Source organism: Christiangramia lutea (assembly GCF_022489035.1).
Lineage (GTDB): Bacteria > Bacteroidota > Bacteroidia > Flavobacteriales > Flavobacteriaceae > Christiangramia > Christiangramia lutea.
In genome coordinates this window covers 1-115,343 of the sequence record NZ_JAKVTV010000005.1, presented here as the reverse complement: position 1 = coordinate 115,343, position 115,343 = coordinate 1, and the positions used below count along the sequence as shown (strand labels likewise).

Annotated in this window: 97 protein-coding genes, 1 tRNA gene, 1 rRNA gene and 1 pseudogene (1 of these 100 running past the window's edge); 52 read left to right on the top strand and 48 right to left on the bottom strand. The window is 38.0% G+C overall.

Features of this window, described 5'->3' with window-relative positions; translation table 11 throughout:
- The 3 genes in view from ML462_RS13830 to ML462_RS13820 are tightly spaced (at most 31 nt apart) and all read left to right on the top strand, a layout consistent with a single transcriptional unit that may run on beyond the window.
- Nucleotides 1–166: the end of a CHAD domain-containing protein gene (locus ML462_RS13830; protein ID WP_240714421.1), read on the top strand. The gene continues 737 nt to the left of window position 1, outside the view; 166 of the gene's 903 nt are visible here — the last part of the coding sequence; the start codon falls outside the window, past its left edge; the stop codon is at nt 164–166.
- A gap of 31 nt (nt 167–197) precedes the next feature.
- Nucleotides 198–971, top strand: a complete 774-nt coding sequence (locus tag ML462_RS13825; protein ID WP_240714420.1) for a cyclase family protein — start codon at nt 198–200, stop codon at nt 969–971.
- An 11-nt stretch (nt 972–982) separates the two neighbouring features.
- Nucleotides 983–1,543 (top strand): 2'-5' RNA ligase family protein, encoded by a 561-nt coding sequence (locus tag ML462_RS13820; protein WP_240714419.1) that lies wholly within the window; start codon nt 983–985, stop codon nt 1,541–1,543.
- A gap of 44 nt (nt 1,544–1,587) precedes the next feature.
- Here ML462_RS13820 and ML462_RS13815 read toward each other — a convergent pair whose 3' ends face one another.
- From ML462_RS13815 to ML462_RS13780, 8 genes and pseudogenes are all read right to left on the bottom strand, one after another.
- A complete protein-coding gene (locus ML462_RS13815; RefSeq protein ID WP_240714418.1) occupies nt 1,588–3,549 on the bottom strand; it encodes a DUF3857 domain-containing protein in 1,962 nt (653 codons plus the stop codon).
- Between the two features lie 4 nt (nt 3,550–3,553).
- Nucleotides 3,554–5,482: a DUF3857 domain-containing protein gene (locus tag ML462_RS13810; RefSeq protein ID WP_240714417.1), complete on the bottom strand. Its 1,929-nt coding sequence runs from the start codon at nt 5,480–5,482 to the stop codon at nt 3,554–3,556.
- Entirely contained in the window at nt 5,479–8,775 is a 3,297-nt protein-coding gene (locus ML462_RS13805) for a tetratricopeptide repeat protein (protein ID WP_240714416.1), read from the bottom strand. Before ML462_RS13805 ends, ML462_RS13810 begins: the two co-directional genes overlap by 4 nt.
- A 189-nt stretch (nt 8,776–8,964) precedes the next feature.
- Nucleotides 8,965–10,212, bottom strand: a pseudogene (locus tag ML462_RS13800) (cation:proton antiporter).
- 72 nt (nt 10,213–10,284) lie between these two features.
- Entirely contained in the window at nt 10,285–10,938 is a 654-nt protein-coding gene (gene trhA, locus ML462_RS13795) for a PAQR family membrane homeostasis protein TrhA (protein ID WP_240714415.1), read from the bottom strand.
- 131 nt (nt 10,939–11,069) lie between these two features.
- On the bottom strand, nt 11,070–12,176 hold the full coding sequence (locus tag ML462_RS13790) for a sensor histidine kinase (RefSeq protein WP_240714414.1): 1,107 nt from the start codon (nt 12,174–12,176) through the stop codon (nt 11,070–11,072).
- Nucleotides 12,177–12,941, bottom strand: a complete 765-nt coding sequence (locus ML462_RS13785; protein WP_240714413.1) for a LytR/AlgR family response regulator transcription factor — start codon at nt 12,939–12,941, stop codon at nt 12,177–12,179.
- Nucleotides 12,942–13,133: 192 nt separating this feature from the next.
- On the bottom strand, nt 13,134–13,685 hold the full coding sequence (locus ML462_RS13780) for a hypothetical protein (protein ID WP_240714412.1): 552 nt from the start codon (nt 13,683–13,685) through the stop codon (nt 13,134–13,136).
- A 354-nt stretch (nt 13,686–14,039) separates the two neighbouring features.
- On the opposite strand from ML462_RS13780, the gene ML462_RS13775 reads away from it, so the two are divergent.
- Entirely contained in the window at nt 14,040–15,413 is a 1,374-nt protein-coding gene (locus ML462_RS13775; RefSeq protein WP_240714411.1) for a short-chain fatty acid transporter, read from the top strand.
- Between the two features lie 186 nt (nt 15,414–15,599).
- Here ML462_RS13775 and ML462_RS13770 read toward each other — a convergent pair whose 3' ends face one another.
- Both ML462_RS13770 and serA read right to left on the bottom strand, forming a co-directional pair.
- Nucleotides 15,600–15,788 carry a hypothetical protein gene (locus ML462_RS13770; RefSeq protein WP_240714410.1) on the bottom strand — a complete coding sequence of 63 codons (189 nt, stop codon included), beginning with the start codon at nt 15,786–15,788 and terminating at the stop codon, nt 15,600–15,602.
- A gap of 294 nt (nt 15,789–16,082) precedes the next feature.
- Entirely contained in the window at nt 16,083–17,975 is a 1,893-nt protein-coding gene (gene serA, locus ML462_RS13765) for a phosphoglycerate dehydrogenase (protein ID WP_240714409.1), read from the bottom strand.
- A 989-nt stretch (nt 17,976–18,964) separates the two neighbouring features.
- Here serA and ML462_RS13760 point away from each other — a divergent pair.
- The 7 genes from ML462_RS13760 to ML462_RS13730 all read left to right on the top strand — a co-directional run bounded on the left by ML462_RS13760 (nt 18,965) and on the right by ML462_RS13730 (nt 30,696).
- Nucleotides 18,965–20,356 (top strand): TolC family protein, encoded by a 1,392-nt coding sequence (locus tag ML462_RS13760; protein WP_262914767.1) that lies wholly within the window; start codon nt 18,965–18,967, stop codon nt 20,354–20,356.
- A 1-nt stretch (nt 20,357) separates the two neighbouring features.
- On the top strand, nt 20,358–21,548 hold the full coding sequence (locus tag ML462_RS13755; RefSeq protein ID WP_240714407.1) for an efflux RND transporter periplasmic adaptor subunit: 1,191 nt from the start codon (nt 20,358–20,360) through the stop codon (nt 21,546–21,548).
- Nucleotides 21,549–24,674 (top strand): efflux RND transporter permease subunit, encoded by a 3,126-nt coding sequence (locus tag ML462_RS13750; RefSeq protein WP_240714406.1) that lies wholly within the window; start codon nt 21,549–21,551, stop codon nt 24,672–24,674.
- A 120-nt stretch (nt 24,675–24,794) separates the two neighbouring features.
- Complete coding sequence (locus tag ML462_RS13745) at nt 24,795–26,015, top strand: exonuclease SbcCD subunit D C-terminal domain-containing protein (protein ID WP_240714405.1); 1,221 nt, start codon at nt 24,795–24,797, stop codon at nt 26,013–26,015.
- Nucleotides 26,015–29,041: an SbcC/MukB-like Walker B domain-containing protein gene (locus ML462_RS13740; protein WP_240714404.1), complete on the top strand. Its 3,027-nt coding sequence runs from the start codon at nt 26,015–26,017 to the stop codon at nt 29,039–29,041. Before ML462_RS13745 ends, ML462_RS13740 begins: the two co-directional genes overlap by 1 nt.
- A 181-nt stretch (nt 29,042–29,222) precedes the next feature.
- Complete coding sequence (locus tag ML462_RS13735) at nt 29,223–29,426, top strand: hypothetical protein (protein ID WP_240714403.1); 204 nt, start codon at nt 29,223–29,225, stop codon at nt 29,424–29,426.
- A gap of 415 nt (nt 29,427–29,841) precedes the next feature.
- On the top strand, nt 29,842–30,696 hold the full coding sequence (locus ML462_RS13730; protein WP_240714402.1) for a universal stress protein: 855 nt from the start codon (nt 29,842–29,844) through the stop codon (nt 30,694–30,696).
- 72 nt (nt 30,697–30,768) lie between these two features.
- Here the strand turns inward: ML462_RS13730 and ML462_RS13725 are convergent, their stop codons facing one another.
- The 4 genes from ML462_RS13725 to ML462_RS13710 all read right to left on the bottom strand — a co-directional run bounded on the left by ML462_RS13725 (nt 30,769) and on the right by ML462_RS13710 (nt 34,014).
- Nucleotides 30,769–31,179, bottom strand: a complete 411-nt coding sequence (locus ML462_RS13725; protein ID WP_240714401.1) for a DsrE family protein — start codon at nt 31,177–31,179, stop codon at nt 30,769–30,771.
- Nucleotides 31,180–31,197: 18 nt separating this feature from the next.
- The gene (locus ML462_RS13720; protein WP_240714400.1) at nt 31,198–31,878 is read right to left on the bottom strand and encodes a Tat (twin-arginine translocation) pathway signal sequence containing protein; all 681 of its coding nucleotides are present in this window, start codon (nt 31,876–31,878) and stop codon (nt 31,198–31,200) included.
- Nucleotides 31,879–31,944: 66 nt separating this feature from the next.
- Entirely contained in the window at nt 31,945–32,982 is a 1,038-nt protein-coding gene (locus ML462_RS13715; protein WP_240714399.1) for a c-type cytochrome, read from the bottom strand.
- A gap of 192 nt (nt 32,983–33,174) precedes the next feature.
- Entirely contained in the window at nt 33,175–34,014 is an 840-nt protein-coding gene (locus tag ML462_RS13710) for a universal stress protein (protein WP_240714398.1), read from the bottom strand.
- Between the two features lie 466 nt (nt 34,015–34,480).
- Between ML462_RS13710 and ML462_RS13705 the strand changes: the two genes are divergently transcribed.
- Nucleotides 34,481–34,831 carry a hypothetical protein gene (locus ML462_RS13705; RefSeq protein ID WP_240714397.1) on the top strand — a complete coding sequence of 117 codons (351 nt, stop codon included), beginning with the start codon at nt 34,481–34,483 and terminating at the stop codon, nt 34,829–34,831.
- A 127-nt stretch (nt 34,832–34,958) separates the two neighbouring features.
- On the opposite strand, the gene ML462_RS13700 is transcribed toward ML462_RS13705, so the two are convergent.
- Both ML462_RS13700 and ML462_RS13695 read right to left on the bottom strand, forming a co-directional pair.
- Complete coding sequence (locus ML462_RS13700) at nt 34,959–36,458, bottom strand: sensor histidine kinase (RefSeq protein WP_240714396.1); 1,500 nt, start codon at nt 36,456–36,458, stop codon at nt 34,959–34,961.
- Nucleotides 36,459–36,462: 4 nt separating this feature from the next.
- Entirely contained in the window at nt 36,463–37,161 is a 699-nt protein-coding gene (locus ML462_RS13695) for a response regulator transcription factor (protein WP_240714395.1), read from the bottom strand.
- A gap of 229 nt (nt 37,162–37,390) precedes the next feature.
- Here ML462_RS13695 and ML462_RS13690 point away from each other — a divergent pair, with 229 nt between their 5' ends.
- From ML462_RS13690 to ML462_RS13645, 10 genes are all read left to right on the top strand, one after another.
- A complete protein-coding gene (locus ML462_RS13690; RefSeq protein ID WP_240714394.1) occupies nt 37,391–38,137 on the top strand; it encodes a spondin domain-containing protein in 747 nt (248 codons plus the stop codon).
- 161 nt (nt 38,138–38,298) lie between these two features.
- Nucleotides 38,299–39,336 carry a patatin-like phospholipase family protein gene (locus ML462_RS13685; RefSeq protein ID WP_240714393.1) on the top strand — a complete coding sequence of 346 codons (1,038 nt, stop codon included), beginning with the start codon at nt 38,299–38,301 and terminating at the stop codon, nt 39,334–39,336.
- Between the two features lie 134 nt (nt 39,337–39,470).
- Nucleotides 39,471–43,412: an AsmA family protein gene (locus ML462_RS16140; RefSeq protein ID WP_240714392.1), complete on the top strand. Its 3,942-nt coding sequence runs from the start codon at nt 39,471–39,473 to the stop codon at nt 43,410–43,412.
- Nucleotides 43,413–43,489: 77 nt separating this feature from the next.
- Nucleotides 43,490–44,206, top strand: a complete 717-nt coding sequence (locus ML462_RS13675; protein ID WP_240714391.1) for a class I SAM-dependent methyltransferase — start codon at nt 43,490–43,492, stop codon at nt 44,204–44,206.
- A gap of 288 nt (nt 44,207–44,494) precedes the next feature.
- Complete coding sequence (locus tag ML462_RS13670) at nt 44,495–46,384, top strand: sensor histidine kinase (RefSeq protein ID WP_240714390.1); 1,890 nt, start codon at nt 44,495–44,497, stop codon at nt 46,382–46,384.
- Entirely contained in the window at nt 46,384–47,127 is a 744-nt protein-coding gene (locus tag ML462_RS13665) for a LytR/AlgR family response regulator transcription factor (RefSeq protein ID WP_240714389.1), read from the top strand. The genes ML462_RS13670 and ML462_RS13665 overlap by 1 nt, the downstream gene beginning before the upstream one ends.
- A gap of 639 nt (nt 47,128–47,766) precedes the next feature.
- Nucleotides 47,767–49,131: an MFS transporter gene (locus ML462_RS13660; protein WP_240714388.1), complete on the top strand. Its 1,365-nt coding sequence runs from the start codon at nt 47,767–47,769 to the stop codon at nt 49,129–49,131.
- A 260-nt stretch (nt 49,132–49,391) separates the two neighbouring features.
- Nucleotides 49,392–49,610 carry a LytR/AlgR family response regulator transcription factor gene (locus ML462_RS13655; RefSeq protein ID WP_240714387.1) on the top strand — a complete coding sequence of 73 codons (219 nt, stop codon included), beginning with the start codon at nt 49,392–49,394 and terminating at the stop codon, nt 49,608–49,610.
- 173 nt (nt 49,611–49,783) lie between these two features.
- Nucleotides 49,784–50,140 (top strand): LytR/AlgR family response regulator transcription factor, encoded by a 357-nt coding sequence (locus ML462_RS13650; protein WP_240714386.1) that lies wholly within the window; start codon nt 49,784–49,786, stop codon nt 50,138–50,140.
- Nucleotides 50,118–53,102, top strand: a complete 2,985-nt coding sequence (locus tag ML462_RS13645; RefSeq protein ID WP_240714385.1) for a histidine kinase — start codon at nt 50,118–50,120, stop codon at nt 53,100–53,102. Before ML462_RS13650 ends, ML462_RS13645 begins: the two co-directional genes overlap by 23 nt.
- 270 nt (nt 53,103–53,372) lie before the next feature.
- Here the strand turns inward: ML462_RS13645 and ML462_RS16105 are convergent, their stop codons facing one another.
- Together ML462_RS16105 and ML462_RS13640 are read right to left on the bottom strand one after the other, a co-directional pair.
- Complete coding sequence (locus ML462_RS16105) at nt 53,373–53,501, bottom strand: hypothetical protein (protein ID WP_262914766.1); 129 nt, start codon at nt 53,499–53,501, stop codon at nt 53,373–53,375.
- 121 nt (nt 53,502–53,622) lie between these two features.
- A tRNA-Ser gene (locus ML462_RS13640) sits at nt 53,623–53,707 on the bottom strand.
- Between the two features lie 178 nt (nt 53,708–53,885).
- Between ML462_RS13640 and ML462_RS13635 the strand changes: the two genes are divergently transcribed.
- Together ML462_RS13635 and ML462_RS13630 are read left to right on the top strand one after the other, a co-directional pair.
- Nucleotides 53,886–54,590: an SGNH/GDSL hydrolase family protein gene (locus tag ML462_RS13635; RefSeq protein WP_240714384.1), complete on the top strand. Its 705-nt coding sequence runs from the start codon at nt 53,886–53,888 to the stop codon at nt 54,588–54,590.
- Nucleotides 54,591–54,787: 197 nt separating this feature from the next.
- Entirely contained in the window at nt 54,788–55,816 is a 1,029-nt protein-coding gene (locus ML462_RS13630) for a M28 family peptidase (RefSeq protein WP_240714383.1), read from the top strand.
- A gap of 166 nt (nt 55,817–55,982) precedes the next feature.
- Here the strand turns inward: ML462_RS13630 and ML462_RS13625 are convergent, their stop codons facing one another.
- Complete coding sequence (locus ML462_RS13625) at nt 55,983–56,624, bottom strand: protein-L-isoaspartate(D-aspartate) O-methyltransferase (RefSeq protein WP_240714382.1); 642 nt, start codon at nt 56,622–56,624, stop codon at nt 55,983–55,985.
- 135 nt (nt 56,625–56,759) lie between these two features.
- Here ML462_RS13625 and ML462_RS13620 point away from each other — a divergent pair, with 135 nt between their 5' ends.
- From ML462_RS13620 to miaA, 7 genes are all read left to right on the top strand, one after another.
- Nucleotides 56,760–57,725 (top strand): Gfo/Idh/MocA family protein, encoded by a 966-nt coding sequence (locus ML462_RS13620; RefSeq protein WP_240714574.1) that lies wholly within the window; start codon nt 56,760–56,762, stop codon nt 57,723–57,725.
- Nucleotides 57,726–57,836: 111 nt separating this feature from the next.
- Nucleotides 57,837–58,727 carry a 3-hydroxyacyl-CoA dehydrogenase family protein gene (locus tag ML462_RS13615; protein ID WP_240714381.1) on the top strand — a complete coding sequence of 297 codons (891 nt, stop codon included), beginning with the start codon at nt 57,837–57,839 and terminating at the stop codon, nt 58,725–58,727.
- Between the two features lie 108 nt (nt 58,728–58,835).
- A complete protein-coding gene (locus ML462_RS13610) occupies nt 58,836–60,071 on the top strand; it encodes a DUF1015 domain-containing protein (RefSeq protein WP_240714380.1) in 1,236 nt (411 codons plus the stop codon).
- Nucleotides 60,072–60,141: 70 nt separating this feature from the next.
- Nucleotides 60,142–60,801 (top strand): YggS family pyridoxal phosphate-dependent enzyme, encoded by a 660-nt coding sequence (locus ML462_RS13605; protein WP_240714379.1) that lies wholly within the window; start codon nt 60,142–60,144, stop codon nt 60,799–60,801.
- A 15-nt stretch (nt 60,802–60,816) separates the two neighbouring features.
- Nucleotides 60,817–62,190 carry an exonuclease domain-containing protein gene (locus ML462_RS13600; RefSeq protein ID WP_240714378.1) on the top strand — a complete coding sequence of 458 codons (1,374 nt, stop codon included), beginning with the start codon at nt 60,817–60,819 and terminating at the stop codon, nt 62,188–62,190.
- A 56-nt stretch (nt 62,191–62,246) separates the two neighbouring features.
- Nucleotides 62,247–63,053 (top strand): ion transporter, encoded by an 807-nt coding sequence (locus ML462_RS13595; RefSeq protein ID WP_240714377.1) that lies wholly within the window; start codon nt 62,247–62,249, stop codon nt 63,051–63,053.
- Complete coding sequence (gene miaA, locus ML462_RS13590; protein WP_240714376.1) at nt 63,046–63,954, top strand: tRNA (adenosine(37)-N6)-dimethylallyltransferase MiaA; 909 nt, start codon at nt 63,046–63,048, stop codon at nt 63,952–63,954. Before ML462_RS13595 ends, miaA begins: the two co-directional genes overlap by 8 nt.
- Here miaA and ML462_RS13585 read toward each other — a convergent pair.
- The 7 genes from ML462_RS13585 to ML462_RS13555 all read right to left on the bottom strand — a co-directional run bounded on the left by ML462_RS13585 (nt 63,944) and on the right by ML462_RS13555 (nt 74,680).
- Entirely contained in the window at nt 63,944–68,665 is a 4,722-nt protein-coding gene (locus ML462_RS13585) for an Ig-like domain-containing protein (protein ID WP_240714375.1), read from the bottom strand. The two genes, miaA and ML462_RS13585, sit on opposite strands and share 11 nt — an antisense overlap.
- A gap of 206 nt (nt 68,666–68,871) precedes the next feature.
- Nucleotides 68,872–69,594 (bottom strand): response regulator transcription factor, encoded by a 723-nt coding sequence (locus tag ML462_RS13580; RefSeq protein ID WP_240714374.1) that lies wholly within the window; start codon nt 69,592–69,594, stop codon nt 68,872–68,874.
- Between the two features lie 3 nt (nt 69,595–69,597).
- Nucleotides 69,598–71,175 (bottom strand): sensor histidine kinase, encoded by a 1,578-nt coding sequence (locus tag ML462_RS13575; RefSeq protein ID WP_240714373.1) that lies wholly within the window; start codon nt 71,173–71,175, stop codon nt 69,598–69,600.
- Nucleotides 71,176–71,227: 52 nt separating this feature from the next.
- Nucleotides 71,228–71,833, bottom strand: coding sequence for a dephospho-CoA kinase (gene coaE, locus ML462_RS13570; RefSeq protein WP_240714372.1), 606 nt, complete (start codon nt 71,831–71,833; stop codon nt 71,228–71,230).
- Nucleotides 71,830–72,774: a CdaR family protein gene (locus tag ML462_RS13565; protein ID WP_240714371.1), complete on the bottom strand. Its 945-nt coding sequence runs from the start codon at nt 72,772–72,774 to the stop codon at nt 71,830–71,832. Before ML462_RS13565 ends, coaE begins: the two co-directional genes overlap by 4 nt.
- Nucleotides 72,764–73,777, bottom strand: coding sequence for a glycosyltransferase family 2 protein (locus ML462_RS13560; RefSeq protein ID WP_240714370.1), 1,014 nt, complete (start codon nt 73,775–73,777; stop codon nt 72,764–72,766). Before ML462_RS13560 ends, ML462_RS13565 begins: the two co-directional genes overlap by 11 nt.
- A gap of 81 nt (nt 73,778–73,858) precedes the next feature.
- Nucleotides 73,859–74,680 carry an enoyl-ACP reductase FabI gene (locus ML462_RS13555; protein ID WP_240714369.1) on the bottom strand — a complete coding sequence of 274 codons (822 nt, stop codon included), beginning with the start codon at nt 74,678–74,680 and terminating at the stop codon, nt 73,859–73,861.
- 225 nt (nt 74,681–74,905) lie between these two features.
- Here ML462_RS13555 and ML462_RS13550 point away from each other — a divergent pair, with 225 nt between their 5' ends.
- Nucleotides 74,906–75,334: a hypothetical protein gene (locus ML462_RS13550; RefSeq protein ID WP_240714368.1), complete on the top strand. Its 429-nt coding sequence runs from the start codon at nt 74,906–74,908 to the stop codon at nt 75,332–75,334.
- Between the two features lie 128 nt (nt 75,335–75,462).
- On the opposite strand, the gene recN is transcribed toward ML462_RS13550, so the two are convergent.
- The 8 genes from recN to ML462_RS13510 form a co-directional block, all read right to left on the bottom strand.
- Nucleotides 75,463–77,115: a DNA repair protein RecN gene (gene recN / locus ML462_RS13545; RefSeq protein WP_240714367.1), complete on the bottom strand. Its 1,653-nt coding sequence runs from the start codon at nt 77,113–77,115 to the stop codon at nt 75,463–75,465.
- A 58-nt stretch (nt 77,116–77,173) separates the two neighbouring features.
- Entirely contained in the window at nt 77,174–78,064 is an 891-nt protein-coding gene (gene porD / locus ML462_RS13540; protein ID WP_240714366.1) for a type IX secretion system protein PorD, read from the bottom strand.
- On the bottom strand, nt 78,057–79,265 hold the full coding sequence (gene coaBC, locus ML462_RS13535) for a bifunctional phosphopantothenoylcysteine decarboxylase/phosphopantothenate--cysteine ligase CoaBC (RefSeq protein ID WP_240714365.1): 1,209 nt from the start codon (nt 79,263–79,265) through the stop codon (nt 78,057–78,059). Before coaBC ends, porD begins: the two co-directional genes overlap by 8 nt.
- 15 nt (nt 79,266–79,280) lie before the next feature.
- Entirely contained in the window at nt 79,281–79,607 is a 327-nt protein-coding gene (locus ML462_RS13530; protein WP_240714573.1) for a DNA-directed RNA polymerase subunit omega, read from the bottom strand.
- A gap of 11 nt (nt 79,608–79,618) precedes the next feature.
- Nucleotides 79,619–80,443, bottom strand: coding sequence for an outer membrane protein assembly factor BamD (locus tag ML462_RS13525; RefSeq protein ID WP_240714364.1), 825 nt, complete (start codon nt 80,441–80,443; stop codon nt 79,619–79,621).
- Nucleotides 80,444–80,569: 126 nt separating this feature from the next.
- A complete protein-coding gene (gene dapA / locus ML462_RS13520) occupies nt 80,570–81,445 on the bottom strand; it encodes a 4-hydroxy-tetrahydrodipicolinate synthase (protein ID WP_240714363.1) in 876 nt (291 codons plus the stop codon).
- A 6-nt stretch (nt 81,446–81,451) separates the two neighbouring features.
- Complete coding sequence (locus ML462_RS13515) at nt 81,452–81,961, bottom strand: DUF6913 domain-containing protein (RefSeq protein WP_240714362.1); 510 nt, start codon at nt 81,959–81,961, stop codon at nt 81,452–81,454.
- Between the two features lie 119 nt (nt 81,962–82,080).
- Nucleotides 82,081–82,779, bottom strand: coding sequence for a hypothetical protein (locus ML462_RS13510; RefSeq protein WP_240714361.1), 699 nt, complete (start codon nt 82,777–82,779; stop codon nt 82,081–82,083).
- Nucleotides 82,780–83,008: 229 nt separating this feature from the next.
- Here ML462_RS13510 and ML462_RS13505 point away from each other — a divergent pair, with 229 nt between their 5' ends.
- Nucleotides 83,009–83,770, top strand: coding sequence for a 5'-nucleotidase C-terminal domain-containing protein (locus ML462_RS13505; RefSeq protein ID WP_240714360.1), 762 nt, complete (start codon nt 83,009–83,011; stop codon nt 83,768–83,770).
- A gap of 5 nt (nt 83,771–83,775) precedes the next feature.
- A complete protein-coding gene (locus ML462_RS13500; protein WP_240714359.1) occupies nt 83,776–84,687 on the top strand; it encodes a metallophosphatase in 912 nt (303 codons plus the stop codon).
- Between the two features lies 1 nt (nt 84,688).
- On the opposite strand, the gene ML462_RS13495 is transcribed toward ML462_RS13500, so the two are convergent.
- From ML462_RS13495 to ML462_RS13470, 6 genes are read right to left on the bottom strand one after another with little or no spacing between them, the layout of a single operon-like run.
- Complete coding sequence (locus tag ML462_RS13495; protein WP_240714358.1) at nt 84,689–85,366, bottom strand: M15 family metallopeptidase; 678 nt, start codon at nt 85,364–85,366, stop codon at nt 84,689–84,691.
- 3 nt (nt 85,367–85,369) lie between these two features.
- Entirely contained in the window at nt 85,370–87,364 is a 1,995-nt protein-coding gene (gene ligA, locus ML462_RS13490) for an NAD-dependent DNA ligase LigA (protein ID WP_240714357.1), read from the bottom strand.
- Between the two features lie 14 nt (nt 87,365–87,378).
- Entirely contained in the window at nt 87,379–88,050 is a 672-nt protein-coding gene (locus ML462_RS13485) for a VOC family protein (RefSeq protein ID WP_240714356.1), read from the bottom strand.
- Between the two features lie 2 nt (nt 88,051–88,052).
- Nucleotides 88,053–88,655 carry an LOG family protein gene (locus tag ML462_RS13480; protein ID WP_240714355.1) on the bottom strand — a complete coding sequence of 201 codons (603 nt, stop codon included), beginning with the start codon at nt 88,653–88,655 and terminating at the stop codon, nt 88,053–88,055.
- A 2-nt stretch (nt 88,656–88,657) separates the two neighbouring features.
- A complete protein-coding gene (gene prmC, locus ML462_RS13475; RefSeq protein WP_240714354.1) occupies nt 88,658–89,506 on the bottom strand; it encodes a peptide chain release factor N(5)-glutamine methyltransferase in 849 nt (282 codons plus the stop codon).
- A 6-nt stretch (nt 89,507–89,512) separates the two neighbouring features.
- The gene (locus ML462_RS13470; protein WP_240714353.1) at nt 89,513–89,998 is read right to left on the bottom strand and encodes a GNAT family N-acetyltransferase; all 486 of its coding nucleotides are present in this window, start codon (nt 89,996–89,998) and stop codon (nt 89,513–89,515) included.
- Nucleotides 89,999–90,026: 28 nt separating this feature from the next.
- Between ML462_RS13470 and ribD the strand changes: the two genes are divergently transcribed.
- From ribD to ML462_RS13450, 4 genes are read left to right on the top strand one after another with little or no spacing between them, the layout of a single operon-like run.
- Nucleotides 90,027–91,085, top strand: coding sequence for a bifunctional diaminohydroxyphosphoribosylaminopyrimidine deaminase/5-amino-6-(5-phosphoribosylamino)uracil reductase RibD (gene ribD, locus ML462_RS13465; protein WP_240714352.1), 1,059 nt, complete (start codon nt 90,027–90,029; stop codon nt 91,083–91,085).
- A complete protein-coding gene (locus ML462_RS13460) occupies nt 91,063–91,671 on the top strand; it encodes an HAD family hydrolase (RefSeq protein WP_240714351.1) in 609 nt (202 codons plus the stop codon). Before ribD ends, ML462_RS13460 begins: the two co-directional genes overlap by 23 nt.
- Nucleotides 91,668–92,540, top strand: coding sequence for an EamA/RhaT family transporter (locus ML462_RS13455; protein WP_240714350.1), 873 nt, complete (start codon nt 91,668–91,670; stop codon nt 92,538–92,540). Before ML462_RS13460 ends, ML462_RS13455 begins: the two co-directional genes overlap by 4 nt.
- Nucleotides 92,537–93,145 carry an IMPACT family protein gene (locus ML462_RS13450; RefSeq protein WP_240714349.1) on the top strand — a complete coding sequence of 203 codons (609 nt, stop codon included), beginning with the start codon at nt 92,537–92,539 and terminating at the stop codon, nt 93,143–93,145. The genes ML462_RS13455 and ML462_RS13450 overlap by 4 nt, the downstream gene beginning before the upstream one ends.
- Here the strand turns inward: ML462_RS13450 and ML462_RS13445 are convergent.
- Nucleotides 93,142–93,540 (bottom strand): acyl-CoA thioesterase, encoded by a 399-nt coding sequence (locus ML462_RS13445; RefSeq protein ID WP_240714348.1) that lies wholly within the window; start codon nt 93,538–93,540, stop codon nt 93,142–93,144. The two genes, ML462_RS13450 and ML462_RS13445, sit on opposite strands and share 4 nt — an antisense overlap.
- A gap of 205 nt (nt 93,541–93,745) precedes the next feature.
- Between ML462_RS13445 and dnaA the strand changes: the two genes are divergently transcribed.
- Genes dnaA through ML462_RS13430 form a run of 3 tightly spaced genes read left to right on the top strand, consistent with a single transcriptional unit; the run spans nt 93,746 to nt 96,373 of the window.
- On the top strand, nt 93,746–95,173 hold the full coding sequence (gene dnaA, locus ML462_RS13440; RefSeq protein WP_240714347.1) for a chromosomal replication initiator protein DnaA: 1,428 nt from the start codon (nt 93,746–93,748) through the stop codon (nt 95,171–95,173).
- Between the two features lie 10 nt (nt 95,174–95,183).
- Entirely contained in the window at nt 95,184–95,651 is a 468-nt protein-coding gene (locus ML462_RS13435; protein WP_240714346.1) for a low molecular weight protein-tyrosine-phosphatase, read from the top strand.
- Nucleotides 95,648–96,373, top strand: coding sequence for an SAM-dependent methyltransferase (locus tag ML462_RS13430; RefSeq protein ID WP_240714345.1), 726 nt, complete (start codon nt 95,648–95,650; stop codon nt 96,371–96,373). The genes ML462_RS13435 and ML462_RS13430 overlap by 4 nt, the downstream gene beginning before the upstream one ends.
- On the opposite strand, the gene ML462_RS13425 is transcribed toward ML462_RS13430, so the two are convergent.
- From ML462_RS13425 to dapF, 4 genes are all read right to left on the bottom strand, one after another.
- Entirely contained in the window at nt 96,370–97,038 is a 669-nt protein-coding gene (locus ML462_RS13425; protein ID WP_240714572.1) for a lysozyme family protein, read from the bottom strand. The genes ML462_RS13430 and ML462_RS13425 overlap by 4 nt on opposite strands.
- A gap of 196 nt (nt 97,039–97,234) precedes the next feature.
- Nucleotides 97,235–98,278 (bottom strand): endolytic transglycosylase MltG, encoded by a 1,044-nt coding sequence (gene mltG, locus ML462_RS13420; protein WP_240714344.1) that lies wholly within the window; start codon nt 98,276–98,278, stop codon nt 97,235–97,237.
- A complete protein-coding gene (locus ML462_RS13415; RefSeq protein ID WP_240714343.1) occupies nt 98,268–98,798 on the bottom strand; it encodes a GNAT family N-acetyltransferase in 531 nt (176 codons plus the stop codon). The genes mltG and ML462_RS13415 overlap by 11 nt, the downstream gene beginning before the upstream one ends.
- Nucleotides 98,792–99,577 carry a diaminopimelate epimerase gene (gene dapF, locus ML462_RS13410; protein ID WP_240714342.1) on the bottom strand — a complete coding sequence of 262 codons (786 nt, stop codon included), beginning with the start codon at nt 99,575–99,577 and terminating at the stop codon, nt 98,792–98,794. Before dapF ends, ML462_RS13415 begins: the two co-directional genes overlap by 7 nt.
- Before the next feature lie 132 nt (nt 99,578–99,709).
- On the opposite strand from dapF, the gene ML462_RS13405 reads away from it, so the two are divergent.
- The 7 genes from ML462_RS13405 to ML462_RS13375 all read left to right on the top strand — a co-directional run bounded on the left by ML462_RS13405 (nt 99,710) and on the right by ML462_RS13375 (nt 109,108).
- The gene (locus ML462_RS13405) at nt 99,710–101,113 is read left to right on the top strand and encodes a trypsin-like peptidase domain-containing protein (RefSeq protein ID WP_240714341.1); all 1,404 of its coding nucleotides are present in this window, start codon (nt 99,710–99,712) and stop codon (nt 101,111–101,113) included.
- A gap of 123 nt (nt 101,114–101,236) precedes the next feature.
- Nucleotides 101,237–102,685, top strand: a complete 1,449-nt coding sequence (locus ML462_RS13400) for a glyceraldehyde-3-phosphate dehydrogenase (RefSeq protein ID WP_240714340.1) — start codon at nt 101,237–101,239, stop codon at nt 102,683–102,685.
- Between the two features lie 199 nt (nt 102,686–102,884).
- Nucleotides 102,885–103,478, top strand: a complete 594-nt coding sequence (locus ML462_RS13395; protein ID WP_240714339.1) for a hypothetical protein — start codon at nt 102,885–102,887, stop codon at nt 103,476–103,478.
- Nucleotides 103,479–103,520: 42 nt separating this feature from the next.
- Nucleotides 103,521–104,201, top strand: a complete 681-nt coding sequence (gene trmD, locus ML462_RS13390) for a tRNA (guanosine(37)-N1)-methyltransferase TrmD (protein WP_240714338.1) — start codon at nt 103,521–103,523, stop codon at nt 104,199–104,201.
- A gap of 118 nt (nt 104,202–104,319) precedes the next feature.
- On the top strand, nt 104,320–104,673 hold the full coding sequence (gene rplS, locus ML462_RS13385; RefSeq protein ID WP_240714337.1) for a 50S ribosomal protein L19: 354 nt from the start codon (nt 104,320–104,322) through the stop codon (nt 104,671–104,673).
- Between the two features lie 235 nt (nt 104,674–104,908).
- A complete protein-coding gene (locus tag ML462_RS13380; RefSeq protein WP_240714336.1) occupies nt 104,909–106,306 on the top strand; it encodes a S8 family peptidase in 1,398 nt (465 codons plus the stop codon).
- A 570-nt stretch (nt 106,307–106,876) separates the two neighbouring features.
- Nucleotides 106,877–109,108, top strand: coding sequence for an NADP-dependent isocitrate dehydrogenase (locus tag ML462_RS13375; protein ID WP_240714335.1), 2,232 nt, complete (start codon nt 106,877–106,879; stop codon nt 109,106–109,108).
- A gap of 43 nt (nt 109,109–109,151) precedes the next feature.
- Here ML462_RS13375 and ML462_RS13370 read toward each other — a convergent pair whose 3' ends face one another.
- A complete protein-coding gene (locus ML462_RS13370; RefSeq protein ID WP_240714334.1) occupies nt 109,152–109,769 on the bottom strand; it encodes a DEAD/DEAH box helicase in 618 nt (205 codons plus the stop codon).
- A gap of 188 nt (nt 109,770–109,957) precedes the next feature.
- Between ML462_RS13370 and ML462_RS13365 the strand changes: the two genes are divergently transcribed.
- Genes ML462_RS13365 through ML462_RS13350 form a run of 4 tightly spaced genes read left to right on the top strand, consistent with a single transcriptional unit; the run spans nt 109,958 to nt 114,633 of the window.
- Complete coding sequence (locus ML462_RS13365; protein WP_240714333.1) at nt 109,958–111,178, top strand: multidrug effflux MFS transporter; 1,221 nt, start codon at nt 109,958–109,960, stop codon at nt 111,176–111,178.
- 47 nt (nt 111,179–111,225) lie between these two features.
- Nucleotides 111,226–113,598 (top strand): TonB-dependent receptor, encoded by a 2,373-nt coding sequence (locus ML462_RS13360; RefSeq protein ID WP_240714332.1) that lies wholly within the window; start codon nt 111,226–111,228, stop codon nt 113,596–113,598.
- On the top strand, nt 113,599–114,408 hold the full coding sequence (locus ML462_RS13355) for a DUF4249 domain-containing protein (protein WP_240714331.1): 810 nt from the start codon (nt 113,599–113,601) through the stop codon (nt 114,406–114,408).
- Nucleotides 114,409–114,633 (top strand): DUF6095 family protein, encoded by a 225-nt coding sequence (locus tag ML462_RS13350; protein WP_240714330.1) that lies wholly within the window; start codon nt 114,409–114,411, stop codon nt 114,631–114,633.
- A 20-nt stretch (nt 114,634–114,653) separates the two neighbouring features.
- Here ML462_RS13350 and ML462_RS13345 read toward each other — a convergent pair whose 3' ends face one another.
- Entirely contained in the window at nt 114,654–115,103 is a 450-nt protein-coding gene (locus ML462_RS13345; RefSeq protein WP_240714329.1) for a hypothetical protein, read from the bottom strand.
- A gap of 116 nt (nt 115,104–115,219) precedes the next feature.
- Nucleotides 115,220–115,330: ribosomal RNA gene (gene rrf, locus ML462_RS13340) — 5S ribosomal RNA — on the bottom strand.
- Nucleotides 115,331–115,343: the final 13 nt, after the last annotated feature.

Sequence of the window (115,343 nt, the reverse complement as noted above, 5' to 3'; positions counted from 1 at the left end):
AAAACTGAAAGACCCGCAACACCTGGAACTGATGCAGGCTATTATTGAAAGATACTCTCAGTGTCTAAGATCTGAGGCTAAAACAAAAGGACAGCTTATTTATGCTGAAAGTCCTGAAGATTTCACGAAAAGAATTGGTTCTTATACCCAGATAAACTGGAATTGATTTCATAATTTCAGAAGATAAATCTAACAGCATGAAAAAATTTAAGATCATTTTTTTCCTCCTGATCAGCTCTTTAATCTATGGCCAGGATATAAAAGGTGAGATCATAGATCTTACCCATACTTTTTCTGAAGAGAGTGTTTACTGGGTAACTGCCAAAGAATTCAGGTTAGAAGAAGTTGCTAACGGAAAAACAGATGCGGGTTTTTATTATTCTGCCAATAATTTTTCTACTGCAGAACATGGCGGCACCCATATAGACGCACCTATCCATTTTGCAGAAAATAAGCATACCGTAGACCAGATCCCTCTGGAAAATTTAATTGGAATCGGGGTGAAAATCGATGTTTCAGAGAAGGCTTTAAAAAATCCTGATTATCTTATTAGCCTTGAAGACCTGAAAAACTGGGAAACAAATAACGGATCTATTCCCAACAACAGTATTGTTTTATTTGAAACCGGTTTTGGTAAGTTCTATCCCAATGCTAAAAAATACCTGGGAACTGAAAATCGCGGACCTGGGGCTATAAAAGAATTACATTTTCCAGGCCTTTCCCCTGAAGCGGCTATTTGGCTTATCGAAAACAGAAAAATTAAAGCCGTGGGACTGGATACCGCAAGTATAGACTACGGTCAGTCAACAAATTTCGCTACTCATGTAGCATTGATGACCCAAAATGTACCAGCCTTCGAGAATGTAGCAAACCTTGAACAACTGCCGGCCACAGGTTTCCAGGTAATAGCACTACCAATGAAAATAAAAGGAGGAAGTGGCGCTCCCCTAAGAATAATTGCTATCTATTAATAAAATATTCCTTGAGCTCTAATAAGAACAAAAATCCATTATATTTTATCGCACTAATTCCGCCAGCTGACATTAGGAAAGAGGTTGAAAATCTTAAAAAGGAAATCAACAGAAAGTTTGGTTTAATACACGCGTTAAAACTTGAAGCCCATATAACGCTGCAAATACCCTTCAGAATGAAGGAATCAAAAGAAAATATCCTGGTAAAAAAAATTCAAAAGTTCAGCGTAAATCATCATAGCATAAATACCAGGTTAGATGGCTTTGGTAGATTTGCGAAAAATGTAGTTTTTATCGAAGTTTTCGATCATGATCCATTCATAAAATTACACGCAGAACTTCAGGAATTCATGCTGAATTTTATAGAATTAAAAAGTCATGAAATCTCTTCTAAGATCCATCCTCACATTACTCTGGCCACCAGAGATCTTAAAAGAAGCCATTTTCCAGAGATCTGGGAATATATTCAGGAAAAGAAATATTCGACCAGCGTTAAATTCGAAATAATACGATTATTAAAACATAATGGTAAAGTCTGGATCCCAGTTCAGAACTTTACATTATCCGGATAAAAAAAGCCCCAAATCGAGGCTTTAGATATTTTTAGAAAAACTGATTAATTTACCGGTTTCATAACCAGTGTTATTTTATTGAAATCTGCGGCACTATTGATCACCTTTCTATACTGCTGAAAATTTTCAGTATCCACCATGTTTTTACGATAATGCTCATCTGCAAAAATCTTAAGTACATTTCCCTCGATCTCATAACCAGATTTAAACGAGAAGACCTCAGAATCATCTACTAAATAGGCATTATCAATATTTATATCTTCCAAGTTAGCGAATTCATAACCTTCAGGAATTTCAATATCTATTGTTCTATAATAGCTTCTGGTAAATTCATTCTCGAGTGGTAATATCCTTTTTTTCTCCTGGTACATTTCAATTTGCCTTCCAATTAGAGCTCCAACATTGAATAGATACCTGTTACCTGCTTTTTCAATAAAGGCATCAGATTCAACATCGATAACAAAAGTCAATGGTTTAACTCCAAATAGTTCAGGATTAGCATTTACAATTTCCTTCTTCTTGATATCTATGTTCTCATTCATGCTTTTAGCAAAGCTTTCAACCAGTTCATCCCTGTTCTCCTGGTCTATCATATTCATAAATGGATGGAAATACATAGCGTAATAGCCACTCATACTCTTTTCCATATCGATCTTCGTGGTAGACAGGTCATCTTTGTCAAATTCAACCTTAAGCATCATCTTATCTACAGTTTTATCGGCTTCAACTGGATCTATATACTTTATCTCTCCCAAACCTGTTTTAAAGTCTCCTACCACAACTTCTTTCACGAATAAGCCATAATTATCGGTAAGGGTCGCAGGAGGATATCCAATCCTTGAACCCATTTCAATTGGAGACATATAAAGGTCTAACCCCGGGAAATAAAAAAGAACATCTGTAAGGAAGTTCTGGGCCTCAAATTCCTTATCGAATTTCAATTCAGTACGGTCACTTGTAAAAACCAGTTCATGTTCAATTTCCATCTGTTTGAACATTGCCGCATATAATTTTACAATCCCAGTTTCGCTTGCCACCTTTTTTTCGAGTATTGATTCAAGGTTACCAAGTTCCTCCCCAGAGGCTTCAGCAACATAGAATTCGGTCTTGATCAGATATTCAAGAGCTCTAATTTTTTCCTTGAGATTTTCTTCCTTGGAAAGTTTCTTTGCCAGATTTTCCAGTTCTTTAGTTACCCGCCGTGAATGCTCCCCGTAATAGAATGAATAAACATTCTGAGCAACTTTGCTGTAAGACGAAATATCATAAATTCCGGCAGTAGTATTTCTATCAAGTTTATAGACCACAAAAGCTTTTGAGGCTTCATACGCTGAAAGCTCTTCTTCTTCAAGCCCTTCCAGACTATCGGCAGTCATATTCCAGTGTAGTTTATCGCTAGACTCCTCATCCTTTTTTACCTCGGGTAGACCATTAAATGATTTGAATTCGAATTCCAGATTTTTAGGAGCAAAAAGATCAAAATCGATATTTTTTTTATCAAAAGAGGCCTGGAAACTAAGTCTGTTCCCATTATAATCAGGTTTTCTTTGAACTACGTAATAATAGTCTATGATACTCCCCTTTTCCACGCCTTCAAATGCATAGTATTTATATTGCCTTCCAGTTTCATCGTCACTCGCCGTAAGGACTTTAGACTCATCTAACTCTCTTATCTTTCCAGAAGGAGTAATAACTCTAGCTTTAGTTACCAGCAATCTCGAAGTACTTGAATGTGGTAGATAAATCTTATTATAGCTTTCTATTTTTTCGTCTGAATTCAGCCATAAAACATTATGCTCCAGCATATACTCCACTAAATTTTTGTCTTCATTAAAACTGAATTCGGTTACTATCTGATGTCTTAGGCCTTGAATATTCTTATCACCCTCTTCATCAACCTTATATTCAGGATCCTTCTCCCAATCAAAATCTTTGTAAAAAGGTTCCGTCTGTCCAAGGGTTATGGTAGATATAAACAGGAATAAATAAAATGTAATTTGTTTCATAGGTTTAATTGTTGATCTTTTTTAAAATGATGACCTCTTTAAAAGCTTTTTCTAAATCTTCTAATAGGCTATTAAATTCAGATTGCTGATCTGGAGTAAGAATAATGAAGTCTAGAACAGCCTTGAATTCATATATTAAGCTCTTCCCCTGCAGAGAATAATTGATCTCTGCTGAAAAAAAATCATTCGACACCTTAAAATTTTCAGGCAGATATTCGATTCCATAAGCCTCAGGAATTTTGAGCGTATTCTTAAAGTCATAGGTTTTTGTGAATTCGTATTCTACTGCTGTCTTTCTTGGCTTATCTATTTTAAAGGAAGTAACCTCCCTGTTTAGATTCAGGTTTAAATAGATCTCATCACCAAAATCTTTGATATAATCCTTAATCCCAAAGGTATACCTAACCTCCAGGGGCTTTTCATAATCAGTTCGGTTGAACTCTTCCAGGCTGTCTATTAAAAATTTATTGTTGCCTTTTTCAAACCTGTAGTTATAAAATTCCTGGATCTTGGATTCCGTATCCATTTCTTCGAGATGAAAGGCATAGTCTATTTTACCATAACCGGTAATCCTGGCATGTGAACTTCCTTTTAATTCGCTTCCTTCAATCTTAAGGATCGTTGTATCTCGAATTACATTCCTACTGGCGGGAATTACAGGAACTTCTTCCAAAATGTATTCACCCTTTCCATTCTCTATCAACGCCTCCTTGCCCTGAATAAAGGATGAAGGAATTTCTAAGGGATTATATCTACCAGTTCCATCCAGAAAATAAACCTCCCCATTATTATCACGATAAGACAGGATCATATGGTTATCTACCAATGGAGTTGGCACCTCATCATATTTATATGAAATACTTCGTGTACCAATCCAAGTAAGGTTTCCTTCTATGCCGGCAATTTCCAGCATTTCTTTTAAGATGCTAGAATTATCCTTGCAATCGCCATACTTTCTATCAAAAACCAGGTTGGCTTCTCTGGGTATAAATCCACCAAGGGCATATTCATAGGCTATATATTTAATATTATCCTGGGTCCAATAATAGATCGCCTTGACCTTTTCAATTTCTGAAGCTTTATTTTTTGTTAACCCCTCAACAACTTTTACAAGATTTGCGTCTGGTGCTTGATTATTAATGTCCTTAACCAATGAATAGTACCAATCATACAGATCATTCACACTACCAGAAAGGTTTACCTGAGCTCCACCAGAATTATAAGAAGTTATTACCGGTAAAATATGTGGAAGAAAACTCCTAAAATCAGGCCCATTATCTTCAATTTTATATTTATCAACACTCTTAACTTCCCAGGTATAGATCACTTTTCCCCATTTTTCCTCTTTTTTGTATTGTATATCGATACCTTCCGTATTGAACTCCCTAAAACTTAAAGTTATATCTTTATCTGCAACTATACTGTATTTTGCATGGTCTATGGGAAAAATGTCACCTAAAAAGAATGCTCCTAAAAACCTGGGGTTTTTGATCCTTTCAGAATATTTGATATAAGATTTGGCCCCCTTCTTTAGATTAGGATAAAGAAATACCAGTGATTTTGAATCGTCATAGAAGGAATTATCCATGTTATCTTTTTCAACGAAATTATCCACTTTAAATTCATCTGGTTTATCATTGTTGTAGACCGTAGAATAAGCTTCAATATCTAACAACTCAAAAAAGTATGAGAAATTCAGATCTTCTCTTGCTGCCATATTAGCACCATCGGTCATAAATAAGTTTTCTTCAATATTTTCCTGGGTAATCTCCAGGTCGTTATCCTTTATATCCAGATTCAGGACAACCTCTTTATTCATAATAACCTTGTTGGCATCCCCATATTTAGCTTTATACTCTTCAAATTCCGGAGCATATTGAGAATACGCGGTACAACCCAGAATTAGGATTAATAGTAAACTGATATTTTTCATCCGGCAAAAGTTTCAACCTTTATAAGGTCACCATTAAAATATTCCTCCTTTTTAACAACTTCACCAGCCTCGTTATAATAAATAGCAGGACCAATTTCTAAGTCATTCTTATATTCTGTTTCCGATTTTATTTTCCCATTAGAATAATACTCTATACGGGCTCCATGAAGGTTTCCGTAAAGGTAGTTTGTTTCAGTCTCCATATTTCCATTCTCGAAATATTCAACATTTAAACCATTTATAAATCCGTATTCGTAAGGAGTGTTTTCCATCAAAGAACCACTGAAGTAATAGGTTTTATAATCCCCGTGAAATTCTCCACTTATCAATTCTGTAGACCTTGATATCTGTCCATTCTTATAGTAAGTTATCAACTCCCCGGATTCACTATTCAGTGGTAACATTGGTTTGACCTCACCGGTATTATCAGGATAACTAAATCCTATTATACGACCGTTATTATAATACCTAACTTGTTGCAGATGTCCTTCATTATCATAGAATTTTTTCGCTCCGTGCTCCAGATCAAGTATATGAGGAGTTTCTACCGCCACATTTCCATTCTCATGGAAGGAATAAGTAACTCCCTGCTCCAATCCATAGTTAAAATTAGATTCAGTATCTATTTGCCCATTTTCATAATAAGCAATTCTTTTACCATGTTTGGAACCATAAACGTAATTCTCTTCAAGAGTAATATTTCCTTTATCATCGTACCACTTCCAGGTCCCGTTAAATAAATTATTGAAATAATTTCCTGAGATCTTAAGGTTTCCCTGGACATCAAAAGATTTAAATTCACCATGCTTTAAGCCGTAAAGGTATTCCATGGAATTCTGTTTTTCTCCAAACGGATAAACTTCGCTTAATACATAATCTGCTTTATCATTATGATAATCTATAGTATCAAACGCCTTTCCAGTAGGACCATAGTGAACAGAATATTCTAATTCCCCAAATTCATAATTATGGGTTCTGTAAATTCTTCCATCAGCGCTATAAACAACCTGATCTCCATTGATATTATCCTTATGGTAAAAGCTTTCAGATTTTAGCGTGCCATTTATATAATATTCCTTCCAGGAACCTTGCTTCAAATCATCCTTATATTTACCGTGAGACTGAATGCTGCCATCTGGATAGTAAAACTCTGCGTATCCGTCTTTCAGACCTTTCTCAAAATTAATATCAGAGCTTATCTCCCCTGAAATAAAGTAATTCAGGATTTTCCCCTGGGCCAGATCCTCTACATAATTTCCCGTTTCTTCAAGAAATCCATTTTCATTATAAAACTTCCAGTCTCCTTTTCTACCACCAGAAATATCATATAGCCCCTCAGAATTCTTATCGCCGTAAGGAGTAAGGCTGCGATAATAAAATTCACCACCTTTTTTCCTCTCATCCTTTACCAGCTCATTATCCTTACTGAAAAACCTGTAGGCAATTATTTCTCCTTTTCGATAATCATACTCATAATACAACTTCCCATCGGTATCGAATTCCTGATATAGTCCATCTGCCTCTCCATCCTCATAGTTCACGATGGTTGCCAATTTTCCATTCTGATGATAAGTTCTCCATTCTCCTTCTTCTTTTCCCTCTTCAAATAATCCTTCCTGGAATAATTCACCATTCAGCGTATATTCTTTATAATTTCCATGCTTTTTGCCTTCTTTAAATCCTAGTTCAAAATATACATTGCCATTATGATAATAGGATTTTTCAAGTCCTTCCTTTACTCCATTCTTAAAGAACATTTCTGTATAGATTCTCTCATCTACATAATACTCATGTGCCTCTCCCTCAGTTTTACCCTTCACATAACTTGCTGTTACCTCAGGATACTCTTCTCCCAGATTAAAATAAGTGGTTAGACTTCCATCAAGTTCGCCATCCTTAAAATTTTTCTTCTGAACCAGGGCTCCATTTTCATTATAAACAAGGTATTCACCATTCAGCTTATCATTTTCTAAATTCGCAATAATATATCGTTTACCGTCGTCATAAAAATGAAGGTTTTTGCCATTTACTTCACCATTATTATATTCTCCGGTCTCTTTTAATTTTCCGTTGTCGTGATACCAGCTCCAGGTTTTATCCCTTTCTCCTTTTTCATTATAATTTCCTTTTCCTGCAAGTTTTCCTTCCTCTGAAAAATATATCCATTCTCCTACAGGTTCTCCATCTTGAAGTTTACCAAGGCCGTCAAGTCTTGAACCAGTATAGGCTACAGAAGCGCCATTTTCATTAAGATACAAGTGGCTCTTTTCCTGAAGAATTTCTATCCATTGGCCCATATAAGCCTCGATAAACCCCTTAATATCCTCTGTATTTCGGTTAACAACTCTTTTAAAATCAGGATTTTCTATGGAGTAGGAAATAGTTTGCGTGAATAATTCGAAATTATCACTCTCTTTTATCCATTTGTAAAGAGGCAAGTATATGTCTGTCCAAAAACCTTCTTCTTTATCAATATTCATTAATTGTTCAATCAGTAAATGGTTTTGTTTAGTAAGAGAAATGGGAATATCTGTATCCACTTTATAATTATCATTTAAAGCGAGCTTATTATTCAGAATCAGATCTAATTCCTGAAACAAATCTTCATCTTTTGATATTATTATGTCTCCATCTGGCTGGTTTTCATTTCGTTTGCTTACAAGTTCATTTAGTGATTTAAGAATGCTAAATGAGTTGGCACCGTCTGGATCTAAAAGAAGCGCCATATCAAAAGCCATTAATGCCTGCGCCATTTTTTGTTGTCCGTAGGCTAGTTGGCCTAATCTTATATGAGCTTTCTTTTCCAGCGGATTAATGATGATGGCTTTTTTATAAATTTTAAGAGCTTCCTCGATTTTCCCAGATTCCTCTAGCACTATGGCCAGATTTACAAGCATCGGAGCGCTAACAGGATATTCCTCTAAGCCCTGCCTGTAAGTCTCGATTGCTTTGGCAGAATTCCCTAGCCTGTTGTAAGCGTAAGCCTTATTAGTGTAAAAGGAATGCAGATTCTGTGTCTTGTTAGACTCCAAAACTTCATCAATTAACTTAATGGCTTCATCAAATCTCTCCAGCTGAAGTAAATAATAAGACTTTGATACCAGTGAAGTAAAATGCATGGAATCATTCTTATTCACCTTATCCAGTATTTCGACAGTTTTTGAAAAATCACCAGCCTCTGAAGCTACTACGGCTTCTTCGGATATTTCATCATATAATTGAAAAGATTTCTCCTCCTGAGCGTATAGGGGAATAGCGCAGGAACCTAGCAGTAGTAGTAAAATTTTCTTCATTGGGCTAATATATAAAATTTTCTTAATGAAAAAATCAATAGTGCTGAAGACCCCTGCTACTGCTAAAACTCATTAAACAAGATTTTTACTTACCTCTTAAAATGATGTTAAAACACTTAAAATAGTAGAACTAACGACCACATATAAAAATTGATATAACTTTTCTCTATTTAGTTTAAATTCAGATTTTCAATCTTTTCTGATAGCTAGCTTTTCAACTACTTTCCCAACCGTAAGTCCTTGCACCAGTATAATAAAAACAACGATTATGTAAATGATCACAAGGAAAAGTTCCCGGTGCATTTCGGAGGTGAGACTTAAAGGCAGAGCATTAGATATTCCTCCTGTCAACCCACCACAGGTCATAATTAGGTTGTTATTCGGTACAAATTCCAACTTTCTCTGAAAAAATCGAATAGGTATTAACAGCGATGCATATCTGCAAAGTAAAACTATTGGAATCGTCAGTATGCCGGCGATCATATAATCTCCTTCATAGGTTAAACCCAACATTTCCATACCTATTTGAACAAATAGTATAGTATTCAGAAAAATATCTATTAACTCCCGGAATTTAGCTAGGTATGTTTCAGTAATTTCAGACATGGTAGTAGATCTCACTGTATCGTTCCCTACGATTAATCCTGCAGTTACCACGGCCAGTGGTGCCTAAAAATGAAAGTGGTGCGCTATTCATTTAACACTCATTACAGCGGCCAGGGTTATGATAACTTTTATGTCGCAATCATCAATTGATTTCATAAACCTGTAAGTGATCCAACTCAGGACTAATCCAAAAACAACGCCCCCAATCACTTCCATTCCAAAAAACTCCAGTATCTGACCCATTCCAATATCTGTGGCTGTAGAAGAAGCTATTTTAAAAAGGGTTAGAAATACTACCACTCCTACTCAATCATTGAATAGGGATTCACCTGCAATTTTCCCTTCTAGTTTTTTTGGAGCTCCTGCTTTTTTAAGGATCCCAAGCACCGCAATAGTGTCCATTGGTAATATTAGGGCACCAAAAAGGAGGCAATAAATATAACTGACCTCAAGGGAAATTAGTTGCAAAACGAAATAGGTAACGGTTCCAACCAATAAAGTCGAAACCAGCACTCCAATAGTTAAAAATACTAGAAGGGGCCAGCGTTGAACTCTTAATTGCACGAAGTTAGTATGTAAAGCACCTGCAAAAAACAGAAAACTTAACATGATTTCAAGCAAGACCGTTTGAAAACCTATACTTGTTATGATCTACTTTTCGGCATTAAGCAAGGTATCGTCGAAACTGCTTATCGCAAGTTCCCCTAAACTAAAAACAATAGTGATAAGTATCAGTCCGATACTATTGGGAAGTTTTAAGAATTTTACGTTGATAAAGCCAAAAATTGCCGCTAAACACACCAGAACGGTAGTATTAAGAAAATATTCCATTCAGTAGAGTTGTTATTCGATTGAAAATTGTGCAGCCTGAAAAATCAAATTCTGTAAAAAACCATCAGGCTCTCAGGATGGAAAAATATAAAAATATATGCTCACAAAATGGGCGAAAGTTCCCAGCAAAACAAAAATATGGAAGATCGCGTGATTAAACGGTAGCTTATTCTGCATAAAAAGTATGGCTCCTATAGTATAAAAAATTCCTCCTCCAAAAAGCCACCAGAGACCACCGGTAGATAGGTTACTAATTAGTGGTTTAATAGCAAAAATAATTAGCCAGCCCATCGCCACATACATGATCGTGGAAAGAAGCTGATAGCTACCAGCATAGAATAGTTTCAGAATCACACCAGCTAAGGCCAGACTCCAAACGATCCAGAGAATAGTGAAACCTCCGCTGCCATCAAGTGTTACTAGTGCATATGGAGTATAAGTACCCGCAATAAGGATGTATATAGCAGCATGGTCCAGAATATTAAGTTTAATTCTTAGTCTGCTCGCTTTCGCGCTATGGTAAAATGTAGATGCTGCATAAACCAAAACCATACTTGCCCCGAAAATGCTAAAACTCACCAAATGTTCCTTGTCTCCCAGACGCTGGGCCTTAACTATAAGTAAAATGAGGGCGAGCACACTTAATCCCAGGCCTACTCCATGCGAAAGAATATTCCATTTTTCTTCTTCGGGAGGATAATATTTTGGTTTTTTAATGCGACCCATTTTTCAGTAGTAATAGTCCTATTAATTTAACTGAAAATCGGTGAAATTGCAAGAGGCTAAACCCTATATTTTGGAAAATATGAGACTAGTCAGTTTCCCTGAAATAGAAAAATACGAATTGAAAATTTCAATTATTCCGGAACTTTTATGATGGTTTCTACTCCTGAGTTATCTTCTTTATTACGAATCTCGAAGAAATAATCTTCTTTATATAAATTTCGTAACCTGTCATCGATATTCTTTAGACCTACACCTTTTTTCATAAGTTCGGCATGGGTTTCAGAAACAGGCTCACCGTCATTTTCGACTTTTATTACCAGCATTTTGCCTTCTTCATAAATCGAAACAAGAATATTGAGATCGGTATGATCGTAAGAATATCCATGCTTTATCGAGTTTTCAATAACAGGCTGAAGCAGCATGGCGGGTACTCTTTTTAGTAGAAGTGAATCATCTATCTCCTTTTTAATATGCAAATGATCTGAAAATCTCACATTAACAATATTCAGGTAATATTCCAGAATTCTCAATTCCTCGTCCAGGCTTATCCGGTTCCGGTCACTATTATAGAGGATCTCGCGTAAAAAGTCACTTAAATCGGCAATGGTATCTTTCGCTTTATTCGTGTCCATATCGGTAAGCACAGCAATGGAATTCAGGGTGTTGAAAAGGAAATGCGGCTGCAATTGAGAAGACAGCATTTTCATTCGGGTATTCACCAATTGTGATTCAAGTTTGGAATGACGTTTCTCTGCCTCCTTGACCTGTTTCAGATAATAGTAGGTATAAATTATGAAAACCATAGCGAAATAGATCAGGAAATTCAGATCCATCACGAACACAAAAGCATTTATACTTCTACGAAGATCAAAATTGGCCAAGTCTATCTTGCCCACCAGGATGGAGTAAAAGTCAAAAATCAATCGAATTATCAATCCTATCAAAATAGAAAAAACGGTATGTATGGAAATGATTTTAACCCAGGAATAATTCTTGTTTAGAAATCGCTTAGTACTAATCGCAATTAAGGTCATATAACTCACAACAATGATATAGTCGAAAAGCACATTATTAATTAGAAAATCTGGCCAGTTGAAATGCCCGTATTCTCTGGGCATATAAGCCTGCATATAACTCACCTTCACCAGTAAGACTATATCGAATAATAAATAGAATCCGGCCAGTAGTAGCACCAGCTTAAAATCTATATACTTTTGTTTTAGGGTCGAAAAACTCATTTATATTCCTATTTTTTCAAGAAACTCTTTTTTATGGGACTTACTAATATGAAGCAATTTCCCATCAGTCATTTTTGCATCTATTTCAGAATAATCTGAATGTATGATCTCATCTACAAAATTTAGGTTGGCAATGGTAGACCTGTGTATCCTAACAAAGGTGTTGCTATCCAGGATCTCTTCAAGGTTATTCAGGGATTCCCGCAAGACATATTTTTTTGAACCGGCGTAAATTTCAGCGTAATAACCTGATGCCTGTATATATAAAATATCGTTCGGGTCTACCAGGGCTGTTTTATTTCCTTGCTTGATTGGTATTTTTGAAACCGAATTAAGCTGTATTCCTCCCTTTGAATATTCGTGAAAGAATTCTACCATTCGTTTTTCAAAATTATCATTGGCTTCGGTCTTGGTAGTATGGAGCACTTTTTTGATAGTCTTGTAGAACCTTTCATCCTTAAACGGTTTAAGCAGAAAATCAAAAGCTTCAACATCAAAGGCTTTCAGGGCGTAATTATCATATGCGGTAACGAATATAACTACTGGTTTGGGCGAGATCTCAACCTTTTTTAGGACTTCAAAACCATTCATGTCCTTCATATTAATATCCAGGAATACCAGGTCTGGTTTTTCAGAATTGATCATTTCAATTGCAGTACGCCCATTCGAACACTCACCGATAACTTCAATTTCTTCTACGTCTTCCAGAAGGTTCAAAACCCTTTTTCTGGCTAATTCTTCGTCATCAATTACAAGTGCATTCATAGTTTTAAATAAATTAGACTGCTTCAATTTAAAACTATTTCAAAATTATTTTCATAAAATTCGCAATTTCGTTATTAAATGTGTAGTAAATTTTTATCATATATATGTTTTTTGATTTTTATTTATCCAATGAAAGGCCGTCAAAATTAAATTCTGACAGCCTTTATTAACAACTAATTCAAATTAACTGGCCTATTCATTACTAGCTACTGAAGTTCCTGATGCTCTTGGATCTATTTTCACAGATTTTTTACTGCTTCCATTTTCAAGTTTGATTTTGTAAACTTCCTTTTCTATAAGTTCACCTCTACCAGAAGCGATGTATTTGTTCTGAGTCATTGTCCAGCCTTTATTGGCCATATAAACTTCTCTTCTCACATCAAGTGGTAAAACGATGTCTTTAAATTTCTGGTAAGTTTTAACCAGGTTTCCATCTTTGTCAAAATCAGCATTCAAAAAACCTTTAGAACTTCTTAAACTCACCAGGTAATTATCATACTCACCCTCAAATTCTGCGATAAAATTATCGATGTCAAAATGTGCTTTCATGAATCCGATGGCATCCTTCGTAAATTCCCCTGCATAAGATTCATTTACAGTATAGATGAAAGAATCTCCACTTCGGGTAACCTTAGTATCGAATGGTGCAAAACCTACTTTTGCCTCTTCCAGTTGGGTAATTTCCTGAGCTTGACTGAATGTAGTCACAGCGATTAGCAATAAAGAAAAAATTAAAGTTCTCATGATGAATGTTTTTTTAATGAATAATGATTTTTTTTAACTGTCATTAAATTGATTAATGAAATAACAACACTGCTAAACTACACCATATTACCCCTTACTTCAGGGAGAATGATTCGGTTAACTGAAGAATAGTAACCAATCACCCTTAAAAAGAATTAAATTCTGAAAGGCCTTCTCTTACCGGTATTAAAGCAATATCTGGTTATTCGCCACTCCTGTATATAATTTGGCCGCTTTAGAGAAGCGGTTCACATCAAAAAACCCTATTCTTTGATATTCAATCAATTACATATTCTGTTTTTTAATTCCAGTAGAATTATAGAATTTTAAAGCGTTCCTGGAAATTTACTTCATATGAAAATCACCCGCTTTATTGAATTTGGATTTAGGAAAATTATCCCTGCTCCTTTTACTCTGGCTGTCTTGCTTAGTTTTCTAACAATGAGTATGGCTTTTTTATATACCGGTGACGGAAGTACTTCATCAATGATAAATATTCTAAAATTCTGGCAAGAAGGTATGTGGGATCCTGCCCTACTCGTTTTTGCCGTACAAATGATGCTTATTCTTGTTCTTGGCCATGTACTCGTTCTAAGCAGACCTATGGCCTGGCTTACTGAAAGACTTATAAGTTTGATTAACGGAAATACCAGCGCAATTATCATGGTTTCGGTATCTACCATGCTCGTGGCATTTTTCAATTGGGGGCTGGGTCTCATTTTTGGTGCCATCATGGTTAGAAAAATTGGGGAGGCGGCAAAGGAAAGGGGATTCAAGATCAATTATCCATTAATTGGGGCCGCCGGATATTCAGGATTAATGATCTGGCACGGAGGCATTAGTGGAAGTGCCCCACTGAAAGTGGCAGAACCCGGACATGTAAGCGGCCTTTTTACTGGTTACAAAAACGAAAGCCTTGTATCGAGTCTTCCTGACGCCATATCAACAGATACTACCATTTTTGCTGATTGGAACCTTATTGCATTCTCAATCGTCCTAATAATAGTTCCGGGACTTTTATGGCTTTTAAGTAAAAATACCGGTTTCAACACCGTTGATCTACCAGAGAAGGTCAAGGAAAGTAAAAAGTCTTTAAAAATTGAAGGGGCTGAAAAACTGGACCGGTCCAGGTGGTTAAAATTAATCTTTGGATTATTACTGTTTACGGCATTTTTCGTTAGTTATTCTTCTGACCTTTTTAATGGTAAACTAACCCCCAATATGCTTAATTTCTTTATGCTATCGGGTTGTATACTCCTTCACAGGTCTTTTCATTCATTTTTGAAGGCATTAGATGAAGCAATAAGCGGAGCAGCTGGGATTCTTATCCAATTTCCGCTTTACTTTGGAATTATGGGCATTATGAAAGAAACTGGAATGGTTGGGGATATCGCGGCGTTCTTTTCCAGTATCGCTACTGAAACCACCTTACCTTTGTTTACATTCCTAAGCGCAGGCCTGGTAAACATTTTTGTACCCAGCGGCGGTGGTCAATGGGCAATACAGGGCCCAATTGTTCTAGAAAGCGCTGCAAATCTTGGAATCCCTTTGAATAAAGCAGTAATGGCTTTTGCGTATGGAGATCAACTTACTAATATGCTTCAACCCTTCTGGGCATTACCCTTACTTGCGATAACAAAATTAAATGCTAAGGACATTCTCCCTTATACTTTTATTCTTATGCTCGGAGGAGCGGTTGTATACATTTGTACTTTACTACTGATCTGATCGAATCGAGGTGAAGAAAAAAAACATAAAAAAAGGGTAACCAAAATATTTAAACCATTTTTCAGTTACCCTTCGCAACTATCATTTCACTGATAATTACAATTATAAATATAGCTTATATATTAATATTCAACAGTTAACAGAAAGCTAAATTTAAAAAAACTTAAGCTTTCTTAACGTTTTTATCTACTGATTCAACTCCTTCTTTAAATGTCTTAAACTATGATTCTTTTTTTTCAGGATTGAAAGATCAGAAAGATATTTTTTTATAAGTTTCTCCTGCTTGGTATTGTCCAGCCTTAATTTTATCCAAATAGCCGATACAATTATTATAGAGGCTCCCACAACAAAATAGAAAAGTACTTCATCCATCATAAATCAGTTTTAAAACATAGTAAAAAGGTAAGTAGGGCCAATAAATATAGACCTCAAAAAACCTTATGATACTGAACGACAGTTAATTAATACTTTTTTAACAGTAAACATCCTATTTCGGTAGAAATGAAGTGTAGGAAATTTCTGCGAGGACAAGAAATTCTAATTTCGTAGATGATTTAAATATAGGGCAATATGAAAATAAGCATATTCAACCTGCAAAATTATTGAAGTAATTCACCCTGACAAATTGAATTTTGCCGAAATACCTTCTAACCTAATAAAATAATTCAATTAATATAAAACGCGGAACCTGATCGTACCTTCAATACCCTTCAATTCCTTTATCACCTCATTATCATACTCCTTATTTATATCTGTGATCACATAACCAATTGTCTCATTGGTCTTTAAATATTGCCCCACTATATTGATATCGTGAGCTGCAAGTATCCTGTTAATATGTGCTATAATACCTGGTTTATTATGATGTATATGTATCAGCCTATGGGCGTTTTCCAGTATGGGTAATTGTAGATTAGGGAAGTTTACAGAATTAGTTGTACTTCCTGTATTTATATAATTGATGATCTTTCCAGGAACAAAGTTTCCAATATTTTCCTGCGCCTCCTGCGTACTTCCTCCTATATGCGGGGTTAAAATGAGGTTTGGCAGTCCTCTTAGGGGTGATTCAAATTCTTCCTGGTTAGTTTTAGGTTCCTTCGGAAAAACATCTATTCCGGCTCCTCTTATTCTTCCAGATTCCAAATGTTTCTTCAAAGCCTCTACATCTACTACCTGCCCCCGGGCCAGATTCAGGAAAATAGAACCTTCCTTAAGCCATTTGAATTGTTTGTCACCTATCATATTCTTATTCTCCTTACGGCCATCTACATGTAAGGTAACTATGTCTACCTTTTCGAAAAGTTCCTTAAGGCTGTTACATTTTGTAGCATTGCCAAGAGCAAGTTTTTCTACCAGGTCGTAATAGTATACATCAAACCCTATTGCCTCTGCTACTACTGATAGCTGTGCTCCAATATTTCCATAACCTACAATTCCTAATTTCTTGCCTCTTACCTCGAAGCTTCCCGTCGCCGACTTATTCCACTGCCCATTATGCATCTCAGCGATCCTATCTGGGAGGTTACGCATTAATAATATGATCTCTCCAATAGCTAGCTCTACCACAGACCTGGTATTACTATATGGGGCGTTAAAAACAGCTACACCCTTTTTTAGGCATTCTTCAAGATCTATCTGGTTCGTGCCTATACAAAAGGCTCCCACAGCAATAAGTCTATTGGCATTCTTAAGCACTTTAGCCGTTAATTGCGTTTTAGATCTAATTCCAAGGACGGAAACATCTTTTATCTTTTCGGATAATTCTTCTTCATCCAGGGCTCCCGAGATCGTTGAAACATTATATCCCTCATTTTTCATGATGGCTACAGCATCTGCATGTACGTTTTCGAGTAAAAGAACCTTGATTCTGTTCTTAGGGTAAGATATTGCTTTGTTCATTTTATGAAGATATAGGAATTCATCAAGACTTGGAGTGATATGATCTGCTTTATCAAGGATATTTCCACGCTCGATATTTTCAGTAAAAGCATAGAATTTATTTGCTAAGCCAGCGGCTTTAATTTCATAGTCATTATAACCATCGCCAATTACATAGACATCTCCCTTCAAATCCAGTTTCTTTAATAACTCAACTTTTCCATTACTTGAAGAGAGTACATTTTCCTTATCAAAACCTCTAATATTCCCTTCCTCATCAAACTGGAAACTATTGGCATACACGTTTTCTTCCTTCACTCCGTATTCTTTCACGATAGGCACAATGAATTCCCTGAATCCATTGGAAATAATATATATACGGTCCTGGTATTCTGAAAAAAAAGCTTCGTTTCTCACAAAAGAAACTGAAACTTTTGTTTTAAGCCTTTCAATAAGCTCGGGAATAGAATTTTTATGTGCGTCAAGAATCTCAAGCCTTCTTTCCAAAGATTCTCTGAATGCCAACTTTCCTCCCATGGCAAGATCGGTTAGCTCCTTTAGGTCCTGTAGTTTCTCTTCCTTGTTCGGATTATTTTCCAGAGTGATCTCACCAAGTACATCCAAAGCCTCTACCTGGGTGAAGGTGCTGTCGAAATCTATTACGAAATGCCTTTTATCATCCATATTGACGAATCATAATGTTTTTATGAAAGGCTAAAGCTAAGTTTTTTTACCTCATAAAGAAACAGATTTTTTCGAGCTCGAGTGACGAATTACGGTTTCCGCAATAATTCCTGAAATTATTTTAAAATTGGAAATTTCCTGAATGATTATGAAGAACTTTTAAGAAAAACTCAGAATTACTTTTAAATTCATTCAATACATTTTTTAAAAGAAAAAGGGATGGAATTCGTACCCTGGAATTGGAATTGACATCTTGAAATTTATATCCCGAGTAAAAGTATTGAATAATATTTTTTCATTTAAACCGGGTAAAACACTCGTTCCCAAGGCTGTTTTTAATTTGCGAAAAAAAAGTTTAGAATTGCAAAGAATAGAGTGTAACGAATACAGCGAAAAGTACACTCGTTAATGGGTATGTTTCAATTTTTTTAAATCCCATTTTAAATCCGGACCAGTTAATAGTACAGCAGATTGAGTAGGGTCGGTTTGTTTACTTTGGTCCGGTGTTTTTCCTTCCAACTTTTTCTAATTAGTAACCTAACACTATCTGTCATTATTCTTGGTCATATCCCTTATTAGTAAATTGCAGGTGAATTTCTAAAATAGATCTTATTTGTTCTGAAAATGAAATTAGTAAGCCCAAACGATAGGTCTTCGGATTTTATAATATCCACAGGAAAACTGAAATTTACGAAGAAGATCTATTGCCTTAATTGTTCAAAGCCTACCTCCTATTTTTTTCTTACAACTTTTCCTACCATTCTTTCCCCGTGATATAGAAATTAAACCCTTGTTAATAATATAATAAATCTTTCTACCGAAATATTTTCAGCGCCAGGCCTTCAGAAAATTTCTGTAACTTTAGGATTCACCTGTAAATCAGAGCTTCAATCTTAAAAAGAAACTAAAAACAGGAAGTTCATCTCTGCATCTGCCTTTTTAACCTAAATTCAAAAAGTATATATATAACCAAAGAACATACAAATAGATTGAAAAGAATTGCCTGTTTTCTATGGGCTTTCTTGCTATTATCCGCCTGTGCCCCAAAAATGCAGGAAGTTGAAGCTCCTATAGAACAACCTGAAAACTTTTCCAGTTCGGGAGCTTCAGAAATTCAGGAAGAATGGTGGACTTCTTTAAATGATCCTACACTAAACCAATTAATAGATACTGCCCTTGTGAAAAATTTCGAACTGGCAGGTTCCTGGGAGCAATTCCAGGCATCTATAGCGAGCGTAAAGGTTCAACGGTCCTTTCTGTTCCCTGATATTCAGGCTGAAGCTCGAACAGGAATTAGCCGTCCTGAACCTGATTTTGCCGGTGGTGAGAATTCGCAGGTAGGTCTTTCGGCTGCTTATGAAGTAGATCTTTGGGGTAGAATACGTTCTGGAGTAGAAGCAGAAGAATTTAGAGCACAGGCCAGTTTTTACGATTATCAGGCGGCTGCCATGACCGTTTCTGCTGAAACAGCTTTGAACTGGTATAGATTGGTTGCTGCAAGGAAAGAACTCGAGCTCATCGAGGAACAAATAGAAACAAATCAAAATATCCTTAAACTTTTAAGAGCAAGATATACCAGTGGGCAAATAAGGGCGGTAGATATTTTAAGACAGGAACAACTGCTAGAATCTACCAGAAATCAAAAGATCTTTTTTGAAACCAATGTGACCCTTATAGAAAACCAACTGGCGGTATTGTTGGGTACACCACCACAGAATTTTACTAAAATTCCTGAGGCAAATTTTCCGGAATTACCAGCCTTACCTCAGACCGGCTTACCCCTGGAACTTGCCCGAAGACGGCCAGACCTTAAAAGAGCCTACAGCCTGGTATTAGCCGCAGACAGAGATATGGCTGTAGCTATTAGAAGTAAGTATCCAAGTATCTCGCTTAACCTGAGTGCCCAGGCGCGTTCGAACGATTTTAACTCTCTTTTTCAGGACTGGGCATATACCCTGGCGGGAAATATTGTTGGACCTATAATTTATGGAGGAAGATTGAATGCAGATGTAGGCAGGACTGAAGCCATTAAAAATCAACGTCTTTATGAATACGGCCAGACCGTTTTAGTTGCTTTCCGGGAGGTTGAAGATGCCCTGGTTAGGGAATTAAAACAAAAGGAAAGGATCTCAACCCTTGAAAAGCAACTGGACCTTGCGGTTAAGACCAATAAACAGTTGAAACTTTCTTTCCTTAACGGACTCACAGATTACCTTGACGTTCTTATCGCCCTTGGGCAGGAACAACAGTTGCAAAGGGATCTTATAAATGCCAGGCAGGAACTTATCGAATTCAGAATATCTCTTTATCGTGCTCTGGCCGGCAGTTTCGATACCGAAAGGGAAACCCAAATTGAAGACATTGAATATTTAGAGGAATAACATGAGTAAAAAAAAGATTCTTATCATTTGTGGTATAATCCTGTTGATCGCAGCGGTGATCACCTCTTTAATTTTTCTAACTGAACCAACGGCCAGCAGCGAAGGAGCCACAAAACAAATGGCTATGTTGGTAAAGGTTGAACCAGCAGAAAAAGGCAATTTCAGGCCGGTAATTGTCGCCACCGGAACTGTTCAGCCAGTAGAAGATATCACCCTAAGCCCTTTAGTTGCGGGACAGGTAATTAGACGTGATCCATCTTTTATTCCCGGAGGTTTTGTAAAAAAAGGTGAAGTTCTAATGCAAATAGACCCTTCAGATTATAGGAATACGCTGGAATTAAGGAAAAGCGAACTTCAGCAGGCTGAGACCGATATGTCTGTAGAAATGGGAAGACAGGAAGTAGCAGAACAGGATCTGGAATTGTTAGGAATTGATTCTCTTTCGGCTGAACAGCGATCATTGGTTTTAAGAAAACCTCAGCTGAACTCTGTTGAAGCTAGCTTAAATTCCGCGAAAGCCTCTGTAGAGCAGGCACAATTGAATCTTTCTAGAACAACTATCAAAGCTCCTTTCGATGCTCATATTCTTAGTCAGAATGTGACTGTAGGCTCCCAAGTAAGTCCGGGTGATAACCTGGGAAGACTTGTGGGTATAGATCATTACTGGGTAAACCTTACAGTTCCAGTAAACAAGATAAGGTGGTTAAAATTTCCAGGATCAGAATCTCAAAAAGGTTCACCGGTTAAGATCATGAATTCTTCAGCATGGAGCAAAGAAGATTTTCGTGAAGGCTACCTGTATAAGCAAGTTGGTGCTTTAGATGATCAAACAAGGCTTGCAAGGATACTGGTATGGGTTTCAGATCCATTAGCCCGTAGTACTGATAAAGATAAACCTGAACTTATGATCGGGTCCTTCGTGGAAGCACATATGCAAGCTGAGGAAATACAGGATGTAATAAGACTTAACCGGGATCTCATAAGAAGCAATAATACGGTTTGGGTAATGCAGGAAGGTGAATTACAGATCAGGGAAGTGGAGATCCTGCTTTCAGATTCTGAATATGCCTATATAAGCGAAGGTTTGGAAGACGGCGATAAAATAGTAGTCACCAACTTAAGTACGGTTTCTAACGGGATCAAGCTAAGAACATCGAAAGACAGCACCTCAATTCCAAATGCCGAAGAATAAATGAGCGAGGGAAGTAAGAAAAAAACACGTAAAGAAGGTGCCATTGGATATATGGCCAGGAATTCTGTTGCCGCAAATTTATTAATGATCGTTTTGCTGGCTGGAGGGATCTGGACCATGTTCAATATCCAAAAAGAGGTTTTTCCACAATTCCAGCTGGATTATGTGCAGGTAAATGTCACCTACCCGGGTGCTGCCCCTGCCGAGGTTGAACAGGGTATTTTGCTTCCGGTGGAAGAAGCTGTTCGCGGAATACAGGGTATCAAAGAGATCGTTTCTACAGCCAACGAAGGATCGGGAAATGTAAGTATAGAACTCATTGCGGGGACAGACCGCATGAAAAGTTTCCAGGAAATAGACCAGGCCGTAAGCCGGATTAGGACCTTTCCAGACGATATCGAAGAACCACAGGTAAGTCTCCAGGACCGCCAGAGAGATGTGCTGGAAATCAGTCTTTATGGCAACGCCGATATCTGGACCTTACGCCAGTTGGCAGAAAGATTAAGAAACCGGCTCCTTAGTAACCCAAATATCACCCAGGTGGAATTGGGAAATGTTCCTGATTATGTCACCCATGTAGAGATCCCGAGAAATCAGCTTCGAGCCTATAACCTTACCCTTGGTCAGGTTGCTCAGATCATTGAACGTTCCAGCAGGGATGTGCCTGCCGGAGCGGTAGAAACCGAATCTGGTGAGATCCTGCTGCGTATGAAGGAACGCAAACAATGGGCAGAGGAATTTGGAAGCATCACAATTGTATCCTCTCCTTCCGGGGCGAAAGTAACCTTGGCCGATATTGCAAAAATTACAGATGGTTTCGAGGAAACTGGATTTCACGGGCAGTTCAACCAGCAACCTTCAGTAGATTTAAGTATTTACAGGGTCGGTGATCAGTCTCCACTCGAAATCTCAGAAATCACCAACGATATTCTGGACGATTTTCAGCTTCCACCTGGAATTCAATACAGGATAGATAGTAACCGTGCTGAAGATTACCGGGAGAGACTATCCCTGCTTACCGAAAATGGGATCCTAGCCATTATTATCGTTATGGTGATACTCACCCTATTCCTGGAATACCGCCTTGCCTTTTGGGTAATGATGGGAATGGCCATCTCTTTTATTGGTGGTATCATTTTTTTACCAATGATCGGGGTTAGCATTAATATGATCTCTATGTTCGGATTCCTGATCGTTCTGGGAATAGTTGTGGATGATGCCATTGTGGTTGGTGAGAATATTTATGAATACAGGCAGCAAGGTAACAGCCCTATTGAAGCGGCAATAAAAGGAACAAAGGATGTTTCAAGACCCGTTATTTTCAGTATCATCACTACCATCCTGGCCTTTGTACCATTGCTATTCATGCCCGGGGAGACCGGGAAATTCTGGTGGCCACTTCCGGTAGTTGTAATAGTAATTCTGGCGATCTCTTTACTGGAAGCATTATTCATACTTCCCTCCCACCTGGCTCATTTATCCATTAAAAAGAAAAAGGGGTTTATTAGAAAATTTGAAGACTGGCAGGAAAGATTTGCACAGGGATTTAACCGACTTGTAGATAAGTATTACCGACCTGTACTGGACAAGTGCCTGGAGTATCGCTACATCACGCTGAGTGCTGCAGTGGCCCTGCTATTAATGGTTGGAGCCTATGGGTATAGCGATCATATGGGAATGATCATGATGCCGGAAGTGGCGGCAGACGAGATCGAGGCCGGGGTTTCACTTCCCGTTGGCACTACTCCACTTCAGGCGGCAAAAGTTGCCGAGGAGATCACCGCTTCCACACGAAAAATGTTCGATGAACATAATTTGTATGAAGTAGCTGAAGGAGTAAAAACGAACGTTCGCGGGCAGAATTTCATAGATGTAGAGATCGTAATGCGGCCGCCAGATGAAAGGGATATGACTGCGCGAGAAGTCATTACTCTGTGGAGGGATAATATTGGGGATATTGAAGGAGTAGACCAGATCACTTTTGAGGCCGAGCGTGGCCCGGGAGGATATCAGCAAGCCATTAGTGTAGACCTAAGCCACCCGGATATCAATGTCCTGGAACGAGCCAGCATGGCTTTCCTGGACAGAATGGAAGCTTATGATAACACACGGGATGTAAATGACAATTATAATAAAGGAAAAATTCAATATGACTTTAAGCTGAAACCCGAAGGAAGAAATCTCGGGTTAACTTCTTCCGAAGTTGGTCAGCAGGTTCGAGACGCTTTTTTTGGAGCCCTGGCTATGCGTCAACTAAGAGGGACCAATGAGATCGAGGTTCGTGTGAAGCTTCCGTTGGAAGAACGCAGGGATATTCAGAATTTGGAGAATTTTCTGGTGCGTACTCAAAACGGTGTAGAAGTTCCCCTAATGGATGTAGTAGACCTGGAGCAACGCGAAGCCTTTACAAGTATTAATCGCCGGGATGGAAGCCGGGTGGTTAATGTGGGAATGGATGTGGAACCGGCAAATACCGTTTCCCAGGTTCTGGCATCTATAGAAGAGGAAGTTCTGCCCCAACTAAGAGCAGATTTTCCCGGGCTAACCTGGAGTTTTGAAGGTTCACAGGCAGATATGCGGGAATCTACAGCAACTCTCTGGAGTGGATTCAGTATAGCAATGCTCCTTATTTATGCTTTACTGGCTATTGCTTTTAATAACTATACACAGCCTTTAATTGTGCTCACGGCAATTCCGTTTGGCATCGTTGGAGCCGTTATAGGTCATATTTTACTGGGATACGATCTGTCTCTGGTTAGTTTGATGGGGGTGATCGCTCTTTCTGGTGTGGTAGTGAACGATTCTTTGATCATGATAGATTATGCCAATAAAAAAAGAGAAACTCATTCTATTTACGAAGCAATTCATGAAGCCGGGATAAGACGTTTCCGTCCTATCATGTTGACTACGCTTACAACGTTTGGCGGATTGACTCCTATCATCCTTGAAACCTCCAGCCAGGCTTACTACTTAATTCCTATGGCTATTTCCCTGGGATTCGGGATCGTGTTTGCGACTTCCATTATTCTGGTGATCGTACCTTGTTTATACCTGGTTTCAGAAGATATCAGGCTTTATTTTCAAAAAGGAAAAACTGTAGAAAAAGAACCAGTCACCCAAAACTGATCCGGCTATTAAAATAAAGATATACCGAAAAATTCACCCCCAGAGTTTGTCGATAAAAATTCCATGAAGACTTGAATTGGCGTTAAAACTTAATTATTTTGCGAGGTAAGTTCCAGAACCATGAAAATACTCCACACTGCCGACTGGCATATTGGTAAAAAACTGCATAAGCATGAGTTAAGTGAAGATTTTGATTTTTTCATCCATTGGCTTATTGAATATATCAGGCGAGAAAACATTAATGTCCTGCTGATCTCAGGCGATATTTTTGATCTTGCCAATCCTTCTTCTGATGCAAGAAAACAATATTACCAGGCCTTGGTAAAACTCCAGCAACTGGACTGTAAAATAATTGCTACAGGTGGGAATCATGATTCCCCGGCAATGCTGAATGCACCTGGCGACCTTTTACGAGCCCTGGATATGGAAATCATTGGAGGTTTACCCGAAAAACTTGAAGACACTATTATTCCAGTATATAATCGGCAGAATGAGATAGAACTGGTGGTTGCAGCCATTCCTTACCTGCGAGATTCCGACTTAAGATCTGGAGCCGGTGCTAGCAATTATGAAGACAGGCTTGAAGCAATAAGAGAAGGAATTAAAAATATCTTCCGTTCAGCAGCTGAAATTTGTCAGGAAAAATATGCCGGAATTCCCGTGATCGCCATGGGGCATTTATATACTGCGGGGATCCAAACTTCAGAAAGTGAAAGGGATATCCAAATTGGAAATCTTGCTGCTTTCCAGGCCTCACAGTTTGGCGCTTACTTCAGTTATGTCGCATTAGGGCATATTCATAAACCACAAAAAGTAAACGCCGAAATTCCGGTTTTCTATAGTGGCTCTCCTATTCCATTATCATTTAGTGAACGAAAAGATGAAAAAAGTGTGTTGATCATAGATACGGATAAAGGTTTCCAACCCGAAAGTATAGGATTGCCAAATTTCAGAAAGTTAATCAGGCTTAGCGGTAACCTGGAGGAACTTCAAATGAAACTTAATGGTCTTGAAAACAGGTCTGAACTAACCTCTCTTATAGAAGTTGACCTGGTAGAGGAACAATACGACGCCCAGAAGATCTATGCCCTGGATAGCCTGGTAAACGATTTTAACCGTGAGGGTTTTGAAATTGTTAAGCAACGGGTACAATTCAAAAATCGGGTACATGGTGCAGCTGAACTTTATGAAAAGGAACAGAAGCTGGAAGATCTGAAACCGAAAGATGTTTTTAAGGAGTTGATCTCAAAGCATGAATATGGCGAGGAAGCGAAAAATGAAATCCTTTCAGCTTTCGACGAGATCCTGGAAGAAGTACAATCTGAAAATATTTCGGAATAATGAAGATCCTGAAAGTAGAGTTCGAAAATATAAATTCCCTGAAAGGATTCCATGAAATCGATTTCAGTGAAGAACCATTTTTAACTAATTCCTTATTCGCCATTACCGGGCCTACAGGAAGCGGAAAAAGTAGCATCCTGGATGTGATCTCGCTGGCACTTTTCAATCATGTCCCCCGCTTAGGCAAGATAACCCGGAATGAAATTCAAAGTAAAGGTGCCATTCTTACCCGAAACCAGAAGAATTCCATGGCTCGGGTAACTTACGAATCTAATAATGGAGTTTTTAGTTCCCAGTGGAGCATTGAAGTTAACCGGAATGGTAACCTCAATGATTACGAGATGGAGATCCATGACCATCATTCTGGAAAGCTGCTTGATCTGAAAAAATCCATGGTTCCGAATAAAAATGAGGAGCTTATCGGGCTAAATTACGATCAATTCATTAAGGCTGTGCTACTGGCACAGGGTGAATTTGCGCAATTCCTGAAGGCTAAAAAAGAGGAACGGGGAGAATTACTTGAAAAGATCACCGGAACAGGCATTTATCGAAGGTTAGGAATAAAGGCCTTTGAAAAGAACCGGGAAGCCAACCGGGATATACAGCAACAGCAAAATGAAATTCAGATCATACAGAGGGATCTGCTGGAGGAAGAGATCATTAACAAATACAGATTTGATCTAAAAGAAAAAACCAGGCTTGCTCAGACTTACCAGCAGGAGGTTGAAAATATTAATAAAGCGATTCAGCTTAAACAGGAGATCAACTCCCAATCTCAGGAAATTGAAAAACAGAAAAATGCTCAAAGTAAGGCTAATTTAGATCTGGAGAAATTTGAAGCGGAACATGGATTGCCCTTAAAACAGCACGAAAAAGTACAGGAGGAGGCCGATAATCTTAGAGAGTGGAAACAGCTAAAAAAGCATTTTTCTGAACTAGATACCCAGAAAAAAAATATTGCAAATTCCTTAGAAACCAACCATAAACAGCAACAGGAACTACTAGGTAGAACTTTAAAAATCACCAGAAAGGAAGTCACAGCAAGCAATATTGAAGAGCAACTGTATACATTCAGGGATACAGTTCTGGAATTGCAGGAAACCAAGAAAAACAAACTAAATTCCTATTCCGCAAAGAGAGATCAACTTCAAGTTGAACTTAGAAATACGGGATTCCATTTCGATGAGCAGGAGCTTGGGAATTCTGTCTCAAACTTAGAATCAGAATTAAAAAATACTACCGATAAAATTGAAAACCTCTGCAATAGATTGGGAATAAATGCAGAGACAGATCTTCAATTAAAACAGGATCAGTTAAGATCACAGATAAAGAAAGCCAGGAAAGCCTCAAAGATTTTTACCGGAATCCTAAATCAGAAGAATGAGATCGAAAGGATAAAGAAAGAAATTCAGAAGGAAGAATCTCGAATAAAGGATTTACCGGGTAAGATTAAAGAGAGAAATACTGAAACTAAATCTGCTAAACAGCACCTGGAAAATGCACAACTAAAAAAGGAGAATTTATTACTGAAAGCCAGCCTGGAGGAGCACCGGAAAAAATTAAATGACGGTGAGCCCTGTCCACTTTGTGGTTCTGAACATCATCCATACGCTCACGAACTTACGCCAGGAGATAATGAATTAGAAAAGAAGATCACTGATCTCGAAAAGCAGTTCCAGAATTCAAACCGTTTACTTCATCAGTTGGAAGCCGAATTTTCCAGTCTTGAAAAGAAGCAGAAAGAATTGCAAGATCAGTTGTCGCAGTACCAGCTAAAATTTGATGAGAAACGAAATGAATTTGCTGAAAAATATAGTGAATTCAGTAAATTTAATGATCTAGAAGAGATCGAAAAAACCGCCGAAAAACTGGAGGCAAACCTTGAAATCCTGGCTGGACTGGAAAAACTAAAGCTTAACGAAAAAGCATTTAGTAATGCCTTGCCTCTTGCCGGTGAATTAAAAAACATCCTTAACCAAGGTAAATCACTAAAAAAGGAACTGGATTTACTTTATACTGGAAAAAATATTCAGAATGAGGTGCAGGAGATCGCAAATAAATGGAGCCGAATCCAGCAGGAAAAGTTAAACCTGAATGAAAGGTTATTAGAAAACAGGAAGCGAATTGATGAATCTTCAAAGGAGCTGGTTCAAATTGAAAACCACTTAAAAGGTTTTATCGCCGAAAGCGATTTTAATCAAATTAGCGAGGCCTGGCAAGCCCTGATCCCGGAAACCGAAGCTACCAAACTTCGGAATGAAAGACAGGTTATCGTAAAACAGATAGATGACAGCAAAGCTTCGATAAAACTATTGAACGACCAACTTCTAAAATTAAAAAGCCTGGATACTGAAACGGAAAAGATTAAACTTCAGGAACAACTGGCAGAAAGAAATCTGCAATTAAACAGTCTTTCAAATTCCTCCAAGGAATTAGAACGCATCTTGAAAAACCAGGAAGACCGTTTAAAACGCATGGAGGTACTTAAACTTCAGATCGAAGAAAAGGAGAAGCAAACCAAAAGATGGCGACTTTTAAGTGAACTTATTGGAGATTCGAAAGGGAAACAGTTCAATGATTTTGCCCAGGACCTTACCCTGAGCCAGTTGCTAAAATTAGCAAATGTCAGGTTACAGGAACTCAGTGATCGCTACCTCATAGACAAACCAGATCTAGAAGAGGATGATGGTCTTGTCGCCATAGACGAACATATGGGAGGACAGCGCCGGTCGGTAAAAACCTTATCTGGAGGTGAAACCTTTATTTTAAGTTTATCGATGGCCTTGGCACTTTCTGACCTGGCCTCGAAAAATGTTGAAATAAACAGTCTTTTCATAGATGAAGGTTTTGGAACACTTGACCCCGAAACCCTGGACCAGACCCTGGATACCCTTGAAAAACTACAGGCAGAAAGTTCCAAGACCATTGGAATTATAAGTCATGTGGATTCTTTAAAAGAAAGGATCTCTACACAAATTCAATTAAGCCGGAACGGGCAGGGATATAGTAGCCTAAGTATCAAATAAGCTAAAGTTTTTAGTTAACCTAAGAATTATAATTTCTCAATAAATTTCTTTTTTGGAATTACTATCCTGGAATTAATTTCTGAATCAAGAGCCTAACTTTAGCTGACCATAATTTATTGGAAATTAGGATTCCAAACTGATAAACCGTAACTTAATGTAAGATTCCATTAAAAAAGAAATCATGACTCTTTCAGTTAAAATACTGGAGCAGATCAATAAGCTCACGCTTAAACTGGAAACAGAATACCCAGAATTATACTCCTTCATTGATGAAGAGCCTATAACAATACCAAGTTTTGAACATCCCGATATCAGCAATAAGGTATTAAGGGATTACCTGGAAAGTTTGAAAGCATTGATTAGGACTCATAAGAAAGAGAAGTAATAATTCTGAATCTAAGGTTAACAGGTTGCTGAAATGAATTAATTCATCAGAGAATTTTCATGTCCCATTTTAGATGTTGAAATACAAAAAGCCCTGTAATTAAACAGGGCTTTGGTGTTAGGCTAATTCTCGTAATTAAAAAATTAATTGAACATAATTGTAATCTGTTATTTATTTCTTCATACCTACCTCCTTCTTTTATTTACCATATTTACGGTAAAAAGCATTGAATGGTTTGATTTTAATAGGTTTTTTTAGTTAAAAACTTAATTTAAAATAACTATTTTTAGCTTTTTATTAAAAATCATTCATTTAAATCACTCCGGGATTAAGATAATTATCGTCCTGAAGGATCTGGCAATAAACTTGTTATTTTAGTGAATTGCTGATTATATTTACTGCTCAATACTTCTGTATGGAAAAAAAGATCCTTGTTCCCACTAACTTTTCTAAACATTCCTGGAATGCTTTAATTTTCGCAATGAACCTATATAAAAAGCATGCCTGCACATTTTATCTCATAAATGTTTATCATTCACAAAATTTTCTAAGCGATGCGATTGCTCTTGGCAAGGAAAAAGAGCAGAAAGAAAATGAAGAGCAGGTTTCTAAAAAGGGTTTGGAAAGAATGATGAAAGGCCTTGATTTCAGAAAGGAAAACCAGAAACATCAATTCAAAACCATTTCATATAAAGGTGGTTTGAAAGACGGGATCCAGGAAACTGTTGAAAAATATGGCGTAGAACTTATTGTTCTTGGTGCGGCGGGAGAGATTGCAGGCATCAATTCTATAAACGATAGCAGTATTTCGAAAATAAGCGAGGAAATTGAAGAATGTCCTATTATGGTGGTACCGGAAAAGTATGAACTGAAAACCAATAAATTACTGGAATTGGTTTTTCCTTCGAATTTCAGGATACCATTTAAAAAGAAGGAGCTTACCCCCCTTATTGAGTTGTCGCTTCAATTAGGTGCATCTATCAGGGTTCTTTATATTAACAGTGAGGGTAAAAAGCTTACCGAAGAGCAGGAAAAAATTAAAGCTGAACTTTCAGGACACCTGGAGGAAATAGATTTTAGTTTTCATACGCTCACCCAGACCTCACCTTCCACCGGAGTTCATCTTTTTATTGAAAGTCGAGAATCTGATCTTCTGGCTCTCTACCAGCGAAAACAGGGCTTTTTTTCGAAATTATTCAGGTCGAATAGATCTAACGAGATAAATTTCGATCCTAAACTTCCGGTGCTAGTACTTAAGGAAGTACAATAGGAAATATAGTGAACAAATTAAAAAATTTAATTTGTTCACTAAAAATTTTAAAGCTGATTTCAGTTTCAGATACTACTGCTCCTTAATATAGCTCCAACCCTGCCCTTGCTTATGAGCTATTTCCAGAATTCCATCTGGGACAACTTTTACACCAGGTAATAGATCTGTTTTTTCAGCCTTTTCCCTAGCCATAGTTCCGGCACAAACTGCCACTGTCACGTGTTCATTTTCGGCAAGCTTTTTAAGGTCATAGGCCACAGAAGATTTTTCATTTAAAACCATGTCCAGTGCACCACTGTAAACCACGATTTCAAAATCTGAATCTGGGTAGGCTTCAGACATCATTTTTACATGTCTAACTGCTTTTTGATGTACTTTCACATCATCACTGGTCACATCAAAAACGATTTGAACGGGTTTATCCTGGGCCAGTAAATTTAAAGACAACAGGCAGGTGAAAAAAAATATTACATAATGTTTCATGATCTTTAATTTTAAGTTTTATCCTGCAAAAATATAAGAGCATCCATGCTCCTGTGCTCTTGTTAATGCCCATACTCCCGAAGGCACAATATGAATATCTGGTAATACGGCAGATTTCCATTCTTCGTAAACTTCGGTGGCATCCATATCCAATTTCTGAGCAGCCATACCGCTGTATACATTCAATGCCAGGTCACAAACACAAAACATGGCTCCTCTACTCTGAAGTTTTTTTATCCCTTCTATAACCGGCATGGGCATATCCTTTTCCTGTGGTTCATAGACTACATTTCTTACCGCTGAAGCTTTGGTATTATTATCAGGGATATCGAACATCTCGCCTAACTTGTATTTTTTCCAGGCCTCATCTTTTAAAGCAAACGGGATCGCATCATGCCTAAGAACCGTCATGCCTGTTAAGTCATCATCAGGAGAACCAGATCCATTGTTGGTATAATACCAGGCCCAGTTCCATATCACCGGAAAACTATGATGTGGTGTTGAGCCATCAAACACAACCCGGTGAGATCCCTTGATTCTATCGAACCATTTATCTGATTCGCTAATTTTCTTTGCATCTACCTTTGGAATTGTTTTTTCCAGTGGATTTGCAAAAGCTGAAATTCCACTAGCTGCAGCACCAAGAACCATGGCACCCAGGAAGTCTCTTCTTGTTGAATTTAATTGTTTCGGTTTCATATTTAAAACATTAAAGTTGTTACTTGTTTATCAATTCTTATCTAATTGATTTGATATCGTCCTATATCACTTAGTTTTTATAATTCCGTATTCATTTTTATAGAACTCCATAATAGGCTGAAAGGGCCCCAGTTGATGTTGGGAAACGGGAAAACTATCTGCGTAGGGAGGATAAGGTGCAGATACAGGTTTCTTTTTAAGATCGGGAAAATCAAGTTCACGGTTCGCTTTATCCGGTCTGTCCTTCTGATTAATATAACCCGCAATGTCATAGGCCTCATCATCGGTAAGTTCGGGCTTATCGTAACTTACCCCATAGGGCATATTGGTTTTTAGAAATTCAGCAGCGGTGATCACCCTGGCCATTCCTGCGCCAATATTATAGGAATCATCACCCCAAAGCGGCGGATAAAGATATCCCGCATAATCCCTAAGAGGTATTCCCTGTCCGTTTTCGCCATGACAGGCCGCACATTTTTTAATGAATAGCATTTCGCCTTTTTCAAGATCTACCTCTCTCTCCGGGATCTTTATCCTGGCATAGCCAGCACCTTTTACTTTTCCATTTTCAGGAGAAAAGCGGCTAAGCCACTTCATATACGCTACAAAAGCACTCATTTCATCTCCATTCGGGGGAAGAGGATTCCCATTCATGCTACGCTCCATACAACCGTTGATACGCTCCTCTATAGTTCCTATTTTATTCTCTCTGCCCCTATATTGAGGAAAACGGTTGATCACTCCAATTAACATCCCAGAGTATGGTTTGGTGCCTGCTTTTAAATGGCAATTATTACAACTTAAATTGTTTCCGGAATAGGCTTTTTCCCGTTTTCCATTTTGCGGCCCCAGGTATTGGGCGGTATTAACGAAAAGTTCATATCCATATTTGATCTTTTTATTCTCCCGGGTATCGTCCAGGAAATAGGTGTCATAATCGGCGGTTAGTGGATCTGTCTTTTCTTCGGATATCTCGGTGTATTCCGTTTCGAAAAATTCGTATTGAAAGAGGAAGAAAAAAATGAAAATCAGGACAATAATGAATGAGAAAACAACGAGGAGCTGCTTTCCAGATTTTCTTGGTTTTGGAGACTTGAACTTCATAATCCCGCTTATTATAGGATTATAAGCAGGCAGATGCAGGGTTTAAGTCAGAATTCAAGTAGCGAATTCTAATCTTAAAATTACGAATATTATTTTTGGAAAACTAATGACAGCAACCTACAGAAAACACTGTAGAATATTGATATACAACTTTTTAACAATCATAAACTTCCAAAACTTCTATAGAATTAACTATTCCCGGTAAGGAATAACCATAAAGGGAATATTGGTGTGATACACCAACTGGTTAATCACAGGTTTAAATAGGATATTTTCAAAAAAAGTATGCTTTTTATGTAGCATTATTACCAGGTCGATATGATTCTGTCTTTGAAATTTTTTCACCGCTTCTGGAATATCATCTCCTTCGGTAATATGGAATATAGGTTTATCTTCTTCAAAAAAGTGAGAGATCATACTTCGGTTTTCCAGCTGTTTACTATCCAGCGAACCATCAGAATTGACATTTAGAACATGCAGCCTGGCTTTATGAAGATCAGTAAAAAAATTAATGGTCTCCAGGTCAGTCTTTCTTACCACTTTATAATCTGTAGCGAAAAGGACTTCTTTTAGATTCTCGTCATGAGTCCCAGATGGAATAGCAAGTACGGGACAGTTCACTTTTTTAATGGTATACATGGTATGTGTTCCCATAAAAATCTCCCTCGCACCTGTTGCACCCTGAGTTCCCATAAAAATGTAATCGATTTTCTTTTCTTTGATCAGGCTTTTTATCTTGCTTATTAAAAGATTAAAATCCACTATCCATTCAAACTTATGCCGGGGGTTATCAAACTCCGATTTTAAACTATCCAGGATAGACCTAATTTCTTCTGAAGCCGCTTCCCTTGTTGCGTGAACCAGTTCCATTGAAGTAAAGTTCTTAAAGGCCTTCCCTGAATGGTATGCCGCCGGGGTAAAAGTATGTAATAGAAAAAATGTACAGGAAGTATTTTGAAGCAGCCGGAGACCATATTTGATGGCATTCACTGAATTCTCGGAAAAATCTGTAGGAAGAAGAATATTTTTCATGACTGGAATTTTAAGTGAAAAATGTACACAATTCCATGATTTAAAAATATGACCGTGGTCATATTCTCTTTATTACAATGAGCTGTTCAACTTACCTTTAAGATCCTCTTTTCCCTCTCAAATTGCCGGTTCTGATAATATATGTCGTACTCCCTGGAAAGCTATGCATCTAACCTTAAGCATAGTGGAATAAAAATAAAAACTATTGCCGGTGATAAACCAATAACACAAACCCCATTCAAGTCAAGAAAAAACCAATAGCAGACTTATGTCAATACAGTTATATTTTTCCAGATAGACTTGCGAATTCGTAGTTTCAAATATGGAAGTTTAAGATATTCCCATTACAGAACTCAAAGATCTTCTTCCTCCAGTTCCAGAGATCATAGAAGTTGTAGCAGACAATTCCGAAATTTAGGAAACTGAAATACAAGCTACCTAAACCAGTCTTAAGGATGAAATAGAGTTGATCAAGGTTTCAAAGATCGTTGAAAAAAAGTTCGTGGAAAAAGTAGAAAAAGGCACATTCGGATTAATTACAGAGGTACCCGCCTACCCATTTTGTAAGAACCTACCATCAAAGGAAGAAAAGAAACATTGCATGTCTTTAAAGACAGATGTAATTATACACAACGAATTCATTAACGCCTTGGGAGCAGAACTCAGTTTATATAGTATCTACAGGATCTATCGATGCTCAATGAAAAAGAAACCCATTAGGATTAGAGAACCAGAAAAATCCTGTAAGAAGATGTTGAAAGTACTATTAATTGATACCGAATATGACTCCGGACAGATAAAAAAATCGTGTGGTTAGAGTATCTTAAACCTCTACAATTACTTTTGAAGTGAGCGAATTTAAAATTTTAGAATGATAAGAACAGTGAATTTATGATTGAGAATTAAATTTACTGTTCAAATCATTTTGTTTACCTCGGAAAATTTTATTTATCGCTACAATGCCCCTGGGCATTGCTATATTTATTATGAATAGGAAGGCTGAAATAGAATTCAGTTCCTTTATCCAGAACGCTATTTACATAGATATTCACCTTGTGCAGATCCATGATCTTTTTTACAATAGCCAGACCCAGACCGCTCCCTTTTTCAGAATCAGTGAGTAATTTTCCCTTACGATATCTTTCAAAAATATGAGGTAATTCCTGGGGAGCAATACCAGAACCGGTATCGGCAATACTAACTTTGATCTCATCCGCCTCCCTGCTAAGATCCAGGGTAACAATATCTCCTTTTTCGCAATGGGTAATGGCGTTATCAATAATATTCTGAAGTACGCGGTCAATAAGTGCAATATCGCCATATACCAAGGGAAGATCTTTGGAATAAATAGTATTGATACTTATTCCTTTTTCGCGGGCAAGAAATCGATATTTATCGGCTGTATCCTGTATGATCTCTGCCATTTGTATAGGTTCTGGCTGAAGTTCACGTTGTTTCGCCTCGAGCTTGCTCAATTCAAAAAGATCATCTACCAATTTTTTCAGGCGGTCTGAATTTTTAAGGACGATTTGCATATAGCGTTCCTTATCAGTCTCACTTAATTCGTCCTTTTTTATCATTAAAGTCTCTATAAATCCACGAATAGATGCTATTGGGGTTCGAAGGTCATGAGAGATATTCGCCATCAATTCCTTACGTAAGTGGTCAACACTTTTTAGTTTCTTAAAATTTCCCTGAATGGTATCGGCCATTTCATTATAGGTAGTTGCCAGTAACCCCATTTCTCCATTATTTACTCCATTTATCCTGGCATCATGATTTCCATTTTGAAAAGACTTGAAGGCCGAAGTAATTTTATTGAAATTCCGGGTGAGAAAATATATAGCCAGTAAAGAGATCACCAATGCTGTAAACAAAGCATACAATATATTCTGAACGCTCAACCTCCGGATATAACTCCCCTCATGCTTGCTCAACAAACTGTCATAATCATTGCCCCCCACAATTGTATAGATATAACCTACCTTTTCACCTTCATGTATATAGGGTGCCGCAGAAAAAATTTTCTTTTCACCAGGTAGTTTTGGATCATCCCCTTTAATATAATCTTCACCATCGGCAGCAATAAACTTATGAATTGGTTCCAGATCAATTTTATTTGCTTTTACCTCTTTATCCATTGCCACATGCTTCAGAATATTGCCATCCAGGTCTAAAAGATATACCTCGGTAGCCGGGTTGGTAGCCATCACATGATGCATTAAGTCTCCCATTTTTGAAGCAGCAACGGAATCACCGTCATATAGACCCTTCACCTCTTCCACGATGTATTTGGCAACATTCTTATTTAATCCCTGGGTGATCTCATTATGATAGTCTTCAGAAAATCTAACCGAAGACCGGGTGATCAAAAATGCCAGTAAAAGGAATACTAATAACAGGATCCCGGCGATCTGGTAAAATAATGTGTTCTTGGTTTTCATACTTTCAGTCTTCAGTAAATCTATAGCCTACTCCCCAGGTTGTTAAAATATATTCCGGATTGCCGCCATCTTTCTCAAGTTTTGTCCTCAACCTATTAATATGAGAGTTCACGGTATGTTCATAGCCTTCAAATTCATAACCCCAAATAGAATGCAACAATTCCGCCCTGCTGTAGGTCTTCCCTGGGTTATTCGCCATTAGGCACAGCAATTCAAATTCCTTAGGAGTAAGGTTTATTCGATCACCATTAATTTCAACCTTACGCATTTCCTGGTGTATATAAAGATCTTTAATATACATTTCCGGGAGCTCGTCAGAAGTTTCTTCTACGGCATCCAGCTTTTGTCTTCTCAGAATCGCCTTCACCCTGGCCTGGAATTCACGTACACTGAAAGGTTTGGTGATATAATCATCTGCTCCAGATTCAAGCCCGAGCACCTTATCAATCTCATCACTTTTACTGGTGAGCATCAGGACAGGTGTATTGATATTAGCCGACCTGAGATCCCGGCAAATATCCATACCTTTTTTTCCCGGGAGCATTAGATCCAGGATAATTAGATCGTAATCGGGATTGGTGGCCTCAAGAAAACCATCATTCCCATTATAGGAACAATGAACCGAGGTAATATCATCCTTTAGGTTTACCGCTATCAATTCGGCAATATTCCTGTCGTCTTCTATAACTAAGATATTGATCATCAGATATCTAAATTTCTACCAAATTACAGAAAGTGATCTAAATAAGCATCACGAAATTATCACGATGACAATTTCATCACTCTTGAATGGAAGTTCAGGATCCAGGGTTCTCAGTTCAATTACTCTCTCATTATCAAAATGTTACACAAAGAATATTTTCCTGTTACAGAATTGTGATAACTCGATATTAGGTTTGTAATCAGTTGTTTAACCATTAAAAGCAAAAATTATGAGACGAGTATTTTTATTTACGTTTACCCTGGCAGCTGTCCTTTTAAGTTGTACCACAGACAATGCTGAATTAAATGAAGAACTAACCACCGCAGAGCTGAAATCTCAAACCGGAAAAGAGAATGACGCGTTTACAAAGTTCAAAGTAACTATTGAAAACGTAACTGAAGAAGGTACTTTTACTACTCCATTCTCTCCGGGAGTCTACCTGGTTCAAAAGAAAAATAGTGAGCCACTTTTCTCTCCATGGGAGGCAGATTATGGCGAAGGACTTGAGGCTATCGCCGAAGATGGTAGTGCCAATGATTTAAATGAGAGCCTCATGAATAATCCAAAGGTGCGTTCCCACGGTGTATTTATGACCCCTGTAGGTGCCAGTGGCGGTGCACCAATCTTTCCAGGTGATGCCTATGAATTCTACATTGAAGCTAAACCTAATGACTACCTGAATTTTGCAACTATGTTCATCCAGTCTAACGATCTTTTTATTGCACCAGATGCTCAGGGAGTTCCATTATTTGATGGTAAGGAACCAAAATCAGGGGATATTACCATGTATTTATCTTTATGGGATGCAGGAACAGAAGTGAATGAAGAACCCGGAGTGGGTCCAAACCAGGCCCCAAGACAATCTGGACCAGATACAGGTATCGTTGAAAACGGAGTGGTGAGATTGGTAGACGACGGCTATACCTATCCCGAAATTGAAGAAGTGATAAAGGTGACTATAAGCCCTATGTATTAATCATTTGAAATTTACTTCTTAATTGCATCCCGATATTCTTCGGGATGCAGTTTTTATATCAGATCACAAAAACCTCATGTAATTATTTGATTACTAAAATCTTGAGAACTTCTCTTTTTCGTAGATTTATAAAATCCCAAAATTTTCAAACCTGAAAACCTATGAAAAAAATTCGCATTCTTTCATTAGACGGAGGTGGTATTCGCGGAATTCTCTCTGGAACCATTCTTACCTATATTGAAGAGCAACTTCAGAAAAAGACCAATAACCCAAATGCATCAATAGGCCAGTATTTCGATTTCATCGCCGGTACCAGTACAGGCGGAATTCTCTCTATGATCTATTTATGTCCCAATGAGGAAGGAGAAAACAAATTCAGGGCTAGAGAAGCACTCAGTATATATCTCGACCAGGGTAGTGATATCTTTGAAGTTTCCCTTGGTCAAAAGATCGGAAGTTTTAATGGCATCTTTGACGAAAAATATTCTGAAAAAGAACTGGAGGAAAGCTTACAGGTTTATTTCCAGGAAACCAGGCTCAGCGAGGCTTTAAAACCGTGCCTTATCACAAGTTATGATATCCGTAACCGGAAGGCTTTCTTTTTTACCAGTCTTGAAGCAAAAAGCGAGATTAGAGACTTTTACATGAAAGATGTAGCCAGGGCTACATCTGCCGCACCTACTTATTTTGAAGCTTCCCGCATTAAATCTATCTACGGAACTCCCCATTTTTTAATAGATGGTGGGGTTTTTGCCAATAATCCTTCTCTTTGCGCCTATGCCGAGGCCAGAACCATTAAATTTTCAGAAGTATTTAAAAATAAAGAAAAGCCAGATACACCGAGCGCAAAAGAAATGCTTTTAATCTCTATTGGAACTGGTTCTGTAAAACAACCCTATCACTACGAGGATTTTAAGGATGCTGGGGTATTAAAATGGATCAAGCCTCTTATCGATATCATGATGAGTGGAAATTCTGAAACCGTAGATTATCAATTGAAAAAGATATATGAAACGCTTTCCAGGAAAAATTGCGAGGATTACTATCGAATTCAGCCAAAACTGATACATGCCGATAGCGCCATGGATAATGGAAAACCTGAAAATCTTAAAGCTCTTTATGAAGATGGTTTACTTGCAGTAGCTGAGCATAAAGAAGAGCTTGACATTATTATAGATAAATTAATTGAAAATCATTAATTAACCGGTGTTCCTAAATTATTGGAACAATTCACTGTTTTGTAATAAAACGATTACCTATATTCATATAAATAATAGCAGACTCCTCGAATCCTGGAAATAGAATTTAAATCTGGAGAGTCCAATAACTGAAAGTGAAATCCAAGACCCCCGACAAGAATAAATACCAAAAATGGCTAAAAAAAGCAGGTATAATTCTGGCAGTGCTGCTGCTGGTTCCCAGCTTTTTATTTACCGTAGGATGGTTTAATCGTGGTTTTCTTATTGAAGAATTACAGCAATGGTACAGTAATAATAGCAACGGAAGCCTGGAAATAGGAGATGTTGATGCAACCTTTCTGGAAGGCTTTCCAAATGTTGGTTTTACCATAAGGGATATCTACCAGACCAGTTTCGATACCATTCTTGATAAAAAGTCTTCCCTGTCTATCAAAGAAGCCCGAGTAAGTATTGGAGCCCGTGATCTTCTTATAGGTGAAATTCAGTTCAAAAATATTGAAATAGATAAGGCCGAAATTTATTCTGAAGTGGTATCTGACAAATCTTTAGAAGAATACATAAGGCAAAAAATACAAAAACAGGACGATCCCAGTTCTGGCCTATATTTCCCGCGCTGGCTCGATACCAAAAGAACGAATTTTAGTATACAAGAGATCACTTTTGTTTCCAAGGATTCAATGCTGAATAAATTTTTCGATCTGGAAGTTCTGGAAGCAAAGGGTAAGATCAGAGAGGATGGTGAGAGCATTAGCGGCAACCTGGAATTTAAGGTGATGGTAAACGACCTGGGATTCAATACTAAAAAAGGAAGTTATATCAATGGAGAAGCTATAACAGGAAATCCAGAATTCACATTGAATGAAGACCGGGATCTTCTGAAAATTCCTGAGTTCCTCCTGCAAATTGGAGAACAGAGTTTTAAAACCAGAGCCAGCTTCGATTTTGATGGAGTAAATTCCTACGATTTTTCATTTGAAAATACGGAAACAAATTTCCAGCATACCAGGGACCTTCTTCCAGATAGCCTTGCGGCCAAACTTTCGGCTTACGAGTTCTCAAAACCTCTTCGAACAAGGCTTAATTTAAAAGGTGAATTTCAATATGGTGATGTTCCTTTAATAGACGCAGAATTCTCAACTTCAGAAAACCAGATATTTCTTGCTGAAAACAATACTTTGGGTAATGTGAACCTCAGTGGATATCTTACGAATAACTGGGACAAAAGTGATAGCCCGGTACCTGGTAAAAAAGACATCAGGATCTTTTTTGAACAATTCGCGGCAAACCTCGATGATATAAAAATTGAAGTAAAGGATTCTTATTTCCAGTCTTCAGATGAGGCAATGAATTTTGTGAATGCCCAACTGAAGATGTCTGGATCTAATGAAACATTAGCAAAAGCGTTGAGAACAGACAATTTCAATTTCATTGGCGGTAATTTCAACCTGGAAACTCAGATAAACGGAGACATTCCAACTCCATTTGAAATATTAGACAATTCTGAAGGTCATTTCAGTCTTTACAATACCCAGGTGGTTTTAAGAAAAAATAACCTTCAGCTACCTGTGGAAGTTTTGCAGGTAAGTTTGGGAGACAAAACTTCAGTTCTCGAAAAACTCAAGATAAATCTACCCAATGGCGAACACCTTTTATTCCAGGGTACGGTGCAGAACTTCTCTTCCATTCTGGTAAGCAATCCAGAAATGCCTGCCTCTACCGATGTTACCCTTGATTCAGATGAACTGAACATCAATGACCTGCTTACAACGGCCATGGAACTAATTCCTGCTTCAGAAAAAAAGACTAATAAATATAATACCCTGCATGAGGCCTTTGAGGCGATCTACTGGAAGTTTCAGCCGCGTTTCAGGCTGGATTTAAATACAGTGGTTTATAACGGAAATCGATTTCAGGACCTGGAAGCAGATCTTCGTTTTCTAAACCCTGAAACTATAGAATTAAAAAAACTGGAATTTAATTATAAGAATGCTGCAACCAGTCTAAAGGGAACTTTAAGAATTCCAGACCCCGGCAAGGCAAAACTGGAACCGGTTTTTATTAATGTAGCGGCTAATTCTTCCGGACCAATTAGTGTTTTTCAGGAACTTTTCAAAATTAGATTACTTGACATAAACGCCGGTGAATACGAATTTACTGGAAAGGTAACCGGGAATATCAAAAAATTTGATGAATTACTTAGTAATGCTGATGGAGATCTACAATTGAGAAACACCAGGTTTTATTACCCAAAAGCGGCCATCGATCTTGAACTGGATTCTCTGCAAATTGGGGTTCATAATTCAAATATCGAGGTAAAGCCTTTCACCGTTGAGGTTGAAGATCACCATCCCTTTAGCATGCAGGCAAGGGTGGAACAATTCCCGGGTTTTCTCGTAGATAGCCTGGAAAGTAAGGGCAGGATATTGATGCAGTTGAAAGCACCTTATGTAGATATCGATAAATGGATGGAAACGATAAGTTCCATGGAGCCCGATACCACTAGAATTCCTAAAGAGAAGCCAGATCTACATGCTGTATTCTCTGATATTTACAAATTCGATCCGGAATTTGATTTAATAGTGGATTCTTTAAAATATGCCGACCTGGTATCTTACGACCTGGCTACCAGGGTTTATTTTGAAAATGATTCTATTTTGAAGCTAGACAATCTTAGGATTAATTATGAAGATTCCGAAGCTTTGATAAATGGCCAATTACAGGCCAGAAACATTCAGGATTCTACTTTGGATCAAAACCCATTTAATTTTGATTTTTCCATAGCCGCCCAGGGAAAATCGAAAGACCTGAATGAACTTTTACAAACTGTAAACTTCGTGCTAAGATCGGGTGATTTTAAATTCAACATGAGTTATACTGGTCAGGCACGGGACCTTAAAATACTTAATACCAATGCAAAGGGAGAATTAAAATTAGTGCATACGAGCGTTGACATAGAAGGTACAGAAATTCAATTCCCGGTTGACAGCCTGCATTTAATTATAGAGAATGACCTGGCTTATCTTGAAAACCTGGATATTGACCTACCGGGCAAAAGCTCTCTTGGGATAACCGGAAAGATTGATAATTTCTCTAGCTTTATCAATACTGAGATGTCTGATAACACCCACACCTCATCATTCAAAATTCAGTCTCCATATCTAAGCAGCCATGACCTAAGAGAATTGATTGGCACTACCAGAAAGAAAAAAGACACTTCAAAGCAACAAGAATTTCAGATAAAAAATCTAAAGCAGATACTTAGTAATATCAACCAGTCTTACCGTCCTTCTGCAGAGATACATATAGACTCTCTAATCTATAACAATATCGAAGTATCAGATTTCGAATCACAAATAGACTTTAATACTCTAGGTGCTATCAGGATAGAAGAGACAAATCTTAAATATATACAAGGGAAAATAGACCTTATGCTGGAAGGCGGAGTGGAAAACCCGGAAGGATTGCCTGTAAAGATAAGTATGAATATTGCAGATATAGAACTGGAAAAACTAGTTGAAGATCTGGAATACCTGAATAATGAAGACCTTCGAAATACGAAAAGGATAGATGGTGACCTCGACCTGGAGATAGATCTCACCGGTATCATGAATGATGATGGCTCGGTGGACATTAATTCATTAAACGGATTCATAAAAATGGATCTTCGCAACCTTGCCATTTACGAATTTGACCCTATTACTGAAAGCGTGGTACTTTTAAAGGAAGAAAGGTTTGAAAAATTACAATTCAGGCCCATAAGACAAACCATTGAAGTAACGAATGGAATGATCAAAATTCCGCGAACAGAGATTCAATCTACCGCTCTGCATCTCTTCGTTGAAGGAGAATCAAAAATTGGAGAATATCACAACCTATGGATCTCTCTGCCTTGGAACAATATTCTTAAAAAGAGGGATGGCACTCAACTTCCTGAAAAACTTTCATTTGATGAATCTGGCGCTAAATTTTATATTCAGATAGTTCAGGATAAAGAAAGCGAAAAGGAGAAAAATCGAAAATTACGAACCAAATTCAGACTTGGAAACAAGAAACTTAGAAAGAGTAATGAAAACTGATCTTTCCAATAATCGCTTAAACCTTAAATTGAATTGTCGCCTACTTTACTTAAATTAAAGAAAATCAAACAGGCATCATGAAAATTCTCAAGTACCTTATTATAACAATTCTCGCATTAAACTTTTTTCAGTGTAAAGGACAAACGGAAACTTCAAATGAGAATTACAGTTTCAAACCTGGAAGCCTGGATGGTATTGGAAAATGGTATAAGGGCCGTGAGATAGCTCATGTAATGGGCTACCGTGGAATAAGCTGGCTGGAACGCCCTGAACGCGAAAAAGAGGAAAATACAAGCAGACTCATTGAAAATCTGGAAATACAGCCAGATGACACCATTGCCGATATTGGTGCAGGATCAGGTTACCATGTGTTCAAAATGGCACCTCTGGCGAAAACAGGCCTTATTTACGCAGTGGATATACAGGAGGATATGTTGCAGGCTATTCGTGAACGAAAAAAGGATGCCGGAATAAAAAATATCGAATTAATCAAAGGAACGGAAAAAAGCGTGAACCTACCGGAGAATTCTGTCAACAAAATTCTGATGGTAGATGTTTACCACGAATTCAGTTTCCCGGTGGAGATGTTAGAATCCATGCACCTGGCCTTGCGCGAAAATGGCAAGATTTATCTCATCGAATATCGTGGTGAAGATAATTCCATACCTATTAAGAAACTGCATAAAATGACCGAAGAACAGGCGATCAGGGAGTTTAAGGCCAACGGTTTTAAACTGGAAGAAAATATCAGCAACCTACCCTGGCAGCATTGTTTGGTATTTGTTAAGCAATAATATAATTGATTTGGTTGGTCTCAAAATCTATATTTAGATCATTAGAATAACGATAAAGACATGGAACAGGTAACTAAGAACAAATAAGGAAATTAATTTAAGGTTTTCAATAATTAAGTCTGTACAGGTTTTTTACAACCGGAAAATAAAAAGTTCAGAAGCTATCTTTCATTACCCAAATAATTTGTTTTTCAGTCACTTACAACCTACACCCAAGTGATTTTATATGGAAATTCATTATATTTAAAAGTGTAATAAAATTTCCTTTCAACCAGTCCTTCAAGAAGTATGTCAAATATAATTTTCACAATTTTACTGGTTTGTTTTTTTTCAGAATTCAGTTTTTCACAGTCTGGAACTTTAAGCGAGAAAGGTCTAATTAACCAAAATATAGACTCAAGCCTGGCATGGATGCGCGCCAATATTACATCCGAAGAGAATTTAGAAAAATTTCTTGAAGTGGGGCTGCATACTTTGGAACAGAGTATAAAACAAGAAGATGATACATTAATTGCCCAAATCCACGAATCCCTGGCGAGCTGGCATGCTTACAATGGTTTGTTTTCCTCAGACTCGGTAGTGTATCATGCAGAGAAAGCACTTGATTATCATTTGAAGGGAAATGACAAAAAGAAAATTGCTGATACGTACAGGTCTCTTTCTATAGATTATTTGAATACCGGGCAATTTGATAAAGCTCAGGAAGTTTTATTTAAATCCATTGCGCTTTATGAAGATTTAAATGACGATGCGGGCCTGGGAAGTGCTTACCGTACTTTAGGGGTCAAATTCCGGGTAATGGAAGATTTTGAAAAATCTATAGCCTACACCAAACAGGCGTTGCCTTTATTAGCAAAGTCTGATAATTACAGTGAATTAGCTATCGCTCAATTCAATTTAATAATCAGCTATGGTAAACTCGGGGAATTTGAAAAAGCCTATGAAGCTACAGAAGATTGCCTGGAGATTGTTAGAACAAAAGCACCCGAGGAAATTTTTATCCCGATAAGAGCCTATTCATACCGAGGCGAAGTTTATACTAAAGCCAAAGATTATGACAATGCATTGAAAGATTATGTGACCGCATGGGAAATGTGCAAAACTCATATTTCAGAGGAGCGTTGTGCCACCTACCGTACAGAAATTGGACATATTTATTTATTGCAGGAAGAATATGAGCAGGCCTTAGATCATCTTTTGGCGGGTGTTAATGCTCATGATGAAAAAGGCCAGGTTGGTCTAATCCAGCCCTATTTAGATCTGGCCGAAACTTATATTCATTTAAATGATTTCGAGAATGCTATGGTCTTTAAAGATAAAGCCTACGCCAATTCTAAAATGATGCTGGAAGGTAAGATCGAAAACATAGAATCTGAAATGGCCATCAAATACGAGACAGAGAAAATGAACGAAACCCTAGCGTCTCAGGCTGCCTTGCTGGATCAAAAAAATAAAACCCAGAACCTCATCATTTTAATAGCCTCATTGTTATTCCTGTTTTTACTAAGCTTATTATATTTCTTACAGAAAAGCAAAAAAACTACCAGGATCATCAGAGCCAAAAACTCTGAAAATGAATTATTGCTGAAAGAAATACACCACCGGGTAAAAAACAACCTGGAAATGGTGAAGAGTCTTATCGGTTTACAATCTGCTCAAATCGAAGATCCTGCCACCAAGGATGCTATGATTGCCAGTCAGAACAGAGTACAGTCTATGGGGATTATTCACCAGAAGTTATATCAGGGTACTAACCTGGGAAGTATCGAAATGAAGGATTATTTTATCAATCTCAGCGAAGGCATCCTTGACACCTTCAATGCCGAAGAACGAGTGAAAATAGAATGTGCCATGGATAACCTGGATCTGGATGTAGATACCGCTGTTCCTATAGGACTTATTGTTAATGAGTTGCTTACCAATGCTCTTAAATATGCCTTCCCCAAAGGCCAGCAAGGTATCATCAACATTAGATTGGAAAAAGATACTGAGCATAATCTAAAATTGCAGGTAAGCGATAACGGAGTTGGAAAAACAGCCGGGCTGGTACCTAGAGGTACGGGATTCGGCACGCAATTAGTGCAATTACTAACCAGGCAACTAAATGGAAAGATGATAGAACGCAATGATGAAGGCACCCATATAGAATTTGACTTTCTTATACAAAAAAGTGCCTGATGGGTAAAAAAACAAAAATACTCATTGTAGAAGATGAAATGGTCATCGCTGCAAATATCTCATTACAACTTAATGAATTGGGATATGAAGTTACCGGTATAGTTCCAAGAGGTGAAGAAGCTTTGTTGCATATTAAATCTGAAACTCCAGATATATTATTGCTGGATATCAATCTTAAAGGCACTTTAGATGGTATTGAAACAGCTCTGGCAATGCAAAAAACACACGATATACCCGTAATCTATTTAACTGCCAACTCAGATGATGCTCACTTCAATCGTGCAAAGGAAACTCATCCTCACGGTTTTATCGCTAAACCTTTTAAAAAATTAGACCTGCAACGCGCCATTGAATTAACCATTTCTCAAACCAGCGCTAAGGATGAAAGCAATAATGGGAGTGCTCCTCAAAATGCCAAAACCTACGTTCTTAGTGATTGTATCTTTGTAAGGCATCTAAATTCAATGGTTAAGGTACCAATTAAAGACATACTTTACATCGAAGCTGAACGGAACTACTGTCGCATCTTCTCCAGTAACCAGGAATATTTACTGGTTATTACCCTGAAAGAAATGGATAAAAAACTACCTTCCAGACATTTTTTTAGGATCCACAGATCTTACATAATAAACATTTCTCAGATCAAAGAAATAGCCACTACCCATATTGTGATTGGTAGAAAGGCAATTCCAATCAATAAGTCTTTAAAAAAAGTATTGCTGAGGCGTTTACAAACTATTTAACTTATTTGTTCAGTAAATCCATTCACTGGGACAGTATTAGCGTGCTTTCGTCCTACATCACTTCTTTTAAAATTTTATTATCAGTTATTTAGAGGGAATAAATCGTAAACTTTCAAAAATACTGTTTGTACAGTGATTGGCGCTATTAGACTAAAAGAAGATTGTAATCGATTATTTGTGATACAACATCGAATTTGAGTTTCAGGAATTCCCGATTGTATAATCAATATACCCAAAAAATAATATGCAGATTTGGATCGTGTATAAGATAGCGCGGCACAGAACCAGACAGATTTGCCAGGAAAAAAGAGAGCTGTTGTATTTGGTAAAATATGGTAGGACATTATAGATCACATTTGGTCTCCCATTTTTAAATTAAAAACAGAAATGAGTAATTAACCATTCAAACAAGGTTGCTGTGATAGCAGGCTTGGATAAATTAACCAGTCTTTAGAGCCTTTAATTTCATCAACTATAGGCTCACAACTGACTAACCAATCACTATTAGCCGGTTGGTAATATTCAGGCTTTTTCCGGGGGTCATTCTACATCAATCTTAACATCATGGTAGAAAAAAGCCTGAATACTCCAATTAGAAAAAATTCAGACATCTGTTTACAATCTTTAAAATCTAAAAAGATGAAAGAGAAAATCGTGAAGGTAAAAAATAGATTAGGTAAGAATTTATCTGAGAATGTCATCTCCAGATATATCACATTTTCAGCACTTTATACCGCACAGGGAATTCCAGAGGGTGTCACTTATTTTGCACTTCCCGCCTGGTTAGCTATGAACGGAAAATCAGCCATGGAAATCGCTTCTCTGGTTAGCGTGATGCTCATCCCGTGGAGCTTTAAAATTTTAATTGCTCCCCTTATGGATCGATTTACCCTACTATCCATGGGCAGAAAACGGCCATGGGTGATCTTTGGTCAGCTAGGTTTAATAATCAGCTTTTTAAATCTGGGTCTGGTGCCAGACCCTTTGAATAACATCAGCGGATTAATGATTGCAGGCTTCCTGGTTAATTTTTTCGGAGCATTTCAGGATGTAGCTACAGATGGAATGGCAGTAGAAGTTATCCCCGGAAAAGAACAGGCACGAGCCAACGGATTAATGTGGGGATCTAAGACCATAGGCCTTTCATTATCCCTTATTACAGGTACCTGGCTTATCAATAATTTTGGTTTTACTTTTGCCGTATTTTCCCTGGCAACAGCAGTAGTAATTATCATGATATTTCCCATTTATTTTAAGGAACGTCCAGGTGAAAAAACTCTGCCCTGGACCCCTGGAAAGGCTTCATTTGGCGCCAAAAGGATTCAATTAAAAAGCTGGAAACATATTTTCAAAAGCCTTTATAAAGTAATAATATTAAAATCAAGTCTGCTGTTATGCATTGGGATTTTCCTTTTGGGAATAATGTTCGGTCTGGTAGATACGCTCTTACCTATTTTCAGTATACAGGAATTAGGGTGGACAAATTCAAACTTTTCGAATATACTCTCTGTATCCTCTGTGATTGGAGGGTTTTCAGGAATGTTCGTAGGAGGGTACCTGGTAGATTATTTTGGTAAAATAAGAATGTTAACTCTATACCTGGTCCTGGTAACCAGTCTAATTGCGCTCTTTGCCTTTATGACTAATTTATGGAGTAGCATCTTTGTTACCATAGCATTCATCTTATCCTATACCACTTTGTACACATTTTTATGTATCGCCGTATTTGCCTCTGCCATGCACTTATGCTGGAAGACCGTTGCCGCAACCCAGTTTACATTATATATGGCATTATCTAATATGGGCCGAGCCACCGGAGCCAGCCTTCTGGGTCTTTTAAAAACAAATTTTAATTGGGAAACCGTTTTTTTAACTATCGCCATCATACCCTTTATCCTGGTGATTATTATTCAATTCATAAACTTGAAAAGGCATAGAATTATAGTGAATAGTTTTGATGCTATACCATATGAATTAGCTACTCCCCCAATCATAAAAAATTAGGTTCATCTATTTAAGATTTCGCTAAAGGAAACAATTTTCTCTTCAATTCTGAAAATTAAAGTTTTGCCATTGATAAAATAAAGAAACCTGACTTACAGGTATCTATGTAAAATTCAAGGCTTCTAAATTGAGAATATAATAGATATTATATACGAATCAGGTGAATCCCTATCTCAAAAAATCTATTCGTTTTTCATTGCAGTATATTACTTTAGCGAATTATAAGGTGATAAATACCTGATAAATTGTAGTTTTATTTTATGATAAAAGTAGTCATCATTGACGATGAGATAAGCGCCCAAAGTTTATTAGAAAAGACCCTGCAAAAATTTTTCCCTAATAGATTCAATATAGTTCAAAAATGCCCTTCCGTAGACTCAGGCATAACGGCCATCAAAACCTATGAACCCGATCTTGTTTTCCTGGATATCCAGATGCCAGAAAAGAACGGATTTGAGCTTTTTAATATTTCGAAGTAATCAATTTCGAGGTCATTTTCACCACTGCCTATAATCAGTTCGCTATCAAGGCAATTAAGCAAAGTACGCTGGACTATTTACTAAAACCTATAAATCATCTGGAACCGGCAGAAGCGATCAAAAGGTTTGAGAATAAAAATGAAAAAAGTTTTGCACAAAAAAAGCTTTCTCTTTTGCTCGAAAACCTCAATGTAAATGACCAGAATGTAAGTAAAATCGCTTTTCCAACCATGGAAGGTTTTGAGCTTATTCATTCCAACCTGATCCTATATTGTAAGGCAGAAAGTAATTATTGTTGCGTGAAAAGGATTGATGGGATCACCAAGATGGCTACAAAAACCTTAAAGTATGTTGAAGATATCTTGCCTTCCACTTTTCTAAGAATACATAAGAGCTATGTGATTAATCTGAATTTCGTGGTGAGATATCATAAAGCCAACAAAGAAGTTGAATTAACCAATGGAGAGAAGCTCCCTGTCTCCTTCAGAAAAGAAGAAGAATTTATAAATGTCATTCTACAGAATCACTAGACTTCTTTTCTTCTTTTTATTATGGTTGAATTCTGCAGTTTCCCAGAATTTTCCAGGGAAGCACTATACAGCCGCCAATGAATTACCCAACAATACGGTTAGGTCTGTTCTTGTTGACAGCAACAATATACTTTGGATTGGAACAGACAATGGAGTTGTTAAAAAAGAAAACGACGTCTTCAAAAGTTTTTTCGAAGAGGATGGACTCGCCTTAAACAGTTGCTGGGCCATTGCTGAGGATGAAAACAACAATATCTGGTTTGGCAGCTATGGTGCTGGGGTTAGTATCTATAAAAATGGAGAATTTAAGGTTATTTCAAAACGAAATGGCCTTGTTCATAACGAGATCGTCAGGTTATTTTCCCATAAAAATTATATGTACATAGGCACCAGCGATGGTTTATCCAGGGTAGACATCAATACTTTTACAGTTGATTCCTGGAAAATACCCTCGGGTAATAACCTGTTCAGGGTTGTGGGCTTTTTTGAATTTAAAGACGAAGTTTACATTACCCCTTATAATACTGGAATTTATAAGCTTAAGGGTGATCAAGAAGATCTGGAATTAGTTAAGGTAAATGAACATGAGTATATCTATTCGGTTTTTGTTGATCAAGACAGTATATACAGCAGCAATAAAGGGTTTTTTACAAAAAACAAGCTTAGTGATTATGTACTGAAAGCAGAACCTAATTCTTCAGAAAAAATCGGGACTTCTATTGTTTGGGATCATGTAAAGACCAAAAAAGATAAAATATTTGCAGCTGCCTGGGGCATCTATGATACCAATGGCGGAATCTATGAGGTGACCAGAGATGGAATGATTCCCAGAGCTTCTGATTTCAATATTCCCAGTAATAAGATCGTTTCCCTTGCTTATGATGATAAATTTGATAAACTCTACGCAGGAAGCCTAGATGCCGGCTTATTCGAAGTGCAATTAGATCCTCAGGTGCAGTTTCACGCGATAAAGGATAAAGACGTTTTGGGTTTTAGTTTTTCCATGGAGAATGCTGCGGTATTGTTAAATGATGGAATCTTTATAAAAAATTCTGAGAACGAAGAGGTAATTTCCCTAGCCCAATTAAAGACCTGGCAGGAAACCTATGTTCAGAATACCGATACTCCCCTACCAAAATATGAAGATTCGTTCTATGAACTGGATTACACCACTCCGGCGGAAGAGATCAGCTTCTATGATATAAAAGTTTCCGCAGGCAATTTCTGGATAAATACAAATGTTGGTATATTCGCTATCCATCCTTCAGGAAAACTTCAGCGCTATATTCCATTACATTCCGAAGAGATCAATTTTACAGAAAAAGGAGCTCTTATCGAAACTCATCCTTATGGTGGTGTAAGAGTTTATGAGAACCTTGATGCTTTTAAATACCAGAGCTATTTAAAGGATGATCCCACAACGCCAACTATGGTAGTAAATAGTTTAAGAAAAGATGATAAAACTTATTTCCTATCTGTCTTTTCCGGGCTTTATAAATGGGAAAATGATGCATTCAGGTCCTTCCTTCACGATGGTACCTGGAAAGAAAACAAGTTAAGGCATATTACCGAAATTGATAATAAATTGGCTGTCTCCAGTGAATTTGGTGATATATATATTATTTGTGATACAGATTCCCTCAAGGTTCTGAAAAAGATACCCAGGGCACAAATCAAGGGAAATACAGTTTCTTTTTTAGAGAATTATCGGGGAAGCCTTTTAATTGGTACTGAAAAAGGCCTAACCATATATAAAGACGGGCGTTTTATTTTTCTGAATGAAGAACAGGGCTTAAAACAACCATTTCTGGGTGCCAAAGTATATGATAATATCCTATCTATTGGAAGCAATAATGGTTTTTACAGAATTGATCTTGATTTGCTTAGCCAAACAAAACCACTAATTCACGAATTGAATTTTAAGGAGATCTTTGTTAATAACCATGAATATCCGTTAAAGGATTTTAAAGGAATAGAGAATATAGAACTTGAGCACGATCAAAATACAGTTTTACTGAAATTCAGTACGAATGCCCATCCCTATCCAGAAAAGTTAAGTTATCAATATCGCCTAAATGACAAAGATGACTGGAGTCTCCCTTTGTCAAAACCAGAGATCTTCCTGCCTTTTCTTCCAGCAAAGGGTTACAATGTTTCGGTTAGGATTCTTGATGCCAGCACCGGCTTAAAATACACCCAGTTGCTCACAAGGATGTCTATTCTTCCACCTTTCTGGAAAACCTGGTGGTTTGCCCTGCTTATCTTTTCGAGTATACTATTGATCGTTTTCGGAATTTACCGCCACCAGATAAAGCAACACCGAAATTTTGAAAAGCAAAAACGCATCATCCAAAAGCGATTTGAAGAAACCAAAATGGAGGCTTTACTCGCACAGATGAATCCGCATTTTATTTTTAATGCCATGAACTCCATTCAGCATTATATCATGGACAGCGATATAGACAATGCTACGATCTTCCTGGGCGATTTCGCCAAATTGATAAGGCTAAATCTTGATCATTGCAACAAACAGGACATTCTACTTGTGGAGGAGATCGAATATTTACAATCTTATATAAGGGTAGAAAATACCCGGTTAAATAATTCGGTAAAAGTGATGATAGAAACCGATCCCGCAATAGATCCATATGAGCTGAAAATTCCTACTATGTTACTTCAGACTTTTATAGAGAATGTTTTTGTTCATGCCTTCCCTTCGAGTATAAAGAATCCGACCTTAAAGATCTCTTTTCAGCTATTGCACGAAAATTTTCTACTATGCAAGATCGAAGATAATGGAATAGGTTTTACTCCTGGGTCCTCGAATTCTCTGCACAAGTCTAAAGGCGTAAGCCTGGTAAAAGAACGCTTAGCCTTGTTGGGTTATAAGATAGAGGAAACGATAGAGGTTATCTCATCAAAAAACAAGGGTACCAGAATAACTTTAAAGCTGGAAGTATAACGATAAATTGGAATTCCCATACGTTTACTAAATGGAAACCTTTCTCTTTAACCTAGCGCTTATAATTACAAAAAATTAGAGCTAGCGGCGGCTGGGTTCGTTTTGAACTTGCTTTCAAGTAAAATATTATGAGTAGGGTTGTAATATTTTTAAGGGGTAAGCAAGGTCGCAGCTACTCTAATCTTTTTCATCACAATAGCAAAACCTGTAATAGTTAAATTGTTTGAAGTATAAAACCCTATCAGTTAAAGCTTTTTGAACACCCTCATTTTAAAAGTTTCCTTCACAAATAAAATCAATTTTCGGTTTAAATTCTGGATAGTCCTTTGCTACTTCAGGTAAGTGGACATTTACATGCAATAAATCTAAAAGTGCCTGTTTTGTTGAGATTTTATCCATTTTATTTATAAGTTTTAACAATAAATGGAAATAATACTCAATAAATAGTATTCTTCTAAAAACAAAAAAGCCCGTAAACATAACGTTTACGGGCTTTTAGTAGAATTTGATAAATTCCTAGCGGAGAAAGAGGGATTCGAACCCCCGGAGGTGTGACCCTCAACAGTTTTCAAGACTGCCGCATTCGACCACTCTGCCATTTCTCCTTGAGTGCCTCATCAGCTATTTGCTGAATGCGGGTGCAAATATAACACGCTTTTTTAATTATCCACAACTAAATCCTAAACTTTTTTTGGCTTTTCTCCAGCCTCCTCTTTATCAGTCAATTTCAAAAGAAAAAATTTTAAGTCATTACTTTTGTAAATTGAATTCCAAACCGTATCCATGAAATTCTCTGCCATCAGCCTTGTTTTTATTTTTACTTTTATCACCTCAAATGCCCAGAATACAGAATATAAACAATTTATGGAACAGGATTGGCCTCAGTTGAAGTATTATCGCGAAGCAAATCAGGAAATCGTAAAAAATAAAAACTGGCCTAAGGTAGTTTTTATAGGTAATTCCATCACCGAGGGCTGGATGAATACCCACCCTGAATTCTTTATAAAGAATAAATACCTTAACCGCGGTATCGGTGGTCAGACCAGTCCGCAAATGCTTTTACGGTTTACCGCAGATGTACTGGATCTGAATCCTGAAGTTGTGGTGATCCTTGCCGGTACAAACGATATCGCCGGGAATACCGGCTACGCTTCAGTGAAAATGATCTGTGATAACATCAAAGCCATGGTCATGCTGGCTGAGCAAAGAAACATCAGCGTGATTTTAAGTTCAGTACTTCCTGTCTTCGACTATCCCTGGCGTCCGGGGCTGGAACCGGTTTCTAAAATTCAGGAACTCAACTCTTGGCTGGAGAGTTATGCCAAAGAACATGAACTCGTTTACCTTGATTATTTCAGTTCGATGAGCGACGATAAAAAAGGTATGAAAAGGATATATTCAGAAGATGGAGTGCATCCCAATTCTGAAGCATATTCAGTAATGGAAACCTTAGTACAGGAAGCGATAGAAAAAGCGCTTGTGAAATAAAATATAACCACTCTTAAAATTTATCCTTTCATCTATATTTTTTTCTAAAAATACCCTCTAATTATTCTATTGCTTAGCCTCTTGCTTCAATTTTAAACCTTTCCGCATCATCATGGTCTATATTTATGAGTCCCTTATAACTATTTTGTATCAAAACCGCTATCTTGGCGGCAATTATTAAAAAAATGAATTATCCCATGAAAAAAATACTGGTTTTGGCCTTCCCGGCCATCCTACTATCCTGCAGTGCCCAAAATGGTAAAGTTGAAGACGCCGATGCTATGGAATACGCAAATACTATTACTGCAGATGAATTAAAAGAACATCTTTACACTTTTGCCAGCGATGAATTTGAAGGTCGTGAAACCGGCGAACCCGGACAGAAAAAGGCTGCGGAATACCTTAAAAACGAGTATAAAAGTTTGAATCTGCCTTCACCAATTGGAGGTGATGATTATTATCAGGAAGTTCCTACCAGCTATTTCAGCAGAGGAAATGTGAAGCCTACAGAGAATGTTGTCGCTTTTCTAAAAGGCTCTGAAAAACCTGATGAAATATTAGTAATCTCTTCGCATTATGATCATGTAGGAATTGATGACCAGGGAAGAATTTACAATGGTGCAGACGATGATGGTTCTGGAACAGTTGGAATACTTGAGATTGCTGAAGCATTTGTTCAGGCATCAAAAGATGGATATACACCAAAAAGATCTATTCTCTTCCTTAATGTGACTGGAGAAGAAAAAGGCCTGGTTGGATCTAAATTCTATACAGATGAGCCTATCTTTCCTTTGGAAAATACCGTAGCCAATCTAAATATCGACATGATCGGCCGAATTGATCCTGCTCATGAAGGTAACGAAAATTATGTTTACCTTATAGGTAGTGATAAACTTAGTACAGACCTTCATAACCTCAGCGAATCGGTGAACTCAAAATACATCAATCTGGATCTGGATTATAAGTATAATGATGAGAACGATCCTAATCGTTTCTATTACAGAAGTGATCACTATAATTTCGCTAAGAACAATATCCCGATCATTTTCTATTTCAATGGAACTCATGCAGATTACCACAAGCATACCGATACACCCGAAAAGATCGAATATGACCTTTTAGCCAAAAGAACTAAACTGGTATTCCTTACGGCCTGGGAGATCGCTAACCGTGACGCCCGTCTGGTAGTTGATAAAGCAGATGACTCTTCCTCAGTAGGAAAATAGTTTAAACCGAAAAAAAGTATTTAAAGCCTCGTTATTTTAACGGGGCTTTCTTTTTTAGTAATATCTAGAGAATTGAGATGTGAGATTTTAGACTAAAGCAGAAGTATTTAATCCGAATTAAGACCACCTAGATCTCAATTCTCAGATCTCTCTACTAAATACTCCATTAGTTTTTGTCTTCCAGCAACGGAACAAACCTAAAGGCTCCGAATTCCTTTTTATCGAATTCCTTAGCAGACTTCCTTACAAACAAGGTCATGGTCTGCACCTCTACTCCTACCGGTATCACCAATCTTCCTCCTACTTTTAATTGACTTAATAGATCTTTAGGTACTTCAGGAGCCCCGGCAGTAACTATGATCTTATCGTATGGAGCATATTCCGGTATCCCCTTGTATCCATCCCCAAAACTCAAATATTTAGGCCGGTAACCTAATTTGGATAGAAAGCTTTTTGTTTTTTTATATAATTCTCTCTGGCGTTCTATACTGTATACCTTCGCTCCTAAATCACAGAGAACCGCGGTCTGGTAACCACTGCCTGTCCCCACTTCAAGCACCTTATCACCCTTTTTGATCTCCAGTAACTGAGATTGAAAAGCAACCGTATATGGCTGGGAAATTGTCTGGTCGGCGGCAATAGGAAAGGCTTTATCCTGGTAAGCATGGTCTTCAAAGCTACTATCCATGAACAAATGACGGGGAATTTTCCCAATCGCGGCAAGCACTTTTTCATCGGTAATCCCTTTCTTTTTTACGGTTCTCACCAATTGCTGCCTTTTCCCCTGGTGTCTGTATGTATCCTTCAAGTTAGTATGCTTTTTTCAGGGTATAAAATTAGGCATTAAGGCTGATTTTTCCCAAGCAAATAGGCTCAGGGATTTGGCCAAATTTTATAAAGTATTTAATATCAAAATGCTATTTTTGTGAAAAATGCAAAAAATATGCTGAAAGCAGGAGTTCTGGGTGCAGGTCACCTCGGAAAAATTCATCTTAAACTATTAAATCAGTCTGAAGAATATGAACTTATCGGTTTCTATGACGCCAATAAGGAAAATGCCGAAAAGATAGCCTCGGAATTTGGTTATAAAATGTTCGATAATCTTGATGAATTGATCGCCGAGGTAGATATGATCGATGTGGTAACTCCTACCCTTTCTCATTTTGAAGTCGCGAAAAAAGTGATCACTGCTGGAAAACATCTTTTCATTGAAAAACCCATTACCAATACCTACGCCGAAGCAAAGGAACTTATCGAGCTGGCTGAAAAGCATAGCGTAAAAGGCCAGGTTGGTCATGTAGAAAGATTCAATCCAGCTTTTCAGGCGGTGGCAGATCGCATTGAAAATCCAATGTTCATCGAAGCTCACAGGCTGGCAGAATTCAATCCGCGAGGTACAGATGTACCGGTAGTTTTGGATCTTATGATCCATGATATCGATGCCGTGCTTAGCGTAGTAAAATCTGAGGTGAAGAAGATCAATGCCAGTGGTGTTTCGGTAATTAGTGACACTCCGGATATAGCGAATGCGAGGATAGAATTCGAAAATGGTTGTGTGGCCAACTTAACTGCCAGTCGTATCTCTATGAAGAACATGAGAAAATCGAGGTTCTTCCAGCGAGATGCCTATATCTCTGTTGATTTCCTTGAGAAAAAATGCGAAGTGGTAAAGATGAAAGATGCACCGGAAAATCCCGATGATTTTGCCATGATCCTGCAAAATGCCGAAGGCATAAAAAAACAGATCTATTTCGACAATCCAAACGTTTCTCCCAACAACGCAATTCTGGAGGAACTCGAAAGTTTTGCCGATGCCATTAACAATAACAAAGAACCTGTGGTCACTATGGAACAGGGTGCTAAAGCGCTACATGTTGCCAACCAGGTGATCGCTAATTTTAATGTTTAATAATTACAATTCTGAAAATTCAGCGTCATCCTGAACTTGATTCAGGATCTTTTCTTGAGAAACTGAAACGAGTTCAGCTTGACGAAATTTCAGACCTTTAAAAATAAAAATATGAAAAACATAGCAGTAATAGGAGCCGGAACCATGGGTAACGGAATTGCCCACACCTTTGCTCAAAGCGGATACAAAGTTCAACTTATCGACATTTCTGAGGAAAGTCTTAAAAAAGGAATAGCGACCATTTCCAAAAACCTGGATAGAATGGTGGCAAAGGAAAAGATAAGTGAAGCAGATAAAAATGACACTCTTAACAATATTTCTAGCCATACTGAAATTTCAGAAGGGGTAAACGATGTAGACCTTGTGGTGGAAGCTGCCACCGAGAATACAGAATTAAAACTGAAGATCTTCAGACACCTTGACCAAAACACTTCTGAAGACACTATTTTGGCGACAAATACCTCATCGATCTCGATCACGCAGATCGCAGCTGCAGTTTCTAATCCGGAAAGAGTGATTGGGATGCACTTTATGAATCCAGTGCCGATCATGAAACTGGTTGAGATCATTCGTGGTTACAATACCAGTGATGCGGTGACTGAAACCATTATGGAACTTTCCAAGAAACTGCATAAAGTACCGGTAGAAGTTAATGACTATCCTGGATTTGTTGCAAACAGGATCCTTATGCCTATGATAAATGAGGCTATAGAAACGCTTTACAACGGTGTGGCCGGAGTTTATGAGATTGATACGGTAATGAAACTGGGGATGGCTCATCCAATGGGACCACTTCAATTAGCCGATTTTATTGGTCTTGATGTTTGCCACTCCATCCTGGAAGTGATGTACGATGGATTCAAAAACCCGAAATATGCTCCTTGCCCTTTATTAACCAATATGGTGAGAGCCGGAAAGATTGGGGTTAAATCTGGGGAAGGATTTTACGATTATTCAGAAAGTAAAAAAGCAGAAAAAGTTTCAACTCAGTTTAGTAGTTAGAACTTAGTATTGAGTTTTGGGATTTCTCAGTCGCTTTGCTTCTTCGAAATGACAGTTAACCCGTCATTTCGTCCGAGTGGAGAAATCTCTATTTAATTAAGTTACAAATTGACCAAAATACTTCCATTTAAAGCAGTAAGACCGGCCCGTGAATATGCGGGCCTGGTTGCTTCACGTTCCTATGAAGATTATAGTGAAGGGGAATTAAGGGCGCAGTTGGAGTACAATCCATATTCTTTCCTTCATATTATCAATCCTGGCTATAAGTTTCAGCATGAGATTGGCGGTGAAAAACGCTTCGGAATGGTGAAGAATCGATACCTGGAATTTAAAGAAGAGAATACATTTATTCAGGATGACCAGGCCTGCTATTATATTTACAATATCGAGACCCGTGAAGCTTCATGCTGTGGGATCATTGCCGCGGCTAGTATTGAAGACTATGAGAATGATGTAATTCGAAGGCATGAAGACACCATAGCCCATCGTGAAGAACTTTTCAAAGAATACCTGAAAGTAGTTGGGTTCAATACTGAACCTGTACTACTCACCTATCCAGACGATCCGGTGATCAATAAATTACTGGAGGATCGCATGAAGTCCAGGCCGGAATATCGGTTCGCCACAGCCAATAAGGAGATCCATTCATTATGGCTTATCGATGATACGGAGAATATCAAAAAGATCAAGGATCAGTTTGATAAGATGGAAAAGCTGTATATAGCTGACGGGCACCATCGTAGCGCTTCTTCCTGGCTCCTGGCGAAAGAAAGCCGGGAAAACAATCCCAGTCATACGGGTAAGGAAGCCTATAATTTCTTTATGAGCTACCTTATTTCAGAAAGCAATCTCAGGATATTTGAATTTAGCCGGTTGATCAAAGATCTTAACGGTCACTCCAAGGAAGAATTCCTGATCCTTCTTGATGAGTGGTTCAGAATAGAGAATCGCGGGTTAGAAGTCTACAAACCTTCCAAAAAACATCATTTCAATATGTACCTGGACGGGGAGTTCTATTCGCTCTACCTGCGCAAAACGAATTACGAATTCACGAATTCACTTAGCGAACTGGATTCCTATATTCTTTATGAAAAGATCTTAAAACCATTGCTTGGAATCAATGATCTTAGGTACGACAAGCGTATTGCATATATTCATGGGCGAAATGATCTAATTGAATTAAAGACCAGGGTTGATAAGGGTGAATTTGCAGTGGGCTTCGGAATGTTACCTGCGGGAATTGAAGAAATAAAGCAAATTGCTGACGAAAATTTGACCATGCCGCCAAAAAGTACTTATATTGAGCCTAAATTGCGAAGTGGTCTTACGATCTATGAATTCTAAACTTCGCAAAACCAACCTAACCAGACCAGCATTAATTTGAATCCTTAATTGTAAAAATTGAGAATAAAGGATGAGTATTTCTGAAAATATCGAAAAATATAAGGAAGAGCTTCCGGAAAACGTAAAGCTGGTAGCCATTTCCAAAACAAAACCTAACGAAGACCTGATGGAAGCTTATGAAGCCGGGCAACGAATCTTCGGGGAAAACAAGATACAGGAGATGACCGATAAATGGGAAGAACTTCCCAAAGATATCGAATGGCATATGGTTGGTCACGTGCAAAGCAACAAGGTAAAATATATGGCTCCATATGTCTCCTTAATTCATGCAGTACATAAAATGAAGCTGCTCAAGGAGATTAACAAAAGGGCCGAAGAAAATGAAAGAACTATAGATTGCCTGCTTCAGATCAAAATAGCCGAAGAAGACTCTAAATATGGTACTACGGCTAAAAACGCCCGAATGATTCTGGAATCGGAAGAATATCAGAAAATGGAAAATGTTAGGATTATCGGTTTAATGGGAATGGCCACTTTCACTGATGATGAAGCACAGGTAAAATCTGAATTTCAATTTCTTCAAAAAACTTTCAAGGATTTCCAGAAAGATTTCCCTGAATTGAAGGAACTTTCCATGGGTATGAGCGGTGATTATCAGATTGCTGTGGAATGTGGGAGCACCATGGTTAGAATTGGAAGTAGTATATTTGGGGCCAGAAATTATAATTAAAGAAGGAGAGAATATTTGTACGCGATATTAGACATAGAGACTACCGGTGGCAAGTATAATGAAGAGGGAATTACTGAAATTGCTATCTATAAATTCGATGGCCACCAGGTAACCGACCAGTTTATAAGCCTTATAAATCCCGAACAGCCTATCCAGCCATTTGTGGTGAATCTTACCGGCATCAACAATGATATGCTACGTAATGCGCCTAAATTCTATGAAATAGCAAAGCGTATCGTAGAGATCACCAGCGACTGTATTCTTGTAGCCCATAATGCCAAATTCGATTACCGCATTCTTAGAACAGAATTTAGAAGACTGGGATTCGATTTCGAGAGAAAAAGCCTATGTACCGTTGAACTCTCTAAGAAACTGATTCCGGGACTTCCCTCCTATAGTCTCGGAAAATTAGTAAGATCACTTGGAATTCCATTAAGTGACCGGCATCGTGCAGCAGGAGATGCTCAGGCCACGATAAAATTATTCAAAATGCTTTTGGCCAAAGATGTTGAAAAAGATATCATGAAAGAGCATGTGCGTAAAGAGCCAAAACGGAATATGGATACTAAACTGGTTTATATTCTTGAGGAACTGCCTTCAGAGACTGGTGTCTATTACTTCCATAATGAAAATGGTGAAATAATCTATGTAGGGAAATCCAGGAACATCCGGAAAAGGGTCAATCAGCATTTTACCAATGACAATCCAAAGTCCAGGGAAATGCAGCGTAAAGTCGCTTCTGTATCTTTTGAATTGACCGGTAACGAACTCATCGCTCTTCTAAAAGAAAATCAGGAGATCAAGGAGATCAAACCAAGGTACAATCGTGCTCTTAAAAGAGATATCTTCAGTCATGCCCTTTATCATTTCAGGGATGAGAATGGCTACACAAACTTTAAAATTGCAAGAGCGAATAAAGCTAAAAAGAATATTACTACTTTTAGTTCTCTTAAATCTGCCAAAAATTCTCTTACCAAATGGGTAGGAGAATATGAATTATGTGAAAGGCTTGCCGGACTGCATGGAGGGACAGGAAATTGTTTTGCCTATACCATCAAGAGTTGTCACGGAGCCTGTCTTGAGCAGGAAGATCAGGAAAGGTATAATGAGAGAGCTGAACAACTGATTGAAAGGTATTCTTATGATAACCAGAACATGTTGCTAATAGGCCGCGGTAGACAAGTTGACGAAAAAAGCGCCCTTTTGATAGAAGATGGTGAGTTTAAAGGTATTGGTTATTTTAACCTAAATCACCAGATTAATAATCTTGATATTATCCGGTCTATAATTACTCCTATGAACAATAACAGGGATGCCGAGCATATCATTCAGAGCTTTTTACGCAAAAAACATAATTTCAAGATCGTACAATTATCTGTTCAGGATTAAGCTTCAGGAATTTTTTATACATTTAACCTACTGTGCGAAGAGACCAAAAGAAATCCATGCCTCCCTGGAAAACCAAACTTCATGAAGTGATTTATGAAGCTGATACTCCTGCGGGAAAGATATTCGATATAGCATTGCTCGTTGTCATCCTCATCAGTGTAGTTCTGGTCATGATGGAAAGTGTATCTTCCCTGCTGGTGAAATACTCCTGGCAATTTTATGTGGCAGAATGGATTATCACAGCAATTTTCAGCATCGAATATATTCTGCGTATCATCGCTATCAATAAACCAAAGAGATATATCTTTAGCTTTTACGGCATCGTAGACCTTCTTTCTACACTGCCAAGTTATATAGGTTTCATATTTGGAGGTGCTAACCTGCTATTTGCGATCAGAGCCCTAAGACTTCTAAGAGTTTTCAGAGTATTGAAGGTTACCAGATATATTGGCGAATCCCATAAATTGATCTCAGCCTTAAAGAACAGTAAAGCCAAGATCCTGGTTTTTCTTTTTGCAGTGGTTATCATCTGCGTAATTGCAGGTACTTTGATGCATTTGGTGGAGGGATCTACGGGCGGATTTGATAATATCCCTTTGAGTATTTATTGGTGTATAGTTACCCTAACCACTGTTGGTTTTGGTGATATTGCCCCGGTAACACCGCTAGGAAGGCTTATCGCCTCTATCATTATGGTTACTGGTTACGGTATTATTGCAGTTCCTACCGGAATTGTTAGTGCTGAATACAGTAAAGCTACTAAACCTATCTCCAATACCCAGGTTTGTCCTAACTGCAATGAGGGCAGACATCAGGATGATGCTCAATTTTGCCATAAATGCGGATATCCATTAAATGAATAATAACCTTATTAATATCGTAGGTCCTACGGCAATTGGAAAAACCTCATTATCTATCAGGATTGCCCAACACTTCAATACCGAAATCATTTCAGCCGATTCCAGACAATTTTTCAAAGAAATGAAAATTGGAACAGCAGTACCCGAAAAAGAAGAGCTGGCTTCTGTTAAGCATCATTTTATACAGCATATTTCAGTTAAAGACAATTATTCAGTTGGAGATTTTGAAAGAGATGCTATCCTGAAACTGTCTGAACTCTATAATTCTCATAATACAGTAGTTATGGTTGGCGGAAGCGGGCTTTACACTAAAGCCGTTACCGAAGGCCTGGATAATTTCCCAAAAGTGGATCCGGAGATAAGAAAGAACCTGAATGAACATCTCGAAAATGATGGCATTGACTGGTTGCAACAGAAACTCTTTGCCCTGGATCCTGAATATTATAAGACCGCAGACGTACAAAACCCTCACCGACTTATAAGGGCCCTGGAAATATGCATTTCAACAGGAAAACCATTTTCTTCATTTCTTGACCAGGAAAAACCCCAACGTAATTTTGAAACTATTAGTATTGGCCTAACCGCCGATCGCGAACTTATCTATGACAGAATAAATCGCCGTGTAGATTTAATGATAGAAAACGGTCTTTTGGAAGAGGCAAAGGAGCTCTATCCGAATAGACATTTGAATGCGCTAAATACGGTAGGTTACAAAGAATTATTCCAATATTTTGATGGAGAGATCAACCTGGAAACTGCAATTTCAGAAATTAAGAAAAATACGCGCAGGTTTGCTAAAAGACAGCTAACCTGGTTCAGAAAAGACGAATCTATAAAATGGTTCGAGTATGATGAGGACCCTAAGGTGATCTTAGAATTTATAGAGTCTAAGATCAATACTTAAAGATCATTCTTTTGGTGACGGTTTTTTCATTAGTTATGATCTTTAGTACATAAACCGCCTCCTGCAAAGGTCCAAGCTCCATGGAATATTCAGATTCCATTTCGTAATCCCTAGCCTCAATAAATCTTCCCCGGTGATCAAAAACCTCTATTCTCTCGATGATCTCGTCTGGTGGAGCCGAGATCTTAAAGCTTCCGGTATTGGGGTTTGGATAGATAAAAATGTATTCTGAACCAAGCGATGGATCGTCGCAATATCCGGATTCATCCAGCACTGTAATGGTTGTATTTGCGGTTACCCTGTTTCCGAAACTATCTTCTGCTGTGACTACAACCAGGTTCTCCCCCAGGTTCTTGCAGGTAAAACTTGAATCACTCAGTTGAATTTGTATTTCAGAATCACAATTATCGAAAGAGCCATTATCGATATCATCAAAACTTAAAACAGCCAGGCCATTAGAGTTTATATTGATCGTAGCCTCTTTCAGATCCAGCGTAGGAGGAATATTATCCAAAACCATGACATTGACCTCACAACTTCCATTAACCAAACCTGTATAGCTAAGAGTTACCGTATTTTCACCTATATCATCACAACTAAAATTGACTTTGTCTGCGCTTAATTCAAGCCCCTGGGTATTTCCAAAAACGAGCTCATCAAGATTCAGGGAGGCTACTCCGTCATTATCCAGTTCCAGAATCACCCGGGAATTACAGCCTACCTCTCCATTATCATCTACCACGTTTATGGAAACAAAAATAACATTCGAGTTAAATTCCCCATCATTGGCAACATAAGTGAAAAAATCCTGCCCTGTAAATCCATTATCTGGAGTATAACTAAAGGACCCATCTGGGTTAAGCTGCAGATCTCCAAATTCCACATCGGTATCTAATATGGCGGTTAATTCATCATTTTCCGGATCGGTATCGTTTACCAAAACTCCTTCAGAAGCCGAAACATTTAAAGTAGTATTGATCCCGGTGGTATATTCCTCATCGAAAGCAACCGGTGGTTCATTCACACCATCGTCTGAAACGATCACCTCTACCTGAGTCTCACAGGTAGAAGTATTTTCTAACGCATTGGTCACGCTAAGAGTTACCGTATTGAATCCAGCATCTGCTGAAGTGAATTCGGTTTTATCAATACTTAGATCTACAGAACTACAATTGGAATAGGAACCATTGTTAAGGTCTTCAGGCTCAAGGCTAAATACCTCCCCAACAGCAAGAGTGATCTGGTAATTCTCCACGCAAATCGCTTGCGGTTCATCTTCCTGAAGAGAAACATATAAATTACAGCTCCTGGTCTCACCTTCATAACTCACGGTCACTCCAACCTGGGCATCTTGCTGCAGGACGGTTCCGGCGGAAATAGTTTGGGTAAAATCTGCAGACGCCGGACTATAATCCACGAAATCGCTTAGATCTGGTACAATATATTCACAATTTTCGTTAGGAAAAAGATCATATTCCTCTATTAAGCAGGAAAGTTCAAGGTCACCAGGCTCCTCCAAAATAACTTCTACATTCACCTCGCAGAAATCTAAATTTCCAACGGCATCGTTAACAGTAAAAGTGATCAAATTTTCGCCTTCATCACTACTGGAAAGTGAAGTGCGATCTAAATTATAAGAAACTATCTGGCAATTATCTGTACTTCCATCATCGAAATCTTCTGCTCTAAGCTGAATAGTTTCTCCTTCTTCCAGCCTAATTTCTATATCATTAATACACCTTGCAACCGGAGCTTCATTATCAATCGGTGAAAGATATATTTCGCAGGAAACCGTTTGATCTTCAAAGGTTGCGGTGACGGTGACATAAAGGTCGGTGTTTGGCTGAAATACGCTACCCGGGGCCAGTTCCTGATCTAATTGAGCTCCTTCAATATTGGTGGACACGATCGTAGAAAAATCGGGCACCCTATAAATACAGTTTTCATCGGCAGCTACCTCGTAACCACCCGGGCAGGTGATTCTAAGATCATCCTCATTTTCAATATTTACTTCGACCGTAAAAGTACAGGTATCGGTTAGTCCTGCATCATCGGTTACGGTTATGGTCACATCTGTAGTCTGACTAATGGAAAAGTCAGGTTCAGGATCCTGAGTGACCTCGTAATCGCTACAGTCATCAACTTCCAGCAAATCACGGTAATCAGCAAGGTGGTAGGTATCTCCCTCATTTATGGTAACGGTTTCGCCAAGTTCTGAACAGTTTAAGATTTCCGGGGGGGAATTATCCTCGACCGGAACAGTGAAATTGCATTTTCCTACGAAATCATCCCCATCATAAACTTCTAGGCTTACTTCTACAAAATCATCATTCTTGGTATAAATAGGTTCTACCCTGTAATCTTCAAAATTCTGAGGATTCTGGATACTGCCGGTATAATCTGGAACCTCATAATCGCAATTATCATTTAGAGGAATAGGTTCAAAATCATTTGGATTTGGACAGTCGAAACTTGGCCCAGGAAGCACTGTAATATTTACTGTTACTTCATTTGAATTCTTCTCACCGTCATTGGCAACATAAGTAAAGGCATCCTGACCCACAAAATCGGTATTTGGAATATAGGTAAATGTGCCATCTGAATTTAGATCTAAGGTTCCGTTCGAAACATCATTAATCAGCACAGCCGTGAGAGAATCTCCATCTGGATCTGAATCATTACTTAAAACACCTGGATTCACAATCAAGGTCTGGTTTTCATTAGTAAAATATGAGTCTGCAACTGCCATTGGAGCCTCATTTGGCTTTAGAATTACAGTAATATTAACCGTTACAACATTTGAATTTAATTCGCCATCACTAGCAACATAGGTAAAAGAATCGGGTCCCGTATAGTTTGGATCTGGAGTATAAGTAAAAGATCCATCTGAATTTAAATTCAGCGTTCCATTGCTAACATCGGTTTGCAGTACAGCGGATAGAGCATCGTCATCTGGATCGGTATCATTTTCAAGAACTCCGGGAACAGCATTATTCAAAGTTTGATTCTCTTCAACGGTATAAGAATCGGCAACTGCTGTTGGAGTCTCATTTGGTTTTGGAGTTACAGTAATACTCACCGTTACAACATTTGAATTTAATTCACCATCACTAGCAACATAGCTAAATGAATCAGGTCCAGTAAAGTTTGGATCTGGAGTATAAGTAAAAGATCCATCTGAATTTAAATTCAGCGTTCCATTGCTAACATCGGTTTGTAGTACAGCGGATAGAGCTTCGTCATCTGGATCGGTATCATTTTCAAGAACTCCTGGAACAGCCTCATTCAAAGTTAGATTCTCTTCAACCGTATAGGAATCTTCAACCGCTGTTGGAGCCTCATTAGAAACCTCTTCTCCTGTCACAGTAATCTGTACCGAACAATAATCTTCGTTTCCTGCTGCATCAGTAACCTTTAATACTACGGTATAATTACCAGCAGAGGTAAAAGTTTTCTGATCAATAGATAAGTCATCAATACCACAATTATCGCTAGAGCCATCATTTATATCATCAACGGTAATCGTAATTGAACCATCGATTAATGCTAATTCAAAATTTGATACACATCTCGCTATTGGTGCGATATTATCGTTACTAGGAGTTCTATTGTATTTCTCAAGATTGAAATCAATAGCAAGTCCATCTAATTCACCATCGATCAAATACATTTTATCGCAAGCATCTAAACTAATGTCTATTGGAAGTTGTATATCATCTGGTTTAGAATTTACCGGAGCATCATTAATTGTATGAACCTTTATTAAATCAGGATCATAAACCTGAATTTTAAAATCCCCATCAGATATTCCTGCATTGATTTCATTATAAAGGGCGAAAAGTTGAAAAAATCCAAGGTTACCACTAATAAGCTCAAAGATCTGACTAAGTTCAACCCGATCGGCATAATCAATTACATAAACATAATTGAAATTATCAATAAAAATACTACCAGTAGAACCTATATTTTCTAGAGTTTTTACATATTCTAATTGCTTATTAAATACGAGGGTCTCACCGTTATTCTCACTATGGCTAATAAATATAAAATCATCATTTGCTGCTACACGATATGGATTATTTAAAGGATAACTATCCGTACCCTGCCAACTTCGAAAAGTGCCATCAGCATAATATATCTTTAAAAAGTATCTTTCGGTTACAGCATCATTATCACCTCTATAGGCATCAACAATGAATAAGTTATCATCTCGGTCTAGCTCAAGTCCTGTTGGCTGCCAGAATTCATTTCTACCATCGCCCCCTGCTCCTACTCCAATGACCCCTTCAGAATTTCCGGAAGTATCAAATTTTTTGATCAGTTTTGAGCCACTATCGGCAATATAGATTATATCATTACTATCAATAGCAAGATCTAATGGTGCGTTTAAACTTCCAGGATCACCCAGCTCATCTGAAATTATATTAATATATGTATCTGTATCGTTATTATATTTATAGACACCATTACCAAAAGTCAGAATATAAGTATTGCCCTGAGAATCAGTATCAACAGCAAGAACCATCCCCGAGGTATCTTCAGTGTCTGCTCTGGATAAAAATTCTGCTCCAAAATGATTGAATGTAGGATCTATTTCATAGGGATCCTGCCCAAAAACATTTCCGATAGAAAAAAATAAGAATATGATAAAAGCCCCAACTTTTACAAGAGAAGTATTGTTATAAAAACATGTATCTGGTTTACCTATCAAATTGGAGCGTAGTTGGTGAACGCTGTAAAGATAAGTATTGTAGGAAAACCGGTCTTAAATTTATGCTAAGATTACAATATTAGGTTCGCCGGGGAACCTGGAAAGAAATTACCGGGAGATCGATCAATAAAGTAATGGGATCGAGATATGTTACTGCATCATGACCTATTCATGATGCAGTACATCCCGGAAACTGAAAAAACCTTTTAAGCTTCAGTCTCTTCCTTATTCTTAACAACAAGCCTGAAACCTTCACCGTGGATATTCAAAATTTCCACGTTTTCGTCTTTTTTCAGGTATTTTCTAAGCTTGGCAATATATACATCCATACTTCTGGAGGTGAAGTAATTATCATCTCTCCAGATCTTTGTAAGAGCTAACTCTCTAGGCATAAGATCGTTCTCATGCAGAGCAAGCAGTCTCAATAATTCATTTTCCTTTGGAGAAAGCTTTTGTGGCTCTTCATCTCTAAAAGTTAAAAACCTAAGTTTTGAATTCAGGTGGAAGTCACCAATCTCGAACTCAAATTGTTTTGAATCGGCAACACTATCTGTAGCTTTACGCTGCATGATAGCTTTAATTTTCATAAGAAGAACTTCACTATCAAAAGGTTTGTTCAGGTAGTCATCTGCTCCCACTTTATAACCTTTCAATACATCTTCTTTCATTGCTTTAGCAGTTAAGAAAATGATCGGGATTTCTTCATTCTTGTCGCGAATCTCTTTTGCTAATGTAAATCCGTCTTTATAAGGCATCATTACATCAAGGATACAAAGATCGAAATCGTCTTTTTTAAACTTTTCGAATCCTTCCATTCCGTTTTTCGCGTGAGTTACCTCGTAATCATTCATTGCGAGATAATCTTTAAGGACGGTTCCAAAATTTGGATCATCCTCTACTAGTAAAATTTTCTTGCTTTCAGTTTCCATGTATTAAGATATTAGTGGTAGTTTAATTATAAAGGTACTTCCTTTTCCTTTTTCGCTGTTAACCGAGATCTCTCCATGATGGTCATCAATGATCTGCCTGGCATAAGCCAGACCCAATCCGTGACCTTTTACATTATGAATATCACCGGTATGTTCGCGATAAAACTTTTCAAATATTTTCTTTTGCACCAGTTTGTTCATTCCAACACCCTGATCTCTAATTTCACAATAGATATAGTTCTTTACGTTAGTTGTATAGATATCTATCTTCGGAGCATCTTCAGAATATTTAACAGCATTATCCAGGATATTTACGATCACGTTGGTAAAGTGATCCTGGTTAGCCAGAATTGACGACCTAAGCGCCCCGAAATGTGTTTGTATGTAACCGCCCCTGTCTTCCACAATAAGTTCAACATGAGATACGGCATCATTAATAATATCATGTAGCTGATACCTTTCCTTTTTAAGGTCCAGCTCGTTCTTTTCCAATTTTGATATTCGCAGCACATTTTCCACCTGGGCGTGCATCCTCTTATTTTCGTCCCTTATCATTTGAAGGTAACGGCTTACCTTGGAGCTATCTTCAATGACCTTCGGATTCTTAATCGCGTCCAGCGCCAGGTTAATGGTTGCAATAGGCGTTTTGAACTCGTGGGTCATATTATTGATAAAATCGGTTTTTATCTGCGATATCTGTCTTTGCTTGATCAACTGCGATAATGCACTTGAATATGCGATCACAATGATCAGCGTAAATATTATAGACAGGCAGGCCATCAGGATCACTGATGATAAAACCGCTTCTTTCTTATCAGTAAAATTAACCAATAACTGGTAACCGCTGTTTCCAACCTTATCTGTGAATAGCGGCACGGCATAGGCTGCAGGGTGACCCAGGCTAAAATTATCAGAATGAAGATTCGTTTCTATAGAGTTATTAAAAACACCGTATTCAAACCCCGTCTTTAGATCTCTTTCCCGTAATTCCTCTTCAATTAGTTCTTCGATCGTTTCTTCCGAAACTCTTTTATGTACAGGTAGCCTCACAACCAGTTCAGAAATAGCCGATCTTAGAATGTCTTTTTCAACTTCTTCCATCCTGGACATTCTTTCAATATGTTCTATCCGCTGGCGAGCACTTAAATCATCACCATCCAGTTGGTTATTTCTAACAATATCGGTCACCCTTTTATTGATCATTTTGGTGAACTGTATACTGTCCTGGGCGAACTGTAAAAAGCCCGATGAAACCTTATAATCTTCTTCCAGAATGGTTTCCGAATTATAATAAGTCTCATTCCGGTTTTCATCCCGGTTAGTATAAAAATATTCCGTTAAGGTCCTGTCACTTAGCTTACTGTTTATACTATCAGGATTCTTAAACTGAAAATAATACTTTTCAAATTCCCTGCTCTGTATTTCTTCTGAAACGTTAATTAATACTTGTTTAGCGTTATAAGAAAACTGTTCTTCACGATCATCTATGGTGCTTTTTATCCAATATCCCTGAACGAAAATAATACCGATAAGAGAGAGGCTCATTAGGGCAACGAGAAGTAGGAAAAGCTTCTTATTCATGCGGTCAAAAGTAATATTTTAACATTTAGACCTTAAAGTGTTTAACCAAATGTTAACAGAACTTCTGAGAATTTTTGCCTGCTTTTAAGATTTTGTCGTGGATATGTTTAACCTGTAGTTTTGTCTGCTCCAGATCGTCATTAAATATTATGAAATCCGCCAGTTCAGATTTTTTCTCATCATCCCACTGGTTATTCATTCGTTGCTGAATTTCATCTCTGGAACTATCGTCCCGCTTCTGAAGTCTTTGAATGCGTAGATTTTTAGGGGCCGTAACCAGTATACTGAGATCACATTTTTTATAGCCACCGGTTTCAAATAATATGGCAGCCTCATAGATCACGTATACTGAAGATTGCTTTCCAAGCCATTTTTGAAAGTCATCCTCCACGGCAGGATGAATGATCTTATTCAATTTTGAAAGCAGCTCGGCATCATTGAAAACCTTGGAAGCAATATATTTTCTTTCTGGTTGACTGCCATTATAAGCCGATTCCCCAAAGAGATCAATTACTTTTTCCCTGATCTCTTCAGAATCTCCCATCAACCTTTTTCCAGCATCATCGGCGATATAAACAGGAATTCCTTTGTCTTTAAAAAAACCGGCAACCGTGGTCTTTCCACTACCAATTCCACCTGTGAGCCCAACCACCATCATCTTTTTATAACAAATTGAATGCGACGTTCATTAAGCCTAACATTATTGATAAATCCCGGTTTCTCCACGATCTGGGCTATCATGTAGTCGTCCCCGGGTTTCACATCCTTATAATTACAAACAATCCTGAAATCTGCTGCGCTTACACTTTCGAATTGCTTTAAATTAACCTGATAATAAACAATTACCGATTTTGGAAAAAAAGCAAGGTTAAGATCTTCAGGAACATTTACTACTTCAACAGAAATTTCTGCGCTACCTTCAGTGAACTTATCTACCTTCTGGTAATATCTAACCGAATTCTCATAAAAACTGAGGGCTCCCAAACCTGAAGTGTCTATACTAACGTTTCCGTTCAGGTCTTCGTTAACCTTATTCAAATTGATCTCCCTGGTATATATGGTGCTAATGCTGTCTATAACCTCTTCCGGCCCGCTCACCTTTACAGAATCTGGCTGAAGCTCTACTGGATTTTCAGCAGAATAACCCACAGCGTAACTAATATTTATTCTAGGTTCTATCTTCAGCATCTTTTCTTTTTTGAACTGAAAAGGGATCACGATTTCTTCCTGGACAATCAAAGATTTTTCAAAATCTACCTTTATTTGTTGCTCTATTTCTGAAAGATGGTTCTGAAGTGAGTACACAAGTTTGTTATCTATCTCTTTGGCCTCGGAAAGGTCAACATTCAGTTCCGGATTGAATATTTTATAATAATAGATGTTAAATCCATTATCCTGAAGCTGTAGATCTACATGATCTGGCCTGTCTTCAGAAATACTTTTATCTAAAGGAGCATTGGTGTAATTAACCGGAATCTCGATAAGCTGAGTATAGGTTTTGGAAAATTGAACCAACACCCAAACTATAGCGGAGAAAATCAGGAAAAAACTGAAGGTTTTTATACTTGATCTTTTAAATCTCGGTCTTTTACGCGCCATCTTGTTTAAAAAATAATTGTGGAAATTCTTTTTCCGGTGGTCTTTTTAAAATCGCTGTTTTGAAGGTTGAGTTCAGAAACCCAATTCCGTAACCAGTAAACTGTACTATTACAGCTCTTATTGCCAGAAAACCAATATAAATACTTTTATTTTTTATTGCAGCATCTAAAGCGATAATTACGAAATAAATAAGGTAAGCACCAACAAAGAAGAATTCACCGGCAAAGGCTAGTAAAACCGAAATAACCAGTCCAATGATGAATACGGTTGGAAACCAGTAGGTAATCTTTGCGGAGCCTGGGTGCCACTTGTTCAAAATAGGCCTTACCAAACCAAATTTTCTCACTTGCGTATAGAATTTACTCCAATCTATTCTGCGTTTATGGAAAACTTGGGCTTCAGGAATAAGGCATATACTAAATCCTGCTTTTTTCAGCCTTAAGCTCAGGTCTGGATCTTCACCAGGATGAATTTCGCCAAACCCTCCACTGGCTTCGAATGCCTTTCTGCTAATACCCATGTTGAAACTACGAGGCTGAAATTCGTCCACCGCATTTTTATTGCCCCTAATTCCACCGGTTGTAAAAAAGGAGGTCATGGTATAATCTATGGCCTTTTGTACATCGCTAAAAGATGGATGCGCAGCGTCGGGACCACCAAAACAGTCACATTTAGTATTCGTTAAAAATTTATGAACTTCCATTAAATAGTATTCGGGAAGGATCACATCTGAATCAAGGATCAGGAAATAGTTGGACCTGGCCTTTCTCATTCCAAAATTCCGGGAATCTCCGGGACCAGAATTAGATTTAAAGTAATACCTGATATTAAGGTCTTCGGAAAATTTTCTTACCACCTCATCAGATCTTATACTGGAACCGTCTTCCACGATCACCACTTCAAAAGACACTTTAGAAATCAACTTTCTCATGCTTTCCAGTAACTCCCGGATCTCATCTGGGCGGTTATAAACCGGAATTATGAAAGAATACTGTGGTTGCATGAAAAATGTTTATAAAAAGAAACTGCCGAAATCTGATCAATTAAGATACAGTTTTTCGGCAGTAAAATATGATTTATTTTATTACTCTTCGTCCTTTGTAAATGCTTCCATGACTTCCTGGCTCACTCCCGTATTAGAGAATCCTCCATCGTGGAATAAATTCTGAAGCGTTACTTTCCTTGTTAGATCAGAGAACATGGTGAGGGTATAATTCGCACATTCTTCAGCAGTAGCGTTTCCTAGCGGAGACATTTTTTCAGCAAAGGCTATGAATCCGTCAAATCCTTTCACTCCCTGTCCTGCCGTGGTTGGTGTTGGTGATTGGGAAATGGTGTTCACTCTTACTTTTTTGTCTTTTCCAAAGAAATATCCGAAACTACGGGCGATAGACTCTAAATATGCCTTATTGTCGGCCATGTCGTTATAATCTGGAAAAACTCTTTGAGCAGCCATATAACTTAAAGCTACGATACTACCCCATTCGTTCATCGCATCTTTCTTGTAAAGAACCTGCATGGTCTTATGGAAAGAAACGGCAGAAACATCCCAGCCTTTGGTGGTGTAATCGTAATTCATATCTGTATAATGATTTCCTTTTCTTACGTTCACCGACATTCCAATGGAGTGAAGTACGAAATCGATCTTCCCTCCAAGAATCTCTACTGCCTTTTCCACAAGGTTTTCAAGATCTTCTACTTTGGTTGCATCTGCAGGAATGATCTCAGACCCGGTTTTTTCAGCTAGATTCTTGATACTTCCCATTCTCATTGCGATAGGAGCATTAGTTAGAACAAAAGTACCGCCCTCTTCATGAACTTTTTCAGCTGTTTTCCAGGCAATGGAATTCTCGTCCAATGCTCCGAAAATTATTCCTCTTTTTCCTTTTAGGAGGTTATATGACATGTGATTTATATTTTGTGGTTGTTAAGCCTGTAAATATAGCAAAGTTGTTTGAATTGACTTTCTGAATTAATAGTTAGCTAATTTTTCTAATGGCAGATAAAATATTTATCCCTTCAGGCTCAAAAAACGACCTAAAACATTGTATTTCAGTATTTTGAAAATCTGCAGATTTTTAGGTAAATTTAATAGTTGAATTCTTTTATTTTTTATTTAAATCAATAGGTTATGGCTGGAATAACAATTACGAAGGTAGACTTTACCGCTTCACCCGCTACAATACCTTGTCCACCGAGCAATCCCAATACTAAATTTACTGTAAGTGTAACTGTTAAAGGCCAGGGGGGACAATTACCTGGAGCCTACGATGTTAAACTATATGACCTAGACAAAACACCTAATAAAACTTTACTGGATGAGAAACTGGATGTTGCCGTTGAGGCTCACCATGAATTTGAAAAGACGCATACCTTTAAATTATGGTGTGATAATAATTGTAACGTAGAAGGTAGATTGGGTAAAAGTGGAGAAAAAAAACCTCAATTACGGGCGATAGTTTATTATCAGGATAATTTAACTAAGAATAGCCCTGTTAGAACAATTATTCAATGTGGTTCCGGAGGAACTAAACCTGAAGATAAAAGGAGAAGAGAATAAAAATTCAGATTTTTCGCCGGTTCTTTATCTTACAGGATTTAAACTTTAAATAATTTTTCAATCACTTCATTGGTCTATTAAATTGTAGAATATTGAAATCCGGTTTACCCGAACGTCACGTTCAAATTTTAATCCAACAACGCCTTGGCATGTGCTCGTGCTGAATCGCTCTTGGTATTCCCACCTAACATTAGGGCAAGTTCTTCTATGCGATCATTTTCTTCGAGCTGAACGATCTTGGTTTGGGTTGCAGTCTCGTTATCCTCTTTAAATATCTTAAAATGAGTAGCTCCCTTTCCCGCAATTTGAGGTAAATGGGTGATCGCAATTACCTGCATATTCTGCCCCATACTCTGAAGGATCTCTCCCATTTTCTTGGCAATCTCTCCAGATACCCCTGTATCGATCTCATCAAAAATAATCGTAGGTAGGTTGCTCTGGGCTGCAAGTATACTTTTAACTGCCAGCATGATCCTGGACAGTTCTCCGCCAGAGGCAGCCTTCTTTATCTCTTTAAAGTTTCCTCCCTTGTTCGCAGCCAGGTACCATTCAAGTTTGTCATGACCATTGGAAAGAAAATCTTTAACTACTTCAATTTCAATATTGAGCCGAGCATTGGGCATTCCAAGGTCTTTCAGGATCTGCTCGGTTTGCTCAATAAAAGCAGGAATTATTTTTTCTCGGTTCTTATGAAGCTTATCTGCAATTTTGTTAAGCTTTGCTTCTTTTTCTCTAATGGCTTCCTGTACCTCATTCAAGGCAGCTTCGGCATTTTCTGTAACCGAGACCTTAGCTCGTAATTCTTCAATTATGGATAGCAACTCCGCGACATTCTCTGCATTATGCTTTTTCTGAAGGTTATATATAACTTGCAATTTCTGATTCACAATTTCGAGCTCCTCCGGGTTTGCCTCAATTCTATCCAGGGCATCAGTCATTTCAGCTTCAAGATCGTCAAGTTCAATGATAACACTCTGAATCCTTTCATGGAAATTCTCATAATTTGCCGAAAACTTGGAAATCCTTGAAAGGTTAGATCTAACAGATTTCAAACTCTCCAGACTTCCAATTTCCTCCTGCTGAAGAAGATTCACGGCTGAATTAAGGTTTTCAGTGAGTTCCTCTACATTGTTCAGCTCCTCGTAACGCACCTCAAGTTCCTCCAGCATTCCATCTTTTAGGTTTGCCTCCTCGAGTTCGTTCAAAAGAAATATATTATAATCATATTCCTTCGCAGCCTGTGACTGATCCTCCTTTAGGTTCTCATATCGATTTAAAAGAAGTTTATATTCCTTTAATTCGTTTTTATACTGCAGAATTTCAGCCTCATTTTTAGCGATGGTATCTATGACGTTGAACTGGTATTCAGCATTTCCCAGGCTTAAGGTTTCATGCTGACTATGAATATCGATAAGATAGCCTCCCAGTTTTTGCAAGGCGGTTATCTTAACCGGGGTATCATTTATAAAAGCTCTAGACTTTCCGGACGGCAGGATTTCCCTCCTAATAATGCTTTGCTGTTCATAATCCAGGTCTTCTTTTTTGAAAAAATTCTCCAGCTTAAAACTGGAAATACTAAAAGTCCCTTCGATCACGCATTTTTTATCGGAATCCCTTATGGAACTAAAATCGGCCCTGTCACCCAGAAGAAGGCCAAGAGCACCTAACATAATAGATTTACCAGCACCGGTCTCTCCCGTAATTATGGTAAAACCAGGTTGAAGACGAATATTGATATCTTCAATTAACGCGTAATTTTTGATGGATAAGGATGTAAGCAAATCGGTTAAAATTTGCGCTAAATATACGGGAGAAATAAATTGAAATCAACCTAAAACACTATCGAATATTTCTCCAGTTCCTCGCGTATCTTGGAGCAATATTATTAAGTGTTTCGATGAGCTCGGCACTATCTTGGTAATTAGGCCCACCGGAGTATACTGATGATATCTCATCTGCTTTCGAATCAAAGAATACACGAAGCAATAGAGAATTATTTCGCCGGTTATTCATAACCTCAAGCTTTTCAAGAGATTCAGCGATCATACTTTTCCCTGCAAGAACGTCTTCATGCATGACATCCAGTCCTAAACGATGATATTCATATAACGCAGTTCTGTATTCAGCATAGGTATTAGCAAGTATATCTGTATTTAGCCTGAACCTTGAACGTTGCCCATCTGAACCCTTCCAACCCTGGGAATTCCCCTGCTGGGCATTCGTCACTATTCTGTTTGCTTCTTCATAATAGGTGGTGCCTGAATTCGCAGCGAAAGTGTCTGCGTCCATACCAAGTATGGTATAAACATAAAACGAGATTACCGATACTAAATTAGAGGTGTAAGTATTCTGACTGTATTCCAAAGGCTGATATTCCCTGTAATTAAAGGAAAATTGTTCATCGTTAAAATTGAAAACCGGAGTGATCATGGAAGAACCATAAACCGGCCTGGAAGACTGTACCTGAATAGTGCCGTTAAAACTCTCTCCCTCAAAATTGGTGATCGTGATGAACATACTACAATTAATACGCTCATGGGGTTGAAAATCCTTATCGGTCCAGGTAGTCTGATTTACAAACTCATTTAACGCCCTCTGCAAAGTTCTGAATACCGAAAGATTATTCTGGCCGGTTTGTTCGGCATTTACAATTACTTCACAATTCAATTGTTGTGCGGAACTAATTTGAAGCCCGAGAAAAAAAATTATGAAACTAAAAACCTTACGCATTGAGTAACTCTATGATTTCATTTAAAATATCAGCGGCGACGTCTTTCTTGGATTTAAGATCGAAATCTTTCTTTTTATCAGGATAAATAATACTTATTTTATTGGTGTCACTCTTAAATCCGGCGCCTTTATCGTTAAGTGAATTTAATACAATAAAATCAAGATTCTTCTTTTTGAGCTTTTTTCTAGCGTTCTCTTCTTCATTGGCGGTCTCAAGAGCAAATCCGATAAGTTTCTGATGTGATTTTTTTTCTCCCAGGCTGGCCAATATATCTTCAGTTTTGGTAAGCTCCAAGGTTAATGATGGATCGTTCTTTTTTATTTTCTGTTCGGCTACAGTTTTCGGCCTGTAATCGGCTACTGCAGCGGCAGAAATAAAAACGTCTGTATCTTCAAAATTTGAATGGGCTGCTTCATACATATCCCTCGTACTGGTCACCCTTATAAGTTCTATCTTCTTTTCATCAACCTGCAAATGGGTAGGGCCTGCGATCAAGGTTACCTCAGCACCAAGTTCACTTGATTTTTCAGCTATTTCAAATCCCATTTTTCCGCTAGAATGATTTCCTATAAAACGAACCGGATCTATAGCTTCGTATGTTGGTCCTGCGGTTATCAGGATCTTTTTTCCTTTTAGCGGCAGGTCTTCAGAGTAATGGTTTCCAATAAAATGCACGATATCTTCAGGTTCGGCCATTCTTCCCTCACCGTGCAAACCACTGGCAAGTTCCCCTTCAGCAGCAGGGATCATGACATTCCCGTAATCCTGAAGTACCTTTAAACTGTTTTTCGTGGACGGGTGCTTATACATATCCAGGTCCATCGCCGGGGCGAAAAACACAGGACATTTGGCAGAAAGGTAGGTAGCCAGCAAAAAATTATCGCTATTGCCCGAGGCCATCTTTGAAAGGGTACTCGCAGTAGCAGGGGCTATAAGCATGAAATCGGCCCAAAGGCCGAGTTCAACATGATTGTTCCATTGCGCATTTTCATCTTCCTCGTCTGTAAATGAGGAATACACTTCGTTTTTAGAAAGTGTGGAAAGCGTTAGCGGAGTGATAAATTCTTTAGCGGCAGGCGTCATCACGACTTTTACATCTGCACCGGCCTTCACAAATAAACGTACTAGCGAGGCTGTTTTAAAAGCGGCGATACCTCCGGTAACCCCCAATAAAACTTTTTTACCCTTAAGTACAGACATATTTGAGTCCAGATTCTATTCTTCTATATCCTTAGTGTTACGGTAGTAGATCTTATCTTCCAACCATTCCTGGATAGCTAAAGACTGAGGCTTAGGTAGTCTTTCGTAGAACTTAGAAACTTCAATTTGCTCTTTGTTTTCAAAGATCTCATCAAGAGAATCGTTGTAAGTAGCAAATTCGTCTAGTTTCTCAAGTAGTTCCTTTTTGATCTCACCGTTGATTTGCCCGGCTCTTTTAGCAACTATAGAAATAGCTTCGTAAATATTCCCGGTTGGCTCATCTACTTTATTCCTGTCTATAGTAGTAGTGTTTACGGGTGCATCAATTTTCTTAAAATCCATCATTCCTTTTATTAAAAATTCTGTAACCTTTTGTCAATTTCCAGAAGGGCATCCTCCAGTTGCGAAGTATACTCCCCTTCAGGATAATATTTTTTATATGCTGCTGAAAACTCCTTTGCTTCCTCTAAACGATCTTCCATTAAAACCTGGAAACTATTGATGGCCAGCCGGTATGCCGAATCAAATCGGTAAAAGTATGCGGCTTCCCTGAATGGTGATCCTGGATAGTCTGATATAAAGTTATTGAAGGAAGCGATGGCCGCTTTGTAATATTCTGTATGATGATATTGCTTGGCGATCTCATAAGCTTTTTTCTCCAGTTTGATCCTTAGCTCGGTAGCCTTCTCATTGGCCGACTCTACAAACTCACCATCAGGGTAATTGTTCAGATAAACCTGCAACTCCTCTACTGCCTTATTTGTATCGGTTTGATCCAGATCATATCTAGGAGACCTGTAAAAATAACTAGCTGCTGATTTGTATGCAGCTTCTTCAGCTTTCTGACTGTTCGGGTAAAGCTGAAGGAATCTTTCAAACTGGAAAGGAGCATTATAATAATCTTCAAGCTGGTAGTACGTGTCAGCGACCAGGAAAACAAGTCTCTCTCCTTGAGGTTTTCCACGCAACTCAGGCTCGATATCCTCGAACAACCTCAAAGCTTTTTTCAGCTTATTGTTGTTATCCTCTGCAACACCTTCGTTATATAATTCTTCTGCCGCGGCATATTTTGGAGCAGTTTCCGTGCTTTTAAGTAACTGCTGATACTCACTACAAGAGACGGTTATCAATAGCAAACCTAAAACTAGAATTCCTTTTTTCATGATACGTAAAAACATCTGGCAAAAATACATTTTTTGTTACTATAAAAAAAACTTTCCTCAAGTACTCAAATAACCATGTTTTCAAGGGTTTATTGCAGAAGCATCCTTCTTTTTGATAAAAATGAAAAGAATTTTATGGAATTAAAAGTTATCTATAAAACTGTTAATCCGGCTAGTCAGGCTTTCTGAAGCTTCTACCAACGGAAGACGAAGATAATTCGAAATCATTCCTTTTTTTGCAAGCAAGGTTTTGATCCCGGCTGGATTTCCTTCAGCAAAGATAAGTTCAATTGAAGGTGCGATCTTGTAGTGCAGCTCGTAAGCATCGGTCACTTTACCCTCAAGACCGGCTCTAACCATATTAAAAAACTCCTTGGGCAATCCCTGTCCTATTACAGAAATTACACCTTTCCCCCCGGCAAGGATCATTGGCAAGGTGATCATATCGTCACCCGAAATTACTTTAAAATCTTTTGGTACTAAGCTAATTAGTTTCATGGCCTGCACCATATCCCCGGCAGCTTCTTTAACACCTATCACATTTTTGCATTCCCTGGCAATTCGATTCACTGTTTCCGGAAGAATATTGCTTGCAGTTCTACCCGGTACATTATAAAGGATCACCGGCAATGGCGAAGCTATTGATACTTCCTTGAAATGACGAAATATTCCTTCCTGGGTTGGTTTATTATAAAAAGGAGAAACTGAAAGTATAGCATCAAAACCTTCAAGATCTGCCGTTCTTAATTCTTCGGTGACCGCTGAGGTACTATTTCCACCAACGCCAAGAACCAAAGGTAGTTTACCTGCATTGGCATCTTTTACGGTATTTTTCACCAATTCCTTTTCTTCCGAAGTAAGTGTGGCACTTTCTGCAGTGGTTCCTAATACTACAAGGTATTCAATCCCATTTTCTATCTGATTCTTAACCAGATTCCCGAGAGCATCGGTATCTACGGTCAAATCTTTCTTAAAGGGCGTTATTAAAGCTACTCCTGTTCCTACAAAGGCTTCCATTAATTCTTATCTTTTAAAAATTCTAAAATATTTTATTACTTCCTGCTGAAATTCTGCAATATTTATTGCAGATATTTCAACATCAAAAACACCAAATTCATCCGGTTTGTTTCCAAACTTTTTAGTGGCCATAGTTTCTGCGGCTAACAGGATCCCGGCCAGGTTTTTTTTACCGAAAAAGCAAATAAGTAGATCGAAATGAGTACCGGCAAAATCACGGATCCTTTCAGATTTAAAATTACCTGAAATACTTATCCCATCGGGTCTCAAAACATCTGCATCAATTTCTCCAATTTCAGGATTTACCTCCCCACAGATCACAATCCTGAAATCTCCTTTTTCGATTTCAAGATCTTTGTATATCTCAAAAATGAAATTAGCCGAATCCAGATCCCCTGAATCGATGATCAAACCTATTCTTCCAGAATTTCTTTCTGACGGAAATTCCCTTTTTTTCAGGGTTTTCCTGATCTTCTTGGAATGAAATACATTTTTCAATTTAGAGGAGACCATCATTTAAATTTGGTGAAGCAAATGTAAATAATTTATACCAACAAAAAAGTGGATAATCGCCTAGCAGCCCTTGTAATTATAGGAATTTAACTGGTTTATATAATTTGTTAAATTCGGCTAAACTACACTAGGTTAATCAGTTTGAGTTTCTTTTCAGTAGTAGCAAAAAATTGAAATGCAAGGATAACACCTACAAAATCCAGAAAACTCATTAGAAGTAAAACGCTGGTATCTGGCAGATAATAAACGGCCATATCCCTTAAAATATCTGAAACAATAATCGTCATGACCAGGGTAATGAAAAATACAGATTTTCGCGAATATGAATTTAAGTAGTAAATGAAACCAACTACAGATAAAGCTAATAGCACTAAGTAATACATGGAATAAAGGCCGAAATCGAACAGATCTCCAATCTGATTGCCTAGTTCAAGGAAGTGATCTGAAACAAAGTAAGCGTTTGCACCTATCATAACAAAGAAAAAAAGCAGGATGTACCTATTTCCCGTTTCCCTTTGGGTATGCATCAAGGCTTCCCTTATGAGGAACATATAAGCAAACATCTGTAATATAAGCATAAAGAAATATACCGGGCTAAATTCCTTTATAAAGCTCATTCCTATGGTGGCTAAACTCAATAACAGGAATACCGAAAGATTGAGATTCTTAAAATCGAGTCTTTTATAAAATCCCGCAAATAGCAAAGGATAGATAAGAAATTCAGCGGCAGTAGACAACCATTGAAGATTGTATAGTACACCGAGCAGAATTAAAATGAGCAGGGGAATGCTCGCCAAAATAAATAATCGGCTATGTTTCATGTAAATAGAAATGGGTGGGTAAATATAGAAATATTATTTATTTCTGATGATTATATAATCAGAGAGTTCTTTTACATGCTATAAGACTGTTTTTTAATTGTTTTTTTGAACTTTTATCAGAAATATAAACCTTTCAAAGGTTTTTCAATAAAGCCTGAAATACCATCTATTTTTCAGAAAACCTAAGTAGCTTCTGAGTTTTTTATATTTGCAAAATATTTAAAGCAAAATGAAATTTAAATTTTTAATAACTCTCCTTTCCCCTTTATTAATTTGTTGTAAAGGAACCGAGAAAAACTCCAGAAATGTTGCGGAAATTTCTTCGGAAAGGATAAGTATAAATTCAGAAATAATTGCCGATCAGGAAATTGATGAATTTATCAAGCCATACCAAAAACATCTCAATGCGACCTTGGATTCGGTTCTAGCCTACAACCCTACTTTGCTTTCAAAAAATGACGGAGACCTGAACACTGCAATAGGCAATTTAATGGCAGATGTTGTGATGCAACAGGCAAGTCCGGTAATTGAAAAAAGATCCGGGAGAAAAATTGATATTGTACTTCTAAATCATGGCGGAATAAGGTCTGAGCTTCCTTCCGGTGACATTACTACTCGATCTGCCTATAACCTGATGCCATTTGAAAATGAGATTGTTGTTGCAGAACTCACCGGAGCACAACTTAAAGAAATGCTGAAATACCTGGAAAAAGCTAAAACCGCTCATCCGATTAGTGGGATAAAGATTAAAGCTAATAGGGATTATAAGATAAGGGAAGCTACCATTAAAGGAGAGAAAATTGATAAAAACGAAACCTACTTCGTTGCTACCTCAGATTATCTTTTTAATGGTGGAGACAACATGAATTTTTTCAGAGATCCTGTAAATGTTTATGCTGCCGATTACAAAATAAGAAATGCGCTTATAGATCATTTCACCAAAACTGATACTATTCGGGCTAAAATTGACGATCGTTACATTAGAGAATAGAAGAGATGAAAAGAAAAGATTTTATACAAAATACAGCGGTAGCAACGGCTTTTCTAGGTTTAGGCGGACTATCTACTCTTTCTTTTAAGCCGGAAACCAGGAGACATATCACTATTCTTCATACCAACGATGTTCACAGCCATATAGAACCCTTTGGCCCTGAAGAAGGCAGAAATGCAGGCCTGGGAGGTGTTGCCCGAAGAGCAACCTTAATTGAAAAGATAAGGCAGGAAAATCCAAATACGCTCTTACTGGATGCCGGTGATATTTTTCAGGGAACCCCCTATTTCAATTTTTACGGAGGTGAACTTGAATTCAAGTTAATGAGCAAGTTGAAATATGACGCTGCTACCATTGGAAACCATGATTTTGATAACGGGATAGACGGACTATACGCTCAATTACCTCACGCCGATTTTGATTTCATCATCTCCAACTACGATTTTAAAAACACGATCATGGATGGGCAGACAAAAGATTACAGGGTTTTCCATAAAGATGGTATAAAAATCGGGGTTTTTGGCCTGGGAATCGAGTTGCAAGGTTTAGTGAACGACAAGCTATACAAAGAAACCAAATATCTGGATCCGGTTGAAATGGCTACAGAAATAGGCGCTAAACTTAAAAATGAAGAAAATTGCGACCTGGTGATCTGTCTCTCACATTTGGGTTATCAATATAAAGGCGATAAGATATCTGATATCAAATTAGCGAGAGCCACCAGTAACATCGACCTTATTATTGGAGGTCACACTCACACCTTTCTGGAAAGACCAACTGTGGAAACGAACAAAAAAGGCAATAAGGTACTGGTAAACCAGGTAGGTTGCTACGGGCTTTATTTAGGTAGAGTGGATTTCTTTCTAGATGAGAATAAAAACATTGAAGCTGACGGTGTGAAAATCGCTATTGATTAAATTACTGCACCGGAAAATCGAAATATGTATCTGGATACGGCTCGGCATCATAGGTATAATGCCACCATTCTTCAGAATATGACCTGAAACCGTATTTTCTCATCGTCAACCTGAGAAGCTCACGATTTCGTTTTTGCTCAGGAGTAACCTTAGCAGAATGATGGGATATCTCTCCGAAAAAATCATAGGTACCGCCCATATCCACATTTTCACAATTATCAACGTGGATCATGGTAAGATCTACCGTGCTTCCCCGGGAATGACCAGATTTACTGGCAATATATCCTAATTCAAATAAGTTTCTCTTCGCTACATCCGGATAAAACTTCTGTTTCATAAGGGTATCAGAAGGTTCTTTCGCCCATTCCACAAACTCATCTACTGCCCGTTGAGGCCGGTAGGCATCAAAAACCTTCAGCATATAATCCTTTTGGATAAGCTCTTTTTGAACTTTGGCAAGAGCCTCGGCGGCAGGTTTGCTTAATATGGCTTGTTCACTTTTATATCCAGCTATGGGTTTACCAATGAAATTATGATCACCGGCATAACGGATATCATCGACAATATCCGGGATCACCTCGTCTATATGCACAAAGCCATCAGGAATTTCCTGTGCGTTTAGAGATAGAATATTCATTAAAACTAAACAAACTGAGGTAACGAAAAAGGTCTTAATCATGTTCTACTCCAGCATTTTCAAAAAATCGTCCTCACTTATAATATTGGTTTCCAATTTCTCTGCTTTCGCCAGTTTACTTGGTCCCATATTAGCACCGGCAACGAGGTAATTCGTTTTCGAGGAGATCGAACTGGAAACCTTCCCACCGTTATCTTCGATCATCTTTTTAAGTTCATTCCTGGAAACTTTTTCAAAAACACCCGAGATCACGAAACTATTCCCACTTAAAATATCGGTTTGATTAGCAAGTTTTTCTGCAGAAATTTCCAGTTGAACCCCGTAATTCTTTAATCTTTCTACAATCTCCCGGTTAGATTCAGCCTCAAAGTAATCTACTACGCTCCAGGCGATCCTTCCTCCTATTTCATCAACATTTACTAATTCGTCTTCAGAAGCTGCCGCCAATGCATCAATATTCTTAAAATGCTTCGCCAGTTTCTTGGCCACGGTCTCCCCTACATACCTAATCCCCAAAGCAAATAATACTCTCTCAAATGGGATCTCTTTTGATTTCTGGATTCCGGAGATCAGGTTGTCTGCAGATTTTTCCGCCATTCGTTCTAATGGCAGAATATCTTCCTTTTTGAGTGTATATAAATCAGCGTAATTCTCGATAAGCCCCGCATTCACCAGTAAGGCAACAGTTTCCCCACCGAGACCTTCTATATCCATGGCCTTCCTGGAAATATAATGCTGAATCCTACCTATGATCTGAGGCGGACACCCATTGGTATTCGGGCAGTAATGCTGAGCTTCACCTTCATTTCGAACGAGCTCCGAATCACATTCAGGACAAATACTCGCATATTTGGTCGGTTCACTTTCTGGATCACGCTTGGTGAAATCGACTCCTACGATCTTCGGAATGATCTCTCCTCCCTTTTCCACGAAAACAGTATCTCCCTCCCGAACATCAAGTTTTTCGATCTGGTCGGCATTATGTAAAGAAGCTCTCTTCACAATGGTTCCTGCAAGTTGAACCGGCTCAAGATTTGCCACCGGGGTAATCGCCCCGGTTCTTCCAACCTGATAGGTGATCTTCTTTAGCTTTGTGCTTTCCTGTTCTGCCTTGAACTTATAGGCCATGGCCCATCTAGGAGACTTAGCTGTATGCCCCAATTCTTCCTGCTGATAGAAGTTATTCACTTTTACCACGACACCATCTGTTTCGTAGGGCAGGTCATGCCTGTGCTGATCCCAATAATTGATATAATCCAACACCTCTTCTATGGAATTTTTCAACTCAGATTCCTGCGGAACCTTGAATCCCCACTCACGGGCTTTTTCCAAGCTTTCAAATTGAGATTTAATTCCAGTATTTTCTCCAACAATACTATAAAGCAAACACTCCAATGGTCTTCTCGCCACCTCAGCACTGTCCTGAAGCTTTAAACTTCCGGACGCAGTATTCCTGGGGTTCGCATATGGTTCCTCTCCAATATCCACCCTCTCTGCATTCATTTTGGCAAAACCCTCGTATGGTAGAACAATCTCCCCACGAATATCAAATTTCTCAGGATACTCTCCTTTCAGTTTTAATGGCACAGATCGTATAGTTCTCACATTATTGGTCACATCGTCTCCCTGAAATCCATCTCCACGAGTCACTGCTCTTTCCAGGATTCCATCTTTATACGTAAGACTAATGGAAGCACCGTCATATTTCAACTCACAAACATATTCAAGTTTTCCTTCCACCACTTTTCTCAATCTGGTTTCCCATTCCTCCAGTTCTTCCTTGGAATAGGAATTAGAAAGAGAATACATCCTGTGATCATGAACAACCGTCTCGAAATTTTTGGTGACAGCACCGCCCACTCTCCTGGTTGGAGAATTTGGATCATCAAATTCAGGATGTTTTTCTTCCAGCTCCTGAAGTTCTTTCAACTTCATGTCAAATTCATAATCACTGATCTGAGGATTATCCAGCACGTAATAATTATAGTTATGCTGCTGAAGTTCCTCACGTAGATCCTGAACTTTCTTCTCTATGTTCATGTAAAATTATGGTATTAGATTTCCGAAATTTTGAGCTTATCTTCGCTGAATTCCAGTTGATATTTTTTCGAGTTATGTTCAAACTCCAGTTGAAAATCTGAGCTAAAAGCTTTGTCGTTGGTAGGAAACCAGTTCTTTTTTGAATTTTCTATAGTAATAATTAACCCTGAATCCTCGCCTATAGCACAGAACCTGTCGAAATCACCATCGAATCTGGACAGCTCACTTTCAAGTTTTAATTTTTCAAACTTTTCTTTTATATCCTTAGTCACCAAACCAATTTCAGCAAGTCCAACTATATTGGACGAGTTGAAAATGGCAGAATCTGGTTTGCTGAATTCCCTCCTGGATATCAATTCCATGATATTTTTATCATGGTCATAAAAATACACCGATTTTGCCTGCCAGTTCGGGAAATCTATGATCTTATCCTCATTAAATTTAAGTATTGGAACTATGCGCTCCAGCCATTCTAAAGCTTCATTTTCCTGCCTGTCTGGTATGTGAAAAGCTATATGATAAGGTGTCGCTTCTTCTTTATGTTCAAATCTTAGAACAGAATATCCTGCCTTTAGTTCAAAACTATTTTCAGAATAGTTCAAAATTTCAAAACCCAGCTCATCTCTATAGAATTCAAGCTGATCTTTAATATTTGAAGAAAAAATGGTTAATCTGGTAATTCTCATGATCAGGCTTGATTTTTGTTCATCCACTTTGGAACCGGTTTCGGCTCAAATTTCCTCATTTTCCCTAAAAGATCTTCAAAATTATCTGAAACCAGCAATATATCAAGGTTTTCCTTTTTCAAAAGTCCTTTTACACACATTTTCTCAAGCATATTAATTAGATCATTATAGAAACCACCAATGTTTAAAAGTCCGATAGGTTTACGATGCAGTCCTAGCTGCGCCCAGGTAATGATCTCGAATAATTCCTCAAATGTTCCAAAACCTCCGGGAAGAGCGATAAAGGCATCACTTAGCTCATTCATGGTCAATTTTCGTTCATGCATATCCTGTGTGGTGATAAGCCTATCAAGACTGTCATGCACCACTTCCTTGGTCTTCAGAAAATCTGGGATTACACCGGTCACTTTTCCTTGATGGTCCATTATTCCTTGAGCAACCTGGCCCATTAAACCCAGTTTACTACCTCCATAGACCAGCCTTATATCCTGCTCTGCCATCAACTTCCCCACTTCATAAGCGGTCTTAAATATCTGACTATCGTTTCCCGAACTACTAGCACAAAAAACTGCCAGGTTATGTATCTCATTTAAATTTTCACTCATACTTAAATCTTAACCGCCTTCAACATACGGTAATTCCCAAAAATATCCTTTTTCAGTTCAGCTTCAAAACCGAAGTTTTCAACCAGATTTTTGGTCTCCTCAGCAAGAAATTGATTGATCTCAAAATAAAGAACTCCCTTATCTTTAAGTGCAGTTCCGGCAAGGCTTGAGATCTTTTCGTAAAAGATAAGTGCGTTTTCATCACGAACATACAGTGCCGCTTCCGGTTCAAAATCCAGTACATTCCTTTGCATTTCCTTTTTCTCCAGGTCTCTTACATAAGGGGGATTGGAAACAATAATATCGAATTCACTATCTAAAGAATTTTCAGCGAGAATATCCTTTTTCAGAAAATTGACTTTGGAGTTATTCAATTCAGCGTTTCTAGAGGCCTGGATTATCGCTTCGTCTGATATATCTATTGATGTTACCTTCGATCCTGATAATTCAAGGGCAAGCGTTACAGGAATACAACCACTGCCGGTTCCAATATCCAATATCCGCAATTTATGATTTGCCTTTTTATGGTCGGAGATAATCCAATCCACGAGTTCTTCAGTTTCGGGCCTGGGGATAAGCACATTTTTATTTACTAGGAATTCCCTTCCGTAGAATTCAGATTTCCCGGTAATATATTGCACCGGCTCATGATCTTTTAGCCGAAGTATTGCTTTTTGAAATCTGGCTAATTGAGATTCAGAAATTTCAATTTCAGGATTCATCGCTACATCTATTCTTCGCAATCCTAAGTATTCTTCCGTTAAGATATAAAAAAAAGATTCGATTTCAGTAACCGGAAATTCATCTTCTAAGTCTTCCAGAAACTGGATTTTTAATTGTGAAATAAGCAATTTGTCTTAAATATCTTTAAGTAAGAAAACGCTGCAGTTATAATGACCCGTATTTCCCATGGGACCAGGCAGGATGATAAAACCACTTTTTTCATAAAGTCTGCGAGCATTTTCCATCGAGGGAAGCGTTTCTATATAACATTTTTCAAAACCGTTCTTGCGCGCGAATTCGAGACATTGATTGATCATTTCCATCCCTATTCCACGACCACGGGCCTCAGGAAGAAAATACATTTTTTGTAACTCACAAACTTCCAGTTCCATCCCGACCAAAGGAGCAATCCCGGCACCCCCAATGATCTTATCGTTTTCTTCAACAACAAAATATACATTCCCTCTCTCACTATAAGTCTCCGTCATATCATCCAATGACTTATCTTCATATGCCGTCCCTTCTTTTGGCGCATCCATTTCGACAAGTACATCCTGTATTAATTTTTTAACCTCCTGATTGTCTTTAGATTCAATTTCACGTATTGTCCAGGTACTCATTCTTCTTAATTAATTCTATTTTTGTGACGTGAATATACAGGAAAAATACATAAAACGCTGTATCGAACTGGCTCAAAACGGCCTTGGAAATACTTATCCCAACCCTATGGTTGGAAGTGTTATTGTTCATAACGACCTTATTATTGGTGAGGGCTGGCACAGGAAAGCAGGTGACGCTCATGCCGAAGTAAACGCTATTAATTCTGTAAAGGATAAAGAGTTGCTTAAAAACGCAACCATTTATGTAAGCCTGGAACCTTGCAGCCATTTTGGTAAAACCCCTCCATGTAGTAATCTAATTATAGAAAAAGGAATTAAAAAGGTTGTGATTGGCACTATGGATCCTTTCGCGAAAGTTGCAGGAAGGGGAATCAAAAAACTGATGGATGCCGGATGCCAGGTAAATGTTGGGGTTTTGGAAAATGAATGCCTGGAACTAAATAAAAGGTTCTTTACTTTCCATAAAAAGAAAAGACCTTATATCATCCTGAAATGGGCACAAACTGAAGACGGTTTTATTGCACCCGAATCTAAAGATGACAACCGACCGGTTTGGATCACCAATAAATACTCCGGCCAGCTGGTACATAAATGGAGAAGTGAAGAATCTTCTATCCTGGTTGGAACAAATACAGCATTAAAAGATAATCCTTCTTTAAATGTTAGAAAATGGACGGGAAATGATCCGGTTAGGATTCTAATTGACAAGGACCTAAAAACACCTGGTGATTTCTCCATTTTGAGAGGAGAACAAAAAACAATAGTCCTCTGTGAAAAAATACCAGAAAGACCAGGAGAAAACAACCTAATCTACGAAAGCATAGAATTTTCCAATAATATCTCGGAACAGATATGCAGGATACTTTATAAACATGAACTACAATCTGTGATCATCGAAGGCGGCAGAATGACCTTGCAGCAGTTCATTGACTCTGGTGTATGGGATGAGGCGCGGGTTTTTACAGGAAAATCTGAATTTAAATCTGGCGTAAAAGTCCCTGATATCAGTGGAAAATTATTTTCCGAAACAAAAATTTCCGGGGACAGTTTAAAAATTTACAAGAATGATCAAGACCATAATATTTGACTTTGGTGATGTTTTTATCAATTTAGATAAGGAAGGCACACTCCGAAAGTTGAGAGAAATGAATATAGAAGACCTTCCGGAGTCTATTTCGGCGAAAAATAGAGAATATGAACAGGGTTTCGTAACTTCAGATGAAATCTCAGATCTTTACAGGACTCAATTCCCACAGCTACAGAGAGGTGATTTTCTAAAATCATGGAATTCCATGCTTCTCGATTTTCCGGAATATAGATTCAGATTCCTTCAAAAGTTATCGGAAGAGAAGGAGTACAAACTCATTCTTTTAAGTAATACGAATGAGAATCATATTGAACATATAAAGAGAAATGTTCCATTTTATGATGAATTCAAAAAATGCTTTGACGCCTTTTACCTTTCCCACGAAATCGGGATGCGGAAGCCAAATACAGATATTTTCGAATATGTCCTGGAACAACAGAATATTGAAGCCAAAGACAGTCTTTTTATAGACGACACCTTCGAAAATACAGAAACAGCTTCACGCCTGGGATTCCACACCTGGAATATAGAACCAACTCGCGAAGATGTAATCGATCTGTTCACTACCAAAAAAGAGCTATTTTGATCTACCTGCTATTAAGCGTTCTATCCTCGACCATAATTTTTGTGGTTTTCAGATTGTACAAAATATTTGGGGTTAACACCCTACAGGCCATCATTGTAAATTATTTTGTAGCCTGCACCGTGGGGTTTTTCGGATATATAGAAGGATCTGATTTTAGCCACGTACCAGGTGAAAACTGGTTCCCTGGAGCCTTGATGCTAGGAGTGCTTTTTATTACAGTTTTTAACCTCGCGGCGATCACTACCCAGAAAAGCGGTTTATCTGTAGTTGCAGTAGCCACAAAGATGTCGGTAGCTATTCCCGTATTATGCGGAATCTTTCTTTATAATGAAAGCACCGGGCTGCTAAAGATCATAGGGATCATCCTTGCCCTGGCTGCGGTCTACCTAACTTCTATAAAAAGCAAGGAAGGCATTAGTATTAAAAGCAAAAACCTGGTTTTCCCTCTTCTGGTATTCCTGGGAAGTGGAATTATAGACACCAGTTTGAAATACCTGGAAACAACTTATGTTTCAGAGACCGATGTAGGACTTTTTTCTTCAACGATTTTCGCCACCGCAGGAACCATTGGAGTTATCATCTTAATAGTTCAAGGCATAATGGGAAAACTGAAGATCACTTTTAGAAATATACTCGGTGGAATAGCCCTGGGCATTCCCAATTATTATTCAATATATTTCCTGGTAATGGCGCTTCGAAGCGAAGGTTTTGACAGCTCAACCATATTCACCATGAATCATGTGGCCATAGTTACCATTTCAACCTTAGTTGGGATCGTATTATTCCGGGAAAAACTTATCAGGAAAAACTGGATAGGACTAGGGCTGGCGATTCTTAGTATAATTCTTGTAGCAAATAGCGCGATATGAAAGATACTTATCAAAGCATTACCAAAGAATCTCCAGAGGTCCTTTTTAAAGACAGGAATTCAAAGTTCTTTGGTTATGCCTTTCCCATAAAATCTGAGGCTGAAGCAAATAAGCACCTGGAAGATCTTAAAGCCAAACACCATAAAGCAAGGCACTGGTGCTATGCCTGGCAAATTGGTAAGGAAGATCATCAATACCGGGCTAATGATGACGGAGAACCTTCAAACTCGGCCGGAATGCCAATTTACGGGCAAATACAATCTTTTGATGTAACCAATATACTTATTGTAGTGGTTCGCTATTTCGGAGGAGTAAAACTTGGGGTTGGCGGGCTAATTAATGCTTACAAAACGGCTGCACAAATGGCTCTTGAAGCTTCAGACATTATAAAGAGAACCATTGACGAAGTTTTTATTGTAAAGTTCGATTACCCCGAGATGAACAAGGTCATGCAGGTGATTAAACAAAACAATTTAAATGTGATAGATCAAAAGCTTGAGATAGACTGCAGAATATATATTGCGGTAAGAAAAAAAGAAGCCGAAAGCATATTTTCTAAATTCGACAATACCTATAAAGTAGAAATTTCCAAACTCGAAGATTAATCTTCAAGCTTATCAAAAATATACTGAGGACACCTAATAGGTTTACGAGATTTTGCATCCATAAAAACTAAAATTGAAGTAGCCGAAGTCACCTTTTCACCGCTCTCATTGAAGATCAGATAGTCAAAGATAATTTTAACATTTGGGGTTTCCCGCAATCGCGTTACAATCTTCAAATTCTCATCGAAAGTGATTGGTTTGTGATACTTTAAATTTAATTCGAATACTGGCAACATTATCCCTTCCTCTTCCATACTTTTGTAAGAGATCCCTAAGGAGTCCAACCAGTTAATACGGGCAATTTCAAGGTATTGCGGATAATTTCCGTGATGCACCACGCCCATCTGGTCGGTTTCAGCATATCGGACTTTAACAAAAGTTTCGTGTGATTTCATGTAAAAAAAATAGCCTTTCTGAGAAAGGTTTTTTATATTCAGGCTCGGAAGTAAGTATGCATAAAATTTTCTTAAAATTCAACCCTAAAATGGTTTTTTTTTACATTTTTTGTTCACATATTTGTTCCGCTCGAGTTGGAGAAATTAGTTGATTCAGTCTCTGACAAATAACTTACTACTAACCTAAATTAACGTCTAACAAAGAATGTCAAAAACTGCGCAATCGGTTTGGAATAACTGTCTGTCATTTATTCAGGATAACATTACACCTCAAGCATACAAAACATGGTTTGAACCTATCCAAGCAGTGAAACTAACAGATTGTGCCCTAAGCATACAGGTGCCATCTAAGTTTTTCTACGAGTGGCTGGAAGAACATTATGTTAAGCTTCTAAAAGTCTCACTTACGCGTGAATTAGGTGAAAATGCCAAACTGGTTTATGTGATCAAAATGGAGAATACTTATGGTAATAAATTACCGTTTACCGAGAAAATTCCAAGTACACAAAGGTCACAGATGGCTTCTCAGGAAGTAGATGTTCCTATTAAGAATAAAAGTCCGGAACTTAAGAATCCGTTTATAATTCCAGGAATAAGGAATGTAAAGATCGAGTCTCAGCTAAATCCTAACTATAATTTTGAAAATTTCCTGGAAGGGGAATCTAACCGACTCGCAAGATCGGCAGGGCTGGCTGTAGCGAACAAGCCCGGAGGAACCTCTTTTAACCCTCTTTTAATATTCGGAGGCGTAGGATTAGGAAAAACACACCTTGCTCATGCGATAGGGGTTGAAATAAAAGATAAATATCCAGAAAAAACAGTGCTTTATATCTCCGCTGAAAAGTTTACCCAGCAGTATATAGAATCTGTAAAGAAAAATAACCGAAATGATTTCATCCACTTTTACCAGATCATCGATGTTCTTGTAGTAGATGATATCCAGTTACTTTCAGGAAAGGCGGGAACACAAGATGTATTTTTCCACATCTTTAACCACCTGCATCAGAATGGAAAACAGGTAATCCTTACCAGTGACAAGGCTCCTGTAGATATGCAGGATATAGAACAGCGTTTACTATCCCGATTCAAATGGGGACTTTCAGCTGAACTTCAGCATCCTGACTTTGAAACCCGTGTTTCAATCATCAAGAACAAACTTTACCGCGACGGCGTTGAAATGCCAGAGGATATTGTGGAATTCCTTGCAAATAATATCAAGACGAACATCAGGGAACTTGAAGGGGCTATTATTTCCTTGATCGCCCATTCATCTTTCAATAAGAAAGATATCACCCTGGAACTGGCAAAGAAGATTGTTGATAACTACGTTAAGAATACAAAACGAGAAGTTTCAATAGATTATATCCAGAAAGTGGTAAGCGAATATTTCCAGATGGATGTAGACACTCTGCAGTCTAAGACCAGGAAGAGACACATTGTACAGGCCAGGCAAATAGCGATGTTCTTTGCTAAAAAGTTCACCAAGGCATCCCTGGCAAGCATAGGATCTCAAATTGGAAGTCGCGACCATGCTACTGTTTTGCATGCCTGTAAAACTGTAGATAACCTGGCAGCTACAGATAAGCAGTTCAAAAAATTCGTTGAAGACCTCAATAAAAAACTCACCTTATAATTAACATTTTATGAAAACCAGGGTATTAATGGTGTGCCTCGGCAATATTTGCAGATCACCCCTGGCCGAAGGTATTCTAAAATCTAAAGTAGATCAAACTAAAGTATTCGTAGATTCTGCGGGTACTGGTAGCTGGCACATTGGTTCTGAACCAGACGGTCGCTCCATCGCCATTGCCAGGAAAAATAATTTAGATATTACCAACCAGCGGGGAAGGCAATTTTCAGAGGACGATTTTAAAGATTTCGATCATATTTTCGTGATGGATAACTCAAATTTTAGGGATGTAATGTCTATGGCGGAAACCGATGAGGATCGCCAAAAAGTACATTTGATCCTGAATGAGATCTTCCCTTCAGAAAATGTTGATGTGCCAGATCCATATCATGGTGGTGAACAAGGTTTCGAAAATGTTTATCATATGCTGAATGAAGCCTGCGAGCAAATTGCCCAAAAGCTGAATAACGGGACCCTATGAATTCAAATCGGGAAACAGGAAAACTATATCTTATCCCGGTACACCTGGGAGAATCTAATGAAAACCAGGTATTTCCGTCTTTCAATAAAACTATAATCGACGGTATTGACGATTTTATAGTAGAAAATGAAAAATCTGCTCGAAGGTTCATCAAACAGATACTTCCGGAAAAATCCCAGCAAACCTTAAAATTACACGGTCTCAACAAATTTACCGAAGCTTCGGAAATCCCCGAATTTCTAAATGCGGCCAAAGAAGGTAAAAATATGGGATTATTGAGTGAAGCCGGCTGTCCCGGAGTAGCCGATCCCGGTGCCGAAATCGTAAAATTGGCTCACCGTTTCAACATTCAGGTAATTCCACTTGTAGGTCCCTCCTCTATTTTACTTGCCATGATGGCCAGTGGAATGAACGGGCAAAGCTTTACTTTTCACGGCTATCTTTCAATTGATAAGAAAGAAAGAAAACATGAGATCAAACAATTAGAACGCATCTCTTCAGAAAAAAATCAGGCTCAAATTTTTATTGAAACGCCTTATAGGAACATGAAATTCCTGGAAGATCTAATTCAAAATCTTCATCCGGCGACACGTATATGTGTAGCCTGCGACCTTACCTTAAAAAGCGAGTTCATAAAAACAGCAACAGCATCGGAATGGAAAAAAATAAAAGCCGATCTTCATAAAAGACCAGCAATTTTTATCATTCAGAAGGATATTTAGACCGATAATTTATCGAAGTCTACCCTGGAATTCTTTTCTGTTTTTACAAAAGAAACATCATAACCTCCAAAACGCTTCATGTAAGTTTTGATAGTGGTTCCAAAGGCATCGCTAAATGCCTGAGCTCCCCAGCTGCGAAGGTATTTCTTAACACTTCCAGGACCGGCGAGATGAGCCGCGGCTAGTATCCCAGATTCAGTTATCTCTACTCCATTGATGGTTTTACCCACAAAACGTTTGATATCCCTTTGCAATATCCACTTATTCCTGGATGCATTGGCATAAAAAGCAGCTTCCTGTAAGGCGGGGGAATTAAGAAAACTAATCGTGTCGTAAACACCAACCAGCTTTAAAGTACCTTCCCCGAATTGGTATTTACCAAGATACCCGTATTCGTTAATAGTTTTGTAATCACCTCCTGATTCTTTAAAAGCAAGAGCTTCCTTAAAACCAACATAGGACTTCCCAAGGATAGGTGAAGTTTGATCTACTTTAAATTCTGGAATTATTTCATCTCTGAGGTCTGGAACTGTATAATCTAATTCCAGATCATAAGTGGAATAATTCTCCAGATCTAGTTTTGCAGCATCTTTAGTTGAAAAACTAAAAAAAACAAAGCCCGCTGCCAGGGGCAAGATTGAAAATTTTGCAATTTTCTTTCTCATCATTTTGGTTTTTGAAAGGTTACCGGCACACCTATAACATAAGTCGTGCCCCTTTCATATTCGCCGGGCAAATGTATAACAAAAATCAATAATTTGAATAACAGGCTGTTAAAGGTTTTTTAAAGTTATATTTCATTTAACTAAATTATAACTTACTGAGGGTCAAAAGGTTAATAAAACACGATAAAAGACTAGCCTATCTTTTTATTCCTTGTTTATTGATCCAACGAATATATTCCTGCTTATTACGGTTATGCTGAGCAAGATTTTTTGCGAATTTATGGTAGCCGAAATTTTCCACATCTGCTACAAAATAGTAGAAATCGTGATCCTCATAATTTAGCACAGCATCGATAGAAGAAATATCTGGCATCCAGATGGGTCCGGGTGGAATTTGCCTGTATTTATAAGTATTGTAAGGAGAATCCAGTTCAAGATCTTTATAGAGAACCCTTTTTATGATAGTATCAAAATTCCCGGTCTTTTCTTTAATAGCATAAATAACTGTTGGATCGGCATCGAGCTTCCAGCCATTTTTATACCTATTCATGTATACTCCGGCCACTTTAGGACGCTCATCAACCTTTGCTGTTTCCTTCTGAACAATTGAAGCCATGGTAATTACCTGCTTCGGACTTAGACCTATTTCCTTTGCCTTTGAAAGCCTTTCTTCGTTCCAGAAACGGCTGTATTCCTTTTCCATTCTTGCTCGAAACTCTTCCGCAGAAGTATTCCAGTAGAACTCATATTGATTTGGAATATACATTCCCAAAGCCGTTCTATCATTAAAATCACTTTTAGCAAGATATTCAGGATCCTTGAAAGTTTGAATTAATGAAGCACTATCTGCCTCGATCTGCTCTGAAATCCTTCCCGCAAGATCTTCCAGCCTCTCCTGATTGTTGAATATCACCTTCACCGGTTGATTACCACTTCTAAGCCTGTTTACCAGCTCATTATTGGTCATTCCTTTTTCCAGGAAATACTTTCCAGGTCTCACATTACTGTCATAACCTTTCTTTTGCGCCACCAACTGAAAGGCTTCCGGATCTTTTAATAAAGGCCTAAGGGTATCTATCACGGTCTGGAAATTAGCATCACTTGGAATATAGACCACTTCCTGACCGGAATCGAAATTCGTATTGGATGAGAAAACGCTGTTATAAATATAGTAACCAAAAATCCCGAATGCTATCACTCCCAGGATAGCTACAGCTATAATTATTTTTCTAATGTACATTGTTAATTAATTGATATAGCCATTCATCCTTATATTTACCGTTGAACAGCGTCCAGTCTTTTTTCAGACCTATTTTTCTAAAACCATTATTTTCAAAAACCTTCATACTTTCCTGGTTACCCTCGGTGACATTTGCATATACCTGATGCAAACCAAGGTGGGTAAAACAGTAATTACATAGCAAGGAAAGACTCTCAGCACCAAAACCCTTTTTCCTGTCTTTTTTGTTCGCTATTAGAATACCAATAGCTGCTCTTTTATCCTTTGGTTCAAGATCATAAACATCTATCAAACCAACCGGTCGGCCGCGTTTTGTGCAGATCACCAGTCTTAATTGTTTAATATCGTAAATATCACGGTGAGCATTCTCTATATATTGCCTGATAAGAAATTTGGAATAAGGAGATTGCGTCGAACTAATTTCCCAGAAATCCTCATCATTTTCGATCTTATGAACAAAATCAAGATCTTCTGGCTCGAGAGCTCGTAAATATACCTTCTGCCCCTGTAATGTTAACATTGAATTTCACCTTTAAAGACCAGCATTGCCGGGCCTGATAACCAAATATCAGAATAGCCGTCTGCCGTCTTTTTGAAAGTTACAGAAAGTTCTCCTCCCGGAGTAAGTAATTTAACATTTTCGGAAGTAGTCTTTCCAGATTCGTAAGACGCGATCGCTACCGCAGTAACTCCCGTCCCACAGGAAAGAGTCTCATCTTCCACTCCCCTTTCATAAGTTCTTACTGAAAAGGAACCTGAGGAAGTCTTTTCAACAAAATTTACATTAGTTCCTGCTTTTCCATACCTACTGGAGTATCTAATTTCTGACCCCTCTTTCTTTACATTTTTGTTTCCCAGGCCTTCAGAAAAAATTACATGATGCGGAGAACCTGTATCCAGAAAAAGAAATTCTTCATTTTGAAAAACATTCTTTACATCCTGCATCTTCAGACTAACCAGACCTTCTTGAATAGTTGCGTCATGAACTCCATCTACCGCAGTAAACCTGGCGGTCGATTTAATGATCCCTAAAAATTTGGCAAATGCAACCAAACATCTGCCGCCATTACCGCACATACTACTTTCCTTTCCGTCGGCATTAAAATAAACCATTTTAAAATCGTCTTCTGGATCTTCTGAATTTTCCAGAAGAATAAGTCCGTCAGCACCTATGCCAAATTTTCGATCACAAAGACGATTGATCAATTTGGTATCATTTTTGGATATTTCTAGGTCACGGTTATCGACCATCACAAAATCATTACCCGTGCCTTGATATTTATAGAATGTCAGCTTCATAAATCTTTTTGAAAGTGGCACAAATATACAATTTTGATCAGGAAATCGGGATTGTTAAATGGTCGTTAAAATTAGAATTTTTGCATAATAATCAGTACGCCGAAAAGGTTTAATTAATTAAAACATCCGAAAATGAAAAAAATAGCAACTTTACTATTTGTTTCTTTCTTAGGGGGCGTTATTACTCTAGGGAGTTACAAACTATTTTTCGATCAAGGAACCCAGCATTTTCTGCCACAGGAAAATTCATCGTCCAGTTCCTTCATTCCTACTACCAATTCCACACGAGCATATGGTACCAATGCCGATTTTACGGAAGCGGCGGAGAAAACAGTTCATGCTGTAGTCCACGTAAAAAATGTGGCAGTATTCAAAAGAGGGCCAAGAAGTATATGGGAATACTACCCCTATAATAATGAGGGCGGCCGTGCCTTGCAGGGCGCAGGTTCTGGGGTGATCATTACCCCAGATGGTTATATTGTCACTAACAACCATGTTATAGATGGGGCTAGTGAAATTGAAGTTACCCTTAATAATAACAAAACCTATAAGGCAGAAGTAATTGGAAGCGACCCGATATCTGACATCGCACTAATTAAAGTAGACCCGGATGAGAACCTTCAATATATTCCGTTTGGAGATTCAGATAATACTCAGTTGGGAGAATGGGTACTTGCTGTCGGAAATCCGTTCAATTTGAAATCTACCGTTACGGCGGGAATTATAAGTGCCAAGGCAAGGGATCTAAACATGAGAGACAATTCTCCACAATCTTTCATTCAAACCGATGCTGCCATAAATCCAGGAAACAGCGGAGGTGCTCTTGTAAATATTAATGGTGAATTAATTGGAATTAATACCGCTATCAGCTCACCTAGCGGAAGTTATATAGGATATGCTTTTGCTGTTCCTTCAAACAATGCCCGGAAGATCGTGGAGGATATTATGGAATTTGGAGATGTACAGCAAGGAATTCTAGGCATAAGAGGGAGAAGTATAAATGATGAAGTAATCAGAGAATTTGACCTAAGTACATCACAAGGAGTAATGGTTGCTGATGTAACTCCCGGAAGCGGTGCCGCAAAATCAGGAATTCAGCAGATGGATATCATCAAAAAGATCGATGATATCGATATCAATAAATTCTCAGACCTTACCGGGTATATTAATTCAAAAAGACCCGGAGATGAAGTCCTTGTAAAATTAATGCGAGATGGCCGGGAAAGAGAAGTAAATGTAAAACTCTCCAAATTAGATACCTATCAGGTAGCAGCACTGGGTCTTGAAGTTGCCAATGCCACTCCGGAAGAACTAGAGGCCTATAATGCTCCATATGGTGTAAAAATCAGTAGAATGCTGGTTGATAATCTGCCTTCTGCCGATCTGGTTGGCGGGATTATTTCAGAGATAAATGGTGAGGAAGTGACATCTGTTAGAGATGTTGAAGAGATCATGCAAAGCAGGACGAGATCTAACCCAATCGTTATAGTATTTTACACCCGTGATGGTGAAAAACAACGTATGATCTGGAAATAAAATAGAAAAAGCAGGGAAAACAGAACCCTTCCACAACGGAAGGGTTTTTTATTGCAAAAAAGGTTTTACGAAAACGTTTGAAATATATACTTTTGGCGAAAATTTATAACAAGACAACTTAACATGGACTTTAATAAAGTTTACGAAAAAGAACTTTCTTTCCAGGCAGACCGACGTAAGGCTACCGTAGAATTCATAAACATTGTAAGTGACCTTTGGTATGAAAAATCTATCGAGCTTGTACTATTCAGAAATCAGTTAATCAACAGAAATGTTAGTGACATTCTGGACCTTCATGAATACGCCGGTGAATTTGTAGGGAAACCAATTTCTATTTTCGATTCGGCTGAGATCGCCAAAGCCATTCAAGATCTGAATTTGCCTCCGGCGAAACTTGATATTGGAAAGCTAACTTATGAATATCATTTAGACGGACAGCCGCACAGCAACGCTCTGGCTTTTGTTTCCAGCAAACTAAAAGATGCAAAGGAAACTGAAACGGTCACTCCAAAGGATGTTGTACTCTATGGTTTTGGCAGAATTGGAAGGCTAGTTGCTCGTGAACTTATGACCAGAACCGGCAAAGGGAACCAGCTTAGACTAAGAGCCATTGTAACCAGAGGAAAAGTAGATAAAAGTGTTCTGGAAAAAAGAGCTTCTCTTTTAAAAAGTGACTCCGTTCATGGACCATTTAGTGGAACGGTAAATATAGATGAGGAAAATTCCACTTTGATCATAAACGGTACTACCGTTCATATGATCTCCGCAAATCAGCCTGAGGATATCGACTACACCAATTATGGAATCAATAATGCCTTAGTGATCGATAACACAGGTGCTTTCAGAGATAAAGATGCATTAAGCAGACATCTCGCTTCAAAAGGCGCGGCCAAAGTCTTACTCACCGCACCAGGAAAGGGCGTTCCTAACATAGTTCATGGCGTAAACCAAAAGGAATATAATCCAGACGAGATCGATATTTTTTCAGCTGCATCTTGCACCACCAATGCAATCACTCCAGTTCTTAAAGCAATACAAGACTCATTAGGTGTTGTTCACGGGCATCTTGAAACTATACATGCATACACCAACGACCAGAACCTGGTAGACAATATGCATAACAAATATCGTAGAGGACGCGCCGCAGGGTTGAATATGGTAATTACTGAAACCGGAGCAGGAAAAGCAGTTTCAAAGGCTTTACCTGTTTTTGAAGGCAAACTTACTTCCAACGCCATTAGGGTTCCTGTTCCAAACGGTTCACTTGCAATTTTGAACCTGGAAATTGAAAAAGACACCAGCGTTGAAGGTGTAAACTCAATTTTGAAAAAATATGCATTGGAGGGTGAACTTGTTGAACAGATACAGTATTCTGTAGACAATGAACTGGTTTCTTCAGATATTATTGGTTCTTCTGCACCTGCGATCTATGACAGCAATGCCACGATCGTATCTGCCGACGGGAAAAATTTGATACTATATATATGGTATGATAATGAATATGGATACAGCCATCAGGTAATAAGGCTGGCTAAATATATCGCCAAGGTAAGACGATATACTTATTACTAGATAATTAGGAGAAAATAATAAAAAATGACCCCGCCTTTTGCGGGGTTTTTTTATTTTTGCAGCACTTTAAAACATTAAAAAAACCTGATTCGAAACTGAGTAAAATCTGCAATTAGCGAATTCATCCCGAAAACCTGAAATATACTAACCCAAGCCTTCGCTATTTGTTTTTATGAACCAAAAAAATTAATCCCCAAAAATGAGTAACAAATTTTACATCGTAGCAGCTTTTGTTATGGCTAGTGTATTTCAGATGAATGCCCAAAATGACAGTATTGCATCAACCACGCCTATCCAAGATGAGTTTTCAGCATTAATTCAGGAGTCTAATAACTACCAGGGTTATAAGGTTGTAGATTATGATAAGCTAATAGAATTGAGGAATAGTACCAGGAATTATATTTCAGATCTTAAGGAGGAGATCATTCAGCATAAGAATACCCTCGATCAGCAAAATGATGAGATAGAAAAACTGAAAAGTGATTTAAAAACTACCCAGGATGATCTGAAGAGAGTTTCTGAAGAAAAAGATGCGCTAATGTTCCTTGGAATGCCTTTCAGCAAAGGTGGTTACAAGGGAATGATGTGGGGAATCGTTGGCGCACTTATCGTGATTCTACTTATTTTGTTTTTTAGATTCAAAAGCTCTAACGCCGCCACCAAAGATGCTCAGCAAAAGTTAAGCGAAACCGAAAAAGAATTTGATGCTTACCGCACTAAAGCACTTGAAAAGGAACAGCGCTTAGGAAGAATGTTACAGGATGAAAAAAACAAGGCTAGCGGGAACCTGTAGAAATCATTGATTTTCTCTAGCCTAAATTCTCAACTTTTACGAATGCGTATTGATATAATCACCGTAGTGCCAGATATTCTGAAAAGCCCTTTTGAAGCTTCCATTCTTCAACGAGCTATTAAGAAGGGACTGGTTGAAATTCATTTACACAATCTGAGAGATTATACCACAGATAATTATAAAACGGTAGATGACTACCAGTTTGGAGGTGGTGCAGGAATGGTTATGATGATTGAACCTATAGACAAGTGCATTTCCAAATTAAAATCTGAGAGGGAATACCAGGAAGTTATCTATATGACCCCTGATGGAGAGAGGCTTCAGCAAAAAATGGCAAACCGCCTGTCTTTATTTGAGAATATTATCATTCTATGTGGTCATTATAAAGGTGTAGATCAAAGAGTAAGAGATCAATTCATAACTAAAGAGATCTCTATTGGAGATTATGTACTTTCCGGTGGAGAACTGGGAGCTGCAGTCCTTTGCGATTCAATCATAAGACTAATTCCGGGAGTACTAGGTAATGAAACCTCTGCCCTAACCGATTCTTTTCAGGATAATTTACTAGCTCCACCTGTTTACACCAGGCCAGCAGAATATAAGGGATGGGAAGTACCTGCTGTGTTGACTTCAGGAAATTTCCCGAAGATCGAAGCCTGGAGAGAAAATGAAGCTTACGAAAGAACCAAAAGATTAAGACCAGATCTGCTGGAAGAAGAGTAATTTTTTCAGGAACAGGCTTGTACAATAATATAAATTGATTAATTTTGCACTCATTCTAAAATAACCTCTGGCGATAACCGTGAATGTTGTTTTGGATTTTACTTTAAACTAAGAAAAAATGGAATCGTTAGTAAAATACGTTCAGGACGAATTCGTAACTAAAAAAGACCTGCCAGAATTTTCAGCAGGTGACACTATCACTGTTTATTACGAAATAAAAGAGGGACAGAAGACCAGAACCCAGTTCTTTAGAGGTGTTGTGATCCAGAAAAGAGGAACAGGTTCATCTCAAACCTTCACTATTAGAAAAATGAGTGGTACTGTTGGTGTGGAAAGAATTTTCCCAATCAACCTTCCTGCTATCCAGAAGATCGAAATCAATAAGAAAGGTAGCGTGAGGAGAGCTAGAATCTTTTACTTTAGAGGTCTTACCGGTAAGAAAGCTCGTATTAAAGAAGCGATTAGAAAATAATAATTCTTTATTTAGAATCTATTTAAAAGCCCCGAAATATCGGGGCTTTTTTTATGGCTCATTTTTAACATAAATTAAATCCTCAAATTTTTTACTCCTCCTTTTAACAATTGTTTTAACTCTATCCTAAGGAATTATGGCACAGATGCTATAAATTCAATATTTTAACATTTAACGTATTGTTAACTTCTATAAATAGGTCTATTTTCACCCTCCTTAAAAACAACAAACATTTATGAAAAAAACAATTACAAGTGTATGGAAGCTGTGGGCAGCAGTTTTCATATTGGGAGTATTTTTAACCTCCTGCGAAAAAGATGAAAATCCTGTACAAAACAATGAACAGGCATCTGCCGATTTAAAAGAACCTTCTTTTAAGAACTACCTGGTGATCAGCGACCAAAACTCAGGCTCAACCAAAGCTGCTGAAAATTATCTAAAAAGTGTAAAAGGAGTAAAAATTATCAATAGCATTCCTGAATTAGGTTTAACCGTTATAAATACGGAAGACCTAAGCTTACTTAATAAAGCTCAGGATAAAAACCTAACCATTGTTCCAGATTATGAAATAAAATGGATTCCTACGGCGGAAGCAACAGAACAAAACTTGGGAGCAGGAGAATATTTTTATGAGGTTGGATATTTATGGGGAATAGATGCTGTAAATGCTCCGGAAGCATGGGAAATGGGATACACTGGAAAAGGGGCGAGCGTGTATGTTCTTGACTCAGGTATAGATCCAGATCATTTTGACCTTGCTCCTAACGTAAATACTGAATTATCTGTTTCTTTTATCGAAGGAGAAAGTTGGATTGTGGGACCTGAAGTTGGATTTAACCATGGTACTCACGTTGCAGGAACCATTGCGGCAGCCGATACTAATTACGGTTTAATTGGTGTGGCTCCAGAAGCTGAGCTTGTAGCTGTAAAAGTATTAAGCGAAGTATCTGGTAGCGGTCCTTTTAGCGCTATTAACAGTGGACTTTATTATGCCGGTTCAAACGGAGCAGATGTTGTGAATATGAGTTTAGGTGCGACCTTTCAGAAAAACGGTAAGCTTACCGATGCCGATGGAAATGAGTACAAAATTCCTGCTAAATTTGTTCAAGAGATAATTAAAGCGCAACAAAGAGCTGTAGATTATGCGGTGAGCATGGGAACAACAGTAATTGCTTCGGCCGGTAACGATTATTATAATTTCGACGGATTTGAATCTTATATAAAGTTACCAGGCAGCCTGAATAATGTGATCACAGTTTCAGCTACTGCACCTCAGGCCTATTTCCCAGGAGATTATGATGGTTCTTTTGATATTCCTTCAAGCTACACCAATTATGGTAGATCATTAATAGATGTTGCAGCTCCAGGGGGAGATTTCGACGGTCCTACTTACGGAGCAGATGGAATTCTTAGCGCCGGAAATAACAATTCATTTTACTGGAGTTCTGGTACTAGCATGGCTGCTCCTCATGTAGCAGGAGTTGCTGCTCTTATCATTGCTAAAAATGGTGAAATGAACCCTAAGGATGTACAGCGTCAAATTGAAAACACTTCCGATAAGGTTGACGGTATGGGTAAAAGCCTTTACCTGGGACAGGGACGTGTTAACGCTTTACGCGCAGTTACAGAATAACTAGTTTAAAAATTTTTTATAAAGGAAGCCCTCGAAATTCGGGGGCTTTTTTTGATCATTAAAACACCTCAAATTGAGCATTTTAAAATGTTAAATCACTTCTCTTAAAACTGGATTATTCTTATCTTTAATTATGAAATTATCGGCTTTTAAAATGACAAAAGAATTTTTAACTAAGGCGATTTTCCCGTAAAGCAAGGTCTTTACGATTGTTTTACCTTCTATATAACATTTATACATTTTGTATCGTCAAAATTAGTTTGAAAGGTAAAATATCAATTGATTCAGTTTTACTTCCTTTAAAATTGAATCAATTTTGAAACAGTATTAACCATAAAGCTAAAATAGCTTGATATCATCAGAGTGATAAGTTGCTGTTTCAAATGAAGCCATTTCATTTTATCATTTAAGATGAAATGGCTTTTTTATTGCATTATTTATGATTTCTTAACAGGTCAACTCCTCTTTAAATCTAGGAAAAAAGGCCTAAATACTGTATATTGCGCGTAGATTACACCCTGGTATATTCCGGGGTTTTCTTTGAATATATTGCAACCAAAAACATAAAAAATGTCACAGAAAGAAAAAATTATCTATACCAAAACAGATGAGGCTCCTATGCTGGCCACTTATTCGTTCCTGCCCATAATCGAAGCTTTTACCAAAGCTGCAGGCGTAAGTCTAGAAACCCGTGATATTTCTTTAGCCGGTAGAATCTTATCTCAATTCCCTGATTTTCTATCTGAAGATCAGAAAGTATCTGATGACCTTGCAGAACTTGGTGAACTGGCAAAAAAACCAGAAGCTAATATCATCAAATTACCGAATATTAGTGCTTCAATCCCCCAGTTGAAGAATGCGATCGCCGAACTTCAGCAAAAAGGGTTTGCAATTCCAGATTATCCAGATGAACCTTCCAACGATAAAGAGAAAGAAATCAAAGCTCGTTATGACAAGGTAAAAGGAAGTGCCGTAAATCCTGTTTTAAGGGAAGGAAACTCAGATAGACGTGCACCAAAAGCGGTTAAGAATTTCGCAAAAAAGAATCCTCACACTATGGGAGAATGGAGCTCAGACTCTAAAACTCACGTGGCTACAATGGGAGAAGGAGATTTTAGGTCTAATGAGAAATCCACCACTCTTGATAAGGAAGACACATTGAAAATTGAATTCACTTTAGATTCCGGAGATAAGAAAACTCTAAAGGACAGCCTTAAAGTTCTTAAGGGAGAGGTGATAGATGCTTCTGTGATGAGCAAAAAAGCGCTTCTGGAATTTCTTCGTAAGGAAGTGAAAGATGCAAAGGAAAAGAATGTACTTTTCTCTTTACATATGAAAGCAACGATGATGAAGGTTTCAGATCCTATCATCTTTGGTCATGCTGTAGAGGTTTTCTTTGAAGATGTTTTTGAAAAATACGGAAAGGAACTTGAGGAAGCTGGCGCAGATCCTAACAGTGGACTTGGGGATGTTCTAAAAGCGATAGAAAACCTTCCTGAAGAGAAGAAAAACGAAATAAAAGCTGCGATAGAAAAAGATCTTGAAGAAGGCCCGGATATCGCCATGGTTAATTCTCATGAAGGAATTACCAATTTGCATGTTCCTAGTGATATTATTATTGATGCTTCCATGCCAGCTATGATAAGAACCTCAGGGCAAATGTGGAATAAAAATGACAAAACCCAGGATACTAAAGCCGTAATCCCAGACAGTAGTTATGCCGGACTTTACCAGGCAACTATAGATTTTTGCAAAAAGCACGGTGCTTTTGATCCTACTACTATGGGAACTGTTCCTAACGTAGGACTTATGGCACAAAAGGCTGAAGAATATGGGTCTCATGATAAAACTTTCGAAATTTCTGGAAACGGAACTGTAAAAGTGATCAACTCTGATGGGGATACACTTCTGGAGCATAAGGTTGAAAAAGGAGATATCTGGAGAATGTGCCAGGTAAAAGATGCTCCAATTCAAGACTGGATCAAACTTGCGATCACAAGGGCCAAAGCTACAGGGATGCCGGCAGTATTCTGGCTGGATGAAACCAGAGCTCATGATGCAGAATTAATTAAAAAGGTGAATAAATATCTACCAGATTACGATACTGATGGATTAGAGATCAAGATCATGGCGCCTACTGAGGCTACAAAATTCACTCTTGAAAGAGTAAAAGCCGGTAAAGACACCATCTCTGTAACTGGAAATGTACTCAGAGATTACCTTACTGACCTTTTTCCGATCCTGGAATTAGGAACCAGTGCAAAAATGCTCTCTATTGTTCCTTTAATGAACGGTGGAGGATTATTTGAAACTGGTGCCGGTGGATCTGCTCCTAAGCACGTTCAGCAGTTTCTTAAGGAAGGACACCTAAGATGGGATTCACTTGGAGAATTCCTTGCACTTGCAGTTTCTCTGGAACATCTAGGAAATAAATACAACAATTCCAAGGCCCTAACCCTTTCTGAAGCTTTAGATGAAGCTACCGAAAGATTCCTTAACGAAGGTAGATCTCCGTCGAGAAAAGTTAATGAACTGGATAACCGAGGAAGTCATTTTTACCTTGCTTTATACTGGGCTGAAGCTCTTGCGAAGCAAAAGAGCAATACAGACCTGAATATTTATTTCGGAAAAGTTGCGAAAATGATGGAAGATAATCAGGAAAAAATACTTCAGGATCTTCTGGATGCTCAGGGATCTCCTGTAGATATTGGTGGTTATTACGAGCCAGATGAAGAGCTAACGAAAAAAGCAATGCGTCCAAGTGAGAATTTGAATGAGATCTTAGCTACGGACGCTAATTAAGATTTATAACTTAGAAAAAAAGCCTCGTCAAAACGGGGCTTTTTTATTTTTTGAAATTAATTATTTGTGCTCGCTCCATAAAAGATTCCTGTAGCTTCTCTAATTTTGGAGACATTTCTTCAGCGAACACCAGATACTGACATTTTTTTATACTTAGCGGAATTCTGATAATCTCATTAAAGTGATTACCCCGGTTTATAAAATCTGCATCTTCAATAATAAATAGCTGTAACTGCCCGAGGTGTATCCCGGTCATCGAAAATAATTTACCTAATCTTCTTGGAGTCGCGATCACTATATCCATTCCATAGTAGATCTCATATTTTTGATCTTCGATGTTTTGCTCCTCATAAGCGCAATAAATCCTTAGATCCATTTCTTCAGTGAATGTCTTAAACTTTTGCTCTAATTCAAGTGCAGCTTCTTTATCCTTTACATAAATCAAGGCCCTGGGAGAGTCCTCAAAAGCCTGAGCGTTTAATTTTTGGATCACCGAAATGATCATCGCTGTAGTTTTACCACTATCCCCGGGCGCAATTAAATAAAGGTCTTTTCCGCTTTTAATTCTTGGCAAAGCCTTCTTCTGAAACGAATTTGAATTCTCAAGATCCAGGTCAGCCAAAGCTTCTTTTAGCAGCGGATTTAATTTTTTAAAAGACATATTGAATAATATAAGCGTTAAGCCATTACATCCATCTCATTCCAAGATCGACCAATTAGACAGTTACAAAGGTCGTACTTTATTATCTAGTGAGGTGTGCCGGAATTAACTAAATCGAAATAGTTTAATCTTTCGTTAAACAGGCTTATAAATTAGAAGATATTTGAGGGTTTGCAGAAATTTGCAAAATGCATCAGATTTCGGGAAAAAGAAATAAGAAACAGGAAAATATCATTTTACTTGTTTTAGGAACCCTTATTGCCCTGGGGCCTTTTTCTATAGACGCTTATCTCCCTGGTTTTGAAAGCATAGCTAATGATTTTGACACCTCCATCAGTCAGATAGGTTTAACCCTTACCAGTTATTTTATTGGTATTTCGCTAGGACAGCTTGCTTATGGTCCTATCATGGATAAATTCGGAAGGAAAAAACCTTTACTTATAGGCCTGGTCATTTATCTTATTTCAGCTATCAGTTGTATGATCTCTCCTAACCTGGAATGGCTTATCGTATCCCGTTTCTTTTTAGCACTTGGGGCTGCCGGAGGTATGGTAGCAGCAAAAGCTATTGTAAGAGATATATTCCCAGTTCATGAAGTTGCCGGAGCAATATCCGTTTTAATGCTGATCATGGGAGGAGCTCCTATTATTGCTCCTACAGTGGGAAGCTTTATAATAGACTCCTTTGGATGGGAAGTCATTTTCCTTTTTCTGGCAATTTTCTGTTCAATTATGATTTTCAGTGTTTATAAATTTCTCCCGGAAAGCATTGTACCCGATAATCTGGTGGAATTAAAACCTAAACAGGTAGCCATAAAATATTACGGAATTCTAACTCATCCTAAGTTCTGGAGCTTTGCTTTTGCTGGAAGTTTCACCATTGGAGCGATGTTCGCTTATATTTCAGATGCTCCAAAATTATTCATGGGTAATTTTGAACTTTCTCAGAAGGAATTCGGTTTGCTTTTTGGCCTTAATGCCGGGGGGCTAATCCTGGGAAGCCAGATAAACCGTTTATTCCTTCGAAAATTCAGTACCCTCCAGATCACCCTTTTCAACAGTGTGGTTTTAGTGATACTTTCTGGCATATTCTTGATAATTGCCATTATGGACCTTGGTTTTTTACCTACAGTAGTCACCTTATTCTTTGTACTGTTTCTTTTAGGCTTTCAAAACCCCAATACGACAGCTCTTTCGCTGGAGCCATTTGAAAAAAAGGCCGGACGAGCTTCAGCTCTTATAGGAAGTTTAAAAATGATCCTTGGAGCCTTCACTTCTTTCCTTATTAGCCTTTTCCATATTTCAAGTTCTGTTCCACTGGCAATTATACTATTCAGCTGTCTTTTAGTTAGTTTTATTCTTCTGTACAGGTTTAACCATAAAACAAAAGTTAATATAAGGTTAGGTTAGACTTAAACTTTTTTATTATCCCCGGAAATGATATTTTTGGTTAAAACTTGAATTTGCGATACTTAGTTTCCCTGATACTTTTTTTAACAAGTAGTCAGATCTTCAGCCAGGAAACATTCACTTTGAACGGTGTGGTCACCGATGTCTCCAGTAATGAAACGCTAATTGGGGTTAACCTCATAGTTCCTTCGGCCAGCACCGGGGTAGTAACGAACGATTACGGATACTATTCCATTAAATTGCCTCAGGGAGAATACGAAATTGAAATTTCATACCTGGGCTACAAGAGTGTAAGGCAAACCATCGTGCTCAACTCAGATAAACAATTGGATTTTCAGCTCCAGGAATCTTCTGAAAGTCTTGATGAAATTTTAATTACAAGCGACGTTGAAGGTTTGAACATCAGAAAACCTGAAATGAGCGTAAATAAATTATCTATTAATACCATTCAAAAACTACCCGTGGTATTTGGTGAAGTAGATGTGGTAAAATCTTTATTGCTACTTCCTGGTGTTTCAAATGCTGGAGAAGGCTCTTCCGGTTTCAATGTACGTGGTGGGGCGGTAGACCAGAACCTGATCCTTTTGGATGAAGCTACCATTTATAATTCTTCGCATTTATTCGGTTTTTTCTCAGTTTTTAATCCAGATGCGATCAAAGACCTAAAATTGTATAAAGGGGGTATACCTTCCAAATATGGTGGTAGAGTATCGTCGGTTCTGGATATTTACCAAAGAGATGGCAACAGCAAGGAATTTAAAATGCAGGGAGGGATTGGTGCTATTTCAAGCCGGTTACTGGCTGAAGGCCCAATTGTAAAAGATAAGGGCTCCTTCCTGGTAGCAGGAAGAAGTTCCTATGCTCACTTGTTTCTGAAATTAACCGATAATGAAAATTCCGCCTACTTCTATGATCTGAATACAAAACTCACCTATAACATTGATCAGCGAAACAAACTATTGGTATCAGGTTATTTCGGAAGAGATGTTTTTAATATTAGTCAGAATTTTGAGAACACTTATGGTAATGCGGTAGTCAATCTTCGATGGAACCATATTTTCTCTGATAATATCTTCACCAACCTATCAGTAATATACAGTGATTATTATTACGGTTTAAATCTGAATTTTGTTGGCTTTAACTGGGATAGTGGAATTAGCAACCTGAATGTGAAATATGACTTCAACCATTATATCAATGACGACCTTCAGTTAAAATATGGGGTCCAGAACACCTATTATAAATTCAATCCTGGAGAGATCGAACCTATTGATGACGAGTCTGGAATTAATTATTTCAAGTTAATAGATAAATATGCCTTTGAAAATGCTTTTTATATTTCTGCAGAACATAAATTCAGTGATAAATTTTCGGCTGAATACGGTGTTCGTTTAAGCAATTTCTTCAGATTAGGGCAGGATGAAGTGAATATCTATGAGAACAACAATCCTGTAGAATATGACGCAGAAAGAGATATCTACCGGGAAGCCGAAATTCTGGATACTGAAGAGGTTTCCAGAGGAGAGATCATGAAATCATATAATAATTTTGAACCACGACTGGCACTTGCCTATACGTTAAATGAAAAACAATCTATTAAGGCCAGTTATAATAGGATGGCGCAGTACCTTCATTTAATTTCGAATACCAGCTCCCCTACCCCCCTGGATGTTTGGGCTCCAAGTGGATCTTATATAAAACCTCAAATCCTGGATCAATATGCCCTTGGTTATTTCAGAAATTTTAATGAGAATGATTATTCACTGGAAATTGAAGGTTTTTTTAAGCAGATCGACAATAGGTTGGATTATATAGATGGGGCCAACCTAATTGCAAATAATGCCATTGAAAGAGTGGTTTTAAGCGGAGAAGCTCGCGCATACGGCCTGGAATTACTTCTAAGGAAAAATAAGGGTAAGCTCACTGGTTGGATGGGATATACGCTTTCAAGGTCAGAGCAACGCACCCCAGGACGAACCGAACTGGAACCCGGAATAAATAATGGCAACTGGTATAGAACCAATTATGATAAAACTCATGACCTGAGCATTACTGGGAGTTATGAAATAAATACTAAATGGCAGCTCAATGCGAATTTCATTTTTCAAACTGGATTAGCTACTACATTTCCTAACGCCCAATATGAATATGAAGGTATAACTATACCAGTTTACGGAGAAAGAAATGGAGATAGGTTGCCTTCCTATCACCGACTGGATATTTCTGCGACTCTAAATCCCGGAGCCGGAAAAAATAAAAAATTTGAATCTTCCTGGAATTTCGGCATCTATAATTTATATAACCGGCAAAACGCTTATTCCATTAGTTTTAGGGAAAATGCTGACACTGGAATGAATGAAGCGGTTAGATTATCTTTATTTGGTATAATTCCTTCAGTTACTTATAATTTCAAGTTTTAAATGAAAAAAGTCTTTCCATACATATCAATTATTCTTGTATTTGTTTTCATATCCTGCGAAGAGGTTATCCAGGTAGATCTCGAAGAAAGTGAACCCAGATTGGTAATCGAAGCCTCAATAATCTGGTATAAGGATACCAATGGAACAGAACAGGTAATTAAAATAACCGAAACAACACCGTTCTACCAGGAAGATCCAGCATTCGTGGAAAATGCCACTGTAAAAGTATTTTCTGAAGATGGAGAAATATTTGAGTTTGCATATAATAGAAATGGCGAATACCGTAACTCAGATTTTAATCCGGATATTGGACTGGAGTATGAATTAGAGGTTAACCACGAAGAAGAGATTTACACCGCAATGGAAACTATGGTCCCTGTTACTTCCATAGATTTTGTTGAACAAAGTGAATCCGGCGGTTTCAGCGGTGAAGACATTGAAATTAAAGCTTATTATACAGATCCTGTTGATGAAGAAAATTATTATTTATTCAAATTTTTTAACGAGGATACCAGTCTCGAATTTTATGAAGATGAATTCACCAATGGTAACCAGATTTTCGGTTATTATTCTGACGAGGACATTGAAGTGAATGATATAATTGAGATCGAAATGCAGGGTATTTCTAAGGAGTATTATGAATATCTGTTTATTTTGAGGTCACAGGTAGGATCTAATGAAGGAGGACCTTTTGAAACAATGCCTGCAACAGTTAAAGGGAATATTATCAATGAATCGAATCCTGAAAATTATCCTTTCGGATATTTTAGATTATCAGAAGCAGATGCTACCACTTATACAGTTGAATAAATGAAACATACCAATAAAGAAGTTCTATTTAAAGGCTTAAAATTTCTGGCAGGTGCTTTACCATTAGCTTTGATAGGTCCATCTATACTTTATAATGCTTTTAATAACCAGGGACACCCGTGGTATATTCCTGTTTTAATCATAGGTATTCTAGCAACGATAGGCTCTATATTTCTCATGTTTAAAGGAATCATGACGATAATGCAAGCTGTTTTCGATAAATAAGATCTATAATGAGACCTAGATTACTTAATTGAAATCTGTTCATAAAAAAGGCCCGGCCCATCGCATGCCTGCCAGCTACTTATTAATGTTATAGCCTGATCATCCAGATATAAATATTCTTTTTTATCATTACTACAATTATCTACAAGATCACTCTCTTCAGAATAGTTCAGAAGATAAGCAACACCATCAGCATTAGATTGAATTTCAAAGAAACCTACAGCAGACCTTTCATTTGAGTCTGATATCCTGATTTTAGTAAAAGATTTATCCCTGTAAAAAATATAGTATTCCTGGTAAGGTAAATCATCTCCAGTACGTTCAGAATACTGTATACTACCGGTCATTTTATACAAACTCCATTTTTGGGGAAATGTATTAACTGAAAGATCTTGTGCCTCCAATTCATTAGATTTTTTTGAGCAGGATAAAATGACAAAGCTAAGTAGGAAGAGAAATTTTAATTTCATAAGACAAATAATTAGGTTAGTTATCTATCAGATGAAAAATAATGAGAAAGGTTGCGTAATTATTTCGAATTACACATAAAAAAACCCTTTATCTTTTGGATAAAGGGTTTTCGAGAAGAAGGCGGCGACATACTCTCCCACAATGATAGCAGTACCATCTGCGCTAACGGGCTTAACTACTCTGTTCGGGATGGGAAGAGGTGAGCCCCGTTGCTATAGCCACCTTAAAAGGTAAGTTAT

Bases quoted from the DNA above. Each gene is read 5' to 3' on its own strand.
- ML462_RS13825 (WP_240714420.1), top strand. From the start codon at position 198: ATGAAAAAATTTAAGATCATTTTTTTCCTCCTGATCAGCTCTTTAATC.
- ML462_RS13815 (WP_240714418.1), bottom strand. From the start codon at position 3,549: ATGAAACAAATTACATTTTATTTATTCCTGTTTATATCTACCATAACC.
- ML462_RS13810 (WP_240714417.1), bottom strand. From the start codon at position 5,482: ATGAAAAATATCAGTTTACTATTAATCCTAATTCTGGGTTGTACCGCG.
- ML462_RS13805 (WP_240714416.1), bottom strand. From the start codon at position 8,775: ATGAAGAAAATTTTACTACTACTGCTAGGTTCCTGCGCTATTCCCCTA.
- trhA (WP_240714415.1), bottom strand. From the start codon at position 10,938: ATGGGTCGCATTAAAAAACCAAAATATTATCCTCCCGAAGAAGAAAAA.
- ML462_RS13790 (WP_240714414.1), bottom strand. From the start codon at position 12,176: ATGAGTTTTTCGACCCTAAAACAAAAGTATATAGATTTTAAGCTGGTG.
- ML462_RS13785 (WP_240714413.1), bottom strand. From the start codon at position 12,941: ATGAATGCACTTGTAATTGATGACGAAGAATTAGCCAGAAAAAGGGTT.
- ML462_RS13780 (WP_240714412.1), bottom strand. From the start codon at position 13,685: ATGAGAACTTTAATTTTTTCTTTATTGCTAATCGCTGTGACTACATTC.
- ML462_RS13775 (WP_240714411.1), top strand. From the start codon at position 14,040: ATGAAAATCACCCGCTTTATTGAATTTGGATTTAGGAAAATTATCCCT.
- ML462_RS13770 (WP_240714410.1), bottom strand. From the start codon at position 15,788: ATGATGGATGAAGTACTTTTCTATTTTGTTGTGGGAGCCTCTATAATA.
- serA (WP_240714409.1), bottom strand. From the start codon at position 17,975: ATGGATGATAAAAGGCATTTCGTAATAGATTTCGACAGCACCTTCACC.
- ML462_RS13755 (WP_240714407.1), top strand. From the start codon at position 20,358: ATGAGTAAAAAAAAGATTCTTATCATTTGTGGTATAATCCTGTTGATC.
- ML462_RS13750 (WP_240714406.1), top strand. From the start codon at position 21,549: ATGAGCGAGGGAAGTAAGAAAAAAACACGTAAAGAAGGTGCCATTGGA.
- ML462_RS13745 (WP_240714405.1), top strand. From the start codon at position 24,795: ATGAAAATACTCCACACTGCCGACTGGCATATTGGTAAAAAACTGCAT.
- ML462_RS13740 (WP_240714404.1), top strand. From the start codon at position 26,015: ATGAAGATCCTGAAAGTAGAGTTCGAAAATATAAATTCCCTGAAAGGA.
- ML462_RS13735 (WP_240714403.1), top strand. From the start codon at position 29,223: ATGACTCTTTCAGTTAAAATACTGGAGCAGATCAATAAGCTCACGCTT.
- ML462_RS13730 (WP_240714402.1), top strand. From the start codon at position 29,842: ATGGAAAAAAAGATCCTTGTTCCCACTAACTTTTCTAAACATTCCTGG.
- ML462_RS13725 (WP_240714401.1), bottom strand. From the start codon at position 31,179: ATGAAACATTATGTAATATTTTTTTTCACCTGCCTGTTGTCTTTAAAT.
- ML462_RS13720 (WP_240714400.1), bottom strand. From the start codon at position 31,878: ATGAAACCGAAACAATTAAATTCAACAAGAAGAGACTTCCTGGGTGCC.
- ML462_RS13715 (WP_240714399.1), bottom strand. From the start codon at position 32,982: ATGAAGTTCAAGTCTCCAAAACCAAGAAAATCTGGAAAGCAGCTCCTC.
- ML462_RS13710 (WP_240714398.1), bottom strand. From the start codon at position 34,014: ATGAAAAATATTCTTCTTCCTACAGATTTTTCCGAGAATTCAGTGAAT.
- ML462_RS13700 (WP_240714396.1), bottom strand. From the start codon at position 36,458: ATGAAAACCAAGAACACATTATTTTACCAGATCGCCGGGATCCTGTTA.
- ML462_RS13695 (WP_240714395.1), bottom strand. From the start codon at position 37,161: ATGATCAATATCTTAGTTATAGAAGACGACAGGAATATTGCCGAATTG.
- ML462_RS13690 (WP_240714394.1), top strand. From the start codon at position 37,391: ATGAGACGAGTATTTTTATTTACGTTTACCCTGGCAGCTGTCCTTTTA.
- ML462_RS13685 (WP_240714393.1), top strand. From the start codon at position 38,299: ATGAAAAAAATTCGCATTCTTTCATTAGACGGAGGTGGTATTCGCGGA.
- ML462_RS13675 (WP_240714391.1), top strand. From the start codon at position 43,490: ATGAAAATTCTCAAGTACCTTATTATAACAATTCTCGCATTAAACTTT.
- ML462_RS13670 (WP_240714390.1), top strand. From the start codon at position 44,495: ATGTCAAATATAATTTTCACAATTTTACTGGTTTGTTTTTTTTCAGAA.
- ML462_RS13665 (WP_240714389.1), top strand. From the start codon at position 46,384: ATGGGTAAAAAAACAAAAATACTCATTGTAGAAGATGAAATGGTCATC.
- ML462_RS13660 (WP_240714388.1), top strand. From the start codon at position 47,767: ATGAAAGAGAAAATCGTGAAGGTAAAAAATAGATTAGGTAAGAATTTA.
- ML462_RS13655 (WP_240714387.1), top strand. From the start codon at position 49,392: ATGATAAAAGTAGTCATCATTGACGATGAGATAAGCGCCCAAAGTTTA.
- ML462_RS13645 (WP_240714385.1), top strand. From the start codon at position 50,118: ATGTCATTCTACAGAATCACTAGACTTCTTTTCTTCTTTTTATTATGG.
- ML462_RS16105 (WP_262914766.1), bottom strand. From the start codon at position 53,501: ATGGATAAAATCTCAACAAAACAGGCACTTTTAGATTTATTGCATGTA.
- ML462_RS13635 (WP_240714384.1), top strand. From the start codon at position 53,886: ATGAAATTCTCTGCCATCAGCCTTGTTTTTATTTTTACTTTTATCACC.
- ML462_RS13630 (WP_240714383.1), top strand. From the start codon at position 54,788: ATGAAAAAAATACTGGTTTTGGCCTTCCCGGCCATCCTACTATCCTGC.
- ML462_RS13620 (WP_240714574.1), top strand. From the start codon at position 56,760: ATGCTGAAAGCAGGAGTTCTGGGTGCAGGTCACCTCGGAAAAATTCAT.
- ML462_RS13615 (WP_240714381.1), top strand. From the start codon at position 57,837: ATGAAAAACATAGCAGTAATAGGAGCCGGAACCATGGGTAACGGAATT.
- ML462_RS13605 (WP_240714379.1), top strand. From the start codon at position 60,142: ATGAGTATTTCTGAAAATATCGAAAAATATAAGGAAGAGCTTCCGGAA.
- ML462_RS13595 (WP_240714377.1), top strand. From the start codon at position 62,247: ATGCCTCCCTGGAAAACCAAACTTCATGAAGTGATTTATGAAGCTGAT.
- miaA (WP_240714376.1), top strand. From the start codon at position 63,046: ATGAATAATAACCTTATTAATATCGTAGGTCCTACGGCAATTGGAAAA.
- ML462_RS13580 (WP_240714374.1), bottom strand. From the start codon at position 69,594: ATGGAAACTGAAAGCAAGAAAATTTTACTAGTAGAGGATGATCCAAAT.
- ML462_RS13575 (WP_240714373.1), bottom strand. From the start codon at position 71,175: ATGAATAAGAAGCTTTTCCTACTTCTCGTTGCCCTAATGAGCCTCTCT.
- coaE (WP_240714372.1), bottom strand. From the start codon at position 71,833: ATGATGGTGGTTGGGCTCACAGGTGGAATTGGTAGTGGAAAGACCACG.
- ML462_RS13565 (WP_240714371.1), bottom strand. From the start codon at position 72,774: ATGGCGCGTAAAAGACCGAGATTTAAAAGATCAAGTATAAAAACCTTC.
- ML462_RS13560 (WP_240714370.1), bottom strand. From the start codon at position 73,777: ATGCAACCACAGTATTCTTTCATAATTCCGGTTTATAACCGCCCAGAT.
- ML462_RS13555 (WP_240714369.1), bottom strand. From the start codon at position 74,680: ATGTCATATAACCTCCTAAAAGGAAAAAGAGGAATAATTTTCGGAGCA.
- ML462_RS13550 (WP_240714368.1), top strand. From the start codon at position 74,906: ATGGCTGGAATAACAATTACGAAGGTAGACTTTACCGCTTCACCCGCT.
- porD (WP_240714366.1), bottom strand. From the start codon at position 78,064: ATGCGTAAGGTTTTTAGTTTCATAATTTTTTTTCTCGGGCTTCAAATT.
- coaBC (WP_240714365.1), bottom strand. From the start codon at position 79,265: ATGTCTGTACTTAAGGGTAAAAAAGTTTTATTGGGGGTTACCGGAGGT.
- ML462_RS13530 (WP_240714573.1), bottom strand. From the start codon at position 79,607: ATGGATTTTAAGAAAATTGATGCACCCGTAAACACTACTACTATAGAC.
- ML462_RS13525 (WP_240714364.1), bottom strand. From the start codon at position 80,443: ATGTTTTTACGTATCATGAAAAAAGGAATTCTAGTTTTAGGTTTGCTA.
- dapA (WP_240714363.1), bottom strand. From the start codon at position 81,445: ATGGAAGCCTTTGTAGGAACAGGAGTAGCTTTAATAACGCCCTTTAAG.
- ML462_RS13515 (WP_240714362.1), bottom strand. From the start codon at position 81,961: ATGATGGTCTCCTCTAAATTGAAAAATGTATTTCATTCCAAGAAGATC.
- ML462_RS13510 (WP_240714361.1), bottom strand. From the start codon at position 82,779: ATGAAACATAGCCGATTATTTATTTTGGCGAGCATTCCCCTGCTCATT.
- ML462_RS13505 (WP_240714360.1), top strand. From the start codon at position 83,009: ATGAAATTTAAATTTTTAATAACTCTCCTTTCCCCTTTATTAATTTGT.
- ML462_RS13500 (WP_240714359.1), top strand. From the start codon at position 83,776: ATGAAAAGAAAAGATTTTATACAAAATACAGCGGTAGCAACGGCTTTT.
- ML462_RS13495 (WP_240714358.1), bottom strand. From the start codon at position 85,366: ATGATTAAGACCTTTTTCGTTACCTCAGTTTGTTTAGTTTTAATGAAT.
- ligA (WP_240714357.1), bottom strand. From the start codon at position 87,364: ATGAACATAGAGAAGAAAGTTCAGGATCTACGTGAGGAACTTCAGCAG.
- ML462_RS13485 (WP_240714356.1), bottom strand. From the start codon at position 88,050: ATGAGAATTACCAGATTAACCATTTTTTCTTCAAATATTAAAGATCAG.
- ML462_RS13480 (WP_240714355.1), bottom strand. From the start codon at position 88,655: ATGAGTGAAAATTTAAATGAGATACATAACCTGGCAGTTTTTTGTGCT.
- ML462_RS13470 (WP_240714353.1), bottom strand. From the start codon at position 89,998: ATGAGTACCTGGACAATACGTGAAATTGAATCTAAAGACAATCAGGAG.
- ML462_RS13460 (WP_240714351.1), top strand. From the start codon at position 91,063: ATGATCAAGACCATAATATTTGACTTTGGTGATGTTTTTATCAATTTA.
- ML462_RS13450 (WP_240714349.1), top strand. From the start codon at position 92,537: ATGAAAGATACTTATCAAAGCATTACCAAAGAATCTCCAGAGGTCCTT.
- ML462_RS13445 (WP_240714348.1), bottom strand. From the start codon at position 93,540: ATGAAATCACACGAAACTTTTGTTAAAGTCCGATATGCTGAAACCGAC.
- dnaA (WP_240714347.1), top strand. From the start codon at position 93,746: ATGTCAAAAACTGCGCAATCGGTTTGGAATAACTGTCTGTCATTTATT.
- ML462_RS13435 (WP_240714346.1), top strand. From the start codon at position 95,184: ATGAAAACCAGGGTATTAATGGTGTGCCTCGGCAATATTTGCAGATCA.
- ML462_RS13430 (WP_240714345.1), top strand. From the start codon at position 95,648: ATGAATTCAAATCGGGAAACAGGAAAACTATATCTTATCCCGGTACAC.
- ML462_RS13425 (WP_240714572.1), bottom strand. From the start codon at position 97,038: ATGAGAAAGAAAATTGCAAAATTTTCAATCTTGCCCCTGGCAGCGGGC.
- mltG (WP_240714344.1), bottom strand. From the start codon at position 98,278: ATGTACATTAGAAAAATAATTATAGCTGTAGCTATCCTGGGAGTGATA.
- ML462_RS13415 (WP_240714343.1), bottom strand. From the start codon at position 98,798: ATGTTAACATTACAGGGGCAGAAGGTATATTTACGAGCTCTCGAGCCA.
- dapF (WP_240714342.1), bottom strand. From the start codon at position 99,577: ATGAAGCTGACATTCTATAAATATCAAGGCACGGGTAATGATTTTGTG.
- ML462_RS13405 (WP_240714341.1), top strand. From the start codon at position 99,710: ATGAAAAAAATAGCAACTTTACTATTTGTTTCTTTCTTAGGGGGCGTT.
- ML462_RS13400 (WP_240714340.1), top strand. From the start codon at position 101,237: ATGGACTTTAATAAAGTTTACGAAAAAGAACTTTCTTTCCAGGCAGAC.
- ML462_RS13395 (WP_240714339.1), top strand. From the start codon at position 102,885: ATGAGTAACAAATTTTACATCGTAGCAGCTTTTGTTATGGCTAGTGTA.
- trmD (WP_240714338.1), top strand. From the start codon at position 103,521: ATGCGTATTGATATAATCACCGTAGTGCCAGATATTCTGAAAAGCCCT.
- rplS (WP_240714337.1), top strand. From the start codon at position 104,320: ATGGAATCGTTAGTAAAATACGTTCAGGACGAATTCGTAACTAAAAAA.
- ML462_RS13380 (WP_240714336.1), top strand. From the start codon at position 104,909: ATGAAAAAAACAATTACAAGTGTATGGAAGCTGTGGGCAGCAGTTTTC.
- ML462_RS13375 (WP_240714335.1), top strand. From the start codon at position 106,877: ATGTCACAGAAAGAAAAAATTATCTATACCAAAACAGATGAGGCTCCT.
- ML462_RS13370 (WP_240714334.1), bottom strand. From the start codon at position 109,769: ATGTCTTTTAAAAAATTAAATCCGCTGCTAAAAGAAGCTTTGGCTGAC.
- ML462_RS13365 (WP_240714333.1), top strand. From the start codon at position 109,958: ATGCATCAGATTTCGGGAAAAAGAAATAAGAAACAGGAAAATATCATT.
- ML462_RS13355 (WP_240714331.1), top strand. From the start codon at position 113,599: ATGAAAAAAGTCTTTCCATACATATCAATTATTCTTGTATTTGTTTTC.
- ML462_RS13350 (WP_240714330.1), top strand. From the start codon at position 114,409: ATGAAACATACCAATAAAGAAGTTCTATTTAAAGGCTTAAAATTTCTG.
- ML462_RS13345 (WP_240714329.1), bottom strand. From the start codon at position 115,103: ATGAAATTAAAATTTCTCTTCCTACTTAGCTTTGTCATTTTATCCTGC.